The organism is Pseudidiomarina sediminum DSM 21906, from assembly GCF_000423165.1.
GTDB lineage: Bacteria > Pseudomonadota > Gammaproteobacteria > Enterobacterales > Alteromonadaceae > Pseudidiomarina > Pseudidiomarina sediminum.
On record NZ_AUHL01000006.1, the window covers coordinates 56,997 to 172,339 of the forward strand.

The window sequence follows — 115,343 nt, forward strand, 5'->3', positions numbered from 1 at the left end:
CTCTGGCACCCGGGTCAACACAATGGTACGGCTGATGCCTAAATCACGTGCTTTGCCCAGCAAGAAAGCGACAAGTTCAGCGCCCATCCCCTTGCCTTGTGCGCTTGGGAATAGTCCTAGACTACGGATCTCCGCTAGCCCAGTGGTATAGACATAAAGCGCCGCACAGCCGACCACTTCATCGTCGATTTCAGCAACCGCAAAGCTCTGAATGCCTTGTAACACATCTTCTTTGCTACGCGGCAAGTTTTCGCCCTGTTCCGCCCAGTAGGCGATCAGATCACAGATCTTATCGACATCGCTTAAGCGTGCCTGACGGACATGCTTGCTCGCAGCCTGTGCTGCATGCCACCAATCACTGGCATGTTTAATGGCGGTACGGACGCTACTAGGAGCAGTGCCCCCAAGTGCTGAACGTTGTTGTACGCCATAATCCAGCTCAAGGACTGGGTAGACATCATCGCCGATTTTCGCTGAAAACTGAGTAAACTCCGGCAAAGTGAGCTCTTCCAGTGGTTTGCCTTGTTGCTGCGCATACACCACAGCTTCACCAGTAATATGGTGGGCGTCACGGAACGGAATGCCTTTACTGACCAAGTAATCCGCCAGCTCTGTCGCGTTACTGTAACCCATGGTGGCTTGTTGCCGCGCGTGGGCTTCATTTACGCTCAATTCAGGCACCGCGAACGCCAACATCTGTAAACACTGCAAGTAGGTTTGTAAGGCATCGAATAAGCCTTCTTTGTCTTCTTGCATGTCTTTGTTGTACGCCAACGGCAAACCTTTCAAGGTGGTTTGCAAAGCATGCTGATGACCAAACACGCGACCGGTTTTACCACGCAATAGCTCAAACAAGTCTGGGTTTTTCTTTTGCGGCATTAGCGATGAACCACTGCTGATCCGATCGCTCATGGCAAAACAACCTGACTCGCCTGAACAGTAGAAAATGACGTCTTCGGCGATGCGCGACAAGTGCATCATGCCGGTGCTGGCGCTGTGCAACAGATCCAAGGCAAAGTCACGGTCAGATACGCCATCAAGGCTGTTTTCACAGGCGTGACGGAAGCCTAAGGCTTCGGCTAAGGCTTGGCGATCCAGTGGTGCTGTGGTGCCAGCAAGTGCGCCACTACCGAGTGGACATACGTCCATCCGCTTCATCGCTTCTTTTAAACGACTGACGTCACGTTGCAGCATTTGCACATAGGCCAAGGCCCAGTGCCCCGCCATGATCGGTTGCGCCCGTTGCAAGTGGGTGTAGCCCGGCAACGCCGCGGCTTGATAGCGCTCGGCAAAGGCCAACAAGTTTTTGATCGCTGCCAAGTTGGCTGTGATCAGCTCGCCACAAACAGCTTTGCAGAACAACCGCAGGTCGGTGGCGACCAAGTCATTCCGACTCCGCCCCGTGTGCAGCTTCTTCGCCGTGGCACCGATTTTTTCAATCAGTTGTGACTCTACCCAGCTGTGAATATCTTCTTCGTTGGTTTGCAACGGCAGTTCCGGCTGTTCCAGCACTGCGGCACGCAACTCTTCCAAGGCTTGCTGCAATTGCTGGTGTTCGTCAGCCGTCAACAGGCCCGCCAGCATGAGCGCTTGCGCCCATGCCAACGAAGCTTGGAGATCGTAGGGTGCGAGTTTGTAGTCGAACCGTAACGAGTCATTAAATTGTTTGAATTCAGCGGCGCTAGGCTCGCTGAAGCGGCCCCCCCATAGACTCATGACGCAGCCTCATCGCTTTGTGCATGGAGCGCCCGGATCCGGCTCGCCAAGCTGTACAGACGGATAAAGCCTTCAGCATGCTTCTGGTTATACACTTCGTCTTCGTCAAAGGTTGCGAAGGCATTTGAGTACAAGCTGTTCGGTGAACGCTTCTGGGTCACGGTCACGTTGCCTTTATAGAGCTTCACTACGACGTCGCCAGTTAACGGCTCGGCGATTTTTTCCGCTGCCGCGAGCATGACGTCACGCAATGGCGTGAACCAACGTCCGTCGTACAACAGCTGGGCGAACTCGTTCCCTAAACGGATACGGTAGTCTTGGGTGGTGCGATCCAGCACCAAGCTTTCAAGACCTTGCAGTGCAGCATAAAGCACTTCGCCGGCTGGAGTTTCATAACAGCCGCGCGACTTCATGCCAACCAAACGGTTTTCGACCATGTCCAAGCGGCCGACAGCGTGCTCGCCAGCAAGCTTGTTCAAGGCATCGATAGCGCTTACCGGTTCAATGGCATCACCGTTTAAACCAACCCACTCACCTTTGTCGAATGACAAGGTCAAATACACTGGCGTGTCAGGCGCTTGTTCGGGTTCTTTGGTCCAGGTCCACACTTGTTCTGTCGGTGCATTCCACGGATCTTCCAGCTCGCCACCTTCGGTCGAGATGTGCCACAAGTTTGCGTCACGGCTGTAGATTTTCGTCACCGATGCGCTACATGGAATATTACGTTCTTCCAAGTAGTTCAACAGGTCTGGACGACTCCGCATGTCCCACTCACGCCATGGTGCGATCACTTCAAGATCAGGGGCGAGGGCAGCAAATGCTGATTCAAAACGGACTTGGTCGTTACCTTTACCGGTACAACCGTGGCACAGTGCGTCCGCGCCGACTTTACGAGCAACTTCGACTTGCGCTGCGGCAATGATCGGACGCGCGACGGCAGTACCGAGCAGGTATTGGCCTTCATAAATGGCGCCGGTTTTCAGGGTCGGGAAGATCACGTCTTTCACGAACTGTTCTTTCAAGTCGACCACGTAACAGCTGCTCGCACCCGATGCGATTGCTTTTTCTTCCACGCCTGCTAATTCTTCTTCACCTTGACCGACATCAGCGACAAAGGCGACCACTTCGCAGTTATAGTTTTCTTTCAACCACGGCACGATTGCTGAGGTATCGAGGCCACCAGAATAGGCTAAAACGACTTTATTGAATGACTTGCTCATGCTTAAACTCCTGCGAATAATTCTACTAAAACGGCATTTTGGGCGTGCAGCCGGTTCTCGGCTTGGTGCAGCACTAACGATTGCGGACCATCAATGACTTCCGCGGTGACTTCACGGCCACGGTAAGCAGGCAGGCAGTGCATGAAATACTGCGCTTTCAATTGCTTCATGAGGTCGCTGTTCACTTGAAACGGGGCAAAATCGTGCATCACTTGATTGCTATCACGATCGTCACCCATAGAGAACCAAGTGTCGGTATAGATAGCATCAGTTTGTTGCAGGTTATTGAAATCGTGATGCAAGGTGATGGTCGCGTTGTTTTCCGCGGCCACTTTCTGGGCATCCGCAAGTAGCGCAGCATCTGGGCCATAACCTTCTGGGGTGACGATTTGCATCGACATACCTGCCAGTGCAGCACCCGCCATTAAGGCATTGCTGACGTTATTGGCGTCGCCGACATAGGTGAGCGAGGCTTTGCTTAAATCGCCGAGGTGCTCAGTGAGGGTGAGCAAGTCAGCTAATCCTTGGCACGGATGGCAAATATCGCTCAGTGCGTTGATGACCGGCTTGTCAGACGCTTTGGCAAACTCATCGAGGGTGTTCTGCGAGAATACCCGCGCAACAATGGCATCGTGCCAGAGCGCAAGGTTTGCTCCGACGTCGCTCGCTGGCTCACGGCTACCGACTAAGTTGGCCGCATCAAGGTAGATGCTATGGCCACCCAAACGGTTAATACCGGCCGCAAAGCTGGCACGGGTACGCAGTGATGGCTTCTCAAACACCAAGGCAATGCTCTTGCCTTGCAAATGGCTTTGCCACGCACTTGGACGTTGCTTAATGGTTTGAGCCAAATCAATCAAGTGACTCAGTTGTGCGCTTGAGAGATCGCGCATTGCTAATAAATCTTGCATGATAATTTCCAATCTAAAATCGAGTAACGACAGAGTTGCGGCGCGTTAGAAGCGGATGCGGGTTCCGGCAGCTTCCCCTTTTGCCAATCGGGTCAGCGCGTTGGCGTCTTGCCAGCCAGCCACCGCGATACTTCGTCGCGATGTTTCTGCAGCTTGCAACGCAGCGTTGAGTTTCACCACCATGCCATCGCGGACCACGCCATCAGCAATCAGCTGCGGCGCTTGCTCAGCGGTGATGGTTTCAATGAGGGAACCGTCGTGATCCAGAATGCCTGGCACGTCGGTGAGCAAAATAAGATCAGCATGCAGCACTTGCGCGACCACTGCCGCAGCCAAGTCCGCATTCACATTCAACCGTTGGCCGTCCGCACTGACACCCAGTGAGCTCAAGACCGGCACATAGTCTTGCTCAAGCAAGAGTTGTAGCAATTGGCTCGAGCCAGGCTGGGGTAAACCTACCGCGCCCCGACTTGGGTCGATGTCACACTGTACGGTACCACCAGCTTGGAGTGTCATACCTACTGCGGCTAAACCGTGTTGTTGGGCAAGTGCACACAATTGGCTGTTAATGTCGCCAGCCAATACACCCGCAACAATCGGAATGTGATGGGCTGGGGTTACCCGTTGGCCGTCAACTTTATGGCTTTGCTCGCCGAGTTGTTGCAACAAGGCTTGCACCTGATCGCCACCACCGTGCACCAGGACGAGCGGGCGCAAGGCCGCAAGCCGCGCCATAATGGTCAGCAAATGGTTGAGCGCGTCAGTATCGGTGAGTACCCGTCCGCCTAATTTAATCACTAATGGTGTGGTCACAGTACCGCCCCCCGATTGAGTAAGCCGGTGGTGGTTGCCAAACCAAAGTATTGGTTCGCCAGTTGCACCGCCTGTGAGGCTGCACCTTTTAATAAGTTATCAATCGCGACCGAGAAAATGACGTGATTGCCATGCACTTTGGCGTAGATGTCGCAATACGGCGTACCGACCACTTGTTGTAGCTTCGGTGGCTGCGCGACGACCCGCACCAATGGTTGCTCAGCATAGGCAGCGTGCAGCGCTTGTTGCACTGCCGCAGCATCGACACCCGCTGCCAATTCAGCATAAATGGTGGCTAAAATGCCACGTTTGAAGTTGCCTAAGTGCGGTACAAAAATCACCTCACGCCCGACGCTTTGGGCAATTTCTGGCTGATGCCGGTGACTGGCAACGCCATAGGCCTGCAAACTCACTTCACAGACGCCGGTGTGTAATTGTGCTTTCCGTCCAGCACCAGAGACGCCACTCACCGCATTGATGATTGGCGTACTGCCATTCGCTAAGAAGTCGGCGATAGGGCGCAGTGCAAGACCTGCAGCCGTTGGATAACAGCCCGGCACAGCAATCAGCGGTTCATTGCCTTGGAGTTGGGTGTACTCGGCCAGTCCATAAGGAATGGCGTGGGCAAATTGCGGCTGCACAAAGCCGTAAGCCTGTTCGTGTTGTGCTGGATCACTTAAACGGAAGGCGCCCGACAGATCAAACACCACAATACCGGCGTCAATAAGCTTCGGGGCAAGTTCCGCACTGGCTTCATGTGGTAGCGCTAAAAATGCAACTTGAACCTGCTCCGCGAGTTGCGGCAGCAGGTCAAGCTGCCAAGGCTGAAGCATAAGATCGCAACGATCATTCAGCTGGGGATACAACGCTGCTACCGGCTCTGCCTCACGTGCGCCTGAAGTAAATCCATAGCTTAAGGTGAACTGCGGATGATGATGCAATAGCCACGACAATTCGACGCCGCTATAACCGCTGGCGCCAAATACGGCACATTGAATCGTCTTTTGAGAAGTCATTAGGTTCACCTTTGCACAAATCTTGATCGCATTTTAATGAATATAAATTCATAAAACAAGCATAAAAATGCAATTTGTCATCATTCCATCGCGCGAGGTTAATCGTTGGTTTTTTGTGTATGCGCTGTTTGATTTGTGGGTGGGGGATGTGTAGCTTGATTGAAGGAAAATGAATGGTGATGAATGGAAGGATGACGCGTATGCAAGTACTCTTTTTAGGAGGCGCTTTAGGGCTCTTGATGAGTATGACTGGCACAGTGACTGCCACCGACCGAAGTGACGAACCTGTAGATAAGGTTGTGCAGGTGCAGGTAGAGCGTTTAGACGAGGGCTATCATGCGGCATGCGCGTTGATTGAATTGGCGACGCCCATTTATGTTGAGAACGACACTCCTCTGAGCCATGTCATCAGCTCGGCAAGCGTGTATGAAACTGCGACTGGGCAAATCATTTCGATAACCAACCTGAGTGTTGAGCGTGAAGAACAGCGTTACCTTTCCTTTGGCTGTTTACCCCTCACCGCTGATTATCGTGTTGAAGTGACCATCGCCTATCACCCCGAAGGACAACTCTCCTTGTGCCCCAAACAACTCCATATCGACGACTTAAGAGAATTTGTTGCACGCAAATAAACAGAACTAAAGCTGAACAAAAGCAAGCATTTCCTAGCCAAGTAGCGCGGCTCATAATGAATCCTAGATTCAATCAATCACGTCTTTGGGGGCATCGGGCGCTAGGAGTTTATCTACTTTTTCTTCACCCTCGCCCTTGCGCCAACCATCGAGTGCGTTGAGAAGCATGCCATCTTTCCAGTAGTAGAAGGTTGGTGTTGCCCAGTAACGAATACCTTCCCACAGCTCGTCCTTGTATGAAAAACCATATTCTAGATTAGCGTACATAGACGTATCTGACGTTATCGGCACATCCTGGGGAATAAGAAAGAAAACTCGTTTCCCTTTTAATACGCCATCTCGCCCTTCTGATTTATACCAATCTATGAATCGTTTTGAAGGGTTACAATAGGGTGAGCTGACGACAATAATATCTTCTTCTGAAAAATCGTAAGATATGGGTTGGGCGACATTTTTATTGATTTGATAGTACGTATATTCGGTGGGCTCTTCAGCTGGCTCGAACTCGATGTTATACCTGTCTAAGTTAAATCGAGTTTCAATTTCATGAACTGCTTCTATATCTCTTGCTTGTACTGCTAGCTCGCGAGCGTTATCTGCTAGGTTTTTAATGCGTTCATTTCTACGTCGTTTTTCATCTAAAATAAAAACAATCGTTTTGATTAGCCCTTCATTCTTTGTTGTTGAGTATGCGCTTGATAGTAAAACATAATAATTGTGCAGAGCGTTGCTATCTATTGCTTTAAAGTCATCGCGGTCAGTATTTGCTAAGAAGCATGAATAGATGTCATTGATTAACCTTTTCCGTTCGTCAATCGGCAGGGAGCTTAGTGGGAGGTTGTCCAAATAGTCATTGTAGTTTTCATTGACGAGACGAGTTTCGGATACAGCGCTACGGTAAAACTGTTCTAGAGTGACGTTCTCACATTGTGGCTGGTTGCCAAGTGAAATAGCTATTGCGGCGAGATGAAGTGAAAACATATCAATTATAAAGCTGTACCGATGGTTGTTATTTTAATAGTAGGTTATTGAAAGTTAACTTTTCATATTATTTGTTATAAATCAAGCTGTCGTGACGGGGCCGCTTGAAGGAGAAATAAAAAAGCCCTTCTGCGAAGAAGGGCTTGAGAAAGGTTCGTCTGCGGGTAAGCCGTGCTTACTCTTGCATGTAGTTTTTCGGCAAATCGATGCGGGCGGCGCCAGAGGCGACGGCAGCTTCGGCGACGGCTTTGGCGACGCGGGTTTTTAAACGCGGATCGAGTGGTTTTGGAATGATGTAATCGGTACCGAACTCGAGCTTGTCCACACCTGCGGCTTTGAGTACGGCTTCAGGTACTGGCTCTTTCGCCAACTGGCGAATGGCTTCTACGGCCGCAATCTTCATTTCATCGTTGATGGCGCGGGCGCGTACGTCCAGGGCACCACGGAAAATGAACGGGAAGCACAATACGTTGTTCACCTGGTTTGGATAATCCGAGCGACCGGTTGCCATAATGATGTCGTCACGCACGGCATTGGCTAGCTCAGGTTTGATTTCAGGATCTGGGTTCGAGCAGGCAAAAATGACAGGTTTGTCAGCCATCAATTTCAATGCTTCAGGAGCGAGCAGGTTAGGACCTGACACCCCAACGAACACGTCAGCTTCAGTGATCACGTCTTCCAAGGTGCGCTTGTCGGTGTTGTTGGCAAACAAAGCTTTGTACGGGTTAAGGTCGTCACGACGGGTGTGAATGACACCTTTTGAATCAAGCATGTAGATGTGTTCGCGCTGCGCACCACATTTGATCAGTAGTTCCATACAAGCAATGGCAGCTGCACCTGCGCCCAAGCAGACGATTTGTGCTTTGCGTAGCGATTTACCTTGAATTTCCAGTGCATTCAACAAGCCTGCTGCGGTAACAATGGCAGTACCGTGTTGGTCGTCGTGAAAAATCGGTACGTCACAACGTTCAATCAAGGCTTCTTCAATTTCAAAACATTCAGGTGCCTTGATGTCTTCAAGGTTCACGCCGCCGAAGCTATCGGCAATGTTCGCAACGGTGTTGATAAAGTCTTGGGTGGTGCGATGGGTCACTTCGATATCAATGGCATCTAGGCCAGCAAAGCGTTTGAACAGGAGCGCTTTACCTTCCATCACCGGTTTTGACGCCATTGGCCCCAAATTACCTAAACCTAGAATGGCGGTACCGTTAGAAATGACCGCGACCATGTTGCCTTTGGCGGTGTAGCGATACACATCGTCAGGATTTTCCGCGATCGCACGTACCGGCTCTGCAACGCCTGGGCTATAAGCGAGGGCGAGGTCCTTGCTGGTTTCAGCTGGCTTTGAGAGTTCGATACTGATTTTACCAGGCGTAGGATAGGCATGATAATCAAGAGCTTGCTTGCGAAAATCTGACATGGAACGAGAACCTTTTTGGCTAGTGACAAACGATATATTCAGTATTCATTTAGTGAATAATAGCCATTGTAGGGGTTTCAGGATCAATAACAAATCTTACCTGATGGAAATTACGATATTTAAACCTTTGTAACGCCAAGCAAACTTTTGAGTCGTTTAAAAACGCACCATCGAAAAAGTGAATGAATTCACGTGCTGGGGCTGAACTGGGCATAAAAAAAGGCGCCTTTTGGCGCCTTTCTTTGAATTTGCTGCAGAAGCATCGTTTTTACGAAGTCTTCTTGCCGCCCAACACGCTGAAACGCTTGTTGAACTTGTCGATACGACCACCAGTATCCATGATACGCTGCTTACCAGTGTAGAACGGGTGACACTCTGAACATACGTCCAAGTGCAATTCACCACCGCGGGTCGAACGAGTTACGAATGAATGGCCACATGAACATGTAACATTCATTTCTTCATACTTAGGATGAATTCCTGCTTTCATAAGGGTTACCTCAATTGGGCCGCATCGCCATCCGATCCTGTGCCGGACACCATACGTGGTTAATGTCAAATTAATAGGGCGCGGATTTTACCCCATCACTGGTCATTGATCAAGCATAAGGATCAACGGCAGGATCGCGCTTGCACCAAGGTCTGCCTGACCGCACAATAGCGGCTATGACAACAACAAGCCCTCCCCCAGCCCCAACGCCAAGTAACGTGATTCAAGTCGCGGTACCGGTGCCCCTTGCCCGCGTGTTTGACTACGATTGCAGCGAGCTGCCGGTGGTAGGTGCGCGGGTGAAAGTGCCGTTTGGGCGGCGCGAGCTGGTGGGGATCTGTCTTGGGTCTGCCACACCAAGTGAAGGTGGCTACCAGCGCAAAGCGGTGCAGGCGGTCCTCGACACCGAAACCGTGTTACCTAAAGCCGTGTTTGAATTGCTGCAATGGGCGGCCAGTTACTATCAACACCCTATTGGCGAAGTGCTTGCCCATGGTTTGCCCACTTTATTGCGTCAGGGCGAAGCGGCCAACTACCAAACCACTCAAGGCATTCGCGTGACGGCTGCAGGCGAGCAGGTGGAACTGAACAGTTTGCGACGGGCGCCACAGCAGCAACGGCTGCTGGCGACCTTACGTAAAGGGCCGTTGTTACGGCGTGATTTGGTCAGTCAGGAATTATCCCCCTCGGCGTTGAAAGCTTTGACGGATAAAGGTTTGGTGGAAAATTTTGCACACCAGCCACTGACTGCCACCGATTGGTCGTTTGCGATGGGCAGTGACGCCTTGCAGTTAAACCCTGAACAGGCACTGGCGGTGGCAGCAATGGGTGCCGCCACGAAACCACAAACCTATTTGCTGGAAGGTGTAACGGGCAGCGGCAAGACCGAAGTTTATTTACAAGCCATGGCGTCGGTGCTGCAAAAAGGCCGTCAGGTGTTGGTGATCGTGCCGGAAATCGGCCTGACGCCGCAGACCTTACGGCGCTTCCAGCAGCGCTTTGCGGTGCCTATTGTGATGTTGCACTCAGCGTTAACGGACCGCGAGCGTCTTGACGCTTGGTTGGATGCCAAGCATGGTGGCGCGGCCATCGTGATCGGTACACGTTCGGCGATTTTCACGCCATTTGCGCAACTGGGCATGATTATCGTTGATGAAGAGCACGATAACTCGCTCAAACAGCAAGAAGGTTTTCGCTACCACGCCCGTGATTTAGCCGTGGTGCGTGGGCAAAAAGAACAGGTGCCGGTGATTTTAGGCTCTGCGACGCCGTCGCTAGAAACCCTTAATAATGCTGAGCAACAGCGTTATGTGCATTTGCAGCTCACGCAGCGTGCCGGACAAGCCAAGCCAGCGCGCTTCAGTCTGGTCGATATCAAGCAAATGCCATTAAAAGCTGGCTTGTCGATCCCGCTGATTGAGCGCATGAAGAAAGAGCTCGAGCGCGGCAAGCAAGTCTTAGTCTTTTTGAACCGTCGTGGTTATGCGCCGGCGCTGATGTGTCATGAATGTGGTTGGCTGGCGCAGTGTCAGCGCTGTGATGCCTATTTTACCGTGCACCAACGCCAGCAATTGTTGCAGTGCCATCATTGTGGTGCGCACCAACGCTTGCCCAAGCAGTGTTTTGATTGCGGTTCGACCCAGTTGGTCGGTCAAGGCGTGGGCACCGAGCAAGTCGAGCAAACGCTGACTGAGCTCTTTCCCGAACATCCCGTGCTACGCATTGACCGTGACAGCACGCGCAAAAAAGGCGCGCTGCAACAACACCTTACCGATGCCACCGAAAACAAATACCCGATACTCGTTGGCACGCAGATGCTGGCTAAGGGGCATCATTTTCCGCACGTTACTTTGGTGGCGTTGTTGGATGTTGACGGCGCGCTCTATAGCTCGGACTTTCGTGCAGCAGAGCGCTTAGGGCAGTTGATCACGCAGGTCGCGGGGCGTGCTGGGCGTGCGAGTGAACCTGGCATTGTGGTGTTGCAAACCCACCATCCCGAGCACGATTTACTACAAGATTTGATTCAAAATGGTTACGGCGCTTTTGCCCGCTCATTGTTGCAAGAGCGACGCATTACCCAGTTACCGCCATTTGGTCAGTTGGCGCTGTTTCGTGCCGAGGCCCATGAAGCACAACAAGCGCAACAGGCCTTGCAAGCCATTGCCGCCTTGGTACCCCATCACCCTGACATTATGGTGCTTGGCCCGATGCCGGCGATCATGGAACGCCGTGCTGGGCGCTATCGTTATCAGTTGCTGCTACAATGTCAGCAACGTGGTTTACGCCAGCAAGTTTTGCAGCACTTGCTACCTAAGCTTGAAGGCTTGGCAGAGCTGCGGCGAGTGCGCTGGTCACTCGATGTGGATCCGCAGGATCTTAGCTAGCCAGCAAAGGTTTTTTTTCTCTCCCTAACGCAGTAAAATGCTGCGAATTCCCGTGATCATGAAGGTTGGATGTAATGAAAGAGCAGTTGGAGCAGTTATTGGCGGCCGCAGTGGCCCAGTTAAAAGAACAAGGCACATTGCCGGCAGAGTTAAGTCCACGTATCCAACTCGACCGACCACGCGACAAGAGTCACGGTGACTTTGCGACGAACTTGGCGTTGATGTTAGCCAAGCCTGCGGGCATGAATCCGCGCGCGTTGGCTGAAGCCTTGTTAGCGGCTTTGCCAGAAAACACCCTAGTGGCCGAGACCACTATCGCAGGACCTGGTTTCATTAACTTTGTGATTAGCCAAGATCAATTGGTACAACAACTTGAACACGCCTATCAAGATGCCAAAGTGGGCGTGGCTGGCGCAGAGCAAGCACAACGCATTGTAATTGACTATTCGTCACCAAACCTTGCCAAAGAAATGCACGTGGGTCACTTACGTTCGGCCATCATCGGTGATGCCGTGGCGCGTGTGTGTGAGTTCTTAGGCCATACGGTGATTCGCCAGAACCATGTGGGCGACTGGGGCACCCAGTTCGGCATGTTACTGGCGCACATGGAAGAGCTTGAAGGTAGTGAGTTGGCGATGGAGCTGAGCAACCTTGAGACCTTCTACAAAGCGGCGAAAAAGCGTTTTGATGAAAGCCCAGAATTCGCTAACCGCGCCCGCGAGTTAGTGGTATCACTGCAATCTGGTGATGAGAAATGCCTAAACTTGTGGCAACAATTTATTGATGTGTCACTGAGTCATTGCCAAGAAGTTTACGACCGTTTGGGCGTGAAACTGACCCGTGCCGATGTGATGGCAGAAAGTGCCTATAACGATGATTTGGCGCAAGTGGTCGAAGACCTTCGCAGCCAAGGTTTGTTGGTGGAAGACCAAGGCGCCCAGTGTGTGTTCTTGGACGAATTCAAAAACAAAGAAGGCGAAGCCTTGCCGGTCATCGTACAAAAGTCTGGTGGCGGTTACTTGTACGCGACGACTGATTTAGCGGCGGTGCGCTACCGTCAGAACGTGCTCAAAGGCGATCACTTAATGTACTTTGTCGACCAGCGCCAAGGTTTGCACTTCCAGCAGATCTTTACCCTTGCCAAGAAAGCTGGCTTTGCCCGTGAAGACTTGCAAATGGACCACTATGGCTTTGGTACTGTGATGGGTAAAGACGGCCGTCCGTACAAGAGTCGTGACGGTGGCGTGACCAAGCTTGCCGATTTACTGGATCAGGCGGAATCGCGTGCACTGGCGTTGGTGCAAGAGAAAAACACTGAATTGAGCGCTGAAGAGCATGCGAACATTGCCAAAGTGGTGGGCATTAGTTCAGTAAAATATGCCGATTTATCGAAGAACCGTACCAGTGACTACATCTTCGATTGGGACACCATGCTTAGCTTTGAAGGTAACACCGCGCCGTATTTGCTGTATGCGTACACGCGGGTGATGAGTGTCTTTGCCAAAGCAAACGTAAAACCTGATGCATTATCAGGTACTTTCGTGTTGAATGATGAGCGTGAAATCGCTTTGGCCAATGCTTTGGTACGTTTTAACGAAGTGGTGCATACGGTGGCGAACAAAGCCATGCCGCATTTCTTGTGCGGTTATTTGTTTGAGCTGGCAGGTGCATTCTCAAGCTTCTACGAAGCGTGCCCAATTTTGCAAGCCGAAGACGAAAACGTGCAGCAAAGTCGCTTGAAGTTGGCGGCATTGACTGCGAAAACCCTGCACCAAGGTATGGAACTCCTTGGCATTGAAACATTGGATAAGATGTAAATGGATTACGCGAACCGTAAGCGTCCGCCGCAACGTAAGCCTGCTAAGGGCAAGCGTGGCTCACAAAAGCAAACCGAACGTCAGGTGCCCTGGGGCATTGTGACCCTTGCGGTGGTGCTGGTGATCGCGTTGGTGGCTGGCTTACGGTTTATTGCCGGTGGTAACCCAGATGTGGTGCCACCGACAAGCTCAGAAAGTCATTTACCGACCCCTACCAACAACCAAGTTGAAGCGATTCCGGAAAAGCCCGAAGAGCGTTGGCAGTACATTGAAGAGTTGGAAAACCTCGAAGTTGAGGTGGACGTGCCTGAGCGCGAGTTAGGTCCACCGAAACTGATGCAGTGTGGCTCGTTCCGCTCGAAGAGTGATGCTGAGCGCTTACGTGCTGCGATTGCCCTGCAAGGCCTTGAGGCTAACGTGTACCGTTCAAACGGCGGAAGCTGGTATCGTGTGGTGCTTGGGCCCTATGAAACCAAGCGTGCAGCAGAGAAAGATCGCCATAAACTGCAACGGGCACGTATCCACGGTTGCCAAATCTGGAACTGGAATCTTTAGTAAAGACCATTGAATTCGTAACTTTTGCCCTCATAACTGCTTGCATAGCAACAAAGAGGACGTAATTGTGACGACTATCGTATCTGTCCGTCGTGGTGACAAAGTAGTCATTGGCGGCGATGGCCAAGCAACCCTTGGCAACACCGTAATGAAAGGTAATGTCCGCAAAGTACGCCGTCTGCACGACGGCCAAGTGATCGCCGGTTTTGCTGGCGGCACCGCCGATGCTTTCACTTTATTTGAGCGTTTTGAGAGTAAATTGCAGCAGCACCAAGGCCATCTTATGCGCGCCGCCGTTGAACTAGCGAAGGACTGGCGCTCTGATCGTGCCCTACGTAAATTGGAAGCACTGTTGGCCGTTGCCGATAAACATACCTCCTTGATCATCTCTGGCAACGGCGATGTGATCCAGCCTGAAAATGATTTGATTGCCATTGGTTCGGGTGGCCCTTACGCGCAAGCTGCGGCCCGTGCGTTATTGGAAAACACCGAGTTAGGTGCGCGTGAGATTGTCGAAAAAGCGTTGCACATCGCCGGTGACATTTGTGTCTACACCAATAACTTCCAAACCATCGAAGAACAGGAGTCCGTGGCCGATGTCTGATATGACCCCCCGCGAAATTGTTGATGAGCTGAACCGCCATATTATTGGTCAAGACAATGCCAAAAAGGCTGTCGCTGTGGCGTTGCGTAACCGCTGGCGTCGTATGCAATTGCAGGACGACCTGCGCCAAGAAGTGACGCCGAAAAACATTCTCATGATTGGCCCAACGGGTGTGGGTAAAACTGAAATTGCCCGTCGTCTGGCCAAGCTTGCCAATGCACCTTTTATCAAGGTGGAAGCTACCAAGTTCACCGAAGTTGGTTATGTTGGTAAGGAAATTGAATCGATTATTCGCGATCTCACCGATACTGCAGTGAAGCAAACCCGTGAGCAGATGATGCAAAAAGTACGTTTCCGTGCGGAAGAAGCCGCTGAAGAACGTATTTTAGATGCGTTGTTGCCGCCGGCCAAAGGTTGGGCGGACGAAGACAACTCAGAGCGTGAGCAAAGCAATACCCGTCAGGTGTTCCGTAAGAAGTTGCGGGAAGGCCAATTAGACGATAAAGAAATTGAAATCGACTTAGCCATGCCACAGATGGGCGTCGAAATTATGGCGCCGCCGGGCATGGAAGAGATGACCTCGCAACTGCAGAGCATGTTCCAAAACCTTGGTAAGGATCAGAGCAAGCCTCGCAAGCTGAAGATCAAAGATGCCTTTAAGCAATTGGTCGAAGAAGAAGCGGCGAAAATGCTCAATCCTGAAGAAGTGAAAGAGCAAGCACTGCACTCGGTCGAACAGAACGGCATCGTGTTCTTGGACGAAGTTGACAAAATCTGTAAGCGTGGCGACACCAGCGGCCCTGACGTATCGCGTGAAGGGGTACAACGTGACTTGCTGCCGTTGGTGGAAGGTACCACGGTATCGACCAAGCATGGCATGGTGAAAACCGATCACATTCTGTTTATCGCCTCTGGTGCGTTCCAGATGTCGAAGCCGTCCGACCTGATTCCTGAGCTGCAAGGTCGTTTACCGATCCGGGTGGAGCTTGACGCCCTCACCAGTGGTGACTTTGTGCGCATTTTGACCGAGCCAAACGCTTCGTTAACCGCACAATATATTGCCTTGATGGCGACCGAAGGGGTCAACATTGACTTTACCAACGACGGTATTCAGCGCATTGCAGAAACGGCGTTTCACGTGAACGAAACTACCGAGAACATCGGGGCGCGTCGCTTGCATACGGTGCTGGAGCGCTTGATGGAAGATATTTCGTTCCGAGCCAGTGACTTGCAAGGCGAGAAAATCACCATCGATGGTGCCTACGTCGATGAACATCTTGGTAAATTGGTGCAGGACGAAGACCTCAGTCGCTTTATTTTGTAGTCCTGAGTTGACCGAATACTGACCTAGGTCACCCCTTTTGTCGCTTACCCTTTTGTAGGCCGACAGAAGGGGCTATACTGTGCCTGCAATCTAACCTTTTCATATTCTTGATGTAACAGGCAGGGTACGGCAATGGAATACAATACTTCGGAGCTTTGCGATCTCTATCCCGACATGGTCGACGTGGTTGAGCCTATGTTTGTTCACTTCGGTGGACGAGTATCGTTCGGTGGCCAATTGGTGACCATTAAATGCTTCGAAGACAAAGGTGTCATCGAAGAGGTGGTGCAACAGCCTGGTTCTGGCAAAGTGCTACTCGTTGATGGTGGTGGTTCAAGCCGCCGAGCACTGATCGATATCGCCGTGGCCGAAATGGCTCTGGATAACGATTGGGAAGGCATCATCTGCTATGGCGCAGTACGTGACGTGGACGCACTCGATGAACTCGATCTGGGCGTCATGGCACTTACTTCGATTCCTGTTGGTGCCGCCGCCGAAGGTATTGGTGAAGTCGATGTCGCCGTCAACTTCGCTGGCGTGACCTTCTTACCAGAAGACCATATCTACGCTGACACGACCGGCGTTATCTTGTCACCTGAGCCGCTCGACATCGAATAAATGATGTATCTCACTCCTTGTGATCCCGCTGCGTGGTGCACACCGCGCAGTGGTGAAGTGCGTTTAGGTCAAACCATCCATGCTTTAGCGCAACAGTCGTCAAGCGAAGACTACCGCGCCGCTTTGGATGCAGCTTATCAGCAAGGTGCACGCATTGCTTTAGTGGGTGTGCCTGAGAGCATTGGTCCACGCGGCAACTTAGGTCGTGGTGGCGCAGAAACCGCTTGGCCAACCGCGCTGAAAGGTTTACTGAACCTGCAAGCAACACCTTTTATTGCCAGTCATGAATTGCTCATTGTTGGACATGTTGAATGTGCCGATCTACAGCAGCAATCAGCGGCGTTAAGCACCCAAAATGACCAAGATGTGCAGCAATTGCGTGATTTATGTGCGCAACTCGATCAGCGCGTCATGCAGGCGTTAGTGCCGTTGTTTGAAGCCGACTATGAAGTGATTTTGATCGGCGGTGGTCACAACAATGCCTACCCGTTGCTACGTAGCTTAAGCGAAGTGGCGGCGACGGCGGTTGGTGCGGTGAACCTTGATCCGCATGCAGATTTTCGTGCTCGTGAAGGACGTCACAGTGGCAATGGCTTTAGCTACGCATTTACCGAAGGCTTCTTGAGCAACTATCACGTGATGGGGTTGCATGAGGGTAAAAATAATGCCGAAAGTTTGCGTCAGCTTGCCGATGCCGGGTTCACCTACACCAGCGTGCACGAGTTGTATCAAAGTGAGTGGCCACAGCAGTTAGCGAGCCTGCGTCAGCGTGCGCGTGATTGGTCACAACCTGTAGGGATTGAGATTGATGTCGATGCCCTACAAGGCGTGCCTGCCAGCGCCATTAATTTTAATGGCTTGAGCATTCAACATGGTTACAGCTTAATTGCCGAATTGGCTACGCTGCCACAAACGCGTTACTTGCACCTTGCTGAAGCGGCGCCCAGCCTGCATCCAGCAGGACGCGAGGCGGGCGATATGGCGTGCGCACAACTCCTCAGTGAGTTAGTGCTTGCTTACCTGCATGGCGTTCAGCGTCGAACGCCCTGATGCCACACGGCAGCCAGCCGGTCGGTACCAAATTGGTACGTGAGTTCTGCCGGCTGCGGCGTCTTCCATAAGCACAAATCTGCGCGCAAACCTGCTTTAATTTGACCGCGGTCGTTTAAGCCAAGGGCTTTGGCGGCATGCACCGTCACCCCTTGTAAACACTCTTCTGGGGTCATGCGGAACAAGGTCGCGCCCATTTGGAGCATCAACTGCAAGCTTAAAATGGGCGATGTGCCTGGGTTGGCATCGGTCGATAGTGCAATGGGCACCCCGTGTTCACGTAACAACGCCAGTGGTGGTTGTTTGGTTTCGCGCAGGAAGTAGAACGCACCTGGCAAGAGCACAGCGACTGTACCGCTGGCGGCCATAGCTTTCACGCCCGCTTCATCAAGGTACTCAAGGTGGTCACAAGACAACGCCTGATAACGGGCAGCGAGCACACTACCTTGCTGATTGCTTAGCTGCTCCGCATGCAGTTTGACGGGTAACCCACGCTGTTGCGCGGCGGCAAACACGCGTTCAGTTTGGGCCACGCTAAAGCCCACATTTTCACAAAAAGCATCCACCGCATCGACCAAGTGCTCGTCGGCTAAGGTCGGTAAAATGGTGTCGACGATGTGATCAATGTAGCCATCGGCGTTGTCTTTATACTCCGGCGGCAAGGCATGAGCGGCTAATAACGTCGTTTGCACACTGACGGGAGCCTGTTCGGCCAAGCGTTTGGCGGCGCGTAATTGTTTACGCTCGTCAGCTAATGACAGCCCATAACCTGATTTGATCTCAACCGTCGTCACCCCTTCACGCATTAGCGCTGCGAGCCGTGGCGCACTCACGGCCACCAAGTCATCCTCACTGGCCGCACGCGTGGCACGTACGGTTGCCGCAATTCCGCCACCTTGGGCGGCAATGCTTGCATAACTAACGCCGTGCAAACGTTGCGCGAATTCATCGGCGCGTGAGCCGGCCCAAACAAGGTGCGTATGGCAGTCAATCAGGCCTGGCGTGAGCAGTTGCCCGGTGCCATCGACATGAACCGCATCAGCAGTAGCGACAGGCGCTTCGGCGGCCGGTCCGACGTAGCTAATGAGGCCGTCGTCAATCACTACCGTTGCATTTTCGAGCAATCCGTAACCATCATCGGTCATGGTTGCTGCTGTCACATTAGCGATACGCTGTTGCGGTTGAGTCATACAACTTTCTCCCTATCAAGACTTGTATATACAATTCGAGTTGCCTACACTCTAGCACATTCTTAGCAAACCACCTAAAGGTTGGCGGTGTTAAATGGCAAAATTTTCAGCAATAAAAGAGCATGTTTACAATAAGATAGCCTCTGGAGAATGGCCTGAAAATCATCCGGTCAGTTCAGAGAACGCCTTGGCATCGCAATTTAAAGTCAGCCGCATGACAGCGCGTCGTGCCCTGCAAGAGTTAGCTGACGAGGGCATTGTGATCCGAACCAAGGGCTCGGGTACTTTTGTTGCGCCAATTAAATCGCAAACCTCGTTCATGGCAATTCGTAACATCGCTGATGAAATTCGTTCGCGCCAACACGACTATGCCTCACAGGTGCATGTGCTGCGCCGCCAAGTGGCCTCCGAGTTGATCGCAGAAATGCTCAATATCGCCGCTGGCGATGAAGTTTACCTATCGGTCATCAGTCACTTTGAGAATGACCTGCCGGTACAGGTGGAAGAACGTTACGTGAATCCAAAGCTGGCACCTGATTATTTAAAACAAGATTATCACTCGCTTACGCCTCATGAATATCTGTGTGAAGTGCAGCCGCTGACCGAAGCGAGTCACCAAATTGAAGCGGTCGCACCCTCACAACAACTTTGCCAATGGCTGCATTTGAGCAAGCCCGAACCTTGTCTGCGCATTCACCGACGCACGTGGAGTGCGAAAGGTGTGGTGACGTACGCAGTACTGACGCACCCCGGTTCGCGTTTTAGCCTTGGTGGCCATTTACAATTTTAATGAACAGAAGGATAACTGAGATGAGCTTTACTCGACTCGATCCAAGTCGTACGATTCGTGCGCCTCGTGGTAGTGAACTTAGCACTTGCAACTGGCAGGTCGAAGCAGCGAAACGGATGTTGATGAACAATCTTGATGCGGAAGTGGCTGAGCACCCGCATGCATTGGTGGTGTATGGCGGAATTGGCCGTGCCGCACGTAGCTGGGAAAGTTTCGATAAAATCGTTGAAGTATTGGACCGTTTAAAGCCTACCGAAACCTTGTTGATCCAATCGGGTAAACCGGTCGGTGTGTTCCCAACGCATGAAGATGCGCCGCGCGTGTTGATTGCGAACTCGAACTTAGTGCCAGAGTGGGCGACGTGGGAACATTTTAACGAGCTCGATAAAAAAGGCCTGATGATGTACGGCCAAATGACTGCTGGTTCGTGGATCTACATCGGCTCACAAGGCATCGTACAAGGTACCTACGAAACCTTCGTTTCGGTTGCCAAACAGCACTTTAATGGCGACACCACGGGCCGTTGGATTGTCACCGGTGGCTTAGGTGGCATGGGTGGCGCGCAACCATTGGCAGCGACCATGGCCGGCTACAGCATGTTAGCGGTGGAAGTGGACGAGTCACGTATCGATTTCCGTTTGCGTACCCGTTACCTCGACTATAAAGCGACCAGCCTAGATGAAGCCTTGGCCTTGCTTGAGCAAGCCAAGCAAGATGGCCGCGCGATTTCTGTTGGCTTGTTAGCTAACGCAGCGGATGTTTACGCAGAATTGGTTGAACGTAACATCACCCCTGACGTTGTCACCGACCAGACTTCAGCGCACGATCCTTTGCATGGCTATTTGCCGCAAGGTTGGACGTTAGAGCAATATAAGTCACGTCAAGAAACCGCGGCGGTTGAGACGGTTGCAGCGGCGAAAGAATCCATGGCAGTACAAGTCAAAGCGATGCTGACCTTGCAAGAGCGTGGCGCAGCGACCTTAGATTACGGCAACAATATCCGCCAAATGGCGAAAGATGTTGGCGTCGCCAATGCCTTTGATTTCCCAGGTTTCGTTCCTGCCTACATTCGTCCGTTGTTCTGCCAAGGTATCGGTCCATTCCGTTGGGTCGCGTTGTCTGGTGACCCGGAAGATATCTACAAAACAGATGCTAAAGTGAAAGAGCTGATCCCTGATGATAAGCACTTGCACAATTGGCTTGATATGGCGCGTGAACGTATTGCTTTCCAAGGCTTACCAGCACGTATCTGCTGGATTGGTCTGAAAGACCGTGCGCGTATTGCCAAAGCCTTCAATGAGATGGTGAAAAACGGCGAGCTGAAAGCGCCGATCGTGATTGGTCGTGACCACTTGGATTCAGGCTCGGTGGCAAGCCCTAACCGCGAAACTGAGAGTATGTTGGATGGTTCGGATGCTGTCTCAGATTGGCCATTATTGAATGCCCTATTGAACACTGCAGGTGGTGCGACTTGGGTAAGCTTACACCACGGTGGTGGCGTAGGCATGGGCTACTCACAACACTCAGGTGTGGTGATTGTGGCGGATGGTAGTGAAGCTGCTGGTCAGCGTATTAGCCGCGTGTTGTGGAACGACCCAGGTACCGGCGTAATGCGCCATGCGGATGCCGGTTATGACATCGCGATTGACTGTGCCAAAGAGCAAGGTCTTGATTTACCTATGGTGGAGAGCAAGTAATGACAACCATGACGTTACAACCGGGCCAGTTGCGCCTGAACGATATTCGCCAGTGGTGGCAAGCACCACAGCAATTAGCACTGCATGACGACGCCAAAGCGGCGATCAAACGCTCGTCAGAGACCATTGCTGAAGTCTTGGCTGCAGGCAAAGTGGTGTATGGCATTAATACAGGTTTTGGTTTGTTGGCCAACACCCGCATTCCGCCAGAAAAACTAGAAGATTTGCAGCGCCGTATCGTGTTGTCACACGCGGCAGGTACGGGTGCACTGATGGATGACACCGTCGTCCGCTTGATGCTGTTGCTAAAAATCAACTCATTAAGCCGCGGTTTCTCGGGCATTCGCCAGGAAGTGATCGATGCTTTAATGCAATTACTCAATGCTGAAATGTACCCATGTGTGCCAAGTAAAGGCTCTGTGGGCGCATCAGGTGACTTAGCACCGCTTGCGCATTTGGTCTTGCCTTTGATTGGCGAAGGTGAAGTGCGCTATCAAGGCGAAATCATGAGTGCGCGTGATGGTCTCGCGAAAATTGGCATGCAACCGATGACCTTAGCTCCTAAAGAAGGTTTGGCATTGCTGAACGGTACCCAAGCGTCAACCGCTTTGGCCTTGCATGGTTTGTTCCAAATTGAACGTGTGTTCCACAGTGCGTTGGTGGCTGGCGCGATGTCGGTCGAAGCAGCTATGGGCTCGCGCGCACCTTTTGATGCGCGCATCCACGAAGTGCGTGGTCAACCGGGGCAAATTGCGGTAGCGGCGAGCTTCCGTCAGTTGCTTGGCGACACCTCCGAGATTGCGGCGGCACACGAAAACTGTGAAAAAGTACAAGACCCTTACTCTTTGCGCTGTCAGCCGCAGGTGATGGGTGCCGTGTATGATCAACTGCAACACGCCAGTGCTATTTTGACGCGTGAAGCGAACGGTGTGACCGATAATCCGTTGGTATTCCATGATAATGGCGACATTATCTCGGGGGGTAACTTCCACGCGGAACCCGTCGCCATGGCTGCGGATATTCTGGCGATTGCCGCAAGTGAAATTGGTGCTTTGTCGGAGCGTCGTAGTGCGCTGCTGATCGACCATCACTTGAGCAACTTGCCGCCATTCTTGGTGAATGATGGTGGTGTGAATTCAGGCTTTATGTTGGCGCAGGTGACTGCAGCGGCCTTGGCATCCGAGAATAAAACCTTAGCGCACCCGGCTTCGGTAGATAGCATGCCGACCTCGGCCAACCAAGAAGACCATGTGTCGATGGCCACCTTTGCTGCGCGTCGTTTGACGGATATTGCTGAGAACGTGCGTGATATTGTCGCCATTGAGCTACTGGAAGCGGCTCAGGGCGTCGACTTCCGTCGTCCGTTAAAAGGTGCCGATAAGGTTGAGCAAGCGCACGCTCTGTTGCGTGAGAAAGTGGCGTACTATGATCAAGATCGCTTCTTTGCGCCGGATATCGCGGCTACGGGCGCGTTGATCTACAGTGGCAAGCTAAGTGCCTTGGTGGATGAAGGTGCGGTATTTGAGGACGCTTAAGCGTCCTCTTCCTCGTCTTTAAGAGCCTGGCAGTCAACGCAGATGGCAACGTCTGGTTTGGCTGCAAGGCGTGCGGCGGAAATCTCGTCGCCACAGTCCACACAATAACCAAACTCGCCGGCACGCATGCGTTGCAACGCTGCTGTTGCTGCGTCGGCGGCTTTGGTGCCTGCCTGTTCAGCAACAATGGTTTCAAGCTTGGTTCGGATGCGTAACAACTGCTGGGCGGATAAAGAATCACTCATGTTCACGTCCTTCTAATTTTTATTTGGCGCTAGTACGACGAACTGTCCGGTGAACTCGGCAACGGCGGAACTGCCATCAAAAATTTGCGACTTTAAACTGACCCGCGCATTGCTGCCCTCTTTGAGAACGGCCAAATCGCCATTCATGTCACTTAATTTCGCTACCGCTATTGGCTCACTGGAAACGGGTTTGCGGTACTTTATCTGGCCATCAGCCAGTACCACAGCGCCTTCGAGCTGTCGTTCGCGCAATTGTAAGTGCAATAGCCCCCAACACGTCAAGGTCGCAAGCGAATAAATACTGCCGGCGAACATAGTGCCATGCACATTGATGTTACGTGACAACAGCGCTTGGGTTTCAAATTCTCGCCCTGTGTATTGGCTGATGCGAATGCCCATGGTCTCTGAAATTGGGATCTCTTCATGCCAGGTGGCCTGCAGTTCGCTACACCAGGTCGGTCGATAAATAATACGGTTGTCTTCGGTAAAGGTTTTCCGCAGGTGATGCTCCGCAAGGGGATTACTCACCGTATCGGCTTCTTCTTTGAGGCTGTAACCACATTTCAGATAAAACCCAAGGGTATTGTCCCGCGAGTTAATCACGATATGTTTTGCGCCCTCAGCGCGTGCTAACTGTTCAAGAGCTTTGACAATGGTCACGCCATGACCTTCGCCGCGGTGTTCTGGTGCTGAGGCCATAAAGCGGATTTGCCCCTCTTCCGGGCTATTAAAATGCAGGCGACCTATGGCGACCGCGGTACCGCTACCATCGACGACCATGCGGTGATAGCCCACTTGATCGTATTCGTCTTGCTCCGAACCGCGAGGTCGCTGGAATGGCTCGCGTAACACGCGATAGCGCAAGTCATAGTAAGTTTGCCAGTCGTGCTCGGAGTTCGGGGTAATGACGTGATACATAAACTAGTTCTTCTCTGTGTCGAGGAGGAAGGTCACGGGGCCGTCGTTGGTGAGCGACACTTGCATGTCGGCGCCAAAGCTACCGGTTGCAACGCTAATACCCAACTCAGTAAGCGCGTGGACAAAAGCTTCATACAACGGCTCGGCTACTGCTGGTGCAGCGGCACTGGAGAAACTGGGGCGACGACCGCTGTTGGTATCTGCTGCGAGGGTGAATTGTGACACCACCAAAGCTTCGCCTTGACCATCACTCAAACTCAAATTCAGTTTGTCGTCGGCATCGGCAAACATGCGATAGCCAGCGACCCGTTGCGCTAATTTCTTAGCTGTGGCGGCGGTGTCGGTTGGCGTAATGCCCAGTAATACGAGCACCCCTGGGCCAATTTGACCTACGGTCGCGCCGTCGATATCAACCTTGGCCTGGGTAACTCTCTGGATCAGTGCTTTCATCGGTTTCCTCAAAAAATTCTTCAATACTGGCCGTTAATTCCGCGCCAATTAAGACGATGGTCCATGACAAGAAAATCCACAGTAGCAGAATTGGAATCGCTGCCAAAGCGCCGTAAATGGCTTGATAGGACGGGAACATCGTGACATAGGAGGCAAAGGCGCTCTTACTTAACTCAAACAGGATTGCTGCTAATAGCGCGCCCCAAAAGGCGTGACGCACTTTGACGACGCGGTTCGGTAACATCACGTACATCAGCAGAAAGGCAATCAGTGAGGTGACAATCGGCACAATACCAAGCAGTGTGGTGCGCAGACCCGAGACGTAATCTTCGGCAAAGGCGGTCAGTGAAATCAGATAAGAGCTAACTGCCATGCCGGAGCCCATTAAAATAGGGCCAAGGGTCAAAATCATCCAGTACACCGCAAGGGCTACCGCCAAACGTCGCCGCCGCGTGTTCCGCCAAATTCGGTTCATGGTGGCATCGATGGTGGAGATTAGATTGACGGCGACCACGATGACAAACACCACACCAATGGCGGTCATTTGCGAGACATTGCCGACAAACTCATTGAGGTACTGTGAAATTTCCTCCCCAGACGTCGGTAGTAAGTTAGCAAATAGGAATTCTTCGATCTGGGTGCGTAGTACTTCGAACATTGGGAAGGCGGAAAAAATTGAGAAAATCACCACCAGCAACGGTACCAATGCCAACATGCTGACGAAGGTCAGGTGGCCAGCAATAATGGTAATGCGGTCGTTTAAACAGCGCCGGCCAAAATAGACGATGAAGTCTTTTGCGCAGTGCGCACGCGCACGCCAAACGGACGGTTGTTCTGTTGGTTGCGAGCTCATTTGATTCCTTAATGACAACAATTGCTGCTTACTATAATCCCAAACCACTGCCTCTGCGTAAAGAAACAGACAAGATAATCTGGCAGGGAGTTTGTAATGGTAGCTCAAAATACCCCGCATGTGCTGATTGTTGGCGCTGGTGGCGGCATCGGCCAAGCCTTGGTACAGCATTACTTAGCGCAGGACTGGCGGGTTACAGCCTGGAGTCGGCAAGCTGCGCAAACGAACCACGCGAGGTTGCACTGGCAACAGGTCGATAGCTATGAGGACCTTACTGGCGTGTCGTCGCAACTGCACGAAACGCCGTTGCATGGTGTGATCAGTACCTTGGGGGTGCTGCATACCGAGCACTTTGGTCCTGAAAAAAATCTAGCAATGGTGAACGCCACCCAGTTACAGGAAAGCTTTTACGTGAATGCTGTGTTACCGATGCTGGTGCTACAGCAGTTAGTGCAAGTGTTACCGAAACAGCAGCCATGCTTTTGGTTACAGTTAAGCGCGATGGTCGGCAGTATTACCGATAATCGGTTGGGGGGCTGGTATAGCTATCGCGCCAGTAAAGCGGCATTGAATATGCTGCTTAAGAATGCCGCGATTGAGCTGGCGCGGTCCCACAAACACTTGGTTGTTGCCGCGGTACACCCCGGCACTACCGATACGGCACTATCGGCCCCTTTTCAACGGAATATCCCGGCAAATAAGCTATACCGTAGCGCGCAAACCGCCGAGCGTATCGCCAGCGTCGCGGCAAATTTAACTACGGCCAACAGTGGCAAACTGTTACACTGGGACGGAACTGAATTACCCTATTAGGAGAACCCTGCGATGCGATGGTTAGCAGCAGCAACCGCACTTTTGGTCTTAACAGGCTGCCAGAGTGCGTATTATGGAGCGATGGAAAAGGTCGGTTATCACAAGCGCGATATTCTTGTCGATCGGGTCGATGACGCGCGTGACGCACAAGCCGATGCACAAGAAGAATTTAAATCAGCGCTCGAGCGCCTCGATGAAATGCTGCAAATTGATGGCGGCGAAATCGAAGCGCAGTACAAAAAGTTGAATAGCGACTACGAGGCCAGCCGTGACGCGGCCGAGCGTGTGTATGACCGCATTGCCGCGATTGATGATGTGGCGCAAGACTTATTTGATGAGTGGCGTGACGAATTAGAGCAGTACAGCAATGACAACCTGCGTCGCCAAAGTGAACGTTCACTGCGCGATACCGAGCGTCGTTACAGCGCATTGCTGCAGAGTATGGAGCGCGCCGCTGATACGATGGCACCAGTGCTTGAAAAGTTGCAAGATAACGTGTTGTACTTGAAGCATAACTTGAATGCCGCTGCGGTGGATGCCATTCGTGGTGAGTATCGCAGTTTGCAGTCGGATGTGGCCCAGCTGGTGCAAGAAATGGAAGCTGCGATCGCTGAATCCGACGCCTTTATCCAAGCCATGCAAGAGGGACGCTAATGAGTCTATTGATTATTGCCGGTAGCAGCCGTAACGCTTCCATCAACCGCCGTTTACAAGAACGCCTTGCAGAGGTCGCCGAAGCCAATGGTGAGCAGTGTTATCTGTATCCACCGGCAGAGCTAAATGCACCGATCTATAACGGTGACGATGAAGATGCCAATGGTGTGCCCAGTAATATTCAAAAACTCGCGACAGCCATCTTAGAAGCGTCGAAAATCATTGTGGTGACACCGGAGTACAATGCTTCGGTGCCACCGCTATTAAAAAATGCGATTGATTGGAGCTCGCGGCTTGAGCAGCAGCCGTGGCGTGGTAAAACCGTGTTACTTGCGGGGGCTTCGCCAGGGCAGTTTGGGGCAGTGCGGGCGATGGACGATTTACGTCATATCTTTGCCAATCTTGGCGCTTGGGTGGCACCTGCCATTGCCAGTATCGCCAAGACCGATGCCGATAAAATTGCCGCTTTAGATGCCGACTTTCTTACGCAATTTATGGCGCAAGGCGACTGAACGATAGGTTGTATTAGGCGCGGATGCCGTTCAAGTAGTGATCCAGTGTTTTTTGAGCGGCCGCGGTTAAATCGAAAAATTCGGTATCAAGTAACCAGTTATACAACAGGCCATCGATCAACGCGAACAGACCAATAATCGCCAAGCGTGGATCGACGTCGGCTGCCACATCACCCTGCTCTTGTGCGAGTTGTAGTAACCGTACAGTCTCATCGATGCACTCATTGCGGCCATTCAAATGACGTAAATGGATGGGTAAGGTGTCTTCCACGTATTCACATTTGTGGCACAAAATATTGGCTAATAAACGCATGTGCGGATCATCTTGCACGCGCTTGGTGATATCTAGGCAACGCTCACGAATTTGCGCTAAAGGCTTGTCAGACAGCTGCTGACGCAGCTCTTGTCGCATTTCATCGATAGGTAAACTGACGCGCTCCATCAATGCGTAGATCAAGTCCAATTTGTTCTCGAAGTGATGGTAAATTGCGCCACGGGTCACCCCTGCAGCCTCTGCAACTTGCATCATAGATGTATTGGATACGCCTCGCTCACTGAACAAACGTTCGGCTGCATTCAGCAACTCGCTTCGTGTTGTTAGTGCGTCAGCTTTTGTACGTCGAACCACGATTCACCTCAATTAGACAACTGGCGCAAGTATAACCGATTTTTATTAAACATTCATGCATGTATGTAAAATAGCCGTCAGTATGCTGATGTTGATCAATTTGCTTGCTAGGCTAGGGTTGTAATTCGGCGAAAAAGACACCATTTTAGTAGTAATGAATTGCAACAGGAGTATGCGCCATGAAAAACGAAATTGATCAGCGTTTAGTGTTAGATGCCTACGAGAAAATTCACGAGCATGGTAAAGCAGAGCAAGGTAAACACACGCTTGAGGGCATTAGCGCCTATACCGACCATGACGGTTATACGGTGTTTATGGAAGGGCACAACGTACAATTCCGCCTTGAATTCCACAACAAATATCATTTTGACTACGAGAATCAACGCGACTTTGATATGTTTATGCGTAAACTAGAGCAGATTAGCCGCGATTATCACAAACCCGGTCGCGAAGATCCGGAAGCTGATCATCACTAGACGAACCAACGAGCGAGACAGCCGTGACGAAAAATAAAGCCTATAGTGTTGCCGAAGAGGTCGCGCACGCCATTACCCATGGCGTTGGTGCCATAGCGAGTATCGTCGGCTTGGTCTTTATGGTGATTTGGGCGGTCAGCTACGGCGATACGTGGCATGTGGTCGCGGCAAGTATTTATGGGGCAAGCCTGATTCTGTTGTACCTTGCCTCAACGCTTTATCATGCCTTTCCATGGCCACGGGTGAAGCGCTTTTTTCAGCACATGGACCATGCTGCGATTTACGTGCTCATCGCGGGTACCTATACCCCTTTTGCACTGATTAACTTGCGCGGGCCATGGGGCTGGACACTTCTGGGAGTGGTGTGGGGCATCGCGATTTTAGGCGTGATCTTAGAGCTGGCGCTGGAGCAACGGAAAAAGTGGTTGTCGTTGTCGCTTTATCTTGGTCTAGGTTGGATGGCGGTGATTGCGATAAAACCTATGCTCAGCAATGTTGATGCGGGTGGTTTGCTGCTGTTGTTGGCTGGCGGCTTAGCCTATAGCCTTGGCGTGTTTTTCTACGTGTGGAAGTCGCTCAAATACCATCACGCCATCTGGCACATGTTTGTGTTGGCTGGCAGCGTACTGCATTTCTTCTCAATTTTTTATTACGTGCTACCGCATCCCGATATCGTGTAATGAAACAGCTAACAAAAAGGCCGCTGCTGGAAACCAGAGCGGCCTTTTTTATTGCTAGGAGAAAGACGATTAACCTTCGTCTTTCGCGCGGCTGGCGCGCTTACGATCGTTCTCGGTCAGCAAACGCTTACGAATACGAATCGATTGTGGCGTGATTTCTACCAACTCGTCGTCATCGATAAACTCAAGTGCTTGCTCAAGTGTTAAGCGAATCGGCGGTGACAAGGTCAACGCATCATCGGTACCTGAGGCACGAACGTTGGTCAGTTGCTTACCTTTCAAGCAGTTTACCGTAAGGTCGTTACTACGGTTGTGGACACCAATAATTTGACCTTCGTACACTTCGTCACCGTGCGCTGCCATGAGCTTGCCACGCTCTTGCAAGTTGAACAATGCGTAGGTAAGTGCCTTACCGGTCGCATTCGAAATGAGTACACCGTTAACCCGTTGACCGATTTTGCCACCTTTGTGCGGACCATAATGGTCAAAGGTTTTGTACATCAAGCCGGTGCCCGAGGTCAGCGTCATAAACTCAGTCTGGAAGCCAATCAAGCCACGACTCGGCACAATGAAGTCTACGCGTACACGGCCTTTGCCGTCTGGTGTCATGTTGGTCATCTCAGCTTTACGCACGCCAAGCTTTTCCATCACCGCACCTTGGTGTTCTTCTTGGATGTCGACGGTCAAGTTCTCAAACGGCTCTTCTTTCACGCCGTCTACTTCACGCAAGATAACTTCTGGACGTGATACGGCAAGCTCAAAGCCTTCACGACGCATGTTTTCGATCAATACGCCTAAGTGCAACTCACCACGGCCTGACACGCGGAAACGGTCAGGGTTGTCGGTTTCTTCAACGCGCAAGGCAACGTTGTGCTTCAATTCTTGTTGCAAACGCTCAAGAATTTGACGTGAGGTAACGAATTTACCTTCTTTACCCGCAAACGGCGAGGTGTTGACTTGGAACGTCATGGTTACTGTTGGCTCATCAACGCTCAGTGGCGGAAGTGCATTAGCATGACCTGCAGCACAAATGGTGTCTGAGATTTTAAGTTCGCCTAAGCCAGTAAAGGCAACAATGTCACCGGCACTAGCGGTGTCCGTCTCAATGCGATCAAGACCTAAGTAACCGAAGATCTGACCTACTTTACCGTTACGCTGTGTGCCATCAGCACCCACGACAGTCACTTGTTGGTTCAGCTTTAAGGTACCTTGTTTGATGCGGCCGATGCCGATAATGCCAAGGTAGCTTGAGTAGTCCAGCTGTGAAACCTGCAATTGCAATGGACCGTCACGGTCAGCGTCAGGTGGCGAAACACGCTCAAGAATCGTCTCGAACAATGCGGTCATATTGTCGCTCGGTTCATCTGGATCGAGTGTTGCGAAGCCGTTTAAGGCTGATGCATAGACAATCGGAAAATCTAACTGTTCGTCGGTCGCACCAAGGTTGTCAAACAAGTCAAAAACTTGATCCACAACCCAGTCAGGGCGCGCGCCAGGACGGTCAATTTTGTTGACAACAACGATAGGTTTCAAACCATGGTTAAACGCTTTTTGTGTAACAAAGCGGGTTTGTGGCATCGGACCATCGACCGCGTCGACAACCAGTAGTACGGAGTCAGCCATTGACAATACACGCTCAACTTCACCACCGAAATCGGCGTGACCTGGGGTATCCAAGATATTGATACGGTAGTCTTTGTAGTTCACCGCGGTGTTTTTCGCCAAAATGGTGATGCCGCGCTCGCGTTCGAGATCGCCACTATCCATCACGCGCTCTGCAGCGTCGCCACGACTTTCTAACGTGCCTGAAAGTTGCAGAAGTTTATCAACCAGAGTCGTTTTACCGTGGTCAACGTGCGCAATAATTGCGATGTTACGTAATTTGGAAAGTTCGGTCGCTTGAATTGTCATTGGTAAAGCCTGTAAAGACGCGAAATGAATACACACCCGAAATAGTCGAGGCGTACAGCTCCGCTCATTAAAAAGAGCGGCGTATTATACGGACTGAAGATGACCGTTGCTAGCGTTTTCGCGTGGTTTTTAATCAGTTTTCATCGCAATTGGCTGCCGAAGATAGTTTAGTAGCTCTTTTAGCGGCATTGGGCGGGCGAAATAGAAGCCTTGCATCCGATCGACATTGAGACTGCGCAAAATAGTCACTTGCTCTTGCGTTTCCACCCCTTCAGCGACAACGATCCGGCCTAATGCATGGCACATTGAGATGATGGTACGGACCAATTCAAGACGTTCAGGGTCATGTTCCATATCGACAATAAACGAGCGGTCGAGCTTGATGACTTTGGCGGGAATTTGGCTCAGGTACGATAAGCTAGAGAAGCCAGTACCAAAGTCATCAATGGCGATGGTGCAATGCATTTCTTGTAGTTTTTGTAGCGCTTGTAGGTTTTGGTTGGACTGATCAACAAGCACACCTTCGGTGAGTTCTAGGGTGATGGCTTCAGCTGCCACCTGAGTGTCACGCAGTAATTGCGCTAACAGCTCAGGGAATTGATAGCGCTGTAGTTGTTGCGAAGAGACATTGACGCTTACGCTTAGTGCTCGGAGATCGCTATTATGAGCGAGGTCCCGTAGTACCTGGTTGAGCACCAGCTCACCTAGCGGGATGATTTGTCCGGTTTTTTCGGCAATAGGAATAAACTCACCCGGAGAAATAAAGCGCCCCTTATGCTGCCAACGCACGAGAGCTTCAACGGCAATACAGCGCTCGGTTGCGGTGGCAATAATGGGTTGATAGTAGACGGTCAGCTGATGGTTATCAATCGCCAGTTGTAGCTTATTGCGCAACCATGCCTGATAGACATAACGTTCATGCATATCAAAGGTATAGCGACAGCAGATATTGCCACCCAACTGTTTTGCTCGGCGCATAGCGAACTCGGCTTGCGCGATTGGATCGCCGTCTTCACCGGCATTGAGATAAGTGACGCCAACGCTGGCGGTTAAATGAATTTCGGTTTGCGCAATGAGGTAGGGCTGACGAATCGCACTTTTGAGGGTAATGGCCAGCTTTTCGCCATCGTCATCGGTGGTGCCGACATACACCACGATGAATTCATCACCACCATAGCGGCCGACGGCGCCGGGGCGCTCGACGGTTGCTTGTAAACGTTCAGCAGTCTTTTTTAGCAAGTGATCGCCCGATTGTACGCCCATACTGTCATTAATTGGTTGGAAGCCATCCAAGTTAATAAAGACGACGGTCATCGATACGCCATCATCGCGGAGTCGTTCGACGTGTTGTTGAATGGCGTGGCGGCGAAAAACGCCGGTCACGTCGTCATGGCGGGCGAGCCAGTGCAACTGCACCGTGCGATGTTGGCCAATCGCTAAAATTCCTAAAAAAGCGAAAGTGACAAACAAGATCAGCTGGTTGTACTGGGCTTTGGTGTGCAGACTTTGATTGCTACTAAAGACGCTCAGAAGCGTAAACGAGCCACCGTTTGCGGTAGTGAAGGTTTGCTCGATCGCTGGCGGACTGTTGGCCAAAATATCATCAATAGGAAAGGTTTGGCCGTGTTGCCGCGGATCGAGAGAGAATAAAATATCGGGCGTAACGCGCCAGTAGTGTGCAAAGGTGGGCTGCCAAGCTTCAGCTGCAATGAGGCCCGGGATGCGAATGAGTACCACCATCAGGGCGTTTTGTAGAGGTTCCGAGTCGACGCTACGACGCATAAAAATAAATGGCGTGTCACTGACCAAATTGTCATACAAAACCATTTTGTCATCGTCAAAATTTTGATTGTTTAACCAATCCTCAAGCTTGGCGTAGTAGCGTTGAACGACCTCTTTCGCATCGCCTTTATCTAAGATAATTTCCATCTCACTGTCAAAAATGACCACCCCAGCCAACAATTGGGAGTTGGCGACCTGAATCGCGATATCTTGGTCAAGGTGGTCGTAAACAAGATCGTGCGAGTCGACATGTTGCAGTCGTTGTACGACTTGGTGGAGCAGTTCACTTTGTGCGTTGAGGCGGTAATTCACGGTGTAGGCTAAGCCGGTACTCTCTTCTTTGGCGCGAGTGCGTTCACTTTCGACATCTGAGAAGGTCAGTAAGGTCCAAATAACCAAGCCGATCAGCAGGCAAAGACTGCCGAGAATAAAGCCAGAGCGTAAGCGAAGTTTGGGGCGCCCCTCAATATAACGTTGAGCAATCAGAACTAAGCAAATCAGTAGCGCCACGATACTGCCAATGGACTGAGCAATGGGGTTGGCAAAGGTTTCAGGTTCTTCGAGCCGAATCAAACCAATCAGCCAAGCTTGGGTGATGGCAAACCCTAAGAAGGCAATGCATGCTGTGGCAATAGCGCACAGGTGGCCGATCCGCGTAAAGCCGAACAAAAACGTACCACTGACACCAAGCAAGAAAATGCCGCCGATGAGGCGCGGTAGTGACAGCCAATGGTCTTGGATGACTAACGGAAAGTTCAGGAGTACGGAGCTCGCTCCGACCAGCGCGATCAAACCGAGCAGCACCGGCACGGCGTGCCAACGCATCAACTGACAAAATAAACCGAGTGCGAGTAACGGGGACACAACCGTTAGCGTGATGGGAAACGTCATCAACAGCTCACTTTGATCGAACAGCAAACGTTCGACAGCGCCGGCAACACCAACACTGAAAAGCAAGACGATAATCGGCATCACCAGATACTGCGTGAGCGTATTTTGTAACGTACTTCGCATAAGTGTATTTTTTTTGTTAACTACATTGAGGTTAGATGCCGTTGCTTTTTTAATCAAGTTTTGTGCAGGATTGTTCTGGAAATTTATTTTAGAGTTTACTAAAATAAGTAAAATCTAAATTACGTGTGATGCGCTCGAAAGGTATAGGGCTGTCGCGAACAGGCATTGGAAAAGGTGAAAACTATGAAAGCGTTAGCACAACAAACCTTTGGTTTATGGGTGGTAATGGTAGGTCTATTGGCAGCACCAAGCTATGCCAATGATACGGCTGTCGCCAAACAGCAACTGCTGCCTGACTATTTACAGTTGCAGGGCGTGGTGGAAGCCACCAATGCGGCGACGGTGTCGGCGCAAGTATCTGGGCGCGTGGAACGCGTCTGGGTAGATGTGGGGGATGAAGTGCCCGCGGGCGCTACTATCGTTACGCTAACCTCGGTAGAGCAATACCAACTGGTGCGCCAAGCCGAAGCGCAGGTTGCCGCAAGTGATGCGGGGCTACTGGCCGCCCAGCAAGAGTTTGATCGGGTGCAGCGTTTGGTCACGCAAAAACTCGTACCAGAGGCGGAATTGGATCGCGCGCAAGCGGCGTTGGATAGTGCTAAAGCTCAACAGCGCTCAGCAACAGCTGCGTTAGCGCGCGCGCAAGAACAATTGTCGTACACCGAAGTGAAAGCGCCGTATGCCGGCGTGGTTAGCGCCCGTTGGGTGGAACCGGGGGAATTGGTGCAACCAGGGACACCGTTAATGAGTGGTTTTGACCCGGCGGAATTGCGCATTCATGTCGATGTACCTGCGACCTATGCCGCAGCGATTGCGACCTTTGCAAATGCGACCGTCGCCGGCGTTACGCCGGCACAATTGCGCGTGTTTCCGACGGTGGAACAACGGACGGGAACGCAACGGGTGCGGTTGTATTTACCTGCCGATACCGGCTTAGTGCCGGGCCAGTGGCAAGCTGTGACGCTGCAAGTGGGCGAACATTTGGGTGTAGTGATTCCGCCGGCGGCAGTTACGCAACAAGGGGAGCTTACCTTAGTGAAGCTTGCTGAAGGCAGCTGGCGCGCGGTGCGATTGGGCGCACAAGGTGACGATTGGGTTGAAGTGGTAAGTGGTTTACAGGTCGACGAGGTGGTGACCTATGGCAACTAAAATGGGCATTGCAGGACGCTTAGCAGCATGGGGGGAACGGTCTCAGTTAACCCCGCTATTGGCGTTGTTTGGTCTGGTATTAGGCTTGTTGGCGGCAAGCATTACGCCGCGTGAAGAAGAGCCCCAGATTGACGTGACCATGGCCGATGTCATGGTGGCCTTCCCCGGTGCACGGGTGGAGCAAGTTGAACAGCAACTGGCGACGCCTCTGGAACAACACTTTGCGCGGATGCAGGGTGTTGAGCACATTTATTCGGTCGCGCAACCAGGGCAAGCTTTGGTAACGGTACAGTTCGACGTTGGTGTGGCACGTGAAAAAGCCTTGGTGGAGTTGTTTGACAGCTTGGCATCGTGGCAGCCACAGCATCCGGCGACGAGCCAACCACTGGTTAAAGCGCGGGGTATCGACGATGTCCCGATTTTGGGTCTGACGCTAACCTCTGAGACGTTAGATTTAAAATCGGTGGCCGATACACTGCGCGCCCCGTTGTTGAACGTCGAAGGAGTACGGGACGTTGATGTGATTGGCGCTGAGCCTGAGCAGATCAGTGTTACCCTTGATAGCACTGCGCTACAGCAAGCGGGGCTTGATTTTAATCGGGTGGCGCAGGCGCTCATGAGCCACAACGCCAGTGCTCAAGCAGGTTATCGCTTACAGCAAGGGCAGCATATTCAAGTGCAAGCGGGCAGCTTCATTGCCAGTGAGCGTGAGTTACGCGAATTGATTGTGGCGGTGGTGGACGGTCGTCCGGTGCGATTGGACCAGGTGGCCGACATTCACACCGGTCCAAGTAAGCCTTCACGCTACGTGTGGTCTCGTAGTAAAGCCGGCGAGGTGCAACCTGCGGTGACCATGACGGTGACCAAAAAAGCGGGGGAAAACGCCGTAGATGTTGCTGAACGTGTGTTGACCCGCCTCGATACGTTGGAGCAGCAGTGGTTGCCACCGGCGCTCAATGTTGAGGTGACCCGTAACTATGGTCAAACTGCCGACGACAAAGCCTCGAAGCTGATTCAAAAGCTGATTTTCGCCACCATTTCGGTGGTCGCGCTGGTGCTGTTTGCGCTCGGCAAACGAGAAGCTGTGGTGGTCGGCTCGGCGGTGGTGCTGACTTTGGCGACCACCTTGTTTGCTTCGTGGGCGTGGGGCTTTACCTTAAACCGCGTGTCGCTGTTCGCCTTGATTTTCTCGATTGGTATTTTGGTCGATGACGCCATCGTGGTGGTGGAAAACATTCACCGTCACTTAGGCATGGGCAAATCATTGAAAGAAGCTATTCCACCAGCAGTGGATGAAGTGGGTGGGCCGACCATTCTGGCCACCTTCACGGTGATTGCCGCCTTGCTGCCGATGGCCTTTGTCAGTGGTTTAATGGGCCCGTACATGAGTCCGATCCCGATCAACGCCTCGATGGGAATGGTACTGTCACTGATCATTGCTCTAACGGTAACACCTTGGCTGGCGCGCCATCTCATGCGAGATAGCGGCAAGGGTGATCATCATGACGCTGGTACCCCACCCGATGGTCGTTTGCAGCGGATGTTTAGCAAACTGATGCAGCCGTTATTGCAAAGCCGTAAAAAGCGTTACCTCATGGGTTTTGGTCTCATCGCGCTGATTATGGCGGTGATGGGGCTCGCCGTGGTGCAGGCGGTGGTGTTGAAGATGCTGCCGTTTGACAATAAAAGCGAAATTAAGCTGGTCTTAGATATGCCAGAGCACACGCCGTTGGAGCAAACCAATGCCGTGCTCTTGGCGTTAGCTGAAAAGCTTGATGAGGTACCGGAAGTTACGGCCACGCAGATTTATGCAGGTACGGCCTCGCCGATCGGATTTAATGGCTTAGTACGCCAGTATTATCTGCGCAGCTTATCGCACCAAGGCGATGTGCAAGTGATCTTGGCCGATAAAGATGCGCGCGATCGGGCCAGCCATGAAATTGCGTTAGCGATTCGCCCGCTATTAACGCCGATTGCAGCGACTGCTGGGGGACGTTTAAAAGTGGTCGAAGTGCCACCGGGTCCGCCGGTAATGGCTCCTATCGTGGCTGAGGTTTATGCGCCGTCGCACCATGCGCAAGTGACCGGTGTGCAGCAGGTTATCGAGGCGTTAGCCGCAACGGACGGCGTGGTGGATATCGACAGTACGTTAGTCGATGCCGGAACCGAGGAAATTTGGCAGATCAATACCGCGCGTGCAACGCGGTTGGGGGTGAACCCAGCGCAGGCGGTACAGGTATTACAAACTGCGTTACAAGGCATGCCGGTGACCTATGTGGCACTGCCGCAGCAACTACAGCCGGTGCCTGTGCAGTTGCATATGCCGGCCAATTGGCAAGGTCAGCTGGCGCAGTTGGAAAGCTTAACGGTGACCAACACGAGCGGTGCGGCTGTACCGCTGAGTGCCTTTATTGAGCGTGTGCAAGTGCCGTTGCAGCAACCGCGTTATCACAAAGACTTGCGTCCTGTCGCTTACGTGACCGCCGACATGGCGGGCAAGGTCGACTCGCCGCTGTATGGCTTGTTTGCCGCAGCGGGCAATATCGACATGCCGCAAAGCTACATCAGCCAGCCGACCGAGTGGGATCAAACCGCGTTGAAATGGGATGGTGAGTGGCAAATCACCTATGAAACCTTCCGTGACATGGGCCTTGCCTATGCGGTTGGACTGCTGCTGATTTACTTACTGGTGGTCGGTCATTTTGGTAGCTACGGTGTGCCACTAGTGATCATGGCACCGATTCCGTTAACCTTGATCGGCATTATGCCGGGGCACGCCTTGTTGGGTGCGCAATTCACCGCAACCTCAATGATCGGCATGATTGCCTTGGCCGGTATCATTGTGCGGAACTCGATTTTGTTGGTCGACTTTATTCGCGATGCGGTGGCGCAAGGTAAAGCCTTGAATGATGCGGTGATTGAAGCCGCGGCCGTGCGTACGCAACCGATTGTGTTGACGGCGATTGCCGCCATGATGGGAGCCTTCTTTATTTTGGATGACCCCATCTTCAATGGTCTCGCAGTGAGTTTGATCTTCGGTATTGCGGTGTCTACGGTGCTGACCTTGGTAGTGATTCCACTGCTGTACGCGTCGTTGCTACGTCGGCAATTGGCGAAGCAGCGTGGGTAACGAACTCGGAGTGAACCGCACTATCATAGTGCGGTTTTCTGCACTATAATGGTGCAAAATAAAGCGGAAATGCGCTGGCGCGGTGCAAAAAATGCCGTGGCACGCAGAGCGATTTATTTAACCATATGAAATAAAAGCATAATTTAGTTTTGGCACACTGTTTGCAAAGACCTTAGTAAGTTTTTTAAAAAGGGTTTGCCAATGGCTGTCGCAAACTCAACTATACTTTTTTGTTCATAGACATTCGCCATCTCGGAGGACTACATGTCGACACCACAAGACGTAATGAGTTTTATTGAAGAAAACGAAGTGAAATTCGTTGACCTACGCTTTACCGATACCAAAGGTAAAGAGCAACACGTCACCATCCCGGTGTCACAGATTAACGAAGAGTTCTTCGAAGAAGGCAAAATGTTTGACGGTTCATCGATTGGTGGCTGGAAAGGCATTAACGAATCAGACATGGTTTTGATGCCTGACTGCAGCTCAGTGGTACTTGACCCGTTCACCGATGAAATCACCATGAACGTGGTGTGTGACATCCTTGAGCCAGACACCATGCAAGGTTACGACCGTGACCCGCGTTCCATCGCGCGTCGCGCCGAAGCTTACTTGCAAAGCGCAGGTTTTGCTGACACCGCGTTATTTGGTCCAGAGCCAGAGTTCTTCTTATTCAACGACGTGCGTTTCCACACCGACATGAGTGGTTCGTTCTTCAAAATCGAAGCTGAAGAAGCGAAGTGGAACTCAGGTAAAGAATACACGGACGGCAACTTAGCGCACCGCCCAGGTGTGAAAGGCGGTTACTTCCCAGTACCACCAGTAGACTCTGCGCACGACATCCGTAGCACTATGTGTACAGTGATGGAAGATATGGGCTTAGTGGTTGAAGCACACCATCACGAAGTCGCAACTGCTGGTCAGAACGAAGTGGCAACCCGCTTCAATACCTTGACTAAGAAAGCGGACGAAATTCAAGTTTACAAGTATGTGGTACACAACGTTGCGCACTCGTACGGTATGACGGCGACCTTTATGCCAAAACCTTTGGTTGGTGATAACGGTTCAGGTATGCACGTGCACATGTCATTGAGCAAAGACGGACAAAACCTCTTTGCTGGCGACCAGTACGGTGGTTTGAGTGAAACGGCGTTGTACTACATCGGTGGTATCATCAAGCACGCACGTGCAATCAACGCCTTTGCTAACCCTGCGACCAACTCGTACAAGCGTTTAGTGCCAGGTTTTGAAGCGCCAGTAATGTTGGCCTACTCAGCCCGTAACCGTTCTGCGTCAATTCGTATTCCATTGGTTTCAAGCGCGAAAGCACGTCGTATCGAAGTGCGTTTCCCTGACCCAGCAGCAAACCCATACTTGTGCTTCACAGCATTGTTGATGGCGGGTCTTGATGGTATTAAGAACAAGATCCACCCTGGCGATGCCATGGATAAAGACTTGTACGACTTGCCAGCAGAAGAAGCTAAAGAAATTCCAACCGTGTGTGACTCGTTGGAAATGGCGTTGGAAGCGTTGGACAAAGATCGTGAGTTCTTAACCCAAGGTGGCGTCATGACTGACGACATGATCGATGCCTACATCAAGCTGAAGAAAGCTGACGTGATGGCGTTGAAAATGGCGACCCACCCGCTTGAGTTTGACCTGTACTACAGCGTCTAAATCATGCGTTAGATAACCGGACAGGAGGCGTGTAAACCGATGAAAAAACGCTGCTATGCAACGAACATCCTTTGGCTTGCTAGCCTCCTGCTATTGGCTATCTTGAGTATTGCGTCGGCAACGGCGCAAATCTATAAGAAAACCCTCGACGACGGCACCGTCATCTACACCGATGAAAAACAAGACGGTAGTGAGCCTGTGCAGGTTGAACCTGTAGTGACAGAATTTCGCTCGCTCGCCCCGCCCCCTTCTTCAGCACCGGTTGCCAACGATGACAGCAGTGACTATGTCGGTCCTGCCCAAATCAGCATTGTCAGCCCGCAGCAACAACAAAGCATTCGCAGCAATGAAGGCATTGTCGAGGTGCAGTGGCAGGCTGAAGTGGGTGATAGCAAAATTCGTCTGCATTACGAACTTTGGGTGGATAGTCAGCTGGCCTACGATGGCCCTGCCACAGGCGTTACCTTAAGCGCACTGAATCGCGGCGAACATCGCCTGCAAGTACGACTGTTTGAAGATGGCGGCAACGAACTGGCACGTTCAGAAACCGTGGTGGTTTATATTCACAAAGCCTCAGTGTTTAATCCTGCGTTGCAGGGAGGCGGAGGCGCGGGTGACTAAAGCCGATTGCACCAACATGGTGCAACCGGATTGGGATCAGTTGCTCACCGGCATTGTGCAGCTTGATGCACACTTGCACATTCGCTACATGAACGCTGCTGCTGAAGCCATGCTCGATGGCAGTCGCAAGCGGCTACTCGGCGCTCCTTTCTTTAGTTTGTTCAGTTTTAGTTCACTAGAACCGGATGTGTTGCGGCATGCCCTGCGTGACGTGCAGAGTGTTTCGGACAGTGACGTTACTTGGATTTTCCACGATGGCCAGCGAGTGACCGTTGAGTTTATCGCCCAACCCTTGTTACCGAAACATGGTGCAGCGCAAAGCGCGACACCGCAATTGCTATTGGAGTTGCGCCAAGTTGATCAAATTCGTCGCATTAACCAAGAAAACGCGCAGCAACTGCAACTACAAGCGGCGCACAGCATGGTGCGTGGCCTTGCCCATGAAATTAAGAACCCGCTAGGTGGTTTGCGCGGTGCTGCTCAGTTACTTGCGAGTGAGCTGCCTGATGACGGCCTGCGTGATTACACCGATTTGATCATGCAGCAAGCCGACCGCCTGCGGAACTTGGTCGATCGTATGCTCGGCTCGCACGAATTGCCGCAACGTGCACGCACCAATGTGCATGAAGTGATCGAACGGGTGATTGCCGTGGCGCAGTTAAGTGCGTCGGCGAAGATCACCTTTGAGCGCGACTACGATCCCAGCTTGCCGGAGCTAACCATGGCGGCGGATGCCATTGAACAAGCTATTTTGAACGTGGTGATCAACGCTTGCGACGCGCTTGCCAGCGGCGGTGGTGTGATTTCTCTGCGCACCCGAGTGCTGCATCAGCAAACCTTATATGGCCAGCGGTATCGGCAATGTGCCGTGATTGAGGTGCAGGACAATGGTCCCGGGGTACCGGACGCGTTAAAAGAGACCTTATTTTATCCTATGGTCAGTGGTCGTGCCGGCGGCACTGGGTTGGGACTCGCCATTACGCAAAACGTGGTGCACCAACACGCCGGCAAAGTGGAGCTGTTATCAGAACCCGGACAAACCCGCTTTTTGTTGTATTTACCCTATATTGAAACGCGGCAACAGAACCAGAGTGATGAGGTGTAAGAGAGGCCAGTGATGCAAAGTGAACAACCGATTTGGCTACTGGACGACGATAGTTCGATCCGTTGGGTACTGGAACGCGCCTTGCAGCGTGCCGGCCTGCAAAGCCGCAGCTTTGCTGACGCAGCGAGTTTGTATGCCGCCTTACAACAGCAGCACCCCCTGGTGTTACTTACCGATATTCGTATGCCCGGTGACGATGGTTTGGCGGTGCTGGAGTACATGCGGCAACATCATCCGCAGTTACGGGTGATTGTCATGACCGCCCATTCTGACCTCGATTCCGCCGTTAGCGCATTTCAAGGTGGCGCGTTTGAGTATCTGGCCAAGCCCTTTGATTTAGATGAAGTGGTGCACACCGTCGGACGGGCCTTGCAACTGGAGCAGCGCGAGCAAGCGGGTGCTGAGCACGAGGACTCGCTGTCAGGGTTGATTGGTGCGGCGCCGGCCATGCAGGACGTTTTTCGTGCCATTGGCAAGTTGTCGCACTCCAGTGCAACGGTGCTGATCACGGGCGCATCGGGGACTGGTAAAGAGCTGGTGGCACGGGCGCTGCACCAGCATAGCCCGCGCCAAGGCAAGCCGTTCATTGCGCTGAACATGGCTGCTATTCCAGCCGACTTGATTGAATCGGAACTGTTTGGCCATGAAAAAGGGGCGTTCACTGGCGCCACTCAACGCCGCCGCGGCCGTTTTGAGCAAGCCGATGGTGGCACCTTGTTTTTGGATGAAATTGGCGACATGCCACTGGCGGTACAAACCCGTTTATTACGCGTGTTGGCCGAAGGACAATTTTATCCGGTCGGCAGTTATGAACCGGTGCGGGTCAATGTGCGTATTATCGCCGCGACCCATCAACACCTTGAGCAACGGGTACAAGACAATGCGTTTCGGGAAGATTTATTCCACCGCCTTAACGTCATTCGCTTACAGTTACCGACCCTCGCCGAGCGACGCAGTGACATTCCACAATTGGCGCGCCATTTTCTGCAAAAAGCGGCGGTCGAGCTCAATGCTGAGCCGAAACAACTAACCCCTGCGGCAGAAACCAAGCTACAAAGCCTTGCCTGGCCGGGGAATGTGCGACAATTGGAAAACTTGTGCCGCTGGTTGACCGTGATGGCGCCGGCACGCCAAGTGGATGTAAGTGATTTACCTGCCGAAGTAGGCGCCAGTGCGAGCACGGCGCAAGCCAGTGACTGGCAAACGGCTTTACGGAGCTATCTTGACCAGCAAATGGCGAGCGACGCGACGCAGGTGTTAACAGAGGTGGTGCAGCAAGTCGAAACCATGGCGTTGCACGCGGCATTAGCCGCTACCGACGGCCATAAACAGCAAGCTGCAGAAAAATTGGGCTGGGGGCGAAACACCATTACCCGCAAACTCAAGGAGTTAGTAAAAGAAGCGTAAACAGACTATCTATTTACATTAGTGTCTTTACATTATGCTTAGTGTGTAAAGAACAACAACTAACAGTGAGAACCACCATGAGCAAATTATTACTTGTAGATGATGATGCTGAATTAAGTAGTATGTTGGAGCAAATCCTCACTAAAGAAGGTTTCCAGCTCACCTTAGCACCTGATGGTGAGACCGGACTTGAGCGTGCTCTAAGCGGCTCGTTTGACTTGATTTTGCTCGATGTCATGTTGCCAGGAATTGATGGCTTTCAGTTGTTGCAACGTTTGCGTCAGCAAGCGCGCAATACCCCGGTATTGATGCTTACCGCCCGTGGTGACGATGAAGATCGCGTGGCTGGTCTTGAGCTTGGTGCCGATGACTACTTACCAAAACCTTTCTATCCAAAAGAGTTGGTTGCCCGTGTGAAGGCATTGTTGCGTCGCACGCCAAATACCACAGTCCGCCAAGAGAAAAGTGTGTTTGCTGGGTTTGTGATTGACCCGACGCAAAACGAAGCGCGTTGTGACGATACCTTGTTGGACTTAACGCCGACAGAATTTGATATTTTGCGTACGCTCGTCCATGCCAATGGCGAAGTGGTGAGCAAAGACCAATTGTCTGTTGCCGCCCTTGGCCGTTCGTTGGCGCCGTTTGATCGCAGCCTCGACGTACATATCAGCAATATTCGTAAGAAGCTTCCTATCGACCCTGAGCGCATTCAAACGGTGCGTGGTCGTGGTTATCGTATCATTCAGTTCGCATAAGGCTGACGGATGCGCTGGTATCATTCGCTATCACTGCGACTTCTGCTACTGTTTTGGGTGTTGTTTTTCGCCGTAGCTAGTAGCGGTTACTTGCTCGCCTTATGGTTTAGTAAGCCGTCGGTGCCGGTTCCGGTGCCGGCGGAAGTACAAGCCTCGCTTGCACCGGTACTTTCGAATGTGGAAGTGTTCCGCTCGTTACAACCGGGGCGGTTACTGGCCGGTGATTATCGGGTGGCGGCAAGTTTATCGCCTGCAGGACAAGAGCGCCTGCAGCTTGATCGCACCTTGAGCGCGAATCACCAGCATGTGCTGATGCAGCAGCTTGAAGCACAACATCCTGAACAAGTGTTACTTGGTAATCGAATGCTGCTGGGACCGTTCGTACATGAAGGCTATCGGATTCTGCTGACGCGGCCCGCAACCCCTGCAGAAACCGAAAGTCAGGTTATTTCTGAACGGCAAACCCAGCGCATTCAAACACTTGCGCTACTGTTCGGTAGTTTCTTTATCGCTATCTTGTTAGGTGTATGGTTAGTAATGCCGTTGCGTCGCTTGACCAATGCCACCCGTGAAATTGCCAAAGGTAGTGAACAACCTGAATTGAAGCGCTTGCCCAAGCGGAGCGATGAGTTAGGCCAATTGGCGCGCGCCCTGAAAAGCACCGCGCGTGATCTTGCCGTGTCGCGTGATGCACAGCGCCGCTTACTTTCGGATGTCTCGCACGAATTACGCTCACCCTTGGCGCGCATGCAAGTGGCCTTAATGCTCAGTCAGGACGATGAAGATGACCCAACCCCAGAGCGTGAAGAACATCTTGCGCAACTTGGCCGCGATCTTGAGCGATTAAGTGCGATTATTGAGCGTATCTTGTCGCTATCACGCCTAGAAAATGGTTTGATCACCCTGCAAGCCGAAGAAATCAAGGTACATGGGTTGGTTGAGCAGTTGGTGAAAGATTTGCGCTATGTGAACGCTGAATTTGGTGAGCGCTTAAAAGTGCACGACAGTGACGCTTGGCCGGTGACACACACCGATCCTGAGTTGTTACGGTTGGTGGTCGAAAACCTTGTGCGCAATGCCCTGCAGTACACCGATGATGTGGTTGAGTTAAGTTGCCAACAGGTGGGTAGCGACTACACTATTGTGATCCGTGACCACGGTGCTGGGGTGCCGGAAGAGCAACTGGCACAGCTGTTTACGCCATTTTACCGGGCTGACCCTTCGCGCAACCACAAGGCTGGCGTTGGCTTGGGCATGGCGTTAAGCTTACGTACCGCTGCAGTTCTTGGTGGGTCGATTACGGCAGTGAACCACCCTGAGGGTGGCTTAGAAGTGACGGTACAATTACCACTTAGGGACGAGTAATTTATAGGAGCACGCCCGGTGCAACCATTAGCGAGTAAACCAAGTGATGCGCAAACCAAAGCGTGGCAAGCTTTTTACCGCGATACCGTGTTCCCTTTTTGGCAGCATCATGTCGAACGCTTCGAACTGGTGCGTCCGCATGAGCTGACGTTACGCTATTTTTTGATCCGCCCAGCCGGCGCGAAGGCCGTAGTACTTGTCAGCCCAGGTCGTATTGAAGGCGCAATTAAATATCCTGAGTTGGTGTGGGACTTGTGCCAACAAGGTTATGCGGTGGCGATTCTTGATCACCGTGGCCAAGGTTTCTCTGATCGCTTATCAGCCAACCCCCATCACGGGCATGTCCATCACTTTTCTGACTTTGTTGATGACTTCGCCGCTTTTGTGCGCGCTATTGAGCAGCAAACCCTTGAACATTATGGCAGCGCTTTACCACTGCATGTGCTCGCGCACTCGATGGGCAGTGCCATTGCGGCCTTGTATTTGGCGCGCTATCCCCACAAAGTCAAAAATGCAGTATTGTGTTCGCCGATGTTTGGTATTCAAACCGGTGCTGTGCCGACCTGGCTTGCTGCGGCAGTCGCTCATACCGGGGCAGTACTGAACCGTCTTTTGTCACCGAAACAGCCTTGGTACATCGTTGGCAGCGGCGATTACGCCGAAGTGCCTTTTGTCGAAAATGATCTTACCCACAGCAGTGCCCGTTACGTGATGTTCCGTGAACACTATCAACAACATCCTGAAGTGCAACTCGGTGGGCCGAGCTTCCGTTGGGTGGCGCAAGCGTTGACCGCCTGTAAGCAAGCAATCGCCGAAGCCGGCAATATCCATATACCGGTGTTGGTGTTGCAGGCAGGTCATGATGTGATCGTGGCGCCGCATGCGCAACAAGAGTTCGTGTGTGCCTTGTCACACCCCTACAGCCAGTTGGTGCGCATTGACAAGGCGAAACACGAGTTACTGATTGAAGCCGATGATTATCGCACGCCTACGGTGACGCAGGCGTTGGCGTGGTTTCGCGGTGAGCAGGGACCTCCGACAATGGGTCCATGTGAATAATCACATCGGTATCAGGAAAGAGCTCACGTAGGCGTTGTTCAGCCTTATCGGCAATGGCGTGGGCGGCGCGCAGTGATAGCTCATCTTGCAGTTCCACGTGACACTGAATAAAGCGCACCGGCCCGGAAGAACGCGTGCGTAAGTCATGCCAACCATGCACTCCCTCGGTCGATTTTAGTACCTCAATGATTTTCGCTTTATCGTCGTCGGGTAGCTCACGGTCCATTAGGCCTTGGAAGGCTTCCCAACCGATACGAATGGCGCCATAACCTAGATAGCAGGCAATCAAAATAGCAAAAGCGCTATCTGCCCAATACCAGCCGTAAGCACTGAGCAACAACGCGGCAATGACCGCACTGTTAAGTAATAAGTCAGATTGAAAGTGCAAATGGTCAGCGGCAATGGCTTTGGAGTCAGTGTGTTTAATGGCCTGGCGTTGCAAGATCACCAACCCCAGCGTGGCAACAATCGCAAACAGCGAGACGTAGACCCCAAGCGTTGGCTGGCTTGGCGCACTGCCTTGCCAAAGCTGTTGCGCACTGTGCACCAACAATAAGAGCGCTGAACCGGTGATCAATGCCGATTGCACTAGGGCGGCGAGCGATTCGGCTTTGCCATGACCAAAACGGTGCTCACGATCGGCGGGTTGGAGCGCATAGCGCACCGAGAAAAAGGTAAAAAGTGAGGCTAAGCCATCGAGCATGGAGTCGGTTAATGAGGCTAATAAACTGGCGGCATCGGTGGCTAGCCAAGCCCACAATTTGACCGCGATAAGGGTAATGGCGACGGTGACCGATGCACGCGTGGCGAGCTTGACCCAAAAGGCATAGTCTTTTTGCGTGCTCACTTAGTTGCCTCCAGCAAAGTCATGTTGGCGCCATGCTTCAAAACTAATGATCGCTACGGCATTCGAGAGGTTCAACGAGCGGTTGTTCGGCATCATTGGAATGCGAATACGGTGCTCCGCATCAAAGCTTGCCAGCACCTCATCAGGGAGACCGCTGGTTTCAGAACCAAACAATAATACTGCTTCGTCAGGATAGGCAACGCTGGTGTAACTACGGCTGCCTTTGGTGGTGCAGGCAAACATTGGGCGCTCGCCCATGGCCGCTTTAAAAGCGGCAAAATCAGGGTAGCGTTTCACATTGCTGAGATCATGATAATCGAGCCCGGCGCGGCGTAATTTCTTTTCTTCAAAATCAAAGCCCAGCGGCTCAATTAAATGCAATTGGCAGCCATTATTGGCCGACAAACGGATAATATTTCCCGTATTCGCCGGCATCACCGGCGTATGTAAAGCTATGTGAAACATCTAGTCTGATCCTGTCGCAGATGCTGAGGTCGGAGGTGGTGTGGTGTCGAAATACGCACGCTGGAGCATTTCCTGGCTGTAGACTTGGTCGATACGGCGTTCTTCCACCAACAAGCGGAAGGTGCGATCAAACCAATCACGTAAACGGTAGCCGCGCGGGTTACGGTGAAACGCCAAATGTATTGGCAAGCCGTCGCGCAACTTGTGCTTGGCGTACGGCGACTCACTCCAGTCGGGAGCGTCTTCTTCATAAGCGACGACGGCGCCAACGCGGCCCATGTCGAGCATGGCGAAACAATCGAGGTAGTCCGATACTGAGTAAAACTTCAGTTGGTTAGGTAGCAACTGCTCGTACTGATAGCCGGCGACATGGCAGACCGGACGTTCCAGCGCCCCCGCGAGGGTGTCACTGATGGCGTCTTGCTGCTTGGCGAACAAGTACAAGGCGCGATCGAAGTTTATATGAGTACGGGACAAAATGGTGTCGTCGGACACTTGTACCGCGACCGTCCCCACTAACGCATCGAAACGTTCTTCGTCAAAGCCGCGGTAGGCGCGGTTCACACTGTTGCTGTGGAAGTTAATGTCATCGGTAACGGGCTCGAAAATTTCCCGCATCAATTGCCAGTAGTAGCCGCTACCATCAAGGTTGGTGTAGCCCGGCCAGTGCCCGGCTGTCAGAGTGACCGATCCAAATTGCGGCAGACTCATAAAATGTTGCATGGAAAGGCTTTGCGCGTCGTGTTCTTGCATCAATTGCGCCACCCGCCCCGAGCGCGCCAAACGATGCAAGATGCGCTCGAGCTGTGGGATCAGTGCAGCATGGCGTTCATGCAAAAAGTGATAGCCCGTGTTGCGCTTGAACGGCACCACAATAGTGTACGGATTATTAATGCACTCGAGCTGTTCGGCTTCGAAACTGCTAAGTAGCATGGCCTCGACGCGGCCATTTTCGTACAGCAGTTTGGCTTGCTCAAAGCTCAGTGCTTTAATATTTGGCTTGCTTACTTCATGCTCAGCCAAGACTTGCTCGGCAGCATGAGTGCCACCAATGTAGGTAAAACTTTCGATGTCATTAAAGCTGCATAAGCCACAGTTACGGCGGTCTGCAACCAGCACCATCTCGGCTTCGTAGAGGGGAAAGTCGACACGGCGTAAATGCTCAAAGTCTTTATCGATGGTTGGAATACGACCGAGCTCGCCGGCGATATGGCCCTTATTCGCTTCGTTCAAGCTACGTTCGCGCGGCATTTCAACAAAGCGCAGGCGAATCCCCATTTCAGCATAGGCTTCGGTCAGTAAGGCAACCGCAAAGTTAGCGATGGGCGAAGCTTCAGGCTGGCGAAACACCAGTTCTGTCGGCGGTTCGGTGCTGGTGCTCTCGGGCGTGTGATCGAGCGCGCGCACTGGCGCCGTACTCGTCAGAAAGAGCACCGCAATGAGACTGAACCATGGCCAACAAAACGTGCGGGTTGAATGCAACTTCTGCGCCTCACATAAGGTCTTAGGTATTGCGTGCAGTATAGCAGCTCGGATACCGATGAAAAGGTGTTACACTGTTCTCCATTACGCAAGTCTATGAGGAGTCAGCACATGCGTCAGTTTATTTGGGCCGCAGGTTTGGCAGTGCTTGCCGGACTGAGCTCGGGCAATGCGTTTGCGCAAACGAAGAATAGCGCGCAAGAGCAAGACGATTACTATCCCTTGATTCTGCTCGGTGATGCGCTGGAAGTCTGTTCTAGCATGGCCTGGCAGCGTTGTTTTGATACCGATTGGTTAGACGTTGATAGCATGCGTAGCGACCGTTATTTGAACCTCTCGGAAAAGTCGATCACACCTTTGTTGGCTGGTAAGAATTGGCCGATGCGCACACAAGTGCGCGACGATCTAAAAGAAGCCTTGGAACTATTGAAAGACCGCATCAAGCAAGATGTAGTGTCTGAACGGGTGTTCCTCGAAGAGTTTACCCGCCGTGCCACGCGTTACATGTACGATCAGCTCTCAGAGCAAGATTGGAACATGATGATTGACTACCTTGAGCTGCCGGCGGCGAGCGATGCCGTGTATGGCGTTAATTTGAAAGCGACCAAGACGGGCGCTGCGCGTGATTATTTAGAGATGATTGTCGGCGAGGCCAAACAAGCTGCTGACGGTGAGACACCGCACGTGTTGGTTGTGACCGCTGCCCAGCGGGATAGCCTCGATTTGGTCAATTACTACCTGCAAACCTTTGCCAGTGCTGGTGCTGACGCCTCATGGTTACCGCTCGATGTCGCCGTTATGGCGGCGCGTGAAGCTGACGCCTGTGATGAGCTTGATAGCTATCGTGAGACTGAGATGGGCGCCTATCGTCGAGGTGTCGTGCATCGTGAGTTGAATGCCCGCCAAGTCGCGTTTTGTGAAGCCGGTGATGTCTTGACCCAGTTGCGTAATGCCGATGCCGTGTATTTTGCCGATGGTAATCCGGATTTGTTGCGGCCATTGTTTGTCACCTCGCGCAATGAGCCGAATGAACTGGCGGTGGCCATGGCGGAGCGGGTAGCGAAGAACAAACTGGTGGTGGCGGCGGCCGGTCGTTCCGCCAATGTGTTGACTGGCAAAGCGGTATTAACCGGCGGTAGCAGCCGTGAAGCGCTGCGCGAAGGCGTGTTTGCAGCACGCGTGCCGGGGTTGGGTTGCCACAAAGACAATACGTGTCCGCGTAATTTGAATGAGCACAGCGTGACCTATCATCCGATGGGCGGCATAGGCTTGTTCCGCTGGGGCACCATTGATACCCGCATGGGAGAGCAAGGCAACCATGGCCGCTTATTGCGCGTGGCAGCAACCAACCGCGTGCCTATGGCGGTGGGGGTCGATGCCGCGACTGCGTTGGCGGTGAACCTACGTTCGGGTGACTTTAAAGTGGCTGGTGAGCGAGGGGTGTTTGTCGCCGTAGGCGCACAACAGAACGAGCGTGCGGTTGCCGCTGGTTTTCATTATTTGATGGCCGGTTCGACGGGGCGTTTTAGTAATGATGGTGTCAGCAACGTTAGCTTTGCTGATGAAGCAGAAGTGGTGCAGTTAGAGCCAACCACCAATTTCTTGGGTAGCCGTGGCATGTATGATGCACTGCGCTTGTTGTGTCGTGAACGTGATTCGGTGGAAGTGAAGCAAGACGAATTCACTTTAACTTTGCTGGGTGGCGAAGCTGCGACCAAGCAGAAAGCTGGTGCAGAGTGTCAGGTGCAGAATGCGCGCATTGGCATGCAATACGCGCCACCTGAGAAGTTCTAAGGCTTAAGCAACCCCATATTGGGCGCGGTACGCCGTGACCGCGTCCAAATGCTCGGCGAGTTCCGGGTTGTTTTCCAAGTAAGCGATCACGTCATTAAGTTTAACGATGCTCACCACTTTGGTACCGAAGTCGCGTTCAACTTCTTGAATTGCGCTAAGTTCACCTTGGCCTTTTTCTTGACGATCGAGGGCAATCAATACCCCAGCCAGTTCCGCATGGTTGGCTTTGACGATTTCCATCGACTCGCGAATGGCCGTGCCAGCGGTGATGACGTCGTCAACCAACATGATTTTGCCTTCGAGTGCTGAACCGACCAAGTTACCGCCTTCACCGTGGTCTTTCTTTTCTTTACGGTTAAAGCAATACGGCACGTCTTTGCCAAAGTTATCAAACAAGGCAATGGCGGCCGCGGTGGCAATTGGAATGCCTTTGTACGCTGGGCCGAACAGTACGTCGTAAGCGACGCCGCTGTCTTCAAGTGCTGAGGCGTAGAAGCGCCCCAAACGCGCTAAGTCAGCACCTTTGTTGAACAGACCAGCGTTGAAGAAATACGGGCTGGTACGGCCTGATTTTAAGGTAAACTCACCGAACTTCAGCACCCCACGCTCGATAGCGAAGGCGATGAAGTCTTTTTGATACTGTTTCATAGTCGTGTCCTTCTGATGCTGCGGCTTAAGCTAAGGCTTGCTTTTGTAAGTCCATCAATTCGCGGATGGCGTGACGGGCTAAATCGAGCATGTCGTTCATTTCTTCAAACGAGAAAGGTTCGCCCTCAGCGGTGCCTTGCACTTCAATCAGTTTGCCCGCTTCGGTCATCACCACGTTCATGTCGGTTTCGGCTTTCGAATCTTCAGGGTAGTCTAAGTCCGCGACCGGATGACCGTTGTAGATACCGACCGAAATCGCCGCCACCAAACCTTTCAACGGATTGGTTTTGACCAAACCTTCTTTGCGCATCCAGTTCAGCGCATCGACCAAGGCCACACAAGCGCCGGTGATCGAGGCGGTGCGGGTGCCGCCGTCAGCTTGTAGGACATCACAGTCGATGGTGATGGTGTTCTCGCCAAGGGCAGCAAGGTCAACACAGGCGCGCAGTGAACGGCCAATCAAACGTTGAATTTCAACAGTACGGCCACCTTGCTTGCCACGTGCCGCTTCACGGTCCATGCGGCTGTGGGTTGAGCGCGGCAACATGCCGTATTCAGCGGTGACCCAGCCTTGGCCCTTGCCTTTTAAGAAGCGTGGCACATTGCGGTCGACGCTGGCGGTGCACAGCACCTTAGTGTCACCAAACTCAATCAATACCGAGCCTTCGGCATGACGCGTGTAATTGCGGGTGATGGTCACCGGACGAATTTGCTGGGCGGTACGGCCACTTGGACGCATAGTTTGGCTCCTATCTGGGCTTATTTGGACGTTAAGCTAGGTAAATTTGGTCGGCGATTATAGCAGATTTTCAGCGTGGCTGTACTGAACCTCGTTCGGTGCTAAACTATCGCCAGTTTCAAGTTTAAGGACCTTATTTATGATTCAAAGCATGACCGGTTACGCGCGCCACGAAATGAAGGCCGAATGGGGCACAGCTACGTGGGAAATGCGCTCAGTGAACCAGCGCTTTTTGGAAACTTACTTCCGCATGCCAGAGCAGTTCCGCAGCATGGAAAACATGCTTCGCGAAAAATTACGTAAGCAATTGCAGCGCGGTAAAGTTGAGTGCAACCTGCGGGTGAACATTGAGCAATCTGCCGAAAGCGGTCTGCAATTGAATGAAGATTTGGCCCGTAGCGTGATTTCGAGCGCCAATTGGGTCGCCAACCAAAGCGCCTCGTCGAACATCAACCCGATTGACGTGCTGCGCTGGCCGGGCGTAGTGGCCCAAGACGAAGCCGACATGGACGCCATTCAAAATGACGTGTTGGCTGCTTTTGAAGCCACCTTGGCAGAATTCATCAGCAACCGCGAAAGTGAAGGTAAAGCGCTGGAACGTCTGATTGAGGAGCGCCTTGAAGGTGTGTCTGATCAGGTGGTGATTGTGCGCAAGCGCATGCCAGAAGTACTCGAGTGGCAACGTGAGCGCTTACTGACCCGTCTTGCCGAAGCCCAAGTGGAACTTGACCCACAACGCCTTGAAGCTGAAATGGTGATGCTGGCGCAAAAAACCGACGTGGCTGAAGAACTCGACCGTCTCGACACCCACGTGATCGAAACCCGCAAGATCCTCCGCAAAGGCGGCGCCTGCGGCCGACGCCTCGACTTTATGATGCAAGAGTTCAACCGCGAAGCGAACACCCTCGGCTCGAAGTCCATCAACACCGACATCACCGCCGCCGCCGTCGAACTGAAAGTGCTGATCGAGCAGATGCGGGAGCAGATCCAAAACATCGAGTAAGGTCATGTTAAGTTTTGTTAAGTATACTAAGTTTGGATAAGGTCGCGTCATTGCGGCCTTTTTCGTATCTAATGGTAATGCAATGTTCGTGATTGTCCGCTATATTGTGGTGACAAGGGTGGTGACAAGGGTGGTGACAAGTAATTTATGGGGTCTCCATCTTTAGGTTTTGTCACCACATGGAGATAGTCATGAACAGTAGTCAGATCAAAGCACTTTTTAGAGCCGGAGAGGACGTTCGGAAAAGTGTGGGTGATGGGCTCTATTTCAGAATTGAACAAGGTACTGCTTCATGGTTTGTGCGATATACCTATGCGGGAAAGCGCAAGACCATCACCTTGCTGGAAGGATATCCGAACTGCTCATTGGCTGACGCTAAGGCGCAAGCTGCCGTGATTAAATCAAAAGTTAGGAATGGTGTTGACCCTCAGCTTGAAAGGCGCCGAGAAACTGGTGGTGCTATTCAGACGGTGAATGACTTGTTTCATGATTGGTTCGAGCGTTCAGTAAAGAACCGCGTTAAGCATCCCGGCAATGACGAACGCGTATACCGTAATTACCTCAAAAACCGCTTGGGCAAATATTCGCTAAAAGACATTACACCGATTGATGTTCGCAATGTTCTTGATGAGCTGCTGCAGACAGGCCATAAGACGACCTCGGCGCGAGCATTGAGCATTATGAAGCGTATGTTTAATCATGGCATCAAGCTTAATTTGGTCAGCAGTAACCCTGCGATCTATTTTACAGGAGTTGATATAGGTCAAGACTATTCGCCTCGAGAGCGCTCATTGTCGGAGACTGAGATAGAGGTGGCATTTGCTACTTTCCGCGAGCAACAAGATATCTTCACTCGTGACAACTATCTTGCATGCCTTTTGCTCTTGCACCTAGGCTGTCGAAAATCTGAAATCATATCGTCGCGGTGGGAACAAATTGATTTAGAGGACCAGACCTGGTTCTTTCCCGAGAACAAAACCAGTAAACCAATTACGGTGCCTATTCCAGATCAAATGCTACCCGTGATTGAAGAATTAAAAGTTCGCTGTGCAGGATCTGAATATGTGTTTCCATCACGCCGCCGAAGTAAACGGCGAGGATATATTTCTGACGATACGCTGAATCATGCGTTAGCCAAACTATTCGGACAGAAAGTTGATAGCAAGAAAAAGCCCTACCCAAATGTTCTTGGTTTAGCCGGAGTCGACCACTTTACTGTACATGACCTACGCAGAACCTATAGAACATTGCTTGCTAAGTTGAAAGTGCCAGATGCCATTGCCGAGCGATGCTTGAACCATGAGCTGCGCGGTGTCCTAAAGGTCTACAACAAATACGATTACCTTGAAGAGCGCAGAGAAGCTAACACCAAAGTGGCCGATTTCCTTGAGCCGTTGATACAGGGAGGTAGTGATGAGTAAACGTGATGAATTTATCAAAGGGCCTAATGTGCTCAGGCTGGCGCAAATAGAGCAAAGCTTGCAGAGGATTAAAGATGCTGGATTTGAGCGCGAGGCGGACTTGCTTAGGAGTGAGATTGAAATGCTGCGGCAGAAAGCTGGGGCTGTTTATGACTCGGTTGAGCCGGTTTTTGACGAGAATGTGAAACGGAGAAAACAGCCTAAAAATGCGGCAACAGTTCGACATCAAGGGCTTGAGGAGTACAAGAATCGTTTACGGGTGTGGGCGGCAGATACTTATCTTGCAGACCGGGAAAAAATGAAGAAAAAGGGTCACCCCTCCCGCTCCAAGCGAGAGGGAAAAAGCAACGCTGCAGATTGGCTACTGAAATTATATGAAGAAGACCGCCAGGTAGAAAAAGAAAAAGATGCGATCCCAAAAAATGCAGAAACGGGAAATCATAACGGGAGCCCTGAACCACCTTTGAAACCAAAGTTTAATCCGACAAAGAACTTCTTTTACAAGGCAATTCAAAATTTTTCGTGAAACATGCGCGCAACTCTACGGAAGGCGTGAATGTTGCGCGCATGTCGCCGACTCCCATCAGTTAATTTGCTTCTGACATTCACAACCTGTTAGAGGCAACGACATGAAAATACAAACCACAACCTTCATACCTGTACAAAGAAAACCTAAAGATCGTTTAGTTCGTGAGCGGGAATGCAGAGCAATTACTGGGTTAGCTCGTCAGCGACGCTGGGAACTTGAGAAGCAAGGTAAGTTTCCTAAGCGTGTCCATCTCGGTACGCGATCCGTTGCATGGCGCTTGAGCGATCTTGAAAAGTGGATTGATGAAGTGTCCGAAAATGGACTGACTTGATCCACAGGTGTCTTTCTCGGACTGTTAAGAGCGTCAACCCAACTTTTTTATCGTTCAATTATTAGAGCTAACGCAATAGTTGTGGCTCATGGAGGAGCAAAACCTGCCGCAATTTACTGGGTAATTAATAATATCTAATCTATGGGTATCTTATGGCTTTCAGTAATAGGGAAAATTGGTTTCATCACAGAGGGGTCGACTGGCAAGTCAATACCCGTGGGAGTGGGTTAGATCCCCAAATCCTTCGTAAGGTTATTGATGTTCCGTTATGGATGCTGACCCATCATCGAAAGGTGTTTCTTTTCCGATTCGACCTATCCTGTAACACATCGCAACCGAATAATAAGCAATTAAGTCGTTTTTTGTGTCGGATAAAAACTAAAATCTGTAGAGAGCACTACTCGAGAAGAGTAGCAATATGTTGGGCTCGTGAAATTCACTCTGCTAAGACCCCACATTACCATATAGCAATTGCATTAGATGGCAGCAGAGTTAACTCGTCCTACCGTGTGACGGAATGGATTGAACGATATTGGCGAAATTATGGGCGATATACAGCGATCAGATACTACAATCTAAATAGGCCTGACATTGATCAATTATTCCAAGTGGTGTGGCATTTAAGTTATCTAGCGAAACTTAGAGGAAAAGAAGTCAAGTTGAGCAATGTGCGGCGGTTTAGCACCTCATTGACGAAATTATACTGAACTTAATCGCGGTGATTCGACCTAATCTATAAATCTCAAGAACAACCTTTAGTTGGGCAAAAGGATTTGAAATGAAACGTAGCTCACACGACAAGCAATTCAGAGTACAAGCTGGCGACATTGTTACGCTCTCAGACTTGACAAAGTGGAAAGTTGAAGGGGTTAGCTTCCAGCACGAGATTAGAGTTCGAGTAAAGCGCAATAGTGTGATTCGTTACATGGCTGTTCACAAAGTTCGTGACCCTAACGGAGTTGCATTAATACCGGGAACGCATTACTTGGTGATCGTTGGAGATAGTGAGTCGAGATTCGCTTTAAGATTGCAGAATTTTGGACCGTGTAAAATGTCACACATAAGAATACAAGGGCGAGATAAGACAAGAAAGATCGGTGGTAAGGTCGTATCTCAAATCGACTACAAGAAATTTTGCGGGTCAGAACGAGCTTTTGATGAAGAACCAGAAACGATAGCTATTGAGGTGGGTAGCCAAGTATTAATGCGTTCTGATTTTGCAGCCGACCATTATTACGGAGCCATCGAGATGGCGGGAAAATACGGCATCGTGGAGTCAATCGATAAGCCGACTCGCCCCCTTGGTTGGGCATCTACCTTGATGGTGGATTTTAGCGGCGTTCGCAAACAGTATCGCATTTTTCGATTTATTGACGCGTCAGGGCATATGATGCAATTGGGATGGTCTTATCGTGTTGAGAGAAAAAACGGTATGCTGACCGCTAAACCCATCCGAAGAATAGACCCTGATCGCGTTGAGTGGAGTGACCCGGATCCGTAGCAACTAATTCATATCAAGACGTCGGGAGTCTTCTCACCATTCACCGTAAAATGCTTGACAACGAAAAGTTTACAAACCATCTTAAGAGCATACTCGCTCGACCAATGACCTAATTTGTGATAAATTCGGGCACCCGTTTTGACGGGTTAGGCAAGGGAGAAGGATCATGTTTGACGCATTAATAGTTTTTGTAGTTGGCTGTCTCGCAGTGTATGTGGGCTTCCAAGTAGCGCTATATAAGAAATCTCGGGCTATGAAGCGTCGAGAGGTTGAACTGCGCGAAAATGGCGTCACCCCGTCTGGTTCTGGTTTATGTCATGGAATCGTCATTGATAAAACTAACAAGCGGCGTGTAGTGCATGATGAAAAGCCCAGCGATTCGTGGTTTAAACGCTTAGCATAAAGTTTGCTTGCTGGCACCTAATTATTACAATAAGATCCCGTCAACTAGACGGGATTTTTTATGCATAAACATAAATATATAGGATGGATTCCTTGCGTAAACGGTAACCTTGATTTCGGGCTAATGAAGGTCGGTATTAAAGGTGGATTTACAGACAAGAAAATCAGTGATGAGCGAATTATTGAGCTAAATCATTCTGCATCGGGAGTGTCGAGCAAGCACGACAGACTAATCGTTCTTCAATCAAGAGTTAATTGGCGAGACACTGATGAGCATGAAGAATCATTAGGAGCTTTTCGAGTCTTTGTTACAGCTAAAGTTTCGGTCTCCGATCATATGGACTGTAGAAGTTTAAGCGGTAATATTCTGCTATATCCGAAGGAAGCTGAACCAGCGGATAAAAACGAAGTTCATGACGTTTCGGTCCATCAAATTTCTCATGAGCTAACTAAAAGTAATATTAGTTCAGAGTTTGATAAGCTTGATAGCCAAATCAATGACCCTCGCTCTATTACAGGTCTTCACAGTGACTGTTTTAAAGCTTCGTTTAAGTTCAATGTAACGCCTACTGGCTTGATTAGAATTGAGCAAAACGAAGGTGGTGATGAACTCGATGATGAGAGTTTGTACCTGTTAGCCCGACAGGCATTTTATTATTTAAAGTATTCAATCCATAGTCATCGGCACCACGTTGATGAACAAGATTCTTTGACCACTATCACGCCTGAAACATCAGGGTGTGGTCTTCGATTACTTGGTCAACTTAAGCGTGAACTAACCTCACTTAGCAGAACCCAAAGAATTGATAACAGGCTGCACGAGTCTAACAATGCTAAAGGTATAATCGGCTACGCTAAGTCATTAGTAATTGCGTTGTATAGAGAAAACCTGATAGATGAGTCGGAGCGCGATAGAGAGCAAAAATATTTAGAAAATGTAGAAACTTCCTTTGAATCTCAAGAATATACAATTACGAGAGCTGAACAAAAAGTTGAAACTATAAAAGCAAAATCAAAAGTATGGTTGGGGTTTGCACTCATTTCCATTTGGGGATTTACAAATTTTAATTTTCAAAGGTCTCCTAAAGTGGAATTGACTGGCAACTTATCATGGTTTTGGCCTCTTCTGATTGTTATTTTTGCCTTCATTCTTTATCTAGCCACGAAAGAGTACTATTCGAGAGTGTCTAATGCTCAGTTTTTGGTAAAGCTCTATGATATACGGGGTTCTCGTATTTTGTTAAAAATTTCGCTGGCGCTCGTTGGCATGATTGCATTGGTATGGGCTTGGTGGACTAGTTAAAAATTGAGATGAGCTTTTGCCAAGCAACATTGCCGATTATTATTCAGTAAACAAAATTAAATTGAGTAGCTTCATGAGCAGACAGAATTTTATCCCTCCTAAAGCAACGTATTGGAGGTAATTTAACACCTGGCTGAATAGACGCTCTGCCCACCACCGTAGTAGCTGGTCATCAGGTGATGGAACGCTGCCTCGCACTTCTCGTTGTAGACCGCCTCATCGAAGCTCTCCGGTAGTCCCCGGTCGAAGACGATTTCCAGGGTACGGCGGACATCGCCCTTAGCCTGGGCCTTCTTCCGCCAGTCCAGCACCAGCTTCTCCTCCTTGAGGGTCTCCAGAAGCTCCCGACACATTGCCTTCACCTGCGCTACCTCCTTGTCGGTCATCTCCGGTGCTGGCTTGGTAATGATATCGAACAGCGCCAGCTCCTCTTCGGTCAGCCCCTCACGGATTGCCCGCTGGTCTTCCTCCTGCAGCTCTTCGGTGAACTTCATCAGCTGCTGGAAGAACGCCTCGATGTTAAGGCTTCCCGAGTTGTACTTCTCGATCAGCTTCTGCAGCTTCTCCATGAAGTCGGTGCGGCTGGGGTTCTTGGCCACCATGCTCTCCAGTTTCTGGTTCAGCAGCGCCCGTAGCTTCTCTGCCTCGGTGCGCTTCTTGCCCTTATTGAACCGCTCCTTGAGCTTCTCGAAGTCGATCTGGCTGAGGTCGAATAGGGGCTTGTCATCCTCATCCTCGATGACGTAGGGCACTGGAGCGACCGACTGATCCAGCAGGTCGTCCACGTCCTTCATCACCTGAGAGATATCCACCTCGGGCTCAAGGGCTTTGATCTTCTGGGCCAGTACGGAGAGCAGTACCGCATCGGGGGCCAGATCATTGGCTGAGGGGTCGGGGAGGATGGCTCGGTAGACTCGGGAGGTGGCCCTGGCTAGGTTCAAGAAGGCCTTCTTGGTCTCTTCACTCTCAAGTAGCTTCTCAACGGCATCATCCAGCAGGGCAACCTTATCGAAGCCTCCAGCCGTTTTGATAGCCTCTGTGTCTACCTGCTTCTCGGTCAGGAAAGTGATCCCCTTGGCCAACAGATGCTTGAGGTACTCCACCAGTTCGGCCTTCTGGTGGATCGGTGTATCACCGTCTTGGGGTGGCTCATCCCCATATCCAGGTCTCGGTTCAGCGACCTTGGATGAAGCTCCACCGTAGATGGCCAACGCTTCCTGCAGCTTTCTGAAGACACCCGCGTAGTCCACGATCAGACCCGCTTCTTTGCCGGGGTACTTGCGGTTGGCCCTGGCAATCGTCTGCATCAGGGTGTGATTCTTCATCGGCTTGTCGAGGTAGATAGTTGAGCAGGACGGCACATCGAAGCCGGTGATCCACATGGCGCAGACAAACACCAACCGCAGGGGGCCATCAGGATCCTTGAACTGCTCGTCAAGGTCTTCCTCCACCATGCGCTTGCGGTGGGGCAGGATGTCGAGACCTTTATCCGCCAACTCCTTCACCTCATTCTGACCTTGGGAGACCACCACTGCCATGTCGGTCGTCTCCAGCACCTTGATTTTGTGCTTGAGAGCCTCCTGCTGCTCCTTTGGGGCCGATGCCAGGTCAGCCTGAAGTCGGGCCAGGTAGTCTTTCCAGTGGGCCTGAACCTTGTTGTACATCTTCACGGCGGTGGCCTTGTCGATGCAGACCATCATGGCCTTGCCCTGATGCCCCCTGCCGACGAAGTGCTGTACTAGATCCTCGGCGATGGCCTCCAAACGGTCGTCACGGGTGATCAGGTGATACTCACGGGCGAATACGCGCTCGACCTTCTTCTCTTGATCCTCGTCCAGCTCGGCATCTTCCAGCAGCCGAGTCAGATCGTCGTTGAGGTTCTCATTGATCAGCTGCAGCTCGGGGATCCGGTTCTCGTAGTACAGCGGTACCGTGGCCCCATCGGCAATGGACTGTCCGAAGTCGTAGACAGAGATGTAGTCCCCGAACACCTCCTTGGTCTTCTCCTCACCAGCCATCAGCGGTGTCCCGGTGAAGCCTAGGAAGGCGGCATGAGGCAGCGCCGTCCGCATATTCATCGCCAGGGTGTCGTACTGGGAGCGGTGAGCCTCGTCGGTGATGACGATGATATCCTGGCGGTCGGAGAGCTTGGGGTAGGTCTCGCCCTGCTTGGTGCCGAACTTCTGGATCAGCGTGAAGACGTAACGGTGATCCTCGCTGAGCAGTTGCTTGAGATGAGCACCGCTCTCGGCGTGGGCCTCTACCTCGTTGACTGCACCCGTGGCCGCGAAGGTCTTGTAGATTTGCTCGTCCAACTCGTTACGGTCGGTGACGATCACGAACGTCCAGTTGCCGGGGATGGTGCGGTGGATCTTCTGGGTGAAGAACACCATGGAGAGCGACTTGCCCGAGCCCTGGGTATGCCAGAAGACCCCAAGCCGACCTGCCTCACCGGGAGGGCGATTCTTGATGCGCTGCAGCTCGGCGATGGCCTTGTTCACCCCCAGGTACTGGTGGTTCTTGGCGATCTTCTTGATGGTGCCGCCCTGGGCCTCCTCGAACACCGTGAAGTTCTCCACGATATCCAGCAGCCGCGTCCGCTCGGCGATACCTCGGATGGCGGTCTCCAGAGACACCACGCCTTTCTCACCCTCGTCGTTGATCCGCTTCCACTCAAAGAGATGCTCCCAGGGGGAGAAGGTGCTGCCCACCAGTGTCTCAGAGCCGTTAGAGAGCATCACCACGGCGTTGTAGGTGAACAGCTGGGGGATCACCGAGCGGTAGTCGCTCAGGTTGCCATCATAGGCAGCTTTGAGGGTCTTGTGGCTGGCCTTCAGCTCCACGAACAGCAGTGGCAGCCCGTTCACGAAGCCGACCAGATCGGTGCGTCGTGTATGCAATTCGCCCCTTACCCAGAACTGCGAGGTCAGCAGGAAGTCGTTCTCCTCGGGCTGGTTCCAGTCGATCACCCGAACGGTCTCGATAGCGGTGCCACCGTCGTCTTCGGACACCTCAACCTTTACGCCATCCTTGAGCAGCTGGTAGACCTCCAGATTGGCGTTCACCGCCAGCAACTTGGAGCGGTCTCGGGTCAGCTCCTCGATGGCCTTCTCCAGGGCATCGGCGGGCAGCTCGGGGTTGAGCTTCTCCAAGGCCACGCGCAGCCTGGGCACCAGCACCACATCCTGCTGTGTCTGCCGTCCCTCGCTTGATACCGTACCCGACCACTCTCCGTAGAGATTGGCGGTGTCCCAGCCCAGATCAGCGAACAGCTCGATAGCGGGCTGCTCGACCAGGGCATCCTCGGAGTAGGCGTAAGCGGGGGATGGCGGGGGCGTCATGCGGCTTCGACCTCCTTGTCGTCGGGCATGGGAATCTCGGATACGTCGATCTCACCGGAGACCAGCTTGGGGAGCAGCAGGTCGCGTTGGGCGCGTAGGTTGGCCGTTTTATCCTTCAATGCCAACATCAACTTAAGCATTGGTAGAACTTGGTGACCAAATCGCTCTGCAACGCTTTCGCTTGGGCGCACCACTGGAAAGTTAAAGTGGCCCTTATTCAGCGAAGGTCGTGTTGCCGCTTGCGAAGCCCCTAAAAGGTATTCTTGGGTTTGAGTCATTGAGAGGAAACCTCGCAACCACTCTCTATAACTTTCATTTTTTGGCACAATCTTGGCCAGCGCGACGTTGTATGCTCCAGCAATGCCAAATCTAGCTTTTCCAGCCTCTCCATACTTATCGACCAGAATATCTAGTCGGCCGCAGATCTTGTTCCTCTTGCTCTCGGGGATATATGTCAGATAGCCATCAGACCTATAGTCGCGATTTTGTACGAATCGTACGTATCCCTCTTTTGCCTCATAGATATGCTGTGATTTTGGCGGCTGTGCTCCACCAATAAAATCGACAAGATCGATGAGTTTACAAACCTCCCACCCCTCAGGAATCTCCCCAAGCTCACTTTCCTTGAAGCTCACGTCCTCATGCCCAGGGAAGCGGAAGTGGACGAACCACTCCTCGTACAGCAGCCGGGCCATCTCCTCAAGGATATCGATGCGGCGCGTGTTGTTCTCGATGAGGTCGTCGTAGGTGGAGAGGATATCGACGATAATCTTCTGTTGCTCAATCGAAGGAAGCCGTAAAGGGATCCTTTTGATTATGTCTTGGTTCAGAGAGGCCATGGTGGCTCCATGCGAGCACTGCTGCATCATCCAAGACTGGTGTTCGTGGGTGAGAAATGTGAATGATAGGTACTTGGATAGTACGTTTGCTTCACTCAGAAGCCTGAGCCGTAAGCAATCTGACCCCTGAAACCAACGATTTTGAGCGTCTGTGATATAGACATGTCTTTCGACAGCTCCCTTCCTGCCAAAAACGATGTCACCTTTTCGTAGTAGGTGACCAGAGAGCCTTGTCACTACGTCGTCAGGGATATATTCCAGCTTGTCGTGCCGGATGTTTCCGAAGCCGATATTCCTAACATTGATGACAGGTGTGCCCGTCTCGACATAATCACTTGCTCGGAGCTGAGTTCCGAAAGGTCCGGTCTTGACCTCGGCTTCCGCACGTTCGACAAGGTCGCCAACAGTGATGTTGTTCCAACTCATGATGCTGCCTCAAGAACACCAGCAACATTACTCCCAATCACTTCCTCAAGCTCCCTTGCCTCAGAGTTCAGCACCTCCAGCTCCTCAGCCAGTTCCTCCAGCCTCTCCGTGAAGTCCACATCCTCGGCTTCTCTTGCCGCTGCCCCAACATATCGACCTGGGTTCAGCGACCAGCCCTGCGCCTCGATTTCATCACGAGTCGCTAACTTGCAGAGCCCAGGCACATCGGCATAGCCCTCGGCCAGCCCCTTCTCGGCCAGCAGCGGCTCACTGCCCTGATCCAGCTCGATTGCTTCGCCACGGTAAAGGCGAACAATGTTGGCTAGGAACTCGATCTGCTCCGGCAGCCAGTCGCGGTGCGCCCGGTCGATCTGGCGATAGAGGTGGCGAGCATCGATGAACAGAACCTTGTCGCCGCGCTCGGTCTCACTCTTGGCTCGGTCGAAGAACCAAAGGGTGCAGGGTAGCGTGACGGTGTAAAAGAAGTTAGGCCCCACCGAGACGATCACATCCACTGCACCAGACTCAATCAGCTTCTGGCGAATCACCTGCTCGCTGCCTCGGGCATCTCCCGCAGAGTTGGCCATGACAAAGCCAGCTCGCCCGGTCGGCTTGAGGGAAGCGAAGAAGAGCTGAATCCAGAGGTAGTTGGCGTTGTCGGTCTTGGGCACACCGAAGGGGAACCGTGGGTCGCCCTCCAGGCGCTCCTTATCCACCCCCGAGACGTTGAACGGGGGATTGGCCATCACGAAGTCGAAGAAGCCGTCACCGTTCTTGTAGACTGCTCCGTGAGGATCCTCGTAGTAGGTGTTGGATACCCGGACATCGCCGGAGAGGCCATGCACCGCGAGGTTCATCTTGTTGAGGTTGACGGTAGTTTGATCCTTCTCGGTGCCGAAGATCGAGATTTCGTCCATGGCCGTCTTGTGGTGGCGCTCCACGAAGTCTGCCGAGTGGACAAACATGCCACCTGAGCCACAAGCGGGGTCGAAGATGCGCCCATGGTAGGGCTCGATGATCTCGACGATCAGCTTAACGATGGACTCGGGCGTGTAGAAGACACCGCCTTTCTGACCTTCCTTCAAGGCGAAGTTGCCCAGGAAGTACTCGTAGACCTTGCCGAAGGCATCCCCTGATAGATCAACCGGAGCGAGCTGCTTGAGAAGTTCCTGCAGCACCCAGTTGTCCAGGCGCGTGTAGGTTCGCGGCAGGGCACCCTTGAGGTCGGGGTTCTCGTCCTCAATGGCCTTCATGGCATCGTTGATTGCCTTGCCGATGTTGTCGCCCTCAGTGAGCGACAGCAGGTGCGAGAAGCGGGCGGTCTCGGGGAGGAAGATCACCCCCTCGGCCAGATAGTCATCCTTACTCACCTTGCGGCGGCCACCGGAACCCACCGGTCCGAGCTTCTCCTCGGCGGCTGAGTACTTCTTGTCGGCGTACTTCAGGAAGATGAGCCCCAGCACAGGTGCCGAGAACTCAGCCGGTTTAAGACCGGTATTCGCCCATAACTGGTCAGCTGCTGCCCATAAGCGCTTTGCTGCATTTCCTTTAACCACTATATACCCCTAAATAAAAGCTGATTATTGATAAGCTTTCAGCTTTTCAATCTATGATAATATCAAAAAGTCATTCTATTAATTGTAACTATATTCTAATGAAATTATCTGCACGCTCATATCCGGTCAAGATGAACCGAGTTTCAAATTCTAGGCTTACCGACTGAGTATGGTTCTAACCGTCAGTAAATTGATGCCTCGCATGGCAGATGGTCTACTCAATTGTGCACCTGTGCAAATGATTCCGCCAACGTCAGGTTCCACCGACAATCATTAGTTCGAGTATTATCGTTTAAGTTGAAGCTGGTTACCAAAAGTGTCGTCTGATTATCAAACTCAAATGGTGAAATGTTCTCGTTGCTTGGAAAATTTTTCCATGCAGGGTATATCAACACTAAGTCTCCTTGAGAATGTAATAATTTAGATCCATATGCCAACATCTGATAAAAATCTCGCTCATTTAACCCGTAAGTTGAGCCACCATTGTATACATCAAGTAGCTTCCACTTAGTATCCATGACCCAGCGCTTATCACCAATGACAACTTCAATATCTGGTCGTAACTTGAATACTCCTTTGCCCTTATGCTCGCAAAGGTACTCGGTGGCAAGCTGCGTCCTAACGGTACCTTTGTTGCCGATGGCACGTCGAAGCTGCTCAGCAACATAATTCTCAAATAGCTTTTCCATTGGGAAGAGCATGCTTATGCCGCGCCAGCCACCAGAGACAGAAAGTGGAACATGTTGGTTGAGGATAAACTCACACCAAGGCTTAATCGGGCGGTAATGCGTCAGCAAGCGGTCTGTTGACCAAGATTTGAAGTCAGCCCTAGGATCGGACGATTCAGGTAATTGTAGGAGCTGTGAGAGCATTTCGTGCGCTAACCGCCAGTTGTCGTTGTCCTGAGTGGCTGAGCACACAGCAACAAGTGCAGATTTGATAAGACGGTTTTCTGGCCTATCCGGTAAAAACAAGTCATGGCGAATGTTGAATAAATGCGCTTTTCCTGGTGGCTGGCGCAACTGTTTTGCGATATCCAGTTGGCCGCGTAAGAAGCGCGCTTCTTCCTCTCGAACTTGGTAATCGAACTGCAGACCTCGCTTTAGTAAAACTTCCAGCTCGCCCAAAAAACAAGTGATAAGCCATTCGCGAATAGGCATTTCAAATCGCTCAACATCGGCAAAGTCGGCCTCGCGCACTGAAAGCTGCATCGAGGTCTTGATTAGCCGTTTAAGCAAAGCGCGAGCCTCGGCCGCCGAAGTTTGTTCTGTTGTGTGCTTCGGTAGCACCTCAATCACTGTTCCGCAGGGTGACTCAAGTACGCCGACGTAATTATCCAAACGAAGAAGCTTCTGACTATCAAGTTCAAATAACGGGAGGCCATTGCGTCGAAACTGCTGCCCAAGTTCAACGAGCCAACGAAACGCTGACTCGCTAATATGTGCGCGATCAAGAGTGTTCACCGCTACCGGTGCAGTGGTCAAATAGGCGTATTCGCGAACGACAACCGTTGACGTCATTACTCAGCACTACCTACTTCATAAATCTGTTTGTAAGATGTCGCCTGCTCGAAAGCAGACTCATTCAATCGCCACCGGTCACGCGAGTTTAGTTGCACATCGCCGGGGAACAGCTCATCAAAATTAATCGCATCATCTTTTACGATAAATGCATTTGCTGAGGCTTTGCTTTGGTCATTCAGTACCCAACGGATGCGCTGCCAATCTTCAAAGAAGTATTCCTGAAGTAGCGGAATGATCTTCTGCTTAAAAATCTCAGCGAGGTCGGTTAAGGCAACCTCTGCTTTATCTTTCAAATGAATAAAATAGGCATGGCCGATACAGTGGTCTTTGTCGAGTAGCGCCGTAATTCGGCGATTGATAACGTCGAGCATCTTGTCAACGTCAATGCCGTCAATGCTGATTCCTTTGAGTTCTTCAGGAAGGGGAGGCATTTCAACGAAATCGAAGCGACGACGCAAAGCTAAATCGAGCCCTGCAAGTGAGCGGTCGGCAGTGTTCATTGTACCGATGATGTACAAGTTATCGGGCACAGAGAATCGGTCGCCAGTCAGTGGAAGTGTGACTTCTAGCGCTTCTGATGCACCAGAGCGCTTAGAGGGTTCGATTAGTGTGATCAACTCACCAAAAATCCGTGAGATGTTACCGCGATTGATTTCATCGATGATGAGCACGTAGTTCTGGCGCTTAACAGCTTTCTTGTCCAGTTGCTCACCCAGAGACTCAAGATGCGATATGAGCGATTGATAGTAAGGTTTTAACCCCCCATTAAACCTGCGTTCACCATTAAATATTGCCTCCAGGGTGCTGACAGATAAAGTATTAACAGAATCACCTTGGTTTTTATCAAACCTAATAGTATTTCCGTCTACTTCTGTGATGATGAATTTGGACCGCTTCATCGAGATTTGAACACCCTCTGGATGATCTTCAAATTCCGTTAAAAAAGCATCCCAACAATCACTAAATGAATTGGTAGGATTCTTCACTTCTGTGTTCTGGTGCTCCTTCGCATCTCTGACTATTTGACGGAAAATCCCGAGTCGTTTTTCATAGACTAACTTTTCATCATCAGTATGTGCGGTAAGCCCCTCCACAAAGTCTTCGTAACTAAAGCTTTGGTGAAAGGTGACGAACCGAATGCGCCCTTCGCGAATGAGTTCTTGGTACTTTGCTTTTAGCTCATCTCGGTTGGCCCAACTGAAATTTGGCTCTGCAGCTCGCACCGCGCGCTCAATGGTTGTGAACGTTTTCCCGGTGCCAGGTGGGCCGAATAGGATTTGATTGAGAGGCTGAGATACTTGTGTGGTGCTGTTGTTGGTCATTGATATCTCCTCAACCAAGCTATCTTCAATAAACCAATAACTCGCCAATTTATCGGATATTTTATTTGGAATGCTGATGCCAGAACTTTGGGGGCTCCAGCTATAATTAATGCCGGTTTCTTGGGATAGTTGATTCAGCTGGTTCAAGATCTGTTGACCAGCTTCAGGGGTGTTCCGTACGGCTACTGGTTTGAACTTTATATATTTTCTTGTTTTGGTTTCATCACCCCAATCTTTGTCTTCAAAAGACTCCTGAGTAACGATACCAGCTGCAATAATTCCCCTTGGTTCAACACCTACTTGCATGAGGTAAACACGATCTCCCACTTGTGGTTTGGTGCTATTGCAACTCCACTGTTGTTCGTTCCCCAGTTCAACGCCTGAATTACCGCCAACGTGATATTTTTCGGGATTCCACGTGAGTAAATAACTGTTGCTACTGGCAAAGTATCTTTTTAATAATCGCAAAGCAGATATGACCGTGTTGTTACCTTGCGCGCCGAACTCTTCAAATTCATGACCCGGTTCAAACTTTTGCACAAAGTTATCGACTTCTTCGCTTTGAGAGGACCACAAATCAAAACCTGCATGGTGTGCGGCTCTATTTACAGCTGAGACATACTGGCTAACCGTATTATTTGAATATGCCTCGCCATTGGATTTCCGCTCATTGCGGAGAAAGGTTTTGAATCCATTTGAGCTATAAGTCATTTGATTCCCTTCCATCATGAGTTGTTACAGTCTTGCTAGCTGGCGCAATGAGCGACCAATTATCTTCATATCTATCAAGTTCTTTGAGAGTTAGTATGGCTTGTTTTGAGTTGCCGCCGTTGGGGCGCCGGTAATTATGACGCTTAATAAAGGCAATAAAGCGTTCGACAGCCAGCTTCTGAATATCAGATTCACGGCAAATAAAATAGCGGGCATTCTCAATCTGACCATGGGGTAGATTAACCATGATCCAAAGCATATTCGGGTGGTCGAGTTGGAGTAATTCGCCAAAAGAGTATTTGCCGGTTGAATCAATACTGGTCTCAATCCAACGGTCAATTTGTGAGTGTACGAGGGTGTTAGCAGTGCTACATTTTACCTGAATCGGAAACGACGAAAGTGTTTTGCTATCGACCGCAGTCAAGTCAAAGCCCGGTACATTACCGGCATAGGGCGATGCATAATATCCAAGTGTGCCGAGTTTGGCCGCAACTAGGTTCTCGCCAATTTGTCCTATTAATTTGTTGTGTACGCCGCTACCCATAACAATCCCTGCGTTACTGAGAGTGCTTACCATCTCCGATCGCTAACATTAAATCAATAAAATAACGGTGATTTGGTACGTCGTGCAAATCATCGATAACGTCGATACACATTTATTGTGCTGACGATTATTGAAGTAACTAGACAAAAAGCGCCCCATAGAGCCCAGTAATCGCTAAGGCGGAGCATCGGGTAAATCAGGAAGCCAGTGAGTAGGAGTGTAAAAACAGAAGTAGATATGCCAACTATATGCTTGTGACTTGGGGCGATTCCAACAGCGGTAAAAACAAAAGCCATTCCTAACACGACATGCTCTGAAGTTACTAAGTAAAATCGGGTCCAAAAAGAGAAGTTTGAATAACCTTCAGAGGCGAGCCCGAAGCCTGTCACTAAAATCGCAAGACGACTTGCTAGATAGGCAATCACCACCGCTATTGGTAACATGATTATCCAACGGAGAACTGTCAACCACGCAATGTTCGGTCGCTTATTTTTGCTGTTGTCACTGGCCACACGCGATTCGACTTCAGCGTCTTGCTCAAACTGCTTTAACCATTCCTCGTTTTGGCGAATTGATTCATCGTGAAGCCATTGGTTATATTCGTGCATGACATTAACTGGCAGTTCTTCGTCGTCATACAACCCATCTTCTTCACGGACGAATAAGTAATTCTCGCGAACCATCTCCCAGGCTTCGTGCGCCTGAAAGCCCCCATTCATCAAGCTTTGCATTTCAGCCCACGTTTGCTCGACCGCATAATCAAGTGCATCTTCCAACTGGTTCGATGCACTCAGTTCGTTAAATCGTGTAGGTTGAAATTCTTGCCAGTGCTGGCGCGCCTTTTCTTTCCAAACCTTTGGCTCATAGCCGTAGCTCATAACTTATCCGTCCTTGCTTAACATTGTTTGTACCTGAATTGGGTACATGGTCACTTGTACCTAAGAATGGGACAATGCACAAGACACTTCATAGCCCACAACATCAGCGCTTAGTTGCCTGGCTCAAAAAAGCTAGATGCGACCAAGGACTAACTATGCGCGATCTAGCAGCGAAGCTGGGAGTCCCTCACTCCTTTGTGGGCAAGGTCGAGCAGTGCGAGCGACGACTTGATGTAATTGAGTTTGTTACGTACTGTGAGGCATTAGGAGTTAATCCAATCGACGGGATCAACCAATTGATGAAGTAGGGCCTAAGGGCCACGTGAGAGTGCGTGACATGGGAAAAATCCTCTATAAATACCTTGGTTTAGATGGGCGTAATCCCAGAACAACCTTTCTGAATGATGGCTTGTTCAGAATCACACAACCCCGCTTTTTGAACGATAAGCATAGTGAATCCCGACTAAAACCCTACTTTAACGAGTTCTCTCCCGCTGACTTAGATTGGGCTCGGCGTCAACATGCGAAATTTCAGGTACTTGCTGGTTATGTACCCAGCGATGAAGATTTAATTAGATTTCACCTCGAGCCCATGTCAAAGCGTTATATTGATGCTTTTCCTCACATGTTATCGATGCTTGATGAGCAGGTTAATTTCGATTCGGTTGATGACTATGATTACCACGAGCACGAAAAACTTGTTGAGAAGGTGAATGATCTTCTGGTTAATACTCTAAGCTGTTTTATCGGAGTGTTATCTCTGACGGCGGAAGACAGCAATAGAGAGATGTGGGGGAGATACGGTGCTGAGGGACGCGGGATAGTCGTTGGTTTCGATCGTGATTCTGATTTTTTTAAACAATACCCTGCAAAACCTGTGAGCTATGATCCCACCGAGCGAGGCTCAATCACGTATTACAAGGGGACTATTCGAGTTTTAGGATATCCGGCAAAGGATTTTTCGTCATTGTTTGGCGGGCCAACGGGATCTTTTTTCAAAGATTATCGCCCGTTTGAAACGCTCTTTAAGGGGCTTTTTCTCGCAAAAGAAGAGTATTGGAGCTACGAGGAAGAAACACGATTAGTCATACCTCTTTTCGAATCAGATGTGCAATCTGGCGACGATATTGACTTTGAGATCCCGAAGGAAATTTTAGAGCAAGCAGGGGCGGGATTAGCTCAGCATCATAAAGAAGTGTGTTTGAAGAAGATTCCTTTTGAGACGATACAATCGTTGACGCTTGGCTATGAGATGACCCAGGCGGAAAAGCAAGCGGTGAAAGATAAGGTGGAATCGACTGTGGCACTTCGTCACATCGAGCTTTTTGAAACCAAGGTAGATATTTATGGGCAGATCAAGAAAAGCCCCGTGAATTAAATGCGGAACACTTCATTGTGGTGACAAAAGTGGTGACGTAACCATCAATTTAACCATGATTAACTATTTATATCATATGCATACACTCATAAAATACATTCAGATCCAAAACATCGAATAGATTTCTGGGTAGAAAGTTGCCCGCCCAAGAATGTCCCAAAAGCCCTGCAATTACAGGGCTTTTTGTTTTCTCTATGTTTAACCAATCTCGAACGAGGTCACGCCAAAGGTCTTGGACAGGGGCAACTCGGGAGCATTGCCGGTATACATGCGTGCGGTTTCGAAACAGGGGGTCATATCAAAGCGCTTAACTAGCTCCATGCCCGCTTTATTCACGTTCGGCACATCAATGAAGATGGCAGCATCGTCTTTCACCAAAGCGATTAAATGCAAAAATAGTCGCTCCGCCAATTCTGGCGTCTCCGCAAACAATGGCGCGATCTTGTAACCGTCTTGGGTGGGTCGTATCACCCCATAACCGGACAATACGCCATCGTGTAGTACGCCCAGCGCGTGACTATCTTTTTGGGTGATCCATTGCTGTGTAAATTCGCTGCGTATGGCAGGGAAAAAGGCGCGATCATAGGCGTCGAGGGTAGGGAAAGGGATCTCAGCTAGAGGTACGAGGTCAATGGTTTCTGCTGAGGTTAATGCCTTATTGGCATGTGCAAAGTCTGAGGTATTTCCAGCAAATCGAATATTGCCATAGGCCAGCTCAAACCCTGATTTTTTATAGTTTTCTTGTTGCTCAACGACCCCGTCCAGTCCAATGTTGCAGGCATCAAGATAGCGCAATCCAGCCTGCCACATTTGCATGCCATAACCTTGCCCTCGGTAGGTGGGTTTCACAATATAAAAGCCCAGAAAACCAAAAGAATCATCGTATTTTATGACCGAGATACAGGCGATTGGCTCGTCGCCTAGATAGCCCATTAAAAATCCATTTGGGTCGGCTTTGTAGTAACTGTCGGCATCGTGGAATCCGGGGCTCCAGCCTTCCTGTGCGGCCCACGCTATGGCAAGATCCAGCTCGGATCGCGTCATGGTTTTAATCCTGAACGCCTTGTCGGTCATTTGCTATCCTTATCGTCTTAGCTATCGGTTTGCGGTTTTGTTTGTGAACCTCATGTTAGTATAGATTCTTCTTTTTTGGCGAGAAATTGATACGAGCGATGAAGCTTTTGCAGCGTAAAGTAGAGCGAAACAGGGTCGACCTCAAAAGCAAACGCGGCAAGACACACCAGCAAACCAGGAGCTCTCAAAAAGCATGCGTAAATCCGATAAGAAAATCGACAATGAAATTATCAGACGGCTGACCAAAGTTTGCGAAACCATGAAGGCGCGCTTATCCGGTTTTGTTTGGCTCACCCACGAGGTGAATTACCAGCGTTTTCCAGAGAGCTTGCTGGTGACGCTGGTGTTCGATGACCAAATCTCTGAGTCGATCTTACTTGAAGAGTTCGCCCTTATGCTTCCCGCCGTGCAAAATGCACTGCACCCTATTCTAAACAGAGACTTACCTGCGAAGCAGATTCAGGCGCGACGTGAACATACCCTGCACTAATAAAGCTTTCACGCCCGGCTAATGAGAGTGCTTAAATCACCAATCCCGCAGTTGCTGCACTTGCTTGATGCGGTCGCGTTGACAGGTGAGGGCTTCGAACACATCGTCGAAGCTTTGGTTGTCGGGTGCGAGGTTGGGTAGGGCGAAGTTGGCTTGGGTGAAAAACTCCCGGGCGTTATGGCTCCATCCGCGTTGCCACCAGTCCAGAATGAGCTCGCGTGATTCGAGTAAACGATGGCGGGTAGGAAGCTTATCTGATTTGGCCGCGTTTACGCTGGTTTTCGTTGGCAGCAGGTTCCACAAGTCATTGTTAGGCCAGCGGGCGAAAGGAAAGGCATGGTCAATGGCGTACGCTTGGCTGCGAATAGAGTCCCCAGACCAGCAGCAATCAACGCCGGCGTTTTGCATCAGTTCTTGTACACGATTCCGCACGCGTTGCGTGCTACGCTCAGGGTTTTCCCAATTTAAGGCATTGCGATAGTCGAGCGTGGTATAGGCCCGCGGATGCTCGCGGTTATAGCCTTCCATCAGCGTCACCCACTCGTTAATCAACGCCGGTTCAATCCAGACACTGAAGTGTGTCAGTGCGTCCCAAATCGCACGCGGCACATGAAAGTTACCGAGTGATGCCAAAAACGCATGATCAAGCACCAAACCGGTTTTTGGAGCCTGGGTGCGGCCAAGTTCAACGTCAAAGACGCCTTGTGCACTGCCGGGCAGTGTGATGTATTTCACCGGCATGTTGCGAATGGTACTGGCAATGTCTTTGAGCGTGCGATACACACTTCGCCCTTCGTCGGCGTCGGTAATCAGACGGCCAATATAAAAGTCATTGGCGCTAAACTGTTGCAGCGTCTGCCAGCCGGAGGCCTTCACGAAGCCTAGCCCACGACTGTTCGCTTGCTGCAAATTGTAGGTGTCGAGCAGCGGTTTATAAAGCTTCAACCAATACAGCGCCACTAAACCCATCGGCAAGGTCACATGGTTTTGTGTGCGTGTTAACACGGCCCCGGGATGGCCCTCAGCAATACGCAATAACGTACGCAGTAGTGCGACTTTATAGGTCGATGACTTATTGTCGTTAATGACGATATTGCGCAGCAATGGAAAGGCACCAGTGCCGTCGTCAGGTAGGGTGAGCAGCACGGTTTGCCAGTGCACGTCTTGGCGCTTCAGTTCATCGGTGCGTGGTTCAAGCAGCTTGTAGCTCAAGCCTTGTTGTTGAGCTAACTGCGCCAGTTCATCGGCAGATACCGGATGCATGGTGCGCGCATCAGGGCTCTCACCGTGGCGCAGCGATACCACCATTTTGCCATTGGGTTTTAAGAGTGAACTGAGCTTGCGAAAACTCCGCTGACGCGCTGACGGAGCAATATGCATCCACACGGCACTTAACAGGATCACATCAAACTTGGTGTTGAGCCCTTGCACGTGACGCAGCTCGGGCAAGCTGTCGTTCAACCAATGCACGTTTGGGCTGGCGTGATAGCGCTGGGCCTGTTCACGAATGCCATCGGCGGGCTCGACGGCGTACACCGTCAGCCCTTTACTTGCCATAAAGCGCGCGTCTCGCCCTGAACCGGCACCCACATCTAACGCAAGACCTTCGCTAGGCAGCGCATCGATCCAGTCGCGATGCACATGTTCGGCATCGAGACTGTCGTATTGTGCTGCCAGCGCTTCTGCGTGGCGCGTGTAGAAGTGAATGGTGTCGTCCATAATTTTCAGCGTATTGCCAACCTAAGTATAAGAATACGCCTACTATAATGAACTTTTCACCAAGAAGGAAAGGCCTACAACCGCCCACCTTCGAGCCAGGTCTGCACGCGCTCAACCTCGGCTTGTGCGGCTTGCTCGTCCTGCGCGGGGGCAAGGTAGACGTCGGGGATGACCCCGAGAACATCGACCGGCATGTCTGGCAAGCGGCGACTGCGCGAGGTGGCGTAGTACAAGGTCAGCTGCTTTGAAGGCAGCGCGTAGGGGCGCAGGTTCGAGTAGTCGAGGGCGCCATAGGTGCGTTGTCCGACAACCTTTACGCTGAAACTCTGCTGGGCGGTCAGTAAGAATTGCTCACAAGAGCTGGCACAATGTTTGTTGGTAAGTACTGCCACTTTGCTGGGCCGTTTTGGCTCAAGGGCTTCGACGGTTTTAAAGGTCGCAGCTTGCTCCTCAAGCGCGATGTAACTGCCGGTTTCTGCGGTACGCATCACGGCCAGCACAGGGTCAATATTGTCGGTGCAGGCGCTATCGCCCGGCATGAACAGGGCACATACGCTGGCTTGTGCGTCAATAGTTACTGGCGTGACCAACCACTCCATACCAATCTCGAGCCAGCCGTCGGCCATGAACCACGGCAATAACTGGGCATAAGTGCTATCGGAGCCACCGCCATTGTTGCGTACGTCGATAATCCAATTGGGGTGGTTCGCCAGTTGCGCGTGATGTTGCTGAAGTAACGCGGCAAGTGGCTTGGTATACGCCGCACCAAAACTGGGTACCGTCAGCAACAGGGTTTGGTCGCTAAGCATGCGAAGCGATGGTGCGCGGGTATCTACTTTCGGTGGTTGTGGTGCATCAGTCGTTTCTGTTGTTTCGGCTGCGGGTTCAACCTTCTTGGCCGGGGCCGTAACGATCACCTCAAGATGCCCCGAACGCCAGCTGCGCAGATAATTTTGAATAACCTTGCGGCACTGCTTCACATCGGTGACCTGGTTCGCTTGCGCGAGGGCTTCGGCAAAGGCTGCGTCAAAATGGGCTTGGCCTTTTTGCGCGAGATGGTCGTTAGCACCGGTATCATTGGTGAGGAGAAAGTCGGGGAGGAACTCTAGGTCCTGCACGCAGGCGTTGCGGGCATCAGCCTGTGCTGCTGCACTCAATCCCATACTGAGCAAAAGCAGTAGCGTCGCGGTGAATTTCATACATCGTCCTTGGTTATTGTTTTAGTTTTTAGTCAGATTTAGCCACAAACTCACGCACCCAGACATCGACAGTGACGGTCAGCTCGGTTAGCGCTTCCGCGCGGGCGCGGCCTTCGCTGCTGGCGCGGTAAAGGTGTGGCGTCATGGTCAGTAAATCACGAATGATGGCGTTCGAGGGCAAGTTTACGCTAAAGGTCACGCGTTCTGCGTTGGTCAGCTGCCAGGCGTCTTCCGCCACAGGCAGGGTGGCTTCTTTGTGTTTAATCTCGGGGTAAATCACTTGCTTAAGTTCCAACAAATGACTTGGCGCTGGGTCAACCATAAGTAAGCGGCCACTTTCGCTCAGTACCCTTTTAAATTCATCTTCTACCGGAAAACCAAACACGCACAGCAGGGCATCAATACTGCCTGATGCCACGGGTATTGTAGTGTTCGACGCAACCAGCCAAGTGGCCCGCTTGTCTTGTCGTGCGGCAGCAAGCACTGCCCACTTGGAGATATCTAGCGCTACCGCTTGCAGACGCTCCGGTGCTGCATCAAGCAAGTGACGTAAGTAATATCCCTCGCCACAGCCCGCATCGAGCAAGGTGCGCGGGTCTGCGCGCAACGCAGCTTTGGCAATAATCTCTGCCAGCGGCTGGTAAAAGCCTTGCGCTAAGAAGTCAGCACGCGCTTGCACCATGGCCTTGCTGTCACCGGGATCTTTCGAGCGTTTGTTCTGCACCGGCAACAGGTTCACGTAACCCTGCTTGGCCGTGTCAAAGCAATGCCCTTGCTCACATCGGTAGGTGCGTTGCTCAAGTGTTAGCGGCGTCGCGCACAGCGGGCAGCAAAGTTGGGTGAAGGTCATGACTGTCTCAAATAACTAAAAGTTGCCTGCGTGATTGTAAATAAACTAACAATGAAAATCAGATTTAACTGGATGTGAAAAATCGTCGCGGTTTTCTTTGTTGATTTTGCCGTTCGAGAATGTAAGCGAGAGCAACGCAATCAATGACACCAGAAATTGCGGCAATGATGAAAAAATATTGCTCTTCAAGTTTGAAGGTGGCGGGTTCGTAGATAAGCCAAAGCACTAGGATAGAAATGAGAGTTCCAGTGAGAACGCGTATTAAACCAAGAGAAGTTTCGCCCGCTACAAATAGTACGTCATCTACTTTTTGCATCATTCCTTTGATGTTGTCGTTGGGAGTATAGAACCATCGATTAAGCACTGTTGAACTTAAAGCGAGCAAATTAAGAAAAGCTGCATAACCGAGGAACTCGATCTGTGGGATAAAGGATGCCACCATTTTTGTTAGAAGCTCGTCTTCAAATGCGTATAGAGCATAGAAAAGCGGTGGAAAAGTGATGATCAGAACAACCAGCAACTCTCTAAAAATGCTTGTGCGAGATAAAAGCGGACGCATGCCTTAAAGTTCCTTTTTCGTTAATCATCTTAACTTACGGACACGGCGCGAGGGTCAGTCGCGCAGGTACTCCAAAATGTCGCCGGGTTGGCAGTTGAGTTCGCGGCAGATGGCTTCGAGGGTGCTGAAGCGAATGGCTTTCACTTTGCCGGTTTTCAGTAGCGACAAGTTGGTCATCGACACGCCGACCCGCTCGGAGAGCTCGGTCAGCGAGAGTTTGTTGCGCGCCATTTCAACGTCAAGGTTGATGCGAATTGCCATACCAGTCTCCTTGGCGGGTTACACCACTTCGACGGCGCTGTCGCCACGGAAAAAGTGGATGGCAAGCAGTAACATTAAGCCTGGGAACAGCACGATATTGACCATGGCAAAGACGATACTGAGCTGGAACATAGCAGCGATCATGGCGCCAATAGTGAAGGTTTTGAGCACCACTGAAATTTCATCAAACTTCACCAACATGGCAATACTTAAGGCCAACAAGGCAAAGGTATAAAGACCAAGCAACACTACCAGCACAGCAATCATCATAAAGATAAAGCTATCGCCGCTGGGCAGGCTGAGGCCTAAGTATACGCTGATATCAATGAACAGGGTGCAGTGAAAGAGACCGACGAGAATCGCCATTACCAGCAGCATGTTGGCCGGGAAGCTGCCGTTGATTTGATCGCGGAAGTAACGACGCAGACCAAGATAAACTGCAATTTCGAGCACGCCAATAATGGCGAAGAGTGCGTCCCAGCCATCGAGGGTCATGAACTCATCGCGCATGGCCGTGACGGCATTATCAAGGCCCATGGTCAGTGGGGCCAGCCAGTAAATCGGGAAAAGTATCGCTAATACGATGGCCGCGAGGCCAAAGCCATAATTTGCTTTCATGAGAGGTCCTTGCTTGTGAATTGCTGACAAATTAACCGATGTGTTTTTATTAATCAATAAATATTTTATGTTTATCGTAAATAAAGTTGAGGCAAACGCAGCGAGCAACAGAGACTGCAAGCCCAATACCGGCCGGAGTTGTCTGTTATTCAACCGATCTAGCCTGAGCTCGGTCGCGGCTGCGTTGACATTGCTAGGCTGAGCAGATATTAAAAATGGATACTTATAAGAACAAAAAAGGGAGAACCATCCATGTTTACTTACAAACGTCTCGCTGTGGCGATGTCGTTGGCGCTGATGACCAGCGCTTGCTCTGAAGCGCCAGAGTCGGCGACGACGGTTACGGATACGCAAACGCCTGCGCCGCAGGTGGCAGCAACCGAAGCACAGCAAAGCGAGTCAGAAAAAGCCAATCAGTTATTTGAAGACATTTTCATGGAAAATGTCATGCGCAGCCCGATGTTCCAAGCCTATCTTGGTATTAAAGAAGATCAGGACAAATGGGACGACATGTCGGAACAGCGTCAGGCTGAGAATCTGGAACTGACCAAGCAGCACCTCGCGCAAGTGATGGCGATTGACGAAAGTAAACTGGATGCGCAGACCAAAACCAGCTGGTTGATGATGAAGCAGCAGTTGGAAGAAGACATTGCCGATTATCAATGGCGTCATTACAGCTACCCGGTGAATCAGATGTTTGGTTTGCACTCGAGTGTGGCGTCGCTGTTGATCAACCAACACACCGTCAAAGAAGTGGCTGACGCTGAGGCTTACATTGCGCGCCTAAATGGTTTGCCGCAGGTCATGGAGCAGTTGGCTGAGAATCTTAAGATCCGCGCCGAGAAAGGCATTATTGCGCCGCAGTTTGTTTACCCGTACGTGATTGCTGACAGTAAGAACATTATTACCGGTGCGCCGTTCGATGACGGTGAGCCAAGCACTTTGTGGGCTGATTTCACCAAGAAAATCGACACCCTCGACATCGATGAAGCCCAATACAACGCCTTGCGTGATGCGGCGCAAACGGCCTTAGTTGAGGCGGTGCAGCCTGCTTATGAGCAGTTGATCAAAGATGTTGAAGGTATTGCCGCACAGGCTGATACCAACGATGGCGCATGGAAATTCCCTGATGGTGAAGCCTTCTACAACAATGCCTTGCAGCGCACCACCACGACCGATTTAACCGCCACTGAAATTCATGAAATTGGTCTGAGTGAAGTGGCGCGTATTCATGATGAAATGCGTGAAATCATGGCTAAAGTCGGCTTTGAGGGCACCTTGCAAGAATTCTTCGTGCACATGCGCAACAACGACGACTTCATTTATCCGGCCACTGACGAAGGGCGTCAGCGTTACATGGATGAAGCAACGGCGTTGATTGATAACATGCGTGGTCGTCTCGACGAATTGTTTATTACCCAGCCCAAAGCCGACATGATTGTGAAGCGCGTTGAGGCTTTCCGCGAAAAATCCGCCGGTAAAGCCTTCTATTCAGCGCCTTCGTTGGACGGCACGCGTCCGGGCATTTACTACGCCAACCTCTATGACATGCCGTCAATGCCGACCTACCAGATGGAAGCTTTGGCCTACCATGAAGGTATTCCGGGCCACCACATGCAAATTGCGATTTCGCAAGAGCTTGAGGGTATTCCGAGTTTCCGTAAATTCGGTCGCTACACCGCCTATACCGAAGGTTGGGGACTCTACAGCGAACTGGTACCGAAAGAGATTGGTTTGTATGAAGACCCGTATTCTGACTTCGGTCGCTTAGCGATGGAGCTGTGGCGTGCGTGTCGCTTGGTCGTTGATACCGGCATCCATGCAATGAAATGGACCCGTGAAGAGGGCATTGATTACTACGTCAGTAACACCCCGAATGCCAAAGCCGATGCCGTGAAGATGGTCGAGCGTCATATCGTCATGCCAAGCCAAGCGACGGCGTACAAAATCGGCATGATCAAGATTGTTGAACTGCGCGAAAAAGCCAAAGCTGAACTTGGCGAGGCCTTTGATATTCGTGAGTTCCACGATGTGGTATTGGCCAACGGTCCACTGCCGTTGAATGTGCTTGAGCAGTTCGTTGATGCTTATATTGAAAAGACGAAAGCCGCCAGTTAAGAAAGCCGGCTCAACAGCGCTAACCTCCCGCTAGCGTTCGAGCGTCAGTATCCTCCCCCGGTGCTGACGCTCTTTTTTTAGTCCGTGCCTAACGCCACGCTTTGGTCGAGTTTGTGCAACATGTCGATGAGCGGTGCACTTTTCTCTTCAAAATACATCACTTCTGACAGTTCGTTACCCAGCGGTGCGATAACGGGTTGCGTTCGCAACGTCCACTCAAGTCCGTACGCAAGACTTGGATGTGCGCTCTCCCCGACGGTCGCGAGGAAGCTTGCGGCGCCGGGATAATCGCGATCAAACTGCGGCTGTAGCACGGCAAAAGGTAGAATGATGACGGCCAGCAAGGTCGCAACTGGCGCCCAGCGAAACACACGCTGGCTCATCGGTGATGGCTGCCGGATCAGCAGCTGTAAGTAGCGTAACGGCAATTTAATCAGTGTTAAGCAGACCAACAATAAGCTCAATCCCATCGAAATCGGCGGCACAATGACGGCGCGTAAGCTTTGTTTGCCGCGTTCGGCAAAGTCACCACCGTCAGCGAACGCGCTTTGTTGTGCCGCCAATTCGCGCAACAGTTGTTGCGCCTGCTCCCGTACTTTGGGTTCGAGCACTTGCCGTTTAAATTCGGCGTCGCTCCATTCGGGATTGTAGTGAGTGAGCTTCTCGCCGCTCAGTTGCCGATTGACGTAGGCCAACACTTCCGGGTGTTGATGGAATTGTTGCCAGTTCAGACCCGGCGGCAATGCCACAGCTTTTTCATCAAGGCCATCCGACCAAGCTTGCATGGCGTCACGGGCGATTTTTTCCAGTACCGCTTGGTCAAAGCTGGCGCGGTCATGCAACGACCAGTTGGCGCTGAGGCGAATGTCAGCTTGGCGTAGTTCAGCGCGCACCCGTTTCCCGGTTTCTGGGTAGTCTAAAAAGGCTTGCCGAGAGGCCAGTCCCAGTGGGTAGCCATAGTCATCGATAAACTTTTGTTGAAACGCTGGCAGCTGCAGCAGGCGTAATTTATACAGCGCGGTATCGTTGGTGTATTTGTAACGCTTGTCTTTGAAGCCACCATCACCGCCGGTGGCCGCGCTTAGTGCTTGGGCAGCCAGTGAAATACCGCCGGTAAGTACGCCCGCAATCAGAGAGTTAAAAACGTTTTCACCGGTTGAGACATCTTCTTCAATCAGCCAGTGTTCATGGGGAATATAGCCGTAGCCGAGCTGGGTGATCTGTTTCTTGTAGCGGCTTTCGGCACGCTCGCGGCAGCGCGCATTGACCTTGCCGTCGTTCACGCAGCGGTCGTGATAGTAGTCGAGAAACTCATAGATGCGCGGACCTGCCTGCTCGGCCTGCTGACCCGCCAGTTCATCGGCTTTTTCCAGCATGGTTTGATAATCCTGCCACCCCTCATCAAGTTGCGCGGTCACTTTACCCCATTCACGTGCGGCAACATTGCTACTGTCGAGCAATGCCTGTTTGTAATCGTTGTAGGCCCGTTGATAGTGCTCGGTATAGGCGTCGCGCAATTTGCGCGAGAGTTGCTGATGCTGCGCCAACAGCTCGGGTACTTGCGCTTGCGTCTGATTCACCACATAGGCAGTGGCAAGCTCTTGGCGGGACTGCTTAATTTGTTCCAAGACGTTGTTGTTGGCGTACACCAAGCCACCAAATAACGACAAGAAGGTTTGCGAGACCGGACTCTCGGGATTGTCGGAATCAAAGGGGAGTCCCTTGACGGCAACCGCTTGCGCCGCCAGCGCATCTTTGACCACCAGACTTAAGAAAGCGGTTTGACGTTGTTCTGCAGACGAGGGTGCGATCAGATACTTATCAATGACATATTTTTGTCCGAAAAAGACCAACGGCCAAATCAGCAAAAACACCGCCAAACTCAGCAACAAGGTGCGGTCTTTGCTGCGTAGCGGAAAACCTTTGATGGCATCGAGGACTAATAAGGTCACGCCGATGCCAGAAATGGCCCGCCCAAAAAGCTCTAAACGATGAATATCGGCGGCACTGGCACCCGCCGAGCCAACTGTCCGTACTAATTCAGCATTGAAAATGAGTTCTGGAAATAAATACAGGGTGGCGAGGACGGTCATCAATACCGCCCACCAGTTGTCGCGGGACGCTTTAGTTGTGTTCATTGAGGTGAATTCTCACTGGCGCCGGTGCGCCATCCAATAGGGACGGACCCCGGTCAGTTTGTTTTGGGGTGAAGGCTGCACACATCTGGCCGCGCAAGGTTTCCCCTGAGGTCGCCGCAAAGGCACTCGTCGGGTTGCTAGTTAGCCATTGTAAGAAGTTTGCCGCGTCGGTAACTCGGCGCTCGATTTGGTTTGCGGCAAAGCTTTCATTCATGGGCGTGCGCAAAGGAACGCTGTAAAAGTCGGCAATACGATGCCCATAGGGCAGCGCGTCAATCACACCGTGATAGCCCACCCGATCGTCGGTGAATGTCTGTTTGAGCGGGATGATGGCGTTGGCATCGGCCACCGACCACTCAATTGTCAGTTGTGGCCACTTATGACCGATGCGCTGGCGCAGTCGCTGCAACTGATAGGCGCTGCCGGTGCTGTTCAGCTCCAGTCGCAAACGCTTTGGCTGCACCGGCCACGCACTCTCGAGTAGATCGGTGAGATGCAACGGAATGTCGTCAAGCCACCACTGCTTCGCGGCAAAACTCAGGGGCAGGATCAGGCCATCAGCGTCAGTTGCACCCAGCGCTAAGGTGTTAGGTTCAGGGCGGGTAACACGGTCGTAATGTGGTGTATCGGCAAAACAACGTTGCGCTGCGGCTGTGTCCGTGACCAATTGCATGGGCAAAGAGACCCGTGCCGGTTCGCTAGGTTTGACGTTGTATTTGGGAGGAAGCTCCGACGGCGATGAAGTACTGTTGCAAGCGGCCAGCAAAAAAGCGCTGCAAATGACCGTGAAGAAGCAGCCCAGCGGGCGTTTGGCGGAAAATATGCGCACGTCGAGATTCCTTGAATTTGGGGGGCGGAATAGTGACGAAAAACCGCAAAAAATTCAATAAAAACCCCGTGAATTTTCCAGTTATGGCTGCTGATTTTTACCTGCGTCTTTACTCGGTAATAACACTCCAGCCCTTGTGGTTGTTGGGTTAAGCCCCTATTGTCATTGGCAGTGACAACGAAATACGTCTGAGCACAATACTAAAGGAGTATATTATGTTCGCATTATCTCGTATCGCCGCCACCGTGACTGCTGGCGCATTGATGACCGCCCCAGCGTTGGCGAATGAAAACAATGAACCAAACTTTGACTACGTCGGCGGTAGCTATGTCAAAGTTGATGTTTTGGACGAATCGATCGATGGCTTTGCAGTCGACTTTGAAAAGTCGCTCACCGAGTCATTCTTCTTTGGTGCTGAATACACCGATGCGTCAGACAACGTCGACTTTAATGTCGGTGACGTTGAAGCCGCAGGCGTTGATTTGTCAGCGGATTTGCTGCACGTGAACGCCGGTTATAAGTTCTTCAACAATGGCCGTACCGTCGTCTACGGTAGCGCCGGTTACAGCCGCGCAGAAGCGACCAGCGATATTTCGTTTGTCGATGGCGAACTTACGGACTCTTACTCAGAAAGCGAGTCAGGTTGGAACGCCCAAGTGGGTGTACGTTCGCGCTTGACCACCAACTTCGAAGTTGATGCGAACGTGCGTCACATCGATATCGCTGATGACAGCGACCAAGCCTACAGCGCAACCGGTCGTTACTTCTTAGGTGACAACTTCAGTGTGTTTGCCAAGTACACGCACATTGACAGCGATCTGAGCTACGCAGGTGTAGGCGCAAGCTTCCACTTCTAAGCTCGACAAGGTTAGGGGCAGTCGTCCTGGTGATTGCCCCTCACTCCTGCTCATACCTTATCTATGCTAGACTGCCTGCACGTGCTCGTGACAACTGATGTAGGCCATGACCTCGAACCTTACCAACCTCTCTCCTGCTGCTGCGTACCAGCACGCACTTTCTGAAGGCTTTCATGTTGATGCTGCCCAACAACATGCGGTGGACTGTCTTGAACAATGCTTTCAAGCGTTACAGCGCGGCGATCCCAAAGTGCCTGGGGTGTATCTTTGGGGTCCAGTCGGACGCGGCAAAACCTGGTTGATGGATGTGTTTTGTCAGAGCTTATCGGTACCAGCAAAACGTCAGCATTTTCATCATTTTATGCGTTGGTTGCACCGTCGGTTGTTTCAACTGACTGGGCAAGAAGCGCCGTTGCAACTGTTAGCGACCGAGTTGTCTGAATCGGTGCGCGTGCTCTGTTTAGATGAGTTCTTTGTCAATGATATCGGTGATGCGGTGTTGCTGGGTGGCTTTATGCAGCACCTTTTTGCGACGGGCACTGTGCTGGTCACCACCTCCAATCAGCCGCCAGATGAGCTCTACAAAGATGGTTTCAACCGTGAACGTTTACTGCCTGCGATTGCGGCGATGAATGCGCAAATGCAGGTGGTGAGTGTCGATGGTGGGCAAGATCATCGTTTGCATCCGGGCAAAGAGCAGCAACGTTATTGGGTGCAGCAACCGGCGGCTTTGCAACAAACCTTTTTGCAACTCACGACGGATCAGCAACGCAGCACAACCCCCTTTGCACTTGCGCACATTGAGCTGCCGGTGGTGCAGCGCACCGCCCATACGCTTTGGTTTCGTTATGCCGATGTGTGTGAGCAACCTCTGGGCGCCATGGACTTTGTCGAGCTATGTGATGCCGCTCAGCACATTTTTCTCAGCGAAGTGCCGCAGTTATCGGCCCCAGCGACCATGCCAGCGGTGGCGCGCGGCACTGAGGATGGCGCAGCTCATGTGTTAGCTGGTGATCGCACCTTACCCACTTTGTCTCGCAACGATGATGGCGTGCGCCGCTTTATCGCCTTGGTGGATGAATGCTACGACCGTCGCATCCCGCTATACATTGACGCTGCCGTCCCCTTAACCGAGTTGTACACCGAAGGCGCACTGGCCTTTCCGTTCCGTCGCACCTTAAGCCGCCTCAACGAAATGCAACGCGCCCGATTTGGTCGTTAACACTTTAAAGCTACACTTTCGAGACACCTTCACTAGAATGAAGGGACGAACGATTGAACGAGGAGAATGCCTGATGATGATGCAACAGGTCCGAATGCTTGGACTGGCGGGTTTTGCGCTGCTGTTGGCGGGGTGTGCGTCGCCAAGCACCACGCACATGATTGGGCAGGCGCGGGCGCCGGTGGCACCTGAGTCAGTGCTGGTGTACGTGCAGGAGCCAGAGCATTATCAAGCGATTGCCTTGTTGACCGCCACCAGTGACGGCTCTTGGAGCCTCGGTGATGAAGCCAAAATGAATGCGGTGCTGCAACGACTTAAAGAGGCCGCGGCTAAGGTTGGCGCCAATGGCGTTTTGTTAAAAGCTACCGGTGAGCGCCGTGATGATTCTGTGCATGTAGGAACAGGGATCGGCCGCTATGGTGGCAACGTGGGCATCGGCTTAAACATCGGCAAATCATTTGGTTTAACGGACAAAACAGCTGAAGGTGTTGCCATTTGGGTGGAACCTTAAAAACGGTATTGCGAATCATTCTCATTTTTAATAAGATCCCTGGCGTTATTTTTAAACGCCAAAGAGGATCTTGTTGTGAACCTACCATCTCGCGTCGCACTCGCTGTTAGCGCAGCACTTCTCCCCACGATCGCCGCTGCTGAACTACAGACCACCGAGGCCATGGAACGGCTGGAGATTCATGGCGAACGGCAAAGTGGTTACCTCAACGAAGATCAACAATCCGCCAGTAAACTTGATTTAAGCGTGCAAGAAACACCGCAAATGGTGACGGTGATTTCAGCCGAGCAACTCAAAGACTTCAGTTTGAATGACCTCAATAGCGCACTCGAAACCAGCGCTACTATCAACGTCGAACAAGTTGAGACGGATCGGGTGTACTACAGTGCCCGTGGCTTTGCTGTGAATAATTTTCAAATGGACGGCTTAGGTCTGCCGCTGATCAACGACAATACGCATGGCCGCATTGACGCTGCTTTATATGAGCGTATTGAAGTGGTGCACGGTGCGAATGGGGTGATGACGGGGATTGGTAGCCCATCGGCAACCGTCAACTTGGTGCGTAAGCGCCCAACCGGTGAGAACCAAGGCAGTGTCAGTACTACCGTCGGTTCATGGGACACCTATCGCATGGAAGCCGACGTCTCTGCGGTACTAAATGATGCCTTACGGGTGCGCGCTGTGGCTGTTGTCGATGACCGTGGTTCGTATCTAGATCGCTACTCGAACGCCACCAAGCTTGGCTACGTGGTGGCGGACTATGCACCCAACGCGGACACCTTGATCACTTTTGGTCATAGCGAATCGCAAGGAAACACTGATGGTAATTTATGGGGCGCGTTGACCCTGTATTATGGTGACGGTACGCCGACCGATTTTGCTGCCAGCACCAATATTGCGGCCAATTGGTCCGATTGGAACATCAACGAGAGCCGTAGTTTTATCGATCTTGAAACTGCGCTGAGTGACTATTGGAATCTGCGCGTGGCCTACAATCGCGTGCGCACCGATGAAGACAGTTATTTGTTCTACACCTACCTGATTGACCCTGTCGCTGGGCTTGATCCCGAAACCGGTCTTGGTCTGATGGGGTACGGCAGTGAATACGACCTGGATGATAAACAGGACAGTATTGACGCCTATGTGAGTGGTCGGTTTCGTGCCTGGGGACAAGAGCATGAGTTAGTGGTCGGCGCAAACTACGCGCGGATGGATTATGTCGACTACAGTCTGTACGACAACCACACTGGCAACGGTTTCCCAGAAATGCCAGCGCTACCTGATTGGCATGGCAACACACCTTTCCCTGAATTTACCGATAACCGCGCCGGTAGTGCCATTGATAACACCCAAAAAGCGGTGTACGTGCAAACCCGCTTGAGCTTGACCGATAGCTGGAAAGTGCTGCTTGGCGGGCGCTACAACAGCTTTGAAACTGAGGGTGAAGGCTATGGCGTGGATGAGTCACGTGATGACAGCGAGTTTGTTCCGTACTTCGGCATGACCTTTGCACTGAACGATGCGGTGACGCTGTACGGTTCTTACACTGAGACCTTCATGGCGCAGAATCTGCGTGACGAGAACTTTGCGCGGTTGCCAGCACTGACCGGTAAAAATAGCGAAGTGGGTGTAAAAGCGGAATTGTTCGATAACGCCGCGTTACTCTCGCTTGCCTATTTCGATGTGCAACAAGAAAACTTAGGTGTTGGCGCTGGTGATGCCATTAACCCTGAAACGGGCGTGCCAGAGCCGGTTTATCGTGCCGTTGATGGCATCCAAAGCAAGGGTTTTGAGCTTGAACTCTCTGGTGAATTACTGCCCGGCTTGCAAGGCAGTATTGCCGCCACCGCATTTGCTATGGATGGTGACCAAGTCGTCGAAGATTACACCCCAGAAAACCTGTTCCGTACTTCGCTGACGTACCGTCCGCAAGGGCTGGAGCAGCTGAAGCTTGGTGCCAGCTATATCTGGCAGGACAGTATTTCGCGGGTACAAGGGGTGGTCGGCCCCATGTACGACAATGCAGGTGAGACGATTATCACCCGTCAGGATGCGTACGGTCGCTTGAATCTCATGGTCAGCTATCAGTTCACCGAGGCCTTGCAGGGCAGCCTTAATGCCAACAACGTGACGGATGAGAAGTATCTGAATAGCTTGTACTGGGCGCAGGGCTACTATGGCGCGCCGCGTAATTTCTCTGCTAACCTAACCTACAGATTCTGAGTATGCGTAAAACACTGCATAAATGGCATGGGTGGCTCGGCATCATGCTAATGGTCCCGTTTTTGCTGATCTGCCTCACCGGTAGCTTATTGGTATTCAAAAAGGAAATCGATGGTCTGTTGCTGCCGGAGGTCGCGACGCTGACTGCGACCGAGCAGCCGCGGCTACCGTTGCGTGAGCTGCAGAAGCGGGTGAACGAACAGCTCCCCGACTATGAGATTGGCAGTTGGGAGCTATTTCCGCCGGGGCACGATGAGGCGGATCGGGTGTTTGTGATCGAAAAGGGTACCGATACTTGGCACAAAGTGCATCTGAACCCTACCACAGGTGCGCTGCAAAGTGAGCCAACAGAGCCGGGGCACTATTTGACCGACTGGCTGTTGGAGCTGCACTACACCTTGCTACTCAATGACCTCAAAACCCTTGAGTTTAATTTCGTTACTGAGCATTTCGGCTTATTACTGACTTTAGTGCTGGGGCTATTTTTACTGTTCATGGGTGTTTCGGGCCTGATCATGTACCGACGTTTTTGGACCCGCTTTTTTACCCTGCGCTGGAACCAACGTTTGCTAGCGGTATTTAGTGACTTGCACAAGATGGCTGGCACCTTTGCTTCACCGGTCTTGTTGGTGCTAGGGGCCACTGGTGTGTATTACAACGGGCTAATTTTTTACGAAGAGTGGACTGAGCACGGTGGTGGTCAAGCACATCACATCATGGTCGAGCGGTTGTACAGTGACAGTGTCGATCTCGATGTTTTGGTCGCTGACAGCCAACAGCGGATTGAAGGTTTTACGCCAACCTATGTACTGTTTCCGTTTGAACCTGAGCTGCCGTTTACGGTGTTTGGGCGAGCGCCGACGGTCAATCCATTGCTCAGCAATTACGGCAGTGTGTCGAACTATGATGCCCAAACCGGTGAGTACTTGAGTACCTACAATCTGAATGAGCAAGGAGTCGGTACCAAAACCCTTGATGCCTTTCGTCGCTTGCATTTTGGCAGTTGGGGCGGCCTGCCAGTGAAGGTGCTGTATAGTTTTGTAGGGGTGTTGCCGTTGCTCTTGGCCGTTACCGGAACTTACATCTGGTGGCAACGGCGCAAGAAGCGAACACGACGCAGAGCTTAGTCTTGGTCCATCAAAATGACAGAACGAATGCTTTTGCCTTCATGCATGAGGTCAAAAGCTTCGTTGATGTCAGTCAGGCCCATTTTATGGGTGATGAACTCTTGCAAGCCAAACTCGCCCGCCAAGTATTTTTCGACAATACCAGGAAGTTCTGAGCGACCTTTTACCCCACCGAAGGCACTGCCACGCCATACGCGGCCGGTCACTAATTGGAATGGACGGGTTGAAATTTCTTGGCCAGCACCGGCAACACCGATAATGACTGACTCGCCCCAACCTTTGTGGCAGCATTCCAGCGCTGAACGCATCACGTCAACGTTACCGATACACTCAAATGAGAAGTCGACACCACCGTCGGTCATGTCGACAATCACTTCTTGAATCGGCTTGTCGTAGTTTTTCGGATTCACCACATCGGTGGCACCAAGCTGCTTGGCTAAATCGAATTTACTTTCATTGATGTCGATACCGATGATCCGGCTCGCACCTGCCATACGGGCACCGATAATGGCTGAAAGACCAATACCACCCAGACCGAAAATGGCAACGGTATCGCCTTCTGCAACTTTCGCGGTGTTCAGCACTGCTCCCATACCTGTGGTAACACCACAACCGAGCAAGCAAACTTCATCAAGCGGCGCAGTTTTGTTTACTTTCGCCAACGAAATCTCTGGTAAAACAGTGTACTCAGAGAAAGTTGAGCAACCCATGTAGTGGTAGATCGGCTGACCGTCTTTAGAAAAACGGGTGGTGCCATCTGGCATCAAGCCTTTACCTTGGGTTTCACGTACCGCTTGGCAGAGGTTGGTTTTACCTGACAAGCAGAACTTACACTTGCCGCACTCGGCGGTATAAAGCGGGATCACGTGGTCGCCAACTTCAACGCTGGTCACACCTTCACCGACCATCTCAACAATACCGCCACCTTCGTGGCCGAGAATGGCTGGAAAAATACCTTCTGGGTCATCCCCTGAAAGGGTGAAGGCATCGGTATGGCAAACACCGGTAGCGACAATGCGTACCAATACTTCGCCTGCCTTTGGAAGCTCAACGTCGACTTCTTCCATTTTCAGAGGTTCGCCAGCGGCCCAAGCCACTGCTGCTTTTGATTTAATGGACGTTTGTCCGGGTTGAAGTTGTAAAGCCATGCTTATCATCCTTTCGGTTGTGCGCTGTGCAAATAGGATAGCATTTTAACGTGGTTTATTTGTTCTATAATCTGTCTAAAATGAAAATGATTATTTCATATGTGAAATAATAAGCCGGTTACGAGACGAAGGAGCAGAGCGTGGCACAGTGGGAAGGCGTAAGTGAGTTTGTGGCTGTGGCGCAGTTTGGCAGTTTTACTGCGGCCGCGAATAAGCTTGGGAGTACAGTCGTTAAAGTCAGTCGGCGCGTGTCGCAACTCGAGCAGCGCCTCGGCGTTAAGCTGCTGCATCGTACCACCCGCAAAGTCACGCTAACTGAGGCCGGGCGCGTGTATTTTGGGCAGTGCAAGCATTTGGTTGAAGGCCTTGAAAATGCCGAGCTGGCGGTTACGCAAATGCAAAGTGAGCCACGCGGTGTGTTGAAAGTGACGGCACCTGTGACCTATGGGGAAAAGTATGTGGCACCGCTGGCCCATCGGTTTTTGCAGCAGTATCCGCAGGTGGATCTCGATTTAAACTTAACCAACCAGACCTTAGATTTGGTTGATAGCGGCATCGATGTCGCGATTCGTCTTGGCCGTTTGCAAGACTCGACCTTGATTGCCAAGCGCTTAGGCGAGCGGCAACTGTTGGTCTGCGCGGCGCCAGATTATCTCGCTGAGCATGGCGAACCACAGACCTTAGCGCAACTCATACAGCATCAGTGCTTGGTGGGCTCGGTGGATGTGTGGCGCTTTTCTGAGCAAGGCAGCGGTAAAGCCTTGCGGGTCAGCGGGCGTATTCGCTGTAACTCGGGAGTCGCCTTGCTTGATGCTGCCTGTGCAGGGCTGGGGTTAGTGCAATTACCGGAGTATTACGTCGCGGATCGCATTGCCTCAGGTGCATTGCAGGAAGTTTTAACGGAGTATCGTGATGAACGCGAAGGTATTTGGGCGGTGTACACACCGAATCGAAACTTGTCAGCTAAGGTACGGTTATTTATCGATTTTTTAGCCGAATCCTTGGCGGGATAAGCGCCTAAGTCGTATTAGACTTTGGTCGTAAACCCCCTTCGAAAAGCCCTGAACATTAGGCTTTTCTTAACACTCTGGGCTAGAATAGCGGGCTTTATGCGTCTGCATGGCTAACTTAATACGCAAAGAATGCAGTCTTGTGAATTAACGATTTAGGTCATCTCATGTCTACAGAATCTCGAATTTTATGTCCGCAGTTGCAACAGAAAGTCATGTCGGCTGATGAAGCAGCAGCGATGATCCCAGCGGGTGCTACCGTGGGAATGAGTGGTTTTACTGGCGCAGGTTATCCAAAAGCGGTACCTGGTGCGTTGGCTGAACGCATTAAAGCGCACAATGCGACCGGCGCTGCGCCGTTTCGTATCAATGTACTGACCGGTGCTTCTACAGCGCCTGAGCTCGACGGTAAATTGGCTGAAGTGGATGGCATCGAATTGCGTTTGCCGTTCCAAAGTGATCCTATCTGTCGTGATCGCATCAACACCGGCAGCATGAATTACACCGACTTGCACTTATCGGAAGTGTCGCAGTACGCGTGGTCAGGCTTTTTCGGCAAAATGGATATTGCGGTGATTGAAGTCATCGGTATCCGTGAAGATGGCTCGTTGATCCCATCGTCTTCTGTCGGTAACAACAAAACCTGGATTGAACAGGCTGACAAAGTCATTTTAGAAGTGAACAGCAAGCAACCACTGCGCATGGAAGGCATGCACGATGTTTATTACGGTACCGCGTTGCCGCCACATCGTAAGCCAATTATGTTGACCGAAGCGGGTCAGCGCATTGGTGAGCACTATTTGCGTTGCCCGATTGAGAAAGTTGTCGCTGTGGTTGAGACCGACTCGCCTGATCGAAACTCGCCGTTTAAAAAGCCAGATGATGCCTCACGCAAAATTGCTGAGCACATTCTTGAGTTCTTTGATCGTGAAATCAAACTTGGCCGCCTGCCGAAAGAGCTATTACCGTTACAGTCAGGTGTCGGTAACATTCCGAATGCTGTGCTTGAAGCGCTTGATAGTGGTCCTTATAAAAACCTAACGGCGTACACCGAAGTTATTCAAGACGGTATGCTGAAAATGTTGAAGTCAGGTACCTTGTCGGTTGCGTCAGCAACGTCGTTCTCGCTAAGCCCAGATGGCATTGCCGAGTTTGAAGAGAATATTGAGTTGTACCGCGAGAAGATCATCTTGCGTCAACAAGATATCAGTAACCACCCTGAAGTGGCGCGCCGTTTGGGCGTGATCGCTACCAACGGTATGATCGAAGCCGACATCTACGGAAACGTGAACTCGACCCACGTAATGGGTACCCGAATGATGAACGGTATCGGTGGTTCAGGTGACTTTGCTCGCAACGGCTATTTGTCGATCTTCATGTCGCCGTCAACGGCCAAAGACGGCAAAATTTCTGCCATCGTGCCAATGGTGTCGCATGTTGACCATACCGAGCATGACGTGAAAATTATCGTTACTGAGCAAGGTTTGGCGGATTTACGTGGTTTGTCGCCGCGTCAACGTGCGTTGGAAGTGATCAACAAATGCGCGCACCCAGATTTTAAAGCGCAACTGCTCGATTATTATGAGCGCGCGTGCGCCAGTGGTCGTGGCATGCACACGCCGCACTTGTTGAGTGAAGCGTTGAGCTGGCATGAACGGTTTGAGCAAACTGGCACCATGAAGCCAGAGTAACTCGCAAAAAGCGCTGCTGTGAAAACGGTAGCGCTTTTTTCATGGTCAGTGGTTAACTGCGCGATAAGGTTTTAATCAGGTGCCAGCCAAACTTGGTTTTCACCGGGCCGTGCACTTCGAGGGTCGGCTTGCCGAACACCACTTTATCGAAGGCGGGGACCATATCGCCACGGCGAAATTCGCCTAAGTCACCACCTTTTTTGCCCGACGGGCAAAGCGAATGTTTGCGCGCTAGGTCTGCAAAACGGGCGCCGCCGTCGAGTTGCTTCTTTAACGCAATCGCTTCGGCTTGCGTTTTTACCAAAATATGTAGTGCTTGCGCTTTAGCCATGTGAGCTCCTCCGAGCAAGTTAATGCGAATAATTCATTGATTGTTTGGGCCAGCTCTAGCACTATACACCTACGAACCATATGGGTATGTTACGTAGTTGTCATCAATGCGAAGATGGATTCACCCCAGTCATTTAAGCGATTTAAAGCGCGCGTCCTACGCATTTTTGTGGGCGATGCTTTTTATTGCCTGTGTCGTGGTCGTGAAAGCAAACGACTGGTGGCACAGCGAAGATAACTACCTTGCCCTGCACTCCTTCCTCGAAGTCATCGCTATCTGTGTTGCGGTGCTTATTTTCGCGATTGTCTGGAACACGCGCAAGTACCATAGGAATGATAATTTACTACTGCTGGCGTGTTTGATGCTGGTGGTGGGGATGTTTGATTTTAGCCATGTGCTGTCCTACAAAGGCATGCCGCATTATTTTACCCCCTCCGATCCGGACAAAGCTATCCATTTTTGGTTGCTGGCGCGGCTGTGCTCGGCGTTGGCCTTACTGGCGTTAGCGATTCGGCCGTGGTGGCGGGTATGCCGTTTACCAGCGTACCCAACCCTTATTGGTTTTGTGGGGTTAACGGCGTTGCTGAGCCATATTGTGGTGTTTTATCCGCACTGGTTGCCAGCAACCTTTGTGGAAGGTGTCGGGCTAACGCCCTTTAAGATTTACACAGAGTATGTGCTGATTGCGCTGTTTTTAACTGCAGCGTTGTTGTTTGGTCTGCATTTACAGTTCCCGAAAAGCGCCAATATCGGCGCTTTGGTGGTGGTGTGTTTACTGGCGGCGGTCAGTGAGTACTTTTTTACCTTGTATGCCGATGTGACGGACACCTACAACCTTTTTGGTCACATTTACAAAATCATTGCCTACCTATTTTTGTACCGTGCCATTTACGTTGAGACGGTAACTCGTCCTTATCAAGAAGTGAATCAGGCGGAACGCCAATTAGCGACGACGTTAGCTACCCTGCCAGACTCCGTATTTGAGCTGTCGTCTCAGGGCATTGTGCTACGAATTTTTTCGAGTAACGATGAAGGCATACTGACGAATCCTGACTATATCGGTCGCTCAGTACGCGATGTATTTCCGCCATCCGTGACGGAAAAATTACTCGATGCTATGCAACAAGCACGGCAACAGTCGCTCAGTTATCGCGTTGTGGTGACCTTGCCGCACGAAGGTGGGGCACGTCACTTTGAACTGTCGGTGGGGCGTCATGACAATCTAGAAACGCATATCGCTTCCTACCTAGTGAGCGCGCGTGATGTGACCCGTCGTATTCAGCAAAATGAAACCGTTGAAATGTTATCGCTGGTCGTTGAGCAAAACCCCAACCCGATTTTAATTACCGATACCGATGCCAAAATTGACTATGTGAATAAGGCCTATGTTGAGAGCAGTGGCTACAGCAAGTACGAGTTGATGGGCAACAACCCTAGCATGACCAGTGCTGGCAAAACCTCGAAAGCGGTTTTTGAAGAGATGTGGCGTTGCCTGCATAGTGGCCAGCCTTGGTCGGGAGAGCTCATCAACCGAACCAAGCAGGGGGTGGAGTTTGTCGAGCAGACCACCATCTTCCCAATTAAAGACCAAGAAGGGCGGGTGTATAAATACATCTCCTATAAAAATGATGTCACCAAGGCGATTCAAAATGAGGAAAAAATCCATCAGCTGTCGTATTTCGATCAGCTCACAGGGTTACCGAATCGCACCGCCTATGAATTGTATTATCAAAGCGACTTTGTCCGGCAAAAGCTACCTAGCAGTGCGTTGTTTTATCTGAACTTAGATAACTTTAAGTTGATTAATGACGCCTTAGGCTCGGAGAACGGCAACATTGTTTTGCAGAAAGTTGCTGAACGCCTGCGTCACTTTGCTGAGGATACGAAACACGTCTATCGGTTAACCGGTGACGTGTTTGTGTGCTTGTTGCCTAGCGTGAAAACCTCAGCCGTTGCCCAAGTTGCAATGCAGCTGTTAAAAGCCCTGAAAGCGCCTTTGGTTGTTGACGAGCAACAGGTAGTGGTTACAGCATCAATGGGCGTCATGTTGTTTGCTGCCGATAAAAGCAGTGCCAATGAGGTGTTGCAACGCGCCGAATCTGCTATGTATGAAGCGAAAAACCGCGGGCGCAATAACTTTCAGTTCTATACCCCTGAGCGCCATTCGCACGCCGGACAACAACTAAAGCTAATTAATGCACTTAATTTTGCGTTAGAACGTGATGAGTTTTCGTTGGTGTATCAGCCACAAGCAGCGGTTCCGAGCCATCGGTTGATCGGTGCAGAAGTCCTACTGCGTTGGCATTCGAGTGAACTTGGTGTCGTGTCTCCTGCCCGTTTTATCCCAATGGCGGAACGTTGTGGCTTGATCGCTGATATCGACAGTTGGGTGTTTACCCAAGTGGTGAAGCAATTACGTCGCTGGCGCGAGCAAGGGGTACCTGAGCTAGTGGTGGCGGTGAACTTGTCTGCCAGCCGTTTTGATGACCCTAAGTTGGTGCAGAGTCTCGTTCAGGTCACTGAGCAAGAGGGCGTTTCTCCGAAGTTACTTGAGCTCGAACTGACCGAAGTTGTGGCGCTGCAGAATCCCGAACAAGCATTGCAAACGATTACCGATTTGCGGGCTGCTGGTTTTCGTGTGTCGCTGGATGATTTTGGTACGGGCTATTCGTCGATTAGCTATTTGAAGCGTTTTGGTTTGGATAAGCTGAAGATCGATAAGTCGTTTGTGGATGACTTGGCGAATTTAAATGCCACCGATAAAGCGATAGTGAAGGGTATTATTGCCTTAGCGAAAAGTTTAAATATGACGGCCCTTGCCGAGGGGGTGGAAACCCCTGAGCAATGGCGTGTGCTGGAGCAACTTGGCTGTCATCAAGTGCAAGGCTATTACTACAGCAGGCCGCTTGCGCCCGAGGCGTTTGTGCAGTTTGTGCAAGAGCACTATGAGAGCTAGCAACACCAAGCAGAACAAGCTATAACTTTAGCCATGATGAATACCATTCAACTGCATGATTTTTGTACGGTCGCTATCACCGAGCGGCTGCATACTGACCCGCACCGGCACCTAGCTCATCAATGGACCATTGCGCTCGACGGTCAGCCGTTCGAAGTTGAGGTCGCGGGGGTGGCTTCACAGGTTGCTCAAGTCTTTATTCCAAGTTTAACCACACATCAGTTTTTGACGGAACAGGGCCACTTTTTAACGGTGCTGATGGACAGCGATGCAGTCTTACGTTCGCAGCAACAGTTAGCTGCATGGGTTGATACCCTTGCCCGCCAGCCGCTGACACCTGAGTTGCTTGAACAGCTGCTAGCGCAACTGGGCATGTTTAACGCCACTTTTGATCCGCGGGTGGAGCGAACCCTTGCCAGCATTCGTGAAGCTGACGCTTTGGATGACATCAGTGCCGCGCAATTGGCGGCGTTGACGGATTTGTCTGAGAGTCGCTTTTTGCATTTGTTTAAAGCGGAAGTTGGCGTACCGCTGCGGAAGTTTATTGTGTGGCAAAAAATTCGTCGCGCGTTTCGGCTGTTAACCGAGCAACCGCAGCGTAAGCTTACCGATGTGGCGGTGCAAGCAGGTTTTTATGATGCTGCTCACTTTGCCAACTATGTGCGTGAAAACTTCGGGCTTAGCCCGAGTGACATTTTACAAGGTAGCCAGTTTTTCCAAGACGATGGGTGTCAGCATTGCTCTAATGACGATCCTTCATAACGTATAGGAAAACTTAACATGGCGTCGTTACTTCGTCTGCATTATCGTCTTGCCATGCGTGACGCAAAAGTAGCTTTTGCTGCGCACAATTATGCCCAGGCCTTTCAGTTGCTCGAGCGCGCGCATGTCCTCGGGCAGCGTAATGTGCTCGCGCATTGGCAGTCACATTGGTGGATGCTGCGTTGTGGCCTGCGGCAAGGTCATCGACGGGAAGTGTTCGGGCAAGTGCTGCGGCTGTTCGCTGTGGTGCCGGGCTTTGTTTTGGGCTGGGTACCGCTCGGCAATACGGGAGGCGCCAATGTGTCTGCACTCCAACCCATGCCCATTACTGATCCAACTTTGCGAGTGATCGTGCCCACCTATAGTTGTTGGTGGGACGTCGTGATCCGCATTACTGTGGTGGCGATGATTGTTTTTGTTTGGTTCTAACGCAAAAGGCCGCGACGGATGTCACGGCCTTGCATTCATAGGTTGGATTAGAACCGTCCTTTGACCCCAATCGAGAAGGTGCGGCCGTACACTTCATGTTGCAGTGTGTGACCTTTGCTGCCTTGATAGAGTTCAAGCGGCTCGTCGTTCAAGTTGGTTCCTTCAACGACCAGTTCAAGTTGCTTTGAGAAGCGGTAAGAAGCGGTCAAATCGACTTGAGTGTGCGCTGCGGTATAGATGTCGTAACGCGCGTCATCACCCACCTCATTCAGCGATGTGTCGCGATAGGTGACACTTAAGCGGGTACTGAGGGGGCCACGTTCATAACCAATGAAAAGGTTACCGGTGGTATCTGCGGACTCAGGAATTGAAAAACTCTCGCCTTCGCGCTCAAGCAGCGCAAGTTCGGTATCCAGTAGGGTCAGGTTGGCACCAAAGAGCACGCCTTCTAAGCTGCCATCCATCACGCTGTGTTGCCAGTTGGCTTCAAAACCTTTGACTGAGGCGCTGATCGCGTTGGTTGGGCGTTCCACTTCAAAACCTTCGAAACCGGCGACGTCGCGACTGACGGTATCCACCACGTAGTTATCAATGTCTTTGTAGAACACTCCAGCCGACAGCACACTGCTTGGAGCATAGTACCAATCAAGCATCATGTCCCAGTTCATCGCTTCGTACGGCTCGAGTTCAGGGTTACCGAGTTCAACTTCTTGATCTTCAAGGTTGATTTCGGCGCGCGGCGATAAATCACCGAAACTTGGACGCGCAATGGTGTTGGTCCAAGCTGCACGTAGCTTCAGGTCTTCGCTGAGGTCATGAACGACGTGTAAACTTGGCAACACGTTGGTGTAATCGGTTTTGGCAAAACGCTCGCCGACGATGAGCTCACCTTCTTCGTCGAACAGGATTTCAGTGCCGCTGGCGTCGAACTTGGTTTGCTCAACACGCACACCAGCAATGACCCGGGTCGCGTCAAAGTCAAAGGTTCCCATCAGGTAAGCGGCGTAGACATCTTCGTCGGCGCTGTAGTCTTGGCCTTCACTTAAAGCACGGTTTTCGTCGACGTCCTTGCCGCGCTCTTTGAAGAGATCTCGGTTGGCTTGGTAGTAGGCGATGTAGTCGGCACTGCTTATACCATCACCTAAGGTTCCGAGTGAGTAGTCTGGCATGGCGCTGGTAATCTCGCTAAGTAATGCCGCTGGCACATCGCGCAGCTCAAGTTCCGCAACATCGGCCATCTTTTCCTTCATGCGCACATCGACACCGGTTTTCAGCGTTAATGAAGGGATGCCAAAGGCAACAGGAATTTCAGCGTTAAAGCCGAAGGCGTAGTCATCATCGTCAATGATTTTCGGTTCAAGTACTGCGCGGTCGAGGACGAAATTGGCATTATCGAGGTGACGCTGGCTCAGTTGATCGCCTTCGTAGAGTGCGAACGACGGTAAGCCATCGCCAAATGCAAACGCTGCAGTAAGATCATCGTGTTGGTATTCGTAACGGCCTTCGTTTTCGTCAAGCACACGCTCGCGGGTTTTCGAGTAGCCGACATGGTAATCCAGGCTCCATGCTTGAAAGTGATGCTCGCCACCAAGGTTCATGGCAAGGGTGTCTTGCTCTTTGGTGCGGAAACGAATGCGTCGTTTGATACTGTCGGCGGGGAGGTCGGCACGGCCACTGGTGCCGGTAAACTCCAGCAAATCACCGTCTTCAAATGAGAAAATGCTACGTTGACGGGTTTCGGCGTCAACGAACTCGCTATAAATAGTGTTAAAGAACAAACGGCTGTTCGCGCTCGGCCGGTATTCTAAATTGACATTGGCGCCGGTGCGTTCACGGGCAACGTAATATTTACGCTGCTGCAGCTCGATCATGGAGAACACCTCATCCGCCCCAAAATCAACCTCATCGTATTCAGCTTCGAGGTTATCTGATTCCAGTTCGCGATCTTGATAGTTCAAACCAAAGGCATAACCAAACTGCTCGTTCAGCACATCACTGGCATTGAATTGTAACTTTGGACTGGTGCTGCCGCTGAGTTCGTTGTACGAACCTTCCGCGCGATAGCGTACTTGACCACCCTTGCGATCAAACGGCGATGGCGACTTTACGTCAATAGCGCCACCTAAGGCGTCACCTGGCATATCCGCTGTGGGCGCTTTGACTAACGAGATACTCTCGACGGAGCCGGTTGGAATCACATCAAGCGCGACGGCACGTGAACTGTCTTCTGGAGTACCAATGCGCACGCCGTTTAAGGTAACGGTATTCAAGCCCGGTGAGATACCACGAATGCTGACAAAGCGACCTTCACCTTGGTCGCGGGCGAGGGTGGTGCCTGGGATACGCTGCAACGACTCGGCGACGTTTTGATCGACAAACTGGCCCATATCGTCGGCAGCAATGAAGTTAGTGATGGCGTCGGCAGCGCGGTACTCATTGAGAGCACGGTTGCTGGCCTCTTGTTGACTGGTTACCTGAATACGCTCGATGCTGCTTTCGGTGCCCAGTTGCATGTTGACCTGTTGGGCTTCAGCACTGACTTGCACGGTAACTTCTTTCTCAGGTAGACCGATGTACTCGAAGACCAAAGTTTGCGCACCTTGGTTGAGCTGGCGCAAGTGATAGCGTCCGGTACTATCGGTGAAAACGCTGTGTGCGGTCCCCTTCACCGTAACTTTGACACCTTCCAGTGGCGCACCATCTGCGTTGTACACGTAGCCGTTGACCGCGGTCGCAGCGTAAGCAATCGAAGCTACGGGGGCTACCAAGGCCGCAAGAACACAACTAGCGAGTACTGAAGGGCGGTGCTGTTTGAATAAACGCATCGTGAACTTCCTTTTTGAGTGAGTTGAATTGTTGTAACCGTGTAATAAGTTCGGGTTAGGTTTTGAGCGGATTGTAAGAAGGTTTTGTGACAGCAGGATGCCTTTGCGGTGACAGCTTGGTTACAGTGTTGCGAAAATATTGCGATAGTGACACCTGCTTGTCACAGTCACGCGTTAAGTTAATGCTTTGGTTTCTAATAGATAGGTGCATCTATGCGAGCAATTCTATGTGCTGTAACTGGCCTTCTCACTGCCTGTAGTGCAGGTGAACCGATGACGACGGTACCGGCCGCGGCGTACACACAGCCGGTGCTATCCGCAAGCGCTGGGCCACAAGCCGAGAATGAATGGTTAGCGATTGTCGAAATCCCGGCCGGTACGCGAGAGAAATGGCAGCTCAGTAAACAGCAGCCGGAGCTTTTAGAGTGGGAGTTTGCGAATCAACAGCCGCGACGTATCGCCTACTTGGGCTACCCAGCGAACTACGGTGCCCTGCCGCAAACACTTGCTGCAAAAGCTGACGGCGGCGACGGGGATCCTTTAGATGTTCTGATCTTAGGCGATCCGTTGCCACGTGGGAGTCAGTTGCCGGTACGTATTATCGGGCGCATGCGAATGCTCGACAATGGTGAACAAGATGATAAGTACCTGGCGGTGCTTAGTACCGAGGAAACCTTTGGGCATCTGCGCTCGGTTACACAACTACAACGCGAGTTTCCCGGCGTGACAGCGATTTTACAGCTGTGGTTTAGCCACTATAAAGGCACTGCAGGACAGGTCTCCGAGATCAGTTTTGATGACAAGGTACCAAGCGACGATACAGCATAAGCGTTAAATTATACCCGCAAATGCGAATCACTATCATTTACATTCAATAATATTGTTTGTATCATAGCGCCCTCTATAAAAATGAAACGCTTACAGAGGGATAGACATGAACCGATTCGTACCCAGTGCTTTGGCACTGACCATTGCTGCCGTAACTAGCCATGGTGTGCTGGCGGAAGAGCGCGCCGTTCCCGACGGTGTGGAACGTATTGTCGTCACGGCGACGGGCTTCGAGCAGAAGCTGACCGACGCTCCAGCAAGTATTTCAGTGATTACTGCAGAAGAGCTTAAAGAACGCTCGTTTACCTCGCTGCTTGATGCAGTGAAATTCCAAGAAGGTATCGATATTGGTACCAGCCGTGATAAAACCGGCCAAGGCAGTATCAGCATGCGTGGTTTGACCGGCGAATACACCTTGATTTTGGTCGACGGCAAACGTCAAAACAATCACGGCGACATCTATCCTAATAACTTTGGTGGCAACGCGTTTAATCATATGCCACCACTGGCCGCCATTGATCGCATTGAAATTATTCGTGGTCCAGCGTCAACCTTGTACGGCGCGGATGCCCTTGGTGGTGTCATTAACGTGATCACCAAAAAGCACACCAAAGATTGGACCGGCTCGGTGAGCTTTGGTCGCAGCGTACAAAGTGATGATGACTTTGGTGATGACTTTACGACCGATATCAGCCTGATGGGGGCGATCATTGAAGATACCTTGAGCCTTGCTTTGCGTGGCAGCCTGTACGACCAGCAAGCGTCGTCACCACAATTTGCCCCAGCGACCGATCCTAATGGCAAGGTACATATTCGCGAACTCGGTTTTGGCAGTGGTGGCCGTACGGTTGACAACAAAGATGAGCATTACGGCTTTTCGTTGTCTTTCACACCTGCCGAAAACCACGCCTTTAAATTCGATTTTGATGATTCTCATCAGTCCTACGACAACACGCCAGAATACAACGTTGAGACGGGCGCTATTGTCTATCCGTTGGGCACCAAAGACAGTATTGAATCGCTTTGGCAAAGCCGTGGCGGAAAAGTGATGCCGCGCGCTGGTTATGCTGCCGATCAAACCTTTGATCGCACCTGGTGGTCGCTTTCACACGACGCGGACTGGGGTTTTGCTTCCAGCATGATTTCCCTTTCGTATGTCGATACCCAAAACAATGGCCGAACCTTGCCGTTGACTGTTGCCGAGCGTTTATTGTTGCAACAAATGTACGACGGTACCGGTGACTACGTTGGACTCACTGAAGACGCCCGTCGCGATATCGCCGAAGCAACCTTCTTACCACGCCCTGAGCGGCCGCTGGATAGCAATCAATATACCCTTGATGTGAAGTTCAACATGCCTGTCGAGGGATTTGCCGGATATCACAACTTTGTCTTCGGTGGCCAAGTCATTGATGGTGAGCTAAAAGACGGTGTGTTCGGGATGGAAGACGGTGCGCCTGGTGCGGTACAAGAGCAAAAAATGTACTCGCTGTTTGTCGAAGACAACTGGATGCCGATTGCTGATTTCACCTTAACTGCTGGTGTCCGTTATGACGACCATGACGTGTTTGGTAGTCAGACGTCACCGCGCTTGTATGCGGTGTACAACTTGTCGCCAAGCTGGACCGTTAAAGGTGGTGTAAGTACCGGTTATAAAACCCCGCAAACGACCGATTTATATGACGGTGTCACGGGTTTTGGTGGTCAAGGTACGAGCCCATTTGCGGGTAACCCAGACTTAAAACCTGAAACCAGCGTGAACTCAGAAGTTGCCTTGTATTGGACCTCAATGTCAGGCGACCACAACTTCAATATCACCTATTTCAATACCAAGTTCGAAGACAAGATTGCCCGTGGTGACACCATTTTAAGTTGTGAGCAAACCGGTGGCGCGAAGCCGTGTGTCAACTTAGGCGAGTACGACCAACTGGGGTATGACACCTACAGTCAAAAGATCAATATTGATGAAGTGGACTTGCAGGGCGTGGAAGTTGAGGGTAGTTACACCATCGCTGCGGATTGGTCCGTGCGTGGTAACTATACCTGGACCGACAGTGAGCAAAAGAGTGGCGCTGAAGCAGGCTTGCCACTGACCAATACCGCTGAACACATGGCGAACTTTTGGTTGAATTGGGACGTGAATGATCGCTTACGTACCTACCTACAAGCTGAAGTACGCTCAGATCGTTACCGTGGTTACGATAGTGTCCACGCGCAAGAGCTTTACTATGAAAGCTATAGCTTACTGAACCTCGGTGCCACCTATCAGCTCACCCCGAATACGCAAGTGTTCTTACGTGTGAACAACCTGCTAGACCGCGACTTTACCTCGTACACCACAACCTATACCGATTTGAACGGCGATGGCGAGTATGAGTATGTGACAGGACGTGGTGCCGTCAGTGAAGTGGTTTTCACCGATGACTACAACGTGAAAGATAAAGCCCGTAATTTCTGGCTTGGCGTGACGGTGAACTTCTAATGGCACTGCGGTTTTCGCTCGGTAGCGCAAGGCAATGGCACTGGATCAGTGGTGCCATTACCTTGGTCGGGATGGCGATGTTCGCCATCACCGGCATCACCTTAAACCATGCTGCGGACATTCCAGGCCAGCATCAGGTGGTCACCATTGAAGCACCTATCGCAGCGCCTTTGCTCGCCCAGTTGGAGCGCTTACCTGAGGGTGACGTGGTACTGCCGGCACAGTTACGCGATTACTTCCAAACCACACATGAGGTCACCATTGCTGCTGACCAGCGTGGGCAATGGGACGGTATTGAATTTTATCTCGCGATGGCGCGTCCTGGTGGCGACGCTTGGTTGGCGATTGACGCTGAGCTTGGTGAATTTATCTATGAAGGCACTGATCGCGGTTGGATTGCTTATTTCAACGATCTGCATAAAGGCCGCGATACCGGCAGCGCTTGGCGCTGGTTTCTCGATATTTTTTCAGTGGCTTGTTTGGTGTTTTGCATCACTGGATTACAGCTCTTGCTGAAGCAGTCACAGCACCGCGCCATGACCTGGCCTGTGACCGCATTAGGAGTGGTGATTCCTACGGTCTTGTTATTAGTATTTGTTTAAGTCGAAAGAGGGAATTTTTATGAAACGCTACGTCACCCTGATGACCTTGTTGACGTTATTAAGTCTCAGCCGAGTTGCTGCTGCTGAGGTGCAGTTAGAGATTGAACTGCCGCGTCTTGATGTTGCTGAGTATCACCCGCCATACGTTGCCGTATGGCTTGAAGACAGTCAGCGGCAAGCGGAACACATTGCCGTTTGGTACGACATCGCGATGCGCGATGGTGAGGGCAAGGAGTGGTTGAAGGATATGCGCCAATGGTGGCGTCGCGGCGGGCGCTCGTTGGACTTACCGATTGATGGCGTAACCGGAGCGACCAAAGGGCCGGGTACCCATACGATCAATAGCCAACTGAATCGCGTCTTAAGTGCATTACCGGCCGGTGACTATGTGCTGAATGTTGAAGCGTCGCGTGAAGTTGGCGGGCGCGAAGTATTACGCCTCCCTCTAACACTACCACTCGAGACCACTGTACTGCCGTTGGAAACCAAAGGTGAGCGCGAGCTCGCGCGGATCACCTTAACAGCCCAGAATTAATTTAAACACCCAAGGAGATGGTTATGAATGCTCGTTTCTTAAAACCTTTACTGGCGGGTTTAACCGCCGCACTTGCGCTCAGCGCACCTGCGCATGCGCACCGAGCGTGGTTATTGCCAAGTGCTACTGTGCTGTCGGGCGATAGTCCTTACATCACAGTGGATGCAGCCATTTCAAATACGCTGTTTCACCCCGATCACCATGCGTTAGCCGTCAGTGGTATTACCGTGACTGCACCAGATGGTAGCGCTGTGGAGCTGCTAAATGCCGCACAAGGGCGCTACCGCAGCACCTTCGATTTAGCCTTGGCGCAAGAAGGTACTTATCGTATTGCGCGCGCCAGTGAAGGCTTACGCGCGTTTTGGCTTGATGCTGACGGCAACCGCAAAATGTGGCCTGGGCGTGGGCAGCAAGCCGATGAATCTGAGTTTGCCACGGCAGTGCCGAAAGATGCGAAGAATTTAACGGTAATGCGCAGCGCTTCTCGCATCGAAACCTTTGTCACCGCGGGTGCGCCAACCACTGAGAATTTGCAGCCAAGCGGGAAAGGCTTGGAGCTGGTCGCACTCACCCATCCGAATGACCTATTTGCCACTGAGCAAGCGAACTTCCAGCTGTTGATTGCAGGCGAGCCAGCTGCAGGGGCAGAGATTGAAGTGGTGCGCGGTGGTATGCGCTATCGCAACAGTCAAGATGCCATTGTGGTGACTGCCGATAGTGAAGGTAAGTTCTCGGTAACTTGGCCTGAGGCCGGTATGTACTTTATGGAAGCATCGTACCGTGATGATAAAGCGGCGGCACCAGCAACTGAGCGCCGTGGTTCCTACGCAGCAACCTTCGAAGTGCTGCCGTTTTAAGTTTGTCGGTTAAGGAAGGTGGTAATGTCGGAGGGACAGCAGGTTTATCTCGCTTTCACGATTGTTGTGGTTTGGACATTATGGACGTGTCGAACTGTTTGGCGAGAATTCCGTTCGCGTGCCGTGCCAACGGCGTTATCGCCTTCCACCCTAGTGGTTGCTTACGCGAGCCAGACGGGTACTGCCAAGGCGCTCGCTGAACAAAAAGTTGCAGCCTTGCAGCAGCAGTTTCCTGAGGTGCAGCTACGGGCGTTGTCCGAGCTGACGCTCACTGATGTGCAAAAGGTTACGCGCATGATTTTTGTGGTGAGCACCTATGGCGAAGGAGAGCCGCCAGATAATGGTCGACGCTTTTATCGCCAATTACTGCGGTTGGTGGCCGACGGGGTGAACTTATCACATATGGGGTATGAGATCGTTGCTTTAGGCGATCGTCGTTATCCTCGTTTTTGTGAGTTTGGCATTCAACTGGATGCTGCGCTGCAAGCTGCCAAGGCGCAACGATTGCAGCCGATGCTCAAGCATGATCGGATGACACAAGTAACGTCTGATAATGTCGATGATGCGTGCGTTTGGCAGCTAACGGAGCGTTCGCGTTTGAATGGGCGCGCTTCAGATGGGCTCTATTTATTACGACTTAGCACCGAGCAGGCATTGCCGCAGTGGCGTGCAGGTGACGTACTTGACGTGCTGCCTTGTTATCACCCCGGCAGCGATGCCGAACGCCCTGAGCACGCGCCGCGCAGTTATTCGATCGCATCAGTGCCCGCCGAGGGGCAGTTGCTACTGATTGTGCGTCAACAGGTCAACGCAGCGGGTCAGTTAGGGCTGTGCTCCGGCTGGCTAACGCAGTCGTTGACACCAGGCGCTAAGCTCTTAGGTCGCGTGCGTCGCAATACCATGTGTCACCTGAGTGACCTGCAAGCACCGTTGCTGCTGATTGGCGCCGGCAGTGGTCTTGCCGGTTTACGCAGCCAGATTGCACAGCGCGCCCAACATGCGGACGCGGGCCCTATTTGGCTCATTTATGGCGAGCGCTTCCCGCAGGAGGACGTACCCTTGGCGCAAGAAATTGACCAGTGGCTGCAGCGAGGTGTCCTTCGTCGGGTGGATAGGGTCTTTTCGCGAGATGCGCAAGCTCCCGCTTACGTGCAGTCGGTGATCAGTGAGAAAGCTGCGCAAGTACAGGAGTTTCTTGGACAACAAGGGCATGTGTATGTGTGTGGTAGCTATGCGCGCATGGGGACCGGTGTCGAGCGCAGTTTACGCGATGCCATAGGAGAGCAGAGCGTCGATCAATTGCTACACGAGCAGCGCTATCACCGTGATCTCTATTAAATTAGTGCTGAAACTCTTTATCCTTGGCTCGCTGTTGCGCCTCCGCTGAGCGGGTCATATTCGGGTTGGTGTTTTCCTCATGCTCCATCAATAAAATGGTGAGGTAGATTTTGGTCGGGAGTGAGAGGACTACGCCGATGGCGCTAAAGGCTGCCCCGAGTATAAAACCCCGAGGACCAATCGCATCATTACTAAAGGTGATCGCAAGCACGATATGACCGCAAACCAACAGGCAAATGCCAAGGATCATCGCGCCTTTTAGCAGTCGAACCTGTTGTTTCTCGGTCATCGCAATCACCCGCACTTTAATTTAGTTAGTGCTTAACTATAGATGCTCCAGTTTGCTTTTGCCTATGATCTGGATCAATAGAAGTGATTAACGCGTACCGAAAATACGATCACCTGCATCACCAAGCCCTGGCACAATGTAGCCATCATCGTTCAGACGCTCATCTAGCGCTGCGGTATAAATCGCGACATCAGGATGCGCTGCCGTGACTTTCGCGACCCCTTCCGGTGCAGCAACGAGCACTAACACCCGAATTTCTTTACAGCCTTTAGCTTTGAGCATATCAAGGGTGGCAATCATGGTACCGCCTGTAGCGAGCATGGGGTCAATCACAAGGGCGGTACGTTGTGCTAAGTCGCTGGCGAGCTTTTCAAAATAGGCCACCGGCTCTAATGTTGTTTCATCGCGATACAAACCTACGACACTAATCTTTGCTGCGGGAATTAAGTCCACTACGCCATCAAGCATGCCCAGCCCGGCGCGCAGAATAGGTACTACGGTCACCTTCTTGCCGCGCAGCTGTTGCACTTCAATCGCTTTGTGATCCCAACCGGGAACTTCAGTGGGTTCCAATTCAAAATCACTTGTGGCTTCATAAGTCAGCAGGGCGCTGACTTCGTTGGCGAGTTCTCTAAAGCTTTTGGTCGAAAGCCTTACGTCGCGCATTAATCCAAGTTTGTGTTGAATAAGCGGGTGAGAAACGATGTGCAGCGCCATAAGTACCTCTTTACAGTAAAATTGTTGGATTAGTGTCGATCTGAATGAGAATACAGGATATAACAAGATAGATTTTAGCAAAAAGCCAACCTTTCATGACATCGATTACGCGGAGAAACGCCAACATAACCCATGCAGTTACCAACCGTTACTTGATCCAAGTAGCGGATATAGCCAGATTTTCGCGGTATACTCCCGCCTACTTTGCAGGGTCGCGCGACGACCTTCATTTGCTCTCGGGAGATGCAGGATAAGATGAAGCGGCATCCATACACGCCTTGGCTGGTGTTGTTGATCGGAACATTGTTTAGCTTATTGGCGGGCTACCTGAGTTACTCGACCGAATTAAACCGGGCGCGTGAAGGCTTTTTGTTTAACACCCAACAAGTGGAAGTCGCCCTGACCGAACGCTTACTTGCTTATGAATTGGTCCTCCGAGGCGCGGCAGGTTTTTACGAGCAATCCGAACATGTTAGCCGTGACAATTGGCGCGGTTATACCGACAAGTTACGCCGTGACGGCGCGATCACTGAAGTGCAAGGTATTGGTTTTGCTGAAAAAATAAATCAGTCTGAGCTTACCGCATTTGAACAAAGGGTGCGCGCCGAAGGTTATGCTGACTTTCATGTTCGCCCGGTCTCCCAGCGCGATATTTATTCTTCGATAGTTTATCTCGAACCTTTTGATGAGCGTAATCAGCGTGCCTTTGGCTACGATATGTATTCAGAGCCGGTCCGCTATCACGCCATGCACCGGGCTGCGATGACGGGGAAAGTTGCCTTGACGGGCCGGGTGGAGCTACTACAAGAAAATGGTTCGGGCATTCAACCGGGTACCTTGATGTATGTTCCCGTTTATGACGGTGCGGCATTGCGCGCTGGCGTCGAGCGGATGGATGCGCTTAAGGGCTGGGCGTACAGCCCATTTCGGATGCAGGATTTATTATCGGGTATCTTGAAAGATTGGGAGCGTGAAGAAGGTGCCTCAATTGCCTTGCGGGTGTTTGATGGTGCAGAGCGGCTGCCAGCCCAGTTACTTTATAGTAATCATGACGGAGCCTTGGTGAACCCGGATTACTTGAAAGCCTCCTCACCATTTTATTTTGGCGGTCGGGAATGGCTGCTAGAGTTTCGCCACAAAAATGAAGTCGATGCGATTTACCTACTGCGCCCTGTGGCGATTATTGGCTTGGGGCTCTTTGTTACCCTGGCGCTCGCAGCTTACTTGAAATTGATCGCCGCAACGCGGGACCGCGCAACTGAACTGGCGGAGAAGTTAACCGCTGACGTGCGTACCAAACAGCGCGAATTACAAATGATGGAAGAGCGCTGGCGCTTTGCAGTAGAAGCAACCAATGGTGGTGTTTGGGATTGGACGGTGAAACCGGAAAAAGTCTATTTCTCGGAAGGTTGGTATCGCTTGTTTGGTTACAGTAGTGAACAAGTGAAAAATGAACTGAGCGATTGGCATGATCTCGTACATCCGGAAGATCGTGCGGCAGTCGATACGCGAATCCAAGAGCACCTCGCCCCGAACGGCAAAAACACCTTTGAAAGTGAGTACCGTGTGTTTCATCACGACGGGCACGTGATGTGGGTCTTGGACCGCGGCACTATTGTTGAGCGCGATGCTGAGGGGCATGCAAAGCGTGTGGTTGGTACCATCGAAGATATCACCAAAGAAAAGCACGAAATGCGTGAGTTACAGAGTGCAGCAGAGTGCGACAAACTCACTGGCTTGCCGAATCGCAGTGCGCTGTTCCGACAGCTTAAGCAGTTGGTTGCAGAGGTAAAACAACGCCCGCAAGCCTTGGCTGTGCTCTTTATTGACCTTGATGGCTTTAAGAAAATCAATGATCATTACGGCCATGCTGCCGGTGATTACGTATTGCGTGAAGTTGCGCATCGCTTCCGCGAGCAGCTTCGTAGTCATGACATTCTCTGTCGCTTGGGTGGTGATGAGTTTGTGGCGGTGCTGACAGATACGCAGACCTGTCATATTGAGACTGTGCTGACACGGTTAATCGAAGCCATCCGCGCACCGATGTACTTTGAGCAAAATGAAATGTTTATTGGCGCCTCGATTGGTGCCGTGGTGCATGATGGCGGCGTCGAGATGACGGCCACGGATCTCATTCGTCATGCTGACGCTGCAATGTATAAAGTGAAGCGCGAACATCGTGGCGGTTATGAAGTGCATGCGACCGAAGATCTCGCACGTTTAACGTAAATGATTGAGTTCACGACTGTTTCAAAAAGCTCGATGAGGCTAATCTGATTTTTCGGTTGGTTTGGTTTTTTCTAATCTGTGAAAGTTGTCCTATAGTGATTTTGTTCGACAACTCTTGTTACAGAGGATCAACCAACCATGAAAAAAGCATACCCTTTACTTTCAGCCTTGGCGCTTGCGGTCGCTATGGGCACAGCAAGCTCTGCAGTGAGCGCGCAAGAAGCTGGCCATGACGCGATGTTTTGGTGGCCGGATCAACTTGATCTCAGTCCCCTGCGTGACCACAACCCCAGCTCGAATCCTTATGGCGATGACTTTGACTATGCAGAAGCCTTCCAACAGCTTGATATCGCTGCGGTAAAAAAAGACATTGAAGCACTGATGACATCGTCTCAGGACTGGTGGCCAGCCGATTATGGTCATTATGGCCCGTTCTTTATTCGCATGGCGTGGCACGGTGCCGGTACGTACCGAGTGAATGATGGCCGTGGCGGTGCTGGCGGCGGCCAACAGCGGTTTGAGCCGTTGAATAGTTGGCCTGACAACGTCAGTTTGGATAAAGCCCGCCGTTTGTTGTGGCCGATTAAGCAAAAATACGGCCGTAGTTTATCTTGGGCTGACTTGATGGTGCTCACGGGGAATGTCGCGCTTGAGTCTATGGGCTTTAAAACTTATGGCTTTGCTGGCGGTCGTGAGGATGACTGGGAAGCGGATAACGTGTATTGGGGACCAGAGAAACAGTGGTTAGCTGATCAGCGTTATAGCGGTGAGCGTGAACTTGAACGGCCACTAGCGGCAGTGCAAATGGGCTTGATTTATGTGAACCCTGAAGGGCCTAACGGAAACCCAGATCCCCTGTTAGCTGCGCATGATATTCGTGACACCTTTGGTCGTATGGCCATGAATGATGAAGAGACGGTGGCGCTGATTGCCGGCGGCCATACCTTTGGTAAAGCACACGGTGCGCATAAACCGGATGAATGTTTGGGTGCTGAACCTGCTGCTGCTGGCCTTGAGGAGCAAGGTTTAGGCTGGCAAAACAAGTGTGGTAAAGGGCATTCTGAAGATACCATTACGTCAGGCTTAGAAGGGGCTTGGTCCGTGAGCCCAACTGCGTGGACCATGCAGTATTTGGATAATCTATTTGGGTTTGAGTGGGAACAAACACGTAGCCCTGCAGGGGCGATTCAGTGGATTCCTAAAGATGGCCAAGCAGCGAATTTAGTACCGGATGCGCACGTCCCCGGTAAGCGTCATGCTCCGATCATGTTCACAACGGACTTATCGCTGAAGTTTGACCCTGAGTATCGCAGCATTGCAAAACGCTTCCATGAAAATCCAGAGGAATTTGAACTGGCGTTTGCGAAAGCTTGGTTTAAGTTAACCCATCGTGATATGGGTCCACGCGCACGTTACATCGTTGATACCTCACCAGATACACCGTTGTTGTGGCAGGACCCATTGCCTGAAGCGGATTACACTTTGGTGGGTGAAGATGCCATTGCTGAACTTAAAGAAGCTGTGCTGTCGACCGAACTGACGGTGGCAGAGTTGGTTCGTACCGCTTGGTCATCAGCGGCGAGCTTCCGAGGCACTGACATGCGCGGTGGCGCAAATGGTGCGCGAGTTGCGTTGGCACCGCAAAAAGATTGGGCGGTCAACAATCCGGCTGAGTTAGCTAAGGTGCTTGAGGTATTGCGTGGTATTCAGCAGGACTTTAATGCACAGCAAACTGATAATACGCGCATTTCGTTAGCGGATACCATCGTGCTTGCCGGTGCTGCTGCGATTGAAAAGGCCGCTGCGGATGCTGGGTATGAGGTTAGTGTACCTTTCACGCCGGGCCGTACGGATGCTACTCAAGCGATGACAGATGTCGCATCGTTTGCCTTCCTTGAGCCGAAAGCTGATGGTTTCCGCAACTACTACAGCGCTGACAGTCGTTTGTCACCTGCGGAAAGCTTGGTTGATCGTGCCGACCTGTTAACGCTGACCGTTCCCGAGATGACCGTTTTAGTGGGTGGTTTCCGTGCATTAGGTGCGACCCATGAAGGTGTGTCTCACGGCGTATTCACGGACCGTCCTGGCCAATTAACCAATGACTTCTTCGTGAATTTGTTGAGTATGGAGACCCAATGGCAGCCAGCTGAACAAGAAGGTTTGTACCAAGGGCTTGACCGTAGTACTGGTGAAGTGAAATGGACGGCAACCCCAGTTGATTTAGTGTTTGGCTCAAACTCTGAGCTACGCGCCATTGCAGAAGTCTATGCGATGAGCGACGGAACACAGTTATTTGTTGATGACTTTGTCGCCGCGTGGCATAAAGTGATGACCTTGGATCGCTTCTAACCGATCCAATGTGATGAAAAGACGGTAAAGGCGCTCGGTTGAGCGCCTTTTTTTTAACGTTGAAGGGTCAGCACAAGGGTTCGTGCGCCCCCAACATCACGGTGCTCGCCCAAGTAAATTCCTTGCCAAGTACCCAAGTTTAAACGCCCCTGTGTTACCGGAATGGTAACGCTACTTCCCAATAAACTTGCTTTTAAGTGGGCTGGCATATCGTCAGGGCCTTCGTAGGTGTGCCGATAATAAGAGGCATGTTCAGGTGCAAGCTGATTAAAATGACTTTCAAAATCTTGGCGTACCGTAGCATCAGCATTTTCATTAATGGTTAATGATGCTGAAGTATGCTGAATAAAGATATGCAACAGGCCTATTTCGACATCTGCCAATTCAGGCAGCGCGGCAACCACCTCATCGGTAATCAAATGAAAGCCACGGCGGCGCGGACGCAACTGAAGTTGTGTTTGAATCATTGGCATCTCTCTTGGTTTCATCGTACGCTTAGGACATGTTAAATCAAACAAATTGCAACATGAAGAGGTGCGCCGGTGACGAAGTCTCCAATTAAACACAAACCATGGCGAACAGCCGGTTCGACCTTACAAAATCGATTAACGGACATCGCTTTAGGTCGTGTTTTATTGCCCTATGCCATTACTGTGTTTGTTGTTCTCATTGCAGCAAAAGATTGGTCAATGTGGGCTTTAGGACATCCGCCAAACCCCTGGGTCATGACAATCATTGCAATCATCACCGCGCTGATTTCGATTCCGATGATGTTCAAAGGTTATCGCGATACTCAGAAGATTAAATTAGGCATAGAGGGTGAGCAAGCCGTTGGTGAGTTCCTTGACCGTCTGCGGGCGCAGCAAGCACAAGTCTTTCATGACATTGATGGGGATAACTTCAATCTTGACCATGTGGTGATAACCCAAGCAGGAATTTTTGTTATCGAAACAAAAACCATGTCGAAACCGAAGTCGGGGAAGCCAGAGCTGCAATACGACGGAAACCAAATTATGCGAGGACGCAAACCGATTATGGGCGACCCTGTCACCCAAGTGACGGCGAACTGTCGTTGGTTGAAAGAGTTACTCAAAGAAACGACAGGAAAAGACTGGCCCATCAAAGGGGTGGTGGTTTTCCCTGGCTGGTTTGTGAAGCGTGTGCCGTCGGAAGCTGCCGACAGTGGTGCTTGGGTGTTAAACCCGAAAGCATTTCCGGCGTATTTATCCAATGAGCCCGTCCGATTGCGTGACGATGAGGTTTTTTTAGCTGCTTTCCACTTAAGCAAATACATTCGAGCGCGTTAAGGAAGAGGTAACAAGTATGACGATTAAATTAGGTATTAACGGATTAGGGCGTATTGGTCGGTTGGCGTTGCGTTTGGTGAGCCAGCGTGACGACATTGAAGTGGTGCAGGTTAATGATCCGGGTGGTGATGCGGCAATGTTCGCCCATTTGTTAGAGTTTGATTCGGTACACGGACGTTGGCAGGCAGCTTTTGCGAGCACGCCTGAGCAATTGGTCATTGACGGTCAGGCGATACGTTTCACGCAGCACAAAACCATTGTGGAGAATGACTGGAGTGAGTGCGATATTGTCTTAGAAGCCTCTGGCAAGATGAAAACAGTTGCGGTGTTGAATGACTATCTCGCGCAAGGTGTAAAGCGCGTAGTGGTATCGGCGCCGGTGAAAGATGAAGGGGCTCTGAATATCGTACTTGGCGTGAACGAGGATCGTTATGACCCTGAGCAGCATCACATTATTACGGCTGCCTCTTGTACGACTAACTGTTTAGCCCCAGTGGTGAAAGTCTTACATGAAACTATTGGTATTCATCACGGTTCGATCACGACTATTCATTCGGTGACCAATAGCCAAAATATCCTTGATGCACCGCACAAAGACATGCGCCGAGCGCGAGCTTATGGTGATAGCTTAATTCCAACCTCAACTGGAGCTGCGGCAGCAATTGTTGAAATTTTTCCAGAGCTCAAAGGCAAATTAGATGGGTATGCGGTACGGGTGCCATTAGCCAATGCGTCGTTAACCGATTGTGTTTTTGAAATGCAACGAGCGACCAGCGTTGAGGAAGTCAATCAGTTACTGCAGCGCGCTGCTGAAGGGCCCCTGCAAGGTATTCTTGGTTATGAAGAGCGACCGCTGGTGTCGATTGACTATCGCACCGACCCGCGCTCGAGCATCGTTGATGCTGGCTGCACGCGGGTAGTGAATGGCACGCAAGTCAAAATTTATGCCTGGTATGATAACGAGTGGGGCTACGCCAACCGTGCGGTAGAGCTGGTTGCAATGGTTGGCGCTAAGGCTTAATCCGACAGGTAGTACTCGATGGTTGAAACCACACGGATGGTTTTCAAATGCGGGTTGTGGCGGTCTCGTGAACCGATCGTAAACTGTCCTTGGCTGGCCCGTTTAATTTTGCCGAGCTCACTTTGTGAGTCCTCGGCAAATTTTTGCGCGACCTCACGTGCCTTGATGGTTGCCTCTTCAATCATTTCCGGCTTGATCTCATTGAGACGCGTGAACATGTATTCTGGCTGTGACTGATAGTCGTCACCATTCAGCACAATCCCCTGTTTGCCGAGTTCAGACAATGAACTCATGATCTCACGGATGGCTTCAACTTTGCTTGAATACACCGTAATGGTTTGCGTCGCAGTGTAGCGGAATGGCGCCGGGCCACTGCCACCATAGCGTTGGGCTGACTTATCAACAATATTAGGTGATGAGGTTGATATTTCCTCGGCATTGACACCTTTGAGCAGCAAAAATGCTACGACTTTGCTTTTTGAGGCTTCAATGTCTTGATAAATTTCGTTGACGTCGTTGCTGGCGCTCGTGAATTGGATCGGCCAAATCACGGTATCGGCGATGTACTCGCGCTCGGAAAGACCTTTTACTGTGACACTACGCTCCATGGCACGTGTTTCGAGCAAGGCATTGCCAATACTGTTCGCACCAAACACAAATGCCAAAATAAGTGCAGCACCTAAAATGGCCGCGGGTAGGGTTAAACGCATGATTTGTCCTTAATACATCAGTTAATATCCGGAAGCGTGTCACTAGGATACCCAAACAGATAGCCTTGGAAAACTTCACAGCCTAATTCTCGTAGACGCTCAAACTGCGCATTAGTTTCCACCCCCTCCGCAATTATGGTCAAATTCATGCTGCGACCAAGACCAATAATCATTTCGGTAAG

The 115,343-nt window shown here is 51.3% G+C and carries 103 protein-coding genes (2 of these 103 cut by a window edge); 58 read left to right on the top strand and 45 right to left on the bottom strand.

Annotated features, from left to right (window positions below; all coding sequences use genetic code 11):
* The 5 genes in view from argH to argC are tightly spaced (at most 45 nt apart) and all read right to left on the bottom strand, a layout consistent with a single transcriptional unit that may run on beyond the window.
* A protein-coding gene (argH, locus tag G535_RS0101995) for an argininosuccinate lyase (protein ID WP_026860532.1) crosses the window boundary here: on the bottom strand, positions 1-1,716 show its 5' portion. It extends 126 nt beyond the left edge of the window; only the first 1,716 of its 1,842 coding nucleotides appear in the window; its start codon is at positions 1,714-1,716; its stop codon lies off the left edge, out of view.
* Positions 1,713-2,936, bottom strand: a complete 1,224-nt coding sequence (locus G535_RS0102000) for an argininosuccinate synthase (protein WP_026860533.1) — start codon at positions 2,934-2,936, stop codon at positions 1,713-1,715. The genes argH and G535_RS0102000 overlap by 4 nt, the downstream gene beginning before the upstream one ends.
* Before the next feature lie 2 nt (positions 2,937-2,938).
* Entirely contained in the window at positions 2,939-3,847 is a 909-nt protein-coding gene (gene argF / locus G535_RS0102005) for an ornithine carbamoyltransferase (RefSeq protein WP_026860534.1), read from the bottom strand.
* A 45-nt stretch (positions 3,848-3,892) separates the two neighbouring features.
* A complete protein-coding gene (gene argB / locus G535_RS0102010) occupies positions 3,893-4,660 on the bottom strand; it encodes an acetylglutamate kinase (RefSeq protein ID WP_026860535.1) in 768 nt (255 codons plus the stop codon).
* Positions 4,657-5,676, bottom strand: coding sequence for an N-acetyl-gamma-glutamyl-phosphate reductase (argC, locus tag G535_RS0102015; protein WP_026860536.1), 1,020 nt, complete (start codon positions 5,674-5,676; stop codon positions 4,657-4,659). Before argC ends, argB begins: the two co-directional genes overlap by 4 nt.
* Before the next feature lie 200 nt (positions 5,677-5,876).
* Here argC and G535_RS0102025 point away from each other — a divergent pair, with 200 nt between their 5' ends.
* The gene (locus tag G535_RS0102025) at positions 5,877-6,308 is read left to right on the top strand and encodes a hypothetical protein (protein WP_026860537.1); all 432 of its coding nucleotides are present in this window, start codon (positions 5,877-5,879) and stop codon (positions 6,306-6,308) included.
* Between the two features lie 69 nt (positions 6,309-6,377).
* Here G535_RS0102025 and G535_RS0102030 read toward each other — a convergent pair whose 3' ends face one another.
* From G535_RS0102030 to rpmE, 3 genes are all read right to left on the bottom strand, one after another.
* Positions 6,378-7,289, bottom strand: coding sequence for a hypothetical protein (locus tag G535_RS0102030; RefSeq protein WP_026860538.1), 912 nt, complete (start codon positions 7,287-7,289; stop codon positions 6,378-6,380).
* A gap of 175 nt (positions 7,290-7,464) precedes the next feature.
* Entirely contained in the window at positions 7,465-8,709 is a 1,245-nt protein-coding gene (locus G535_RS0102035) for a malic enzyme-like NAD(P)-binding protein (protein WP_026860539.1), read from the bottom strand.
* A gap of 268 nt (positions 8,710-8,977) precedes the next feature.
* Complete coding sequence (gene rpmE / locus G535_RS14005; protein ID WP_084616752.1) at positions 8,978-9,199, bottom strand: 50S ribosomal protein L31; 222 nt, start codon at positions 9,197-9,199, stop codon at positions 8,978-8,980.
* 176 nt (positions 9,200-9,375) lie between these two features.
* Here rpmE and priA point away from each other — a divergent pair, with 176 nt between their 5' ends.
* The 7 genes from priA (at position 9,376) to G535_RS0102075 (ending at position 17,551) form a co-directional block, all read left to right on the top strand.
* Positions 9,376-11,583, top strand: coding sequence for a primosomal protein N' (priA, locus tag G535_RS0102045; protein ID WP_051206901.1), 2,208 nt, complete (start codon positions 9,376-9,378; stop codon positions 11,581-11,583).
* Positions 11,584-11,657: 74 nt separating this feature from the next.
* Positions 11,658-13,400 carry an arginine--tRNA ligase gene (argS, locus tag G535_RS0102050; protein ID WP_026860541.1) on the top strand — a complete coding sequence of 581 codons (1,743 nt, stop codon included), beginning with the start codon at positions 11,658-11,660 and terminating at the stop codon, positions 13,398-13,400.
* Positions 13,401-13,955 (top strand): SPOR domain-containing protein, encoded by a 555-nt coding sequence (locus G535_RS0102055; RefSeq protein ID WP_026860542.1) that lies wholly within the window; start codon positions 13,401-13,403, stop codon positions 13,953-13,955.
* Between the two features lie 67 nt (positions 13,956-14,022).
* Positions 14,023-14,559 carry an ATP-dependent protease subunit HslV gene (gene hslV / locus G535_RS0102060; RefSeq protein ID WP_026860543.1) on the top strand — a complete coding sequence of 179 codons (537 nt, stop codon included), beginning with the start codon at positions 14,023-14,025 and terminating at the stop codon, positions 14,557-14,559.
* The gene (hslU, locus tag G535_RS0102065) at positions 14,552-15,883 is read left to right on the top strand and encodes an HslU--HslV peptidase ATPase subunit (protein WP_026860544.1); all 1,332 of its coding nucleotides are present in this window, start codon (positions 14,552-14,554) and stop codon (positions 15,881-15,883) included. The genes hslV and hslU overlap by 8 nt, the downstream gene beginning before the upstream one ends.
* 132 nt (positions 15,884-16,015) lie before the next feature.
* Positions 16,016-16,501: a ribonuclease E activity regulator RraA gene (rraA, locus tag G535_RS0102070; RefSeq protein WP_026860545.1), complete on the top strand. Its 486-nt coding sequence runs from the start codon at positions 16,016-16,018 to the stop codon at positions 16,499-16,501.
* 3 nt (positions 16,502-16,504) lie between these two features.
* Positions 16,505-17,551 (top strand): formimidoylglutamase, encoded by a 1,047-nt coding sequence (locus G535_RS0102075; RefSeq protein WP_241970485.1) that lies wholly within the window; start codon positions 16,505-16,507, stop codon positions 17,549-17,551.
* Here the strand turns inward: G535_RS0102075 and hutI are convergent.
* A complete protein-coding gene (gene hutI / locus G535_RS0102080) occupies positions 17,533-18,741 on the bottom strand; it encodes an imidazolonepropionase (protein WP_034727346.1) in 1,209 nt (402 codons plus the stop codon). The two genes, G535_RS0102075 and hutI, sit on opposite strands and share 19 nt — an antisense overlap.
* Positions 18,742-18,835: 94 nt before the next feature.
* Between hutI and hutC the strand changes: the two genes are divergently transcribed.
* The 3 genes from hutC to hutH are packed head-to-tail and all read left to right on the top strand — an operon-like array spanning position 18,836 to position 22,763.
* Complete coding sequence (gene hutC, locus G535_RS0102085; protein ID WP_026860548.1) at positions 18,836-19,531, top strand: histidine utilization repressor; 696 nt, start codon at positions 18,836-18,838, stop codon at positions 19,529-19,531.
* Between the two features lie 20 nt (positions 19,532-19,551).
* Positions 19,552-21,228, top strand: a complete 1,677-nt coding sequence (gene hutU, locus G535_RS0102090; RefSeq protein WP_026860549.1) for a urocanate hydratase — start codon at positions 19,552-19,554, stop codon at positions 21,226-21,228.
* Positions 21,228-22,763 (top strand): histidine ammonia-lyase, encoded by a 1,536-nt coding sequence (gene hutH, locus G535_RS0102095; protein ID WP_026860550.1) that lies wholly within the window; start codon positions 21,228-21,230, stop codon positions 22,761-22,763. The genes hutU and hutH overlap by 1 nt, the downstream gene beginning before the upstream one ends.
* Here hutH and G535_RS12670 read toward each other — a convergent pair.
* From G535_RS12670 to G535_RS0102115, 4 genes are read right to left on the bottom strand one after another with little or no spacing between them, the layout of a single operon-like run.
* Positions 22,760-23,008, bottom strand: a complete 249-nt coding sequence (locus G535_RS12670) for a TraR/DksA family transcriptional regulator (RefSeq protein ID WP_034727350.1) — start codon at positions 23,006-23,008, stop codon at positions 22,760-22,762. The genes hutH and G535_RS12670 overlap by 4 nt on opposite strands.
* 12 nt (positions 23,009-23,020) lie before the next feature.
* The gene (locus G535_RS0102105; protein ID WP_026860551.1) at positions 23,021-23,926 is read right to left on the bottom strand and encodes a bifunctional GNAT family N-acetyltransferase/hotdog fold thioesterase; all 906 of its coding nucleotides are present in this window, start codon (positions 23,924-23,926) and stop codon (positions 23,021-23,023) included.
* Positions 23,927-23,929: 3 nt separating this feature from the next.
* Positions 23,930-24,376, bottom strand: a complete 447-nt coding sequence (dtd, locus tag G535_RS0102110) for a D-aminoacyl-tRNA deacylase (RefSeq protein ID WP_026860552.1) — start codon at positions 24,374-24,376, stop codon at positions 23,930-23,932.
* Positions 24,336-25,229 carry a virulence factor BrkB family protein gene (locus G535_RS0102115; protein ID WP_026860553.1) on the bottom strand — a complete coding sequence of 298 codons (894 nt, stop codon included), beginning with the start codon at positions 25,227-25,229 and terminating at the stop codon, positions 24,336-24,338. Before G535_RS0102115 ends, dtd begins: the two co-directional genes overlap by 41 nt.
* Positions 25,230-25,325: 96 nt before the next feature.
* On the opposite strand from G535_RS0102115, the gene G535_RS0102120 reads away from it, so the two are divergent.
* From G535_RS0102120 to G535_RS0102130, 3 genes are read left to right on the top strand one after another with little or no spacing between them, the layout of a single operon-like run.
* Positions 25,326-26,042 carry an SDR family NAD(P)-dependent oxidoreductase gene (locus G535_RS0102120; protein ID WP_026860554.1) on the top strand — a complete coding sequence of 239 codons (717 nt, stop codon included), beginning with the start codon at positions 25,326-25,328 and terminating at the stop codon, positions 26,040-26,042.
* A gap of 12 nt (positions 26,043-26,054) precedes the next feature.
* Positions 26,055-26,696, top strand: a complete 642-nt coding sequence (locus G535_RS0102125; protein WP_026860555.1) for a DUF2959 domain-containing protein — start codon at positions 26,055-26,057, stop codon at positions 26,694-26,696.
* Positions 26,696-27,208 (top strand): NADPH-dependent FMN reductase, encoded by a 513-nt coding sequence (locus tag G535_RS0102130; protein WP_026860556.1) that lies wholly within the window; start codon positions 26,696-26,698, stop codon positions 27,206-27,208. Before G535_RS0102125 ends, G535_RS0102130 begins: the two co-directional genes overlap by 1 nt.
* A 13-nt stretch (positions 27,209-27,221) precedes the next feature.
* Here G535_RS0102130 and G535_RS0102135 read toward each other — a convergent pair whose 3' ends face one another.
* The gene (locus G535_RS0102135; protein WP_026860557.1) at positions 27,222-27,836 is read right to left on the bottom strand and encodes a TetR family transcriptional regulator; all 615 of its coding nucleotides are present in this window, start codon (positions 27,834-27,836) and stop codon (positions 27,222-27,224) included.
* A 179-nt stretch (positions 27,837-28,015) separates the two neighbouring features.
* Between G535_RS0102135 and G535_RS0102140 the strand changes: the two genes are divergently transcribed.
* Together G535_RS0102140 and trhA are read left to right on the top strand one after the other, a co-directional pair.
* On the top strand, positions 28,016-28,312 hold the full coding sequence (locus tag G535_RS0102140) for a DUF3081 family protein (protein ID WP_026860558.1): 297 nt from the start codon (positions 28,016-28,018) through the stop codon (positions 28,310-28,312).
* A 23-nt stretch (positions 28,313-28,335) separates the two neighbouring features.
* Positions 28,336-28,992, top strand: a complete 657-nt coding sequence (gene trhA, locus G535_RS0102145; protein ID WP_026860559.1) for a PAQR family membrane homeostasis protein TrhA — start codon at positions 28,336-28,338, stop codon at positions 28,990-28,992.
* Positions 28,993-29,061: 69 nt separating this feature from the next.
* Here the strand turns inward: trhA and typA are convergent, their stop codons facing one another.
* Together typA and G535_RS13775 are read right to left on the bottom strand one after the other, a co-directional pair.
* Entirely contained in the window at positions 29,062-30,903 is a 1,842-nt protein-coding gene (typA, locus tag G535_RS0102150) for a translational GTPase TypA (protein ID WP_026860560.1), read from the bottom strand.
* A gap of 129 nt (positions 30,904-31,032) precedes the next feature.
* The gene (locus G535_RS13775) at positions 31,033-33,699 is read right to left on the bottom strand and encodes an EAL domain-containing protein (RefSeq protein WP_084616753.1); all 2,667 of its coding nucleotides are present in this window, start codon (positions 33,697-33,699) and stop codon (positions 31,033-31,035) included.
* Between the two features lie 183 nt (positions 33,700-33,882).
* Here G535_RS13775 and G535_RS12680 point away from each other — a divergent pair, with 183 nt between their 5' ends.
* From G535_RS12680 to G535_RS12685, 9 genes are all read left to right on the top strand, one after another.
* Positions 33,883-34,848, top strand: coding sequence for an efflux RND transporter periplasmic adaptor subunit (locus tag G535_RS12680; protein ID WP_051206903.1), 966 nt, complete (start codon positions 33,883-33,885; stop codon positions 34,846-34,848).
* Positions 34,838-37,978, top strand: a complete 3,141-nt coding sequence (locus G535_RS0102165) for an efflux RND transporter permease subunit (protein WP_026860561.1) — start codon at positions 34,838-34,840, stop codon at positions 37,976-37,978. Before G535_RS12680 ends, G535_RS0102165 begins: the two co-directional genes overlap by 11 nt.
* Before the next feature lie 264 nt (positions 37,979-38,242).
* A complete protein-coding gene (gene glnA / locus G535_RS0102170; RefSeq protein WP_026860562.1) occupies positions 38,243-39,655 on the top strand; it encodes a glutamate--ammonia ligase in 1,413 nt (470 codons plus the stop codon).
* A gap of 39 nt (positions 39,656-39,694) precedes the next feature.
* Positions 39,695-40,276, top strand: coding sequence for a DUF4124 domain-containing protein (locus G535_RS0102175; RefSeq protein WP_026860563.1), 582 nt, complete (start codon positions 39,695-39,697; stop codon positions 40,274-40,276).
* On the top strand, positions 40,269-41,381 hold the full coding sequence (gene glnL / locus G535_RS0102180; RefSeq protein WP_241970484.1) for a nitrogen regulation protein NR(II): 1,113 nt from the start codon (positions 40,269-40,271) through the stop codon (positions 41,379-41,381). The genes G535_RS0102175 and glnL overlap by 8 nt, the downstream gene beginning before the upstream one ends.
* Positions 41,382-41,393: 12 nt before the next feature.
* Positions 41,394-42,788, top strand: coding sequence for a nitrogen regulation protein NR(I) (gene ntrC / locus G535_RS0102185; RefSeq protein ID WP_026860565.1), 1,395 nt, complete (start codon positions 41,394-41,396; stop codon positions 42,786-42,788).
* Between the two features lie 77 nt (positions 42,789-42,865).
* On the top strand, positions 42,866-43,543 hold the full coding sequence (locus G535_RS0102190) for a response regulator transcription factor (protein ID WP_026860566.1): 678 nt from the start codon (positions 42,866-42,868) through the stop codon (positions 43,541-43,543).
* Between the two features lie 9 nt (positions 43,544-43,552).
* Complete coding sequence (locus G535_RS0102195) at positions 43,553-44,908, top strand: HAMP domain-containing sensor histidine kinase (RefSeq protein ID WP_026860567.1); 1,356 nt, start codon at positions 43,553-43,555, stop codon at positions 44,906-44,908.
* Positions 44,909-44,926: 18 nt separating this feature from the next.
* Positions 44,927-45,967, top strand: coding sequence for an alpha/beta fold hydrolase (locus G535_RS12685; protein WP_051206904.1), 1,041 nt, complete (start codon positions 44,927-44,929; stop codon positions 45,965-45,967).
* Here the strand turns inward: G535_RS12685 and fieF are convergent.
* From fieF to G535_RS0102215, 3 genes are read right to left on the bottom strand one after another with little or no spacing between them, the layout of a single operon-like run.
* On the bottom strand, positions 45,897-46,814 hold the full coding sequence (fieF, locus tag G535_RS0102205; protein WP_026860568.1) for a cation efflux pump FieF: 918 nt from the start codon (positions 46,812-46,814) through the stop codon (positions 45,897-45,899). The genes G535_RS12685 and fieF overlap by 71 nt on opposite strands.
* Positions 46,815-47,279, bottom strand: coding sequence for a tRNA (cytidine(34)-2'-O)-methyltransferase (locus G535_RS0102210; RefSeq protein ID WP_026860569.1), 465 nt, complete (start codon positions 47,277-47,279; stop codon positions 46,815-46,817). It lies immediately after the preceding gene.
* Entirely contained in the window at positions 47,280-48,761 is a 1,482-nt protein-coding gene (locus G535_RS0102215; RefSeq protein WP_026860570.1) for a substrate-binding periplasmic protein, read from the bottom strand.
* A gap of 111 nt (positions 48,762-48,872) precedes the next feature.
* Here G535_RS0102215 and G535_RS0102220 point away from each other — a divergent pair, with 111 nt between their 5' ends.
* Positions 48,873-50,555 (top strand): type 1 glutamine amidotransferase family protein, encoded by a 1,683-nt coding sequence (locus G535_RS0102220; RefSeq protein WP_026860571.1) that lies wholly within the window; start codon positions 48,873-48,875, stop codon positions 50,553-50,555.
* A gap of 3 nt (positions 50,556-50,558) precedes the next feature.
* Here G535_RS0102220 and pyrE read toward each other — a convergent pair whose 3' ends face one another.
* Both pyrE and rph read right to left on the bottom strand, forming a co-directional pair.
* Entirely contained in the window at positions 50,559-51,203 is a 645-nt protein-coding gene (pyrE, locus tag G535_RS0102225) for an orotate phosphoribosyltransferase (RefSeq protein ID WP_026860572.1), read from the bottom strand.
* 25 nt (positions 51,204-51,228) lie between these two features.
* The gene (rph, locus tag G535_RS0102230; protein ID WP_026860573.1) at positions 51,229-51,942 is read right to left on the bottom strand and encodes a ribonuclease PH; all 714 of its coding nucleotides are present in this window, start codon (positions 51,940-51,942) and stop codon (positions 51,229-51,231) included.
* A 139-nt stretch (positions 51,943-52,081) separates the two neighbouring features.
* On the opposite strand from rph, the gene G535_RS0102235 reads away from it, so the two are divergent.
* From G535_RS0102235 to G535_RS0102260, 8 genes are all read left to right on the top strand, one after another.
* Positions 52,082-52,945, top strand: coding sequence for a YicC/YloC family endoribonuclease (locus G535_RS0102235; RefSeq protein WP_026860574.1), 864 nt, complete (start codon positions 52,082-52,084; stop codon positions 52,943-52,945).
* Between the two features lie 191 nt (positions 52,946-53,136).
* The gene (locus tag G535_RS0102240) at positions 53,137-54,366 is read left to right on the top strand and encodes a tyrosine-type recombinase/integrase (protein WP_026860575.1); all 1,230 of its coding nucleotides are present in this window, start codon (positions 53,137-53,139) and stop codon (positions 54,364-54,366) included.
* The gene (locus tag G535_RS0102245) at positions 54,359-54,892 is read left to right on the top strand and encodes a hypothetical protein (protein ID WP_026860576.1); all 534 of its coding nucleotides are present in this window, start codon (positions 54,359-54,361) and stop codon (positions 54,890-54,892) included. Before G535_RS0102240 ends, G535_RS0102245 begins: the two co-directional genes overlap by 8 nt.
* A gap of 103 nt (positions 54,893-54,995) precedes the next feature.
* The gene (locus G535_RS14010) at positions 54,996-55,226 is read left to right on the top strand and encodes a helix-turn-helix transcriptional regulator (RefSeq protein ID WP_006954543.1); all 231 of its coding nucleotides are present in this window, start codon (positions 54,996-54,998) and stop codon (positions 55,224-55,226) included.
* Between the two features lie 272 nt (positions 55,227-55,498).
* Positions 55,499-55,933, top strand: coding sequence for a YagK/YfjJ domain-containing protein (locus tag G535_RS14380; RefSeq protein WP_420834813.1), 435 nt, complete (start codon positions 55,499-55,501; stop codon positions 55,931-55,933).
* 71 nt (positions 55,934-56,004) lie between these two features.
* Entirely contained in the window at positions 56,005-56,727 is a 723-nt protein-coding gene (locus G535_RS0102250; protein ID WP_026860577.1) for a hypothetical protein, read from the top strand.
* 166 nt (positions 56,728-56,893) lie between these two features.
* Positions 56,894-57,130 carry a hypothetical protein gene (locus tag G535_RS0102255; RefSeq protein ID WP_006954538.1) on the top strand — a complete coding sequence of 79 codons (237 nt, stop codon included), beginning with the start codon at positions 56,894-56,896 and terminating at the stop codon, positions 57,128-57,130.
* A gap of 60 nt (positions 57,131-57,190) precedes the next feature.
* Positions 57,191-58,432: a hypothetical protein gene (locus G535_RS0102260; protein WP_026860578.1), complete on the top strand. Its 1,242-nt coding sequence runs from the start codon at positions 57,191-57,193 to the stop codon at positions 58,430-58,432.
* 122 nt (positions 58,433-58,554) lie between these two features.
* Here the strand turns inward: G535_RS0102260 and G535_RS0102265 are convergent, their stop codons facing one another.
* The 7 genes from G535_RS0102265 to G535_RS0102295 form a co-directional block, all read right to left on the bottom strand.
* Entirely contained in the window at positions 58,555-61,773 is a 3,219-nt protein-coding gene (locus G535_RS0102265) for a type I restriction endonuclease subunit R (RefSeq protein WP_026860579.1), read from the bottom strand.
* Complete coding sequence (locus G535_RS0102270; protein ID WP_026860580.1) at positions 61,770-63,038, bottom strand: restriction endonuclease subunit S; 1,269 nt, start codon at positions 63,036-63,038, stop codon at positions 61,770-61,772. Before G535_RS0102270 ends, G535_RS0102265 begins: the two co-directional genes overlap by 4 nt.
* A complete protein-coding gene (locus tag G535_RS0102275) occupies positions 63,035-64,594 on the bottom strand; it encodes a type I restriction-modification system subunit M (protein WP_026860581.1) in 1,560 nt (519 codons plus the stop codon). The genes G535_RS0102270 and G535_RS0102275 overlap by 4 nt, the downstream gene beginning before the upstream one ends.
* Before the next feature lie 218 nt (positions 64,595-64,812).
* Positions 64,813-66,114, bottom strand: a complete 1,302-nt coding sequence (locus G535_RS0102280) for an McrC family protein (protein WP_026860582.1) — start codon at positions 66,112-66,114, stop codon at positions 64,813-64,815.
* Positions 66,114-68,150, bottom strand: coding sequence for an McrB family protein (locus G535_RS14250; protein ID WP_051206905.1), 2,037 nt, complete (start codon positions 68,148-68,150; stop codon positions 66,114-66,116). Before G535_RS14250 ends, G535_RS0102280 begins: the two co-directional genes overlap by 1 nt.
* The gene (locus G535_RS0102290) at positions 68,140-68,694 is read right to left on the bottom strand and encodes a hypothetical protein (RefSeq protein WP_026860584.1); all 555 of its coding nucleotides are present in this window, start codon (positions 68,692-68,694) and stop codon (positions 68,140-68,142) included. The genes G535_RS14250 and G535_RS0102290 overlap by 11 nt, the downstream gene beginning before the upstream one ends.
* A gap of 89 nt (positions 68,695-68,783) precedes the next feature.
* Positions 68,784-69,572, bottom strand: coding sequence for an MFS transporter (locus G535_RS0102295; RefSeq protein ID WP_026860585.1), 789 nt, complete (start codon positions 69,570-69,572; stop codon positions 68,784-68,786).
* Positions 69,573-69,646: 74 nt separating this feature from the next.
* On the opposite strand from G535_RS0102295, the gene G535_RS0102300 reads away from it, so the two are divergent.
* Positions 69,647-69,880 (top strand): helix-turn-helix domain-containing protein, encoded by a 234-nt coding sequence (locus G535_RS0102300; RefSeq protein ID WP_026860586.1) that lies wholly within the window; start codon positions 69,647-69,649, stop codon positions 69,878-69,880.
* A 29-nt stretch (positions 69,881-69,909) separates the two neighbouring features.
* Positions 69,910-70,950, top strand: a complete 1,041-nt coding sequence (locus tag G535_RS0102305) for a DUF2971 domain-containing protein (RefSeq protein WP_051206906.1) — start codon at positions 69,910-69,912, stop codon at positions 70,948-70,950.
* Between the two features lie 198 nt (positions 70,951-71,148).
* Here G535_RS0102305 and G535_RS0102310 read toward each other — a convergent pair whose 3' ends face one another.
* On the bottom strand, positions 71,149-71,994 hold the full coding sequence (locus tag G535_RS0102310; protein WP_241970483.1) for a GNAT family N-acetyltransferase: 846 nt from the start codon (positions 71,992-71,994) through the stop codon (positions 71,149-71,151).
* A 223-nt stretch (positions 71,995-72,217) separates the two neighbouring features.
* On the opposite strand from G535_RS0102310, the gene G535_RS0102315 reads away from it, so the two are divergent.
* Complete coding sequence (locus G535_RS0102315; protein ID WP_026860589.1) at positions 72,218-72,514, top strand: hypothetical protein; 297 nt, start codon at positions 72,218-72,220, stop codon at positions 72,512-72,514.
* A 36-nt stretch (positions 72,515-72,550) separates the two neighbouring features.
* Here G535_RS0102315 and G535_RS0102320 read toward each other — a convergent pair whose 3' ends face one another.
* The 6 genes from G535_RS0102320 to G535_RS0102345 all read right to left on the bottom strand — a co-directional run bounded on the left by G535_RS0102320 (position 72,551) and on the right by G535_RS0102345 (position 77,720).
* Positions 72,551-74,233, bottom strand: a complete 1,683-nt coding sequence (locus G535_RS0102320) for a class I SAM-dependent methyltransferase (RefSeq protein WP_051206907.1) — start codon at positions 74,231-74,233, stop codon at positions 72,551-72,553.
* A gap of 74 nt (positions 74,234-74,307) precedes the next feature.
* Positions 74,308-75,432 (bottom strand): S41 family peptidase, encoded by a 1,125-nt coding sequence (locus tag G535_RS0102325; protein ID WP_026860591.1) that lies wholly within the window; start codon positions 75,430-75,432, stop codon positions 74,308-74,310.
* Between the two features lie 28 nt (positions 75,433-75,460).
* Complete coding sequence (locus G535_RS0102330; protein WP_026860592.1) at positions 75,461-76,282, bottom strand: putative RNA methyltransferase; 822 nt, start codon at positions 76,280-76,282, stop codon at positions 75,461-75,463.
* A gap of 64 nt (positions 76,283-76,346) precedes the next feature.
* Positions 76,347-76,841 (bottom strand): hypothetical protein, encoded by a 495-nt coding sequence (locus tag G535_RS0102335; RefSeq protein WP_026860593.1) that lies wholly within the window; start codon positions 76,839-76,841, stop codon positions 76,347-76,349.
* 54 nt (positions 76,842-76,895) lie between these two features.
* The gene (locus G535_RS0102340; RefSeq protein ID WP_026860594.1) at positions 76,896-77,102 is read right to left on the bottom strand and encodes a helix-turn-helix domain-containing protein; all 207 of its coding nucleotides are present in this window, start codon (positions 77,100-77,102) and stop codon (positions 76,896-76,898) included.
* Positions 77,103-77,120: 18 nt separating this feature from the next.
* The gene (locus G535_RS0102345; RefSeq protein WP_026860595.1) at positions 77,121-77,720 is read right to left on the bottom strand and encodes a hypothetical protein; all 600 of its coding nucleotides are present in this window, start codon (positions 77,718-77,720) and stop codon (positions 77,121-77,123) included.
* Positions 77,721-77,972: 252 nt separating this feature from the next.
* Between G535_RS0102345 and G535_RS0102350 the strand changes: the two genes are divergently transcribed.
* Complete coding sequence (locus tag G535_RS0102350) at positions 77,973-79,838, top strand: DUF885 domain-containing protein (protein WP_026860596.1); 1,866 nt, start codon at positions 77,973-77,975, stop codon at positions 79,836-79,838.
* A gap of 77 nt (positions 79,839-79,915) precedes the next feature.
* Here the strand turns inward: G535_RS0102350 and G535_RS0102355 are convergent, their stop codons facing one another.
* Positions 79,916-81,976: a hypothetical protein gene (locus G535_RS0102355; protein WP_026860597.1), complete on the bottom strand. Its 2,061-nt coding sequence runs from the start codon at positions 81,974-81,976 to the stop codon at positions 79,916-79,918.
* Positions 81,963-82,805 carry a hypothetical protein gene (locus G535_RS0102360; protein WP_126775196.1) on the bottom strand — a complete coding sequence of 281 codons (843 nt, stop codon included), beginning with the start codon at positions 82,803-82,805 and terminating at the stop codon, positions 81,963-81,965. Before G535_RS0102360 ends, G535_RS0102355 begins: the two co-directional genes overlap by 14 nt.
* Before the next feature lie 215 nt (positions 82,806-83,020).
* Here G535_RS0102360 and G535_RS13785 point away from each other — a divergent pair, with 215 nt between their 5' ends.
* The 5 genes from G535_RS13785 to G535_RS0102390 all read left to right on the top strand — a co-directional run bounded on the left by G535_RS13785 (position 83,021) and on the right by G535_RS0102390 (position 88,745).
* Positions 83,021-83,662: a porin family protein gene (locus tag G535_RS13785; RefSeq protein ID WP_026860600.1), complete on the top strand. Its 642-nt coding sequence runs from the start codon at positions 83,021-83,023 to the stop codon at positions 83,660-83,662.
* A 106-nt stretch (positions 83,663-83,768) separates the two neighbouring features.
* Positions 83,769-84,884: a cell division protein ZapE gene (gene zapE, locus G535_RS0102375; RefSeq protein WP_026860601.1), complete on the top strand. Its 1,116-nt coding sequence runs from the start codon at positions 83,769-83,771 to the stop codon at positions 84,882-84,884.
* A 73-nt stretch (positions 84,885-84,957) separates the two neighbouring features.
* Positions 84,958-85,395, top strand: coding sequence for a hypothetical protein (locus G535_RS12695; RefSeq protein ID WP_241970482.1), 438 nt, complete (start codon positions 84,958-84,960; stop codon positions 85,393-85,395).
* Between the two features lie 75 nt (positions 85,396-85,470).
* Positions 85,471-87,618 (top strand): TonB-dependent siderophore receptor, encoded by a 2,148-nt coding sequence (locus G535_RS0102385; protein ID WP_026860602.1) that lies wholly within the window; start codon positions 85,471-85,473, stop codon positions 87,616-87,618.
* A gap of 2 nt (positions 87,619-87,620) precedes the next feature.
* A complete protein-coding gene (locus G535_RS0102390) occupies positions 87,621-88,745 on the top strand; it encodes a PepSY-associated TM helix domain-containing protein (RefSeq protein ID WP_026860603.1) in 1,125 nt (374 codons plus the stop codon).
* Here G535_RS0102390 and G535_RS0102395 read toward each other — a convergent pair.
* Entirely contained in the window at positions 88,742-89,893 is a 1,152-nt protein-coding gene (locus G535_RS0102395) for an S-(hydroxymethyl)glutathione dehydrogenase/class III alcohol dehydrogenase (protein ID WP_026860604.1), read from the bottom strand. The genes G535_RS0102390 and G535_RS0102395 overlap by 4 nt on opposite strands.
* Before the next feature lie 140 nt (positions 89,894-90,033).
* Here G535_RS0102395 and G535_RS0102400 point away from each other — a divergent pair, with 140 nt between their 5' ends.
* A complete protein-coding gene (locus tag G535_RS0102400) occupies positions 90,034-90,906 on the top strand; it encodes a LysR family transcriptional regulator (protein ID WP_026860605.1) in 873 nt (290 codons plus the stop codon).
* A 164-nt stretch (positions 90,907-91,070) separates the two neighbouring features.
* Complete coding sequence (locus G535_RS0102405; protein WP_026860606.1) at positions 91,071-92,594, top strand: acetyl-CoA hydrolase/transferase family protein; 1,524 nt, start codon at positions 91,071-91,073, stop codon at positions 92,592-92,594.
* Positions 92,595-92,646: 52 nt separating this feature from the next.
* Here G535_RS0102405 and G535_RS0102410 read toward each other — a convergent pair whose 3' ends face one another.
* Positions 92,647-92,925 carry a peptidylprolyl isomerase gene (locus G535_RS0102410; RefSeq protein WP_026860607.1) on the bottom strand — a complete coding sequence of 93 codons (279 nt, stop codon included), beginning with the start codon at positions 92,923-92,925 and terminating at the stop codon, positions 92,647-92,649.
* Between the two features lie 106 nt (positions 92,926-93,031).
* Between G535_RS0102410 and G535_RS12700 the strand changes: the two genes are divergently transcribed.
* From G535_RS12700 to G535_RS0102425, 3 genes are read left to right on the top strand one after another with little or no spacing between them, the layout of a single operon-like run.
* The gene (locus G535_RS12700; RefSeq protein WP_084616757.1) at positions 93,032-95,881 is read left to right on the top strand and encodes a bifunctional diguanylate cyclase/phosphodiesterase; all 2,850 of its coding nucleotides are present in this window, start codon (positions 93,032-93,034) and stop codon (positions 95,879-95,881) included.
* Positions 95,882-95,914: 33 nt separating this feature from the next.
* Positions 95,915-96,643 (top strand): AraC family transcriptional regulator, encoded by a 729-nt coding sequence (locus tag G535_RS13790; protein ID WP_051206909.1) that lies wholly within the window; start codon positions 95,915-95,917, stop codon positions 96,641-96,643.
* An 18-nt stretch (positions 96,644-96,661) separates the two neighbouring features.
* A complete protein-coding gene (locus tag G535_RS0102425) occupies positions 96,662-97,072 on the top strand; it encodes a DUF3703 domain-containing protein (protein ID WP_026860608.1) in 411 nt (136 codons plus the stop codon).
* Between the two features lie 47 nt (positions 97,073-97,119).
* On the opposite strand, the gene G535_RS0102430 is transcribed toward G535_RS0102425, so the two are convergent.
* A complete protein-coding gene (locus G535_RS0102430; protein ID WP_026860609.1) occupies positions 97,120-99,897 on the bottom strand; it encodes a TonB-dependent receptor in 2,778 nt (925 codons plus the stop codon).
* Between the two features lie 213 nt (positions 99,898-100,110).
* Between G535_RS0102430 and G535_RS12710 the strand changes: the two genes are divergently transcribed.
* The 6 genes from G535_RS12710 (at position 100,111) to G535_RS12715 (ending at position 106,539) form a co-directional block, all read left to right on the top strand.
* Positions 100,111-100,725 carry an inorganic diphosphatase gene (locus G535_RS12710; protein ID WP_084616758.1) on the top strand — a complete coding sequence of 205 codons (615 nt, stop codon included), beginning with the start codon at positions 100,111-100,113 and terminating at the stop codon, positions 100,723-100,725.
* A gap of 106 nt (positions 100,726-100,831) precedes the next feature.
* Positions 100,832-103,207: a TonB-dependent receptor domain-containing protein gene (locus tag G535_RS0102440; RefSeq protein WP_026860610.1), complete on the top strand. Its 2,376-nt coding sequence runs from the start codon at positions 100,832-100,834 to the stop codon at positions 103,205-103,207.
* Positions 103,207-103,809: a PepSY-associated TM helix domain-containing protein gene (locus G535_RS0102445; protein ID WP_034727360.1), complete on the top strand. Its 603-nt coding sequence runs from the start codon at positions 103,207-103,209 to the stop codon at positions 103,807-103,809. The genes G535_RS0102440 and G535_RS0102445 overlap by 1 nt, the downstream gene beginning before the upstream one ends.
* A 19-nt stretch (positions 103,810-103,828) precedes the next feature.
* Positions 103,829-104,344: a DUF2271 domain-containing protein gene (locus tag G535_RS0102450; protein WP_026860612.1), complete on the top strand. Its 516-nt coding sequence runs from the start codon at positions 103,829-103,831 to the stop codon at positions 104,342-104,344.
* Between the two features lie 23 nt (positions 104,345-104,367).
* A complete protein-coding gene (locus tag G535_RS0102455; protein WP_084616759.1) occupies positions 104,368-105,201 on the top strand; it encodes a DUF4198 domain-containing protein in 834 nt (277 codons plus the stop codon).
* Positions 105,202-105,225: 24 nt separating this feature from the next.
* Positions 105,226-106,539 carry an NADPH cytochrome P450 oxidoreductase family protein gene (locus G535_RS12715; RefSeq protein ID WP_051206911.1) on the top strand — a complete coding sequence of 438 codons (1,314 nt, stop codon included), beginning with the start codon at positions 105,226-105,228 and terminating at the stop codon, positions 106,537-106,539.
* Position 106,540: 1 nt separating this feature from the next.
* Here G535_RS12715 and G535_RS12720 read toward each other — a convergent pair whose 3' ends face one another.
* Positions 106,541-106,828, bottom strand: a complete 288-nt coding sequence (locus G535_RS12720; RefSeq protein ID WP_051206934.1) for a hypothetical protein — start codon at positions 106,826-106,828, stop codon at positions 106,541-106,543.
* A gap of 87 nt (positions 106,829-106,915) precedes the next feature.
* Positions 106,916-107,545: a uracil phosphoribosyltransferase gene (gene upp / locus G535_RS0102470; RefSeq protein WP_026860614.1), complete on the bottom strand. Its 630-nt coding sequence runs from the start codon at positions 107,543-107,545 to the stop codon at positions 106,916-106,918.
* A 255-nt stretch (positions 107,546-107,800) separates the two neighbouring features.
* Here upp and G535_RS0102475 point away from each other — a divergent pair, with 255 nt between their 5' ends.
* Entirely contained in the window at positions 107,801-109,774 is a 1,974-nt protein-coding gene (locus G535_RS0102475) for a GGDEF domain-containing protein (RefSeq protein ID WP_026860615.1), read from the top strand.
* Between the two features lie 138 nt (positions 109,775-109,912).
* Positions 109,913-112,123, top strand: a complete 2,211-nt coding sequence (gene katG, locus G535_RS0102480; RefSeq protein ID WP_026860616.1) for a catalase/peroxidase HPI — start codon at positions 109,913-109,915, stop codon at positions 112,121-112,123.
* A 53-nt stretch (positions 112,124-112,176) separates the two neighbouring features.
* Here katG and G535_RS0102485 read toward each other — a convergent pair whose 3' ends face one another.
* Positions 112,177-112,596 (bottom strand): secondary thiamine-phosphate synthase enzyme YjbQ, encoded by a 420-nt coding sequence (locus G535_RS0102485; protein WP_026860617.1) that lies wholly within the window; start codon positions 112,594-112,596, stop codon positions 112,177-112,179.
* A 69-nt stretch (positions 112,597-112,665) separates the two neighbouring features.
* On the opposite strand from G535_RS0102485, the gene G535_RS0102490 reads away from it, so the two are divergent.
* Positions 112,666-113,430: a nuclease-related domain-containing protein gene (locus G535_RS0102490; RefSeq protein ID WP_026860618.1), complete on the top strand. Its 765-nt coding sequence runs from the start codon at positions 112,666-112,668 to the stop codon at positions 113,428-113,430.
* 16 nt (positions 113,431-113,446) lie between these two features.
* Positions 113,447-114,451 (top strand): ArsJ-associated glyceraldehyde-3-phosphate dehydrogenase, encoded by a 1,005-nt coding sequence (locus tag G535_RS0102495; protein WP_026860619.1) that lies wholly within the window; start codon positions 113,447-113,449, stop codon positions 114,449-114,451.
* Here G535_RS0102495 and G535_RS0102500 read toward each other — a convergent pair.
* Both G535_RS0102500 and G535_RS12725 read right to left on the bottom strand, forming a co-directional pair.
* Positions 114,448-115,161, bottom strand: coding sequence for an SIMPL domain-containing protein (locus tag G535_RS0102500; RefSeq protein ID WP_026860620.1), 714 nt, complete (start codon positions 115,159-115,161; stop codon positions 114,448-114,450). The two genes, G535_RS0102495 and G535_RS0102500, sit on opposite strands and share 4 nt — an antisense overlap.
* Before the next feature lie 17 nt (positions 115,162-115,178).
* Positions 115,179-115,343: the 3' portion of a putative bifunctional diguanylate cyclase/phosphodiesterase gene (locus G535_RS12725; RefSeq protein WP_051206912.1), read on the bottom strand. It continues 1,530 nt past the right edge of the window; only the last 165 of its 1,695 coding nucleotides appear in the window; its start codon lies beyond the right edge, outside the window; its stop codon occupies positions 115,179-115,181.

Coding starts and splice junctions, on each gene's coding strand:
- G535_RS0102245 (WP_026860576.1), top strand. CDS start 54,359: ATGAGTAAACGTGATGAATTTATCAAAGGGCCTAATGTGCTCAGGCTG.
- argC (WP_026860536.1), bottom strand. CDS start 5,676: ATGACTTCTCAAAAGACGATTCAATGTGCCGTATTTGGCGCCAGCGGT.
- rraA (WP_026860545.1), top strand. CDS start 16,016: ATGGAATACAATACTTCGGAGCTTTGCGATCTCTATCCCGACATGGTC.
- G535_RS0102330 (WP_026860592.1), bottom strand. CDS start 76,282: ATGACCTTCACCCAACTTTGCTGCCCGCTGTGCGCGACGCCGCTAACA.
- upp (WP_026860614.1), bottom strand. CDS start 107,545: ATGGCGCTGCACATCGTTTCTCACCCGCTTATTCAACACAAACTTGGA.
- G535_RS0102475 (WP_026860615.1), top strand. CDS start 107,801: ATGAAGCGGCATCCATACACGCCTTGGCTGGTGTTGTTGATCGGAACA.
- G535_RS0102485 (WP_026860617.1), bottom strand. CDS start 112,596: ATGCCAATGATTCAAACACAACTTCAGTTGCGTCCGCGCCGCCGTGGC.
- G535_RS0102075 (WP_241970485.1), top strand. CDS start 16,505: ATGTATCTCACTCCTTGTGATCCCGCTGCGTGGTGCACACCGCGCAGT.
- argS (WP_026860541.1), top strand. CDS start 11,658: ATGAAAGAGCAGTTGGAGCAGTTATTGGCGGCCGCAGTGGCCCAGTTA.
- G535_RS0102335 (WP_026860593.1), bottom strand. CDS start 76,841: ATGCGTCCGCTTTTATCTCGCACAAGCATTTTTAGAGAGTTGCTGGTT.
- G535_RS0102270 (WP_026860580.1), bottom strand. CDS start 63,038: ATGAGTTGGAACAACATCACTGTTGGCGACCTTGTCGAACGTGCGGAA.
- G535_RS12710 (WP_084616758.1), top strand. CDS start 100,111: ATGCGAGCAATTCTATGTGCTGTAACTGGCCTTCTCACTGCCTGTAGT.
- G535_RS0102310 (WP_241970483.1), bottom strand. CDS start 71,994: ATGACGCGATCCGAGCTGGATCTTGCCATAGCGTGGGCCGCACAGGAA.
- G535_RS0102265 (WP_026860579.1), bottom strand. CDS start 61,773: ATGACGCCCCCGCCATCCCCCGCTTACGCCTACTCCGAGGATGCCCTG.
- G535_RS13790 (WP_051206909.1), top strand. CDS start 95,915: ATGATGAATACCATTCAACTGCATGATTTTTGTACGGTCGCTATCACC.
- hslU (WP_026860544.1), top strand. CDS start 14,552: ATGTCTGATATGACCCCCCGCGAAATTGTTGATGAGCTGAACCGCCAT.
- hutI (WP_034727346.1), bottom strand. CDS start 18,741: ATGACTCAACCGCAACAGCGTATCGCTAATGTGACAGCAGCAACCATG.
- G535_RS0102130 (WP_026860556.1), top strand. CDS start 26,696: ATGAGTCTATTGATTATTGCCGGTAGCAGCCGTAACGCTTCCATCAAC.
- G535_RS0102105 (WP_026860551.1), bottom strand. CDS start 23,926: ATGTATCACGTCATTACCCCGAACTCCGAGCACGACTGGCAAACTTAC.
- G535_RS0102165 (WP_026860561.1), top strand. CDS start 34,838: ATGGCAACTAAAATGGGCATTGCAGGACGCTTAGCAGCATGGGGGGAA.
- G535_RS0102440 (WP_026860610.1), top strand. CDS start 100,832: ATGAACCGATTCGTACCCAGTGCTTTGGCACTGACCATTGCTGCCGTA.
- pyrE (WP_026860572.1), bottom strand. CDS start 51,203: ATGAAACAGTATCAAAAAGACTTCATCGCCTTCGCTATCGAGCGTGGG.
- G535_RS0102405 (WP_026860606.1), top strand. CDS start 91,071: ATGTCTACAGAATCTCGAATTTTATGTCCGCAGTTGCAACAGAAAGTC.
- G535_RS14380 (WP_420834813.1), top strand. CDS start 55,499: ATGCTGACCCATCATCGAAAGGTGTTTCTTTTCCGATTCGACCTATCC.
- G535_RS0102140 (WP_026860558.1), top strand. CDS start 28,016: ATGAAAAACGAAATTGATCAGCGTTTAGTGTTAGATGCCTACGAGAAA.
- G535_RS0102190 (WP_026860566.1), top strand. CDS start 42,866: ATGAGCAAATTATTACTTGTAGATGATGATGCTGAATTAAGTAGTATG.
- G535_RS0102250 (WP_026860577.1), top strand. CDS start 56,005: ATGAAACGTAGCTCACACGACAAGCAATTCAGAGTACAAGCTGGCGAC.
- priA (WP_051206901.1), top strand. CDS start 9,376: ATGACAACAACAAGCCCTCCCCCAGCCCCAACGCCAAGTAACGTGATT.
- G535_RS0102355 (WP_026860597.1), bottom strand. CDS start 81,976: ATGAACACAACTAAAGCGTCCCGCGACAACTGGTGGGCGGTATTGATG.
- G535_RS0102315 (WP_026860589.1), top strand. CDS start 72,218: ATGCGTAAATCCGATAAGAAAATCGACAATGAAATTATCAGACGGCTG.
- G535_RS0102260 (WP_026860578.1), top strand. CDS start 57,191: ATGCATAAACATAAATATATAGGATGGATTCCTTGCGTAAACGGTAAC.
- G535_RS0102195 (WP_026860567.1), top strand. CDS start 43,553: ATGCGCTGGTATCATTCGCTATCACTGCGACTTCTGCTACTGTTTTGG.
- rpmE (WP_084616752.1), bottom strand. CDS start 9,199: ATGAAAGCAGGAATTCATCCTAAGTATGAAGAAATGAATGTTACATGT.
- typA (WP_026860560.1), bottom strand. CDS start 30,903: ATGACAATTCAAGCGACCGAACTTTCCAAATTACGTAACATCGCAATT.
- G535_RS0102410 (WP_026860607.1), bottom strand. CDS start 92,925: ATGGCTAAAGCGCAAGCACTACATATTTTGGTAAAAACGCAAGCCGAA.
- G535_RS0102290 (WP_026860584.1), bottom strand. CDS start 68,694: ATGGGTAGCGGCGTACACAACAAATTAATAGGACAAATTGGCGAGAAC.
- G535_RS14250 (WP_051206905.1), bottom strand. CDS start 68,150: ATGACTTATAGCTCAAATGGATTCAAAACCTTTCTCCGCAATGAGCGG.
- G535_RS0102055 (WP_026860542.1), top strand. CDS start 13,401: ATGGATTACGCGAACCGTAAGCGTCCGCCGCAACGTAAGCCTGCTAAG.
- G535_RS12670 (WP_034727350.1), bottom strand. CDS start 23,008: ATGAGTGATTCTTTATCCGCCCAGCAGTTGTTACGCATCCGAACCAAG.
- G535_RS14010 (WP_006954543.1), top strand. CDS start 54,996: ATGAAAATACAAACCACAACCTTCATACCTGTACAAAGAAAACCTAAA.
- G535_RS0102220 (WP_026860571.1), top strand. CDS start 48,873: ATGCGTCAGTTTATTTGGGCCGCAGGTTTGGCAGTGCTTGCCGGACTG.
- G535_RS0102425 (WP_026860608.1), top strand. CDS start 96,662: ATGGCGTCGTTACTTCGTCTGCATTATCGTCTTGCCATGCGTGACGCA.
- G535_RS12680 (WP_051206903.1), top strand. CDS start 33,883: ATGAAAGCGTTAGCACAACAAACCTTTGGTTTATGGGTGGTAATGGTA.
- G535_RS12715 (WP_051206911.1), top strand. CDS start 105,226: ATGTCGGAGGGACAGCAGGTTTATCTCGCTTTCACGATTGTTGTGGTT.
- hutH (WP_026860550.1), top strand. CDS start 21,228: ATGACAACCATGACGTTACAACCGGGCCAGTTGCGCCTGAACGATATT.
- G535_RS0102345 (WP_026860595.1), bottom strand. CDS start 77,720: ATGAAAGCAAATTATGGCTTTGGCCTCGCGGCCATCGTATTAGCGATA.
- G535_RS0102030 (WP_026860538.1), bottom strand. CDS start 7,289: ATGTTTTCACTTCATCTCGCCGCAATAGCTATTTCACTTGGCAACCAG.
- hutC (WP_026860548.1), top strand. CDS start 18,836: ATGGCAAAATTTTCAGCAATAAAAGAGCATGTTTACAATAAGATAGCC.
- G535_RS12700 (WP_084616757.1), top strand. CDS start 93,032: ATGCGAAGATGGATTCACCCCAGTCATTTAAGCGATTTAAAGCGCGCG.
- dtd (WP_026860552.1), bottom strand. CDS start 24,376: ATGAAAGCACTGATCCAGAGAGTTACCCAGGCCAAGGTTGATATCGAC.
- G535_RS0102430 (WP_026860609.1), bottom strand. CDS start 99,897: ATGCGTTTATTCAAACAGCACCGCCCTTCAGTACTCGCTAGTTGTGTT.
- G535_RS13785 (WP_026860600.1), top strand. CDS start 83,021: ATGTTCGCATTATCTCGTATCGCCGCCACCGTGACTGCTGGCGCATTG.
- G535_RS0102120 (WP_026860554.1), top strand. CDS start 25,326: ATGGTAGCTCAAAATACCCCGCATGTGCTGATTGTTGGCGCTGGTGGC.
- rph (WP_026860573.1), bottom strand. CDS start 51,942: ATGCGTCCAAGTGGCCGTACCGCCCAGCAAATTCGTCCGGTGACCATC.
- G535_RS0102115 (WP_026860553.1), bottom strand. CDS start 25,229: ATGAGCTCGCAACCAACAGAACAACCGTCCGTTTGGCGTGCGCGTGCG.
- G535_RS0102125 (WP_026860555.1), top strand. CDS start 26,055: ATGCGATGGTTAGCAGCAGCAACCGCACTTTTGGTCTTAACAGGCTGC.
- G535_RS0102300 (WP_026860586.1), top strand. CDS start 69,647: ATGCACAAGACACTTCATAGCCCACAACATCAGCGCTTAGTTGCCTGG.
- G535_RS0102025 (WP_026860537.1), top strand. CDS start 5,877: ATGCAAGTACTCTTTTTAGGAGGCGCTTTAGGGCTCTTGATGAGTATG.
- G535_RS0102325 (WP_026860591.1), bottom strand. CDS start 75,432: ATGAAATTCACCGCGACGCTACTGCTTTTGCTCAGTATGGGATTGAGT.
- hutU (WP_026860549.1), top strand. CDS start 19,552: ATGAGCTTTACTCGACTCGATCCAAGTCGTACGATTCGTGCGCCTCGT.
- G535_RS0102395 (WP_026860604.1), bottom strand. CDS start 89,893: ATGGCTTTACAACTTCAACCCGGACAAACGTCCATTAAATCAAAAGCA.
- G535_RS13775 (WP_084616753.1), bottom strand. CDS start 33,699: ATGCGAAGTACGTTACAAAATACGCTCACGCAGTATCTGGTGATGCCG.
- katG (WP_026860616.1), top strand. CDS start 109,913: ATGAAAAAAGCATACCCTTTACTTTCAGCCTTGGCGCTTGCGGTCGCT.
- G535_RS0102295 (WP_026860585.1), bottom strand. CDS start 69,572: ATGAGCTACGGCTATGAGCCAAAGGTTTGGAAAGAAAAGGCGCGCCAG.
- G535_RS0102255 (WP_006954538.1), top strand. CDS start 56,894: ATGTTTGACGCATTAATAGTTTTTGTAGTTGGCTGTCTCGCAGTGTAT.
- G535_RS0102175 (WP_026860563.1), top strand. CDS start 39,695: ATGAAAAAACGCTGCTATGCAACGAACATCCTTTGGCTTGCTAGCCTC.
- G535_RS0102450 (WP_026860612.1), top strand. CDS start 103,829: ATGAAACGCTACGTCACCCTGATGACCTTGTTGACGTTATTAAGTCTC.
- G535_RS0102350 (WP_026860596.1), top strand. CDS start 77,973: ATGTTTACTTACAAACGTCTCGCTGTGGCGATGTCGTTGGCGCTGATG.
- G535_RS0102445 (WP_034727360.1), top strand. CDS start 103,207: ATGGCACTGCGGTTTTCGCTCGGTAGCGCAAGGCAATGGCACTGGATC.
- G535_RS0102455 (WP_084616759.1), top strand. CDS start 104,368: ATGAATGCTCGTTTCTTAAAACCTTTACTGGCGGGTTTAACCGCCGCA.
- G535_RS0102390 (WP_026860603.1), top strand. CDS start 87,621: ATGCGTAAAACACTGCATAAATGGCATGGGTGGCTCGGCATCATGCTA.
- G535_RS0102500 (WP_026860620.1), bottom strand. CDS start 115,161: ATGCGTTTAACCCTACCCGCGGCCATTTTAGGTGCTGCACTTATTTTG.
- G535_RS12695 (WP_241970482.1), top strand. CDS start 84,958: ATGATGATGCAACAGGTCCGAATGCTTGGACTGGCGGGTTTTGCGCTG.
- argF (WP_026860534.1), bottom strand. CDS start 3,847: ATGCAAGATTTATTAGCAATGCGCGATCTCTCAAGCGCACAACTGAGT.
- G535_RS0102280 (WP_026860582.1), bottom strand. CDS start 66,114: ATGACGTCAACGGTTGTCGTTCGCGAATACGCCTATTTGACCACTGCA.
- G535_RS0102235 (WP_026860574.1), top strand. CDS start 52,082: ATGATTCAAAGCATGACCGGTTACGCGCGCCACGAAATGAAGGCCGAA.
- G535_RS0102000 (WP_026860533.1), bottom strand. CDS start 2,936: ATGAGCAAGTCATTCAATAAAGTCGTTTTAGCCTATTCTGGTGGCCTC.
- glnA (WP_026860562.1), top strand. CDS start 38,243: ATGTCGACACCACAAGACGTAATGAGTTTTATTGAAGAAAACGAAGTG.
- zapE (WP_026860601.1), top strand. CDS start 83,769: ATGACCTCGAACCTTACCAACCTCTCTCCTGCTGCTGCGTACCAGCAC.
- G535_RS0102320 (WP_051206907.1), bottom strand. CDS start 74,233: ATGGACGACACCATTCACTTCTACACGCGCCACGCAGAAGCGCTGGCA.
- G535_RS12720 (WP_051206934.1), bottom strand. CDS start 106,828: ATGACCGAGAAACAACAGGTTCGACTGCTAAAAGGCGCGATGATCCTT.
- G535_RS0102495 (WP_026860619.1), top strand. CDS start 113,447: ATGACGATTAAATTAGGTATTAACGGATTAGGGCGTATTGGTCGGTTG.
- ntrC (WP_026860565.1), top strand. CDS start 41,394: ATGCAAAGTGAACAACCGATTTGGCTACTGGACGACGATAGTTCGATC.
- G535_RS0102240 (WP_026860575.1), top strand. CDS start 53,137: ATGAACAGTAGTCAGATCAAAGCACTTTTTAGAGCCGGAGAGGACGTT.
- G535_RS0102340 (WP_026860594.1), bottom strand. CDS start 77,102: ATGGCAATTCGCATCAACCTTGACGTTGAAATGGCGCGCAACAAACTC.
- G535_RS0102210 (WP_026860569.1), bottom strand. CDS start 47,279: ATGTTTCACATAGCTTTACATACGCCGGTGATGCCGGCGAATACGGGA.
- G535_RS0102035 (WP_026860539.1), bottom strand. CDS start 8,709: ATGTCAGATTTTCGCAAGCAAGCTCTTGATTATCATGCCTATCCTACG.
- G535_RS0102305 (WP_051206906.1), top strand. CDS start 69,910: ATGGGAAAAATCCTCTATAAATACCTTGGTTTAGATGGGCGTAATCCC.